A 115,343-nucleotide genomic window follows, 5' to 3' on the forward strand; every position below is an offset into this window, starting at 1 on the left:
GGTGTTGTTGGCTTCGGTCCATCGGGTGAACTTGTAACCGGGTTTGGGCGTGGCGGTGATGGTGACGGGGTTGCCCTGGAAGTAGATGCCGGTCCAGGGGTAGGGTTGCTGGGGTACGCCGACGGTGGCGGGTTGGATGGCGATGGAGTTGACTTTGACNAATCCNCGNGTGGTGTCGGAGACGTTGAGGGTCAGGCTCCGGTTGGCAGTTAGGCTGAACTGTTGCCGTATATGCTTTCGGACGGAGTCGGGCCGTACTTGCAGGAAATTCATCATGTTGCCAATATTTCCCAGCCAGGTATTATAACTTGTGCCAGTTACCCACCGACTGAAATGTTCAGCCATATTGGGCTGGTACTGCTGCTGCATGGAAGTCAGCAAGGCTGTTGTTCGGGTGGGGTTAAAGGTAGTGTTGAGTAAATCGGCAAAGCGATTGATGAAGTAGGTTTTAAACGCAGGAATGTCCAGCAACCGGCGTAAATAAACCGTGAATTCCGCATCCTGACCCGTATCCAGTGCTGTCGGGAATAGATTTTTCTGCGCATAGTTCTGTCCGGTTATTCCCCAGTCGAGATCCCGAATCATCCATCGCCAGCGGCCATCGTGTCCACGAGGAGCGTTGGGCTGGTATTGGCTGGTCCGTTTGCGCCACATAGAGAGATTATTGTGAGGCCAGTCGGTGTTGGCAACGTAAATCTCCGACATCTGATAATCGGCGAAACTCTCTACATCCATCAGGGTTTGCACGTAGGTGTAGTTGACCGGACTGGTATTGGTGAAGTAGTTCTTAAAAGTGGTAAAATTGGTTAAATCCCCCTCGGTAGGCTCGTAGGTATATTGGGAGACTTCCACCATATCCACACTGTCGGTAGCTACGCCATAGTTCTGGTTGATGTAGAACCGATCGTAACGTTCGTAAAGATTGGAAACACCCCAATATTCGCCGTTGAAAAACAAAGCCACTGGGCGGTTCGACTGGGTATCGAAAGGTAGGTGTCGAACCATCGTTTGGCCGAAGGCGTCGACCAGAGTGGTATAATCCCAATCGTTACCTCCATTCCTGAGTAATAGCCGATCATACACAACACTGGTTGGACGATTGTCGAAGAAAGGGTAGTCGAAATCACGGCTACCGTACAAACGCACGCTTTTGCGGGGTACTGAGCGGGAACAGCCTCCGTGTACACGCAGCCCAATTGGCTGGTTGATGACTGAAGCGTTGTTGATGAAGAATTCAACATTTCCGGGGCGTTCCCAGGCATCGCCTTCATTGAAAAAATTTCCGGTTGTACAAAACGAACTGCCTGCGCTGGGGTTAGCGGCCCGCCAGGTGTCGAAGGTTTTTCCGGCTGTATAAATACCCGTATTGTAATCGAACAGGTGTTTTTCGTTCAGCGATACCGAAACGACGGGTATATTATACCGTGGCAAGGTAGGCGAAACGAAGTAGGTTTGTGTAACAATATCACTAGGGATGGCATTGGGCTTATACACCACAGCCCGTACCACGGTTCCCTTGAAAACCGGACTGGTTGGGAAATAGGTGGGAGTATAATTCCAGGTCGATGATTTGACAGACAACTTATTCGGTGAACTCGTTTGGTCGGTAATCGCGATCGTATTGGAATAAGGGAAAGTTTGATAGGAGCCTGTCAGTAACGGGCCTGAAGGTTGGCTCGGTTGTTCTTTATAGCTGTTTTTGTAGGAAAACGTAACCGAATTGGGATTCGTTGGATCGGGGTCAGAGCCATCCAGCGTGTAATAAATCGTGGCCGTAGGGTCGGATGCACTTAGAGACAGATTAAAACCAGTTGAATAAAATCCGCCTGTTTGGGAAAAGGTTGGGCCCGACAGCCATTCTGTGTAGCCAGTTTTTCCGTTGTTGGAGGCTTTGGGGCTGCTGTTGGGCGTTTTGAAATACAGCCAGTTGGCGCTGCCGTTGGGCTGACGGCCCCAGGAAATGTCGGCCCGCTGCGGACCAAAACTCAGCGTGTCGACCAGCGTGCTACCGTCAGGTCGGTAAAGACCCAACTGCTCCCCACTGGCCGACAGGCTGAAGCCGATGTGATCGGCACCCCGGCTGGTCTGTCCGCTGGCCCACACCAGCAGAAAGCCGTTGGCGGGGATGATGGTTTTGGATGAACCGGAGACGAACTGGTATTTGGTGGGGTTGGCCAGGTTGTCGGTGATGAAGTAGCCAGCGATGTTGACCGAGAAGGAGTTGGGGTTATAGATTTCCAGCCAGTCTTCGAAGTTGCCCGAGCCATCAGCGAGGGTGGTCTGGTTGGAGGCCATCAGTTCGTTGATATACAGCTGCTGGCTTTGCGCGGAGAAATTGAGGCACAGAAAAAAGATGGTGAGGCCGATGATGGTTTTCATATGCGTTGGTACTCTGTATCCAGGCAATCGTGAGCAAGTGTCTGGATAGCTGGTTTAATGGGGTGGAATAGATAAGTATTTTAAAAGGGTATTTTGTACTATGGTTAGCGCTTAACGTAGATTGAGAGTGGGTATTCCTAGCGAAAAGCGTTTATAGGTAAACGTATTTTTGTCAGGCGTAAAGAAAAAGTATAAGTATCTTTGGTTTGAAATATAGTTTACTTATGGGCCTTGTAAAGGTAGGTTTCCTAGAGAAATTCACGCACATTCTTTATTGAAAGGTATAAAAATTGGGCCTAAAAATAGGTAAAGGCTTCATAGGGATAGGATGGACTAGTCGAATTGAAAAGCAAAGTACATACAGTTGCCCTGGCTCAGGTTCTGAAGGGCGTGGGGGACATTCGATTCCAGAAAAATCAGATCACCTTTGGCCGACGGGTAGAGTGTGCCATTGATGCTTTCCTGAGCCTTATTATCGATCATCAGCAGGATTTCGGCTGCCCGGTGCGTGTGTGGAGCATGACTCCATAGCCCTTCACGAAGGGTTGTTATGTGCATTTCAAATCGATTGGTCATGGCCGTAGCCCGGTCGAACATCCGCCGGATTCCTCCTTTATCGTGTGGCTGAAATGGGACCTCGTTCCAATCGATCCAAAAGGAGCCTCCGGCTTTCCGGCCTCGGTTGAGGTCGACGGGTTTCCTGGACGTATACCGCATGACGTAGTAGGTAGCTGGCGCTTCTTCTGTATTATCGAAGCCATGTACATCGCCCGGCATGATCAGGGCAATGCTCCCGGCTCCTAGTGTTTTGGTCTGTCCCTCAATAGTAATGGTCAGTTTGCCTTCTTTAATGATAATCAACTCTTCATCATCATGTTTATGAGCAGGGTGAGGAGCCTGATGGGGAGGTAGCGTTGTGGCGTGAACTTCGAGGTGGCTGAAGTCGGTCGTGTTCCCCTCTAGAATCGGTCGTTGTGCCGATGCCCCTTTTTTGACGACAGGCAGGTCTGCCCAGACGTATACTTTCGAGTCAATGGATTGCCCCATGGCCAGTTGCATGGCTACAGTAATCCCTAAAAGAAGTGTGGTAAGTGTTTTCATAAGTCGAGCTACTGGCTGGCAGTACAGAGCGTTTCAGCACAACGAAGCCTATGCCTACAGTAAGAAACCCGTTAAGGACAATTACTACTGATCGGGGAGGCAGACAATGGGTATATAATGCCAGCGGAAACAGCTATCGGCAGTAAACAGGATAAAACGGAGGGAATCAGTTAATGAGCAGGATAATATTGCGTGAATTGCCTTAACTATAATTTATTGTAGCAGGTATATATTAATTTGTAAAAAAAATTATACCTTGTTCGGTATTCCTCTTCAGAGCTTTAACTGTATGAAAGTCATCGTATTGGGTGGAGGGGTGGCGGGTATGAGTGCGGCCCACGAGTTGATTGAACGTGGGTTTTCTGTCGATATCTACGAGAAGAAACCGTACTACATGGGTGGTAAGGCTCGTAGCGTAAACGTACCCGGCTCATCGCCCGACGACCCTAATGGACAACATTCAACGGGGCCTGGCGCAGATGTTCAGTCATTGCCCGGCGAACATGGTTTCCGATTCTTTCCGGGATTCTATCGGCACATTACCGATACCATGCAACGAATCCCTTATACTGCTCCAGATGGAAAGAAGAATGCCCAGGGTGTGTATAACAACCTGGTCGATGTAACCCGGGTTGGGATTTTAAGAAACGGGAAAAAGCCGATCATCACCATTGTTAGCTTTCCGAAATCGCTGGCCGATCTGAAAGCCGCTCTGGAAGTATTACACACCCATGATACGGGATTGCTGCCTGACGAAGCGCACTTTTTTGCGACGAAAGTCTGGCAATTGATGACCTCCTGTCAGCGTCGGCGGGATATGGAGTATGAGAAAACGGGCTGGTGGCAGTACATGGAAGCCGATCAGCATAGCGAGGCTTATCGGCACCTGCTGGTAGAAGGCTTAACGCGAACGCTGGTGGCGGCTAATGCCAAATTTGCCAGTACCAAAACCGGGGGCGATATTTTTATTCAGCTCCTGTTCAATATCGCCAATCCTGGCATGCATACCGACCGGGTACTGAACGGGCCTACAAACGAAAAGTGGCTGAAGCCCTGGGAGGAATATTTGACCGCCAAAGGCGTGCGTTTTTTCAAAAGTGCGCTGGTGCAGCAGATAAACTGCGTGAATGGAACGGTTCAATCGGTCGATATTCAGAACTGGGAGAAAGACGCCCCATACGATCCACCTGCCAAAGGGGATTATTACATCCTGGCTACGCCCGTCGAAGTAGCCGCAGCCGTATTGCCCGATGAACTCAAACAAAGCATTGGTAGCCTGCAATACCTGGACGATCTGGCTGCCGATGTGGCCTGGATGAATGGGATTCAGTTTTACCTGAATCAGGTTATCGAGGTGGTGCATGGGCATTGTATCTATGTCGATAGCGAATGGGCGCTAACCTCGATCTCACAACTTCCCTTTTGGGATGATTACGACATCAGCAGGCGTGGCAACAAACGGGTTAAAGCCATTCTGTCGGTCGATATATCGGACTGGCTTACAGATAGCCCCGACCTGCCAGGGCTACCTCCCAAGAAAGCCAAAGATTGCCAAAGCTTCGATGAAATTGCCGACCGGGTTTGGGCGCAGTTGAAACGTAGCCTGAATGTGGATGGTACTATTGTGCTCAGCGATGAGATGCGGGAAGGCGTTTTTCGGGAAAATGATCTCGTGTACCGGGGCTACTTTCTGGACCACTCGCTGAACGAACAGGCCCCACCCGGTAAGCGCGATCCAACGGCTTCGGTAGTGGGTCAGAAAGGTCAGAAAGGAGAGGTGCTGATCAACCACGAGCCGTTGCTGGTCAATACCGTAAACAGTTGGTTCAAACGGCCCAGCGCCTATATCCCTGGCTTGTCGAATCTGTTTCTGGCTTCGGATTATGTGCGCACCAACACCGACCTGGCTACGATGGAAGGTGCCAATGAAGCAGCCCGGCGGGCGGTCAACAGCATCATCGATGTATCGGGGGTAGATGCCCCGCTCTGCTCGGTCTGGAATCTGCATGAGCCGGTCTTTTTCGCCCCCTTCAAATGGTATGATAACTGGCGTTTTGGACGAGGGCTGCCTTACAAAAAGACGCCCGGCTGGTTCGATGCTTTGATGGTGATCTGGGGTATACTTTATGCGATTGGATTTCTTTTGTATACCGCCTGGACTGCGCTTACTACCTGGACCCAAAAAAATCGATGATAAACCAACACGATTATACAAATCTTGAACTCATCACGTTTGGGACTGGCTGCTTCCTTTGGGTGGTTGTTTACTTCTTCACGCTACGCAACATCCAACGGCATCAGTTTGTCGAAATTCCCATCGTAACGATCTGGGGAAATATTGTCTGGGAATTTCTGTGGAGCTGGGTCTTTGTGCCCGATATGGGGAGCCTGTTTATGTGGGGGTATCGTGTCTGGTTTTTTATGGATTGTTTTATTGTATACGGTGCCATACGATACGGTAAAAAGCAAATTAGCATCCCGATACTTCGCCAGCACGTTGGTCTTTTAACGGGGCTGGGTATTCTGTGCTGGCTGCCGTTGCTGTATTATTACATTGCGGTTTACGATGCCCCCCTGAGCCACATGGGAGCCTACTCCGGCTACTTGCTGAACATACTGATTTCGGCCTTATACATCACGCAGGCTTTACGGCTTAATAACTGGACGTTGTTTTCCTATCCAACCGCCTGGTGTAAAGGGATAGGTACACTCCTGATATCCGTATTTTGTTTTCTGCATTTCACCGACCCTTTTCTGCTGTCGATGTGCGTCGTTACGGCTATCCTTGATGGGGTGTATATTGTTCTCTTTACCAGGCAGTCTACTCGTGCCTAACTGTTATGAGCACACGGTTACACTGGAAAGATAATTTTTGGAAAGGATTTGGTTTTGACGGATTAGAGCCTGAAGAATTTAAAAAACGAACGTCTGCCGTTTTGCTGGCCATTTTTACCGTGGTAGCGGGCTTGTGTTACTCGTTGATTTATTCCTTTCTAGGATTCTCTTCGCTCGCTTTTGTGGTTTATACGTACGTGCCCGTATGCCTGCTCAACATCCTGTATCTGCGTTTTTCGCATCAGTATCAGGTTTTTGGCAGTATTCAGCTTGGGCTAATTTTTATATTCCCTTTAGCGGCCCAGCTTGCTATCGGCAGCTATGTCGATGCCAGTGCGGTTATTCTGTCGACGTTTCTGGCGCCTGCAGGGGCTCTTATTTATGCATCGCGCCGAATTGCCCGTCTCAGTTTTTACTTGTTCATGGTCGCTATTGTGGGCGTCACCGGCTGGGAGTATTTTTTCGGCCGAACCGAAACGATACTGCCTCGCGGTATTATCCTCATTTTCTTTTCCTTTAATCTGATTATTGTCTGTGCGATCATTTTCTTTCTGCTCGAAAGTTTTCTACAGAAGCAGGATGAGCTTCGGGCCGAATTACGCCAATCGCTTCATACGCTGAAGATTGCTCAAAATCAATTGATTCAGTCCGAGAAGCTCGCCAGTCTGGGCGAGCTGACCGCTGGCATCGCACACGAGATCCAGAATCCGCTCAACTTCGTCAATAACTTTTCAGAGGTGAATGTCGAACTCCTAGAGGAACTGAAAGAGGAAGCGCAGGCTGGCCGCATCGATGAGGTGTTGACCCTGGCCAATGATCTGGATCAAAATCTTAAAAAAGTCATCTTTCATGGTAATCGGGCCGGAACAATTGTGCGAGGTATGCTGGCGCACAGCCGTTCGGGAACGGGCGAACGACAACGTACTCAACTGAATGACCTGGCCGACGAATACCTCCGGCTGGCGTATCAGGGACAGCGAGCCAACGACAAAACCTTCAACTGTACCCTTCAGACCCACTTTGCTCCCGACCTTCCCCTACTGAACCTGGTGCCACAGGATATAGGCCGGGTCTTACTGAATCTTTTTCAGAATGCGTTGTATGCGGTACGCCAGCGTCAGAATCAGGAACCTACAGGGTATACACCAACTATATGGGTCAGCACCGATCGGCAGCAGGGACAAGTTGTGGTCAGGGTTAAAGACAATGGAACGGGTATGTCGGAGGCCGTCAAAGCCAAGATTTTCCAGCCATTTTTTACCACTAAACCAACGGGGGAGGGCACCGGGTTGGGGCTGAGTCTGAGCTATGACATTGTAACGAAGGGCCATAGTGGCACTCTGGACGTGGCAAGTCAGGAAGGCGAGGGCAGTGAATTTATTATGAAGTTACCACTTAGTTAAAACGGGGTCAAACCTGCCTGCCTGGTGGAATGCCGAACCAGAAATGGCCTAAATCGGCTACTTATTCACTCATAGCTACCAGTTATTCATTTCCTCATTGATGGCCAGTTGCTGACGTATTGTTTTGTAGCGGCAAGAGCATATCCCCTTTCTTGACAAAATCACGACAACAGGAAAATGGCAAACGAAAAAACGATCATCGACGAGTGGGCAGTGAAAGACCTGGAAGACGGTTCATCACTGAAAGTTACGGTTATGAGCTGTTCCGAATTGGGTAATCAATCCTTACCCGGTATTCAGGTCTGGTATCTGGGTTATATCGTCAACTACGAACCGCTGATTGTAGAGCGCTGGGCGTATCAGGCTTCAAAAGCCGGCGTCGATGCATACCTGCTGGAAGATCAGTCGTGGATGGTACATCCCGATCAATTTATAAAGAACTACCTGGTGTTGGGCTCTCCTCTGAAAGCCAGAGTAGACGTAAAAACGCGCTCTTCTAAAGTGATCACGAAAGAGTACGACTTACCGTTTGAGGTTTAGAACCCCATGACACCCCTGCTTCGTACGGTTCTGCGCGTTTTATTTTTTCCGATAAGCCTGCTATTCATAAGATGTAGTAATTCATCGCTGTCGACAGGAGCCGTGGTCGAACCATCGCTTCTTCGGGTGAATGTTAACTTTTACCAGTCTGTCGATGAAGACGGTGAACGAACGGAGCGTGTGGAGGCCTATGTTAAAGATGCCAACGATCGCTCAGTAGCTAACCCTGATATTCACCTGAAAGTGGATGGACGTAAACTGCGGCTGACGACCGGGTCAACCAATTATTACAGTACCTATGCCTATTATACACTAGCCGATACCTCCTGGCATATCGACGCGGCCAAAGCGTATCCCGTCTCGATTGTACTGACCGATGGGAAAGAATACAGCCTGGGTACCATACAGGTGCAGCCTGCGCTTACGCCTGCTTTGTTTCTGCCTCCTAAAACACACAGCCGACGTCGGGCATTAACCTTGTACTGGCAGGCTATAGAATCCGATAGCTGGCTGCTTCGCCTTTGGAAAAAGTGGCAGGGCGAAACCACCAAAACGGAGTTGACGGTGTCAAAACAGTACCGTACCGTCGATGAGTGGAACAATGTACACTACGAGGGCCACAGTACAGACGTGGCCGATTATCTGAATAAGCAGATAGAATCGGGTAAAGGTGCCTTTACGATTCCGGCGACGTATTTCCAGCGTTCACAAAATCCATTTAATGAACTCTCGCTGATGATTAATTCGGAGAAACAGGTCACGCTCGATACGCCTTTTCTGAAGGGGAGTTCCCTGAGTAGTACATGCAAGACCCTTTACCGAATCGAGATAACGGATTAAGACAGACAGAGGGACCATTGCGTTGGCAACGATAACCTTTCCGGCTACCGGCAGTTATCTCTGTTCAAGAAGTTGAACCTACCAGGATGACTGTCTCAACGCAAACAAAGGCCCTTTTGTGGGGATTAGCAGGAATTGGTGCCTGGGCAGCCGTAAAGGCGGGGCTGGCCAGGCATCGTAAAATGGATTTTCGGGGCAAAACCGTGGTAATCACGGGAGGGTCGCGTGGGCTTGGGCTCGAAATGGCCCGTATTCTGGCGCAGGAAGGAGCTAACCTGGCCATATGTGCCCGCGATCCAGCCGAACTCAACGACGCACGAAGTGAATTGCTGGCCTATGGTGGATCGGTATATACCCAAACCTGTGATCTGACCGATAAAGACCAGATAGAAGACTTTATCGAAGACGTTCGGCGGGAACTTGGCCCTGTCGATGTGCTGATCAATAATGCGGGAATCATTCTGGTTACCCCCTTCGAGCATACCACCGAAGCTGATTTTCGAGAGTCGATGGATACGAATTTCTGGTCGGCTTTTCATACCATTAATGCTGTTTTACCGCATATGCGGCCTCGAAAAGCAGGTCGTATTGTTAATGTGACCTCGTTTGGCGGTAAGGTGTCGGTACCGCATTTGCTGACCTACTCAGCCAGTAAATTTACTTTTGTGGGGTATTCAGAAGGGATTCGTCCTGAGTTACAGAAAGAAAACATTTATGTAACGACCATTTGTCCGGGTCTGATCCGAACGGGAAGCCCGCGTAATGCCTATTTCAAAGGCCAGAACGAAAAAGAATATGCCGCGTTCAAAATTGCAGGGTCAATTCCATTTTTTACGATCGACTCTGCCCAGTGCGCCCGCGAAATCGTAGAGGCTTGTCGCTATGGCGAAGCAGAACGAATCATTGGGTTTCCCGCTAAACTAGGGGCATCAATTCAGGGCCTGGCTCCGAATCTGCTGGCTGAAGTGATGGGGGTTGTGGCCCGGCTACTACCCAATCCTGGCGGCATTGAAGAACAGCGGGCAAAAGGGAAAACGAGCGAAACGCCCCTATCCGAATCGGTTCTGACCACCCTGACCGATCAGGCTGCCGAACGAAATAACGAAAGAGTGAAAGAGTGAAAGAGTGAAAGAGTGAAAGAGCGAATTGCTGGTGAAAGCTATTTTTCGCTCATTCACTCTTTCACTCATTCGCTCTTTCACTCTACTCCTCCTCAATAACTACATCATGCTTTTTTGCCGCTTTTTTGATGCGCTCTTTAATGGTGTCAACCTCGTCGGCATCGTATTTAGCCGCGTTGTCTTTGTGGTTGATGTAGCTCCAGGCAGCCCGAACGTGCTCAGGCGTATCGATCGGATATTTTTTGTTGGTTCGGTCGGCGAATTCAACGTCTCCGTATTTATGTTCGCCTTCGGTCGGCCGAACATCGTCGCGCCGACTGATTTTTGAGTCATTTGCCATAGTCGTTGAGAATAAGTTTTATAGCTATGGAACAGGTAATGGTCAGTTAGTAACCAAAAACACAAGAACCACAGACCTTAAAATTGTTGTCCACTCGTCAACGATCCTGTTTCGTAGAATGTTTAGAGAAGTAATCCAACTGTCAGGGTTGATTCTGACTGGATACTAAATAGATGATCACATAAACTGCATACAATGTCTCTACTTTTTTCGCCACTGGCTCTCCAAAGTATCCAGCTTAAAAATCGCATTGTCGTTTCGCCGATGTGCCAGTATTCGAGTCTCAACGGGTTTGCCAACGACTGGCATCTGGTGCATCTGGGGAGCCGGGCCGTTGGTGGGGCCGGGCTGATTTTTACGGAGGCAACGGCTGTATCGCCCGAAGGTCGCATTTCACCCGACGATCTGGGTATCTGGAGCGATGAGCATATTGCCGGATTAAAACGCATTACGCAGTTTATTCAGCAAAACGGATCGGTAGCGGGTATTCAACTGGCACATGCTGGCCGAAAAGCCAGTCACCGTAGGCCATGGGAGGGAGGGGCATCCATTGCCCCAACGGAAGAGCGGGGCTGGCAGACTGTAGCCCCTAGTGCCATTCCGTTTCAGGAAGGCCAGCATCCGCCCCTGGCCCTGACGGCAGAAGGCATCGAACAAGTACTGGTTGATTTCGAAAAAGCAACCCAACGGGCTATCGAAGCTGGTTTTCAGGTACTCGAAATTCATGCAGCCCACGGCTATTTGTTACACCAGTTTATGTCGCCCCTGAGCAACCACCGGACAGATGAGTACGGCGGATTATTTGGCAATCGGATTCGATTGTTACTGGAAGTGATCGAGCGCGTCCAAAGCGTGTGGCCGGAGGATTTGCCCTTATTTGTGCGTATATCGGCAACCGATTGGACCGAAGGAGGCTGGACAATTGATGATTCAGTAGCGTTGGCTAAGATTCTCACTGAAAAAGGGGTGGATGTAATTGACTGCTCAACAGGGGGGAACGTAGCCAGAGCGAAAATTCCGGTGGGGCCGGGCTATCAGGTTTCGTTTGCCGAACAGATTAAACAGGAGGCTGGCATCAAAACGGCGGCTGTGGGCTTGATAACATCGGCCGAACAGGCAGAGACTATTTTGGCAAATGGCCAGGCCGATCTGATTCTGCTGGCCCGCGAATTTTTACGGGATCCGTATTTTCCGCTGCATGCGGCTCATACACTGAGTGATACCATCGCTTGGCCCGTACAGTACGAACGCGCGAAACCTCGCTGAAAATTCGGTTGAGTATAAACAATTTATCCGCAGAAACAGTAATCTTGCCAGCAGAATGTAATTAACCAGTTGTAACATCACCATTTATTAACTCAAAGAAATCATGCGTTGGTTAGGAGGACGTGAAAGTGATAATGTCGAAGACCGCCGGGGAAGCGGTGGCGGTGGACTGCTCGTTGGCGGGGGTATTGGCACGGTTGTCATCGCCATCATTGTGACCTTACTGGGGGGCGATCCATCCGAAATTTTAAACCGGTCGTCCCAGTCATCGGCTCCGGTCAATCAACAGGCCGATGATCAGGCCGCTTCATTTACCCGGAAAGTACTGGCCAGTACGGAAGATGTCTGGACAAAAATCTTTGCCGAGCAGGGCGCGCAATACCGGAAGCCTGTGCTGGTGATGTACCGTGGAACAACTACATCCGGCTGCGGCACGGCTCAGGAAGCGATGGGACCGTTCTACTGTCCTGCCGACCAGAAGGTTTACATTGATCTGTCGTTCTATGACGAATTAGCTGAACGGTTTCAGGCACCGGGCGAATTTGCCATGTCGTACGTGATCGCGCATGAAATTGGTCACCATATTCAGAAACAACTAGGGATCATGGATAAGGTAGATCGGTTGCGGCAGCAGCTAAGTGAACGGGAGTATAATCGGGTTTCGGTTCGGCTGGAACTACAGGCCGATTTCTTTGCGGGCGTCTGGGCCAATCATGCGCAGGGGCAGAGTATTTCCATTGATGAAAACGACGTGGAATCCGCTCTGACAGCAGCTAATGCCATCGGCGACGACAAAATTCAGGAAGAAACCCAGGGTCGTGTTGTTCCCGATGCCTTTACCCATGGCACCTCTGCCCAGCGGGTTTACTGGTTCAAAAAAGGACTTAAAACGGGTGACTTAAACCAGGGTGATACCTTCAACAGTCGCGAAGATGCCAATTTGCAGTAAGTAGAGTCTGGACATAAAAATAGCCATCCCGAACACCTCAGGATGGCTATTTTTATGCCGATATTTCTTACGCGACTACCCGATTTCGCTGTTTCAATACGCCCAGCCACATACCTGCCAACGTGCCAACAAGGGCCGAGATGAAAAACTTAACCGGAAACCAGTCTAGCACCAGGTAGGATGGCCTTTCTTCATAAACTAGGGCGGTACTTAGCGCTATGGTGTACCATACAAAAAGAGGAGCTATACTTAATAACAGACGCTTGAAAGCCGTATACCGGGGGGAGCCTGCCAGAACAACGCTACTCAGCAGACTGGCGAGCCCAGCACTGATATAGAAGCGGGCAATACCATTTTCGGGTGCTAGTATGCGCATTCCCATGATACTTAGGCCTAGGCAACAGGTAAAGACGCACAAGCCTGCCACCACTAACCAACCTGCCGGAGCCTGTTCCAGCCAGACAAACAAGCGCTGATTGGTTGCGTATGGAAGCACTACCTGCAAAAACATCAGCAACCAGACCAGGTAGAAGCCTAACCAGCAAATGTGGTGAATATGATAAAATTGCTGATTGACCCACTGCTTCTGTGCCGTCATCGTCAGGAAATCGGCAAAGCTATGCTGGGCAAAGTAAGCGCCCAGTGCAGAGACCCCCACCAGTAGCCCTAGCAGCAGGGTCAATTCGACAGGCCGTTGTTTTAGCCGACCGAAAAAATTCTGCCCTAGCCAATGCCCCTCCCTGATTAGTCGCATGCCGCCAAGTTGCAGCCCAAGCAATGTAGCCAGGCATAGGCCAGCGTCGAGCAGCAGCGTGATGCGTGTGTCGCCCCAATAGCTGGCCAGCCAAACGGGTACAAATCCAGTGATGGTTTCGAAAAGATTCCTGCTGCCAATAAAGCACAGAACGCCGAGTAAAAGGATAACCGGCTCCTGCCGGGGGAGTACGGGACGGTTGAGTTTAGTAAACTCCTGGTCTAAAAGATCGACCGGGCCCAGCCGCTGCGTAGCAATCAGAAAGGCTTCCTGCTCACTCAGTTCTTTGGCCTGTAAAGCCTCCATACTATCCAGTAGATGGCTCGTTAACTCGTTTAGCTCATCGTCGGTAAAACTACCCGATTTCTTAAATGGACTAAGCCACGTTTGCAGGGCTGCAGTTAGGTTAAACTGGGGTTGGGCATCCATAAATGTTGGAGAAGTTGGTTTACAAGGTTCCAGTTCGTACGTTCAGTAGCCAGCGCATTCCGGCCCTGCTCTTTCAGTCGGTAATACTTACGCTGGCGGTCGTTCGGAGCCGTTTGCCAGAATGATTCGACGAGCCCCCGCTGCTCAAGTTTACGCAACACCGGATACAGCGTTCCTTCGGCCAGGTCAAGTTTGCCGCCCGAAAGCTCACGCACCTGTCGAATGATTTCGTAGCCGTAATTTTCCTGCTGCGCCAGTACCGACAACACTAAGGGCACCATAGCAGCCGCCACGAGTTCTTTGTTTAAATTCTCCTGCTGTAGCATACCTCGAAGTACAATGTATGACAAATGTACATAGAACTTCGAGGTATAAAAATTATTTCGATTTTATTTTCTGGTTTGTGCTAAATGCGTAACTGGAAAATGCGCAATCGATGATTTGGAAGAACCGTGAGTTGGTCAGGTTATAACCGCTCTAATTGCTGGAAGACCGGAATCAGTGCTTTCCCTCGCTCAGAGAGGGTATATTCGATATGAAGAGGCTTTAATTGGATCACTACTTTATTCAGGTAGCCTTCGTCGGCCAATTCTTTTAAGGCCACCGAAAGAGACTGTTTATTCGCACCTTCGATTTGGCGCAGCAACGTATTGAATCGCAAAGGGCCATTCATCGCCAATTGAAAAATTTGTGGTTTCAGCTTTCCGGAAAGCCGCTTCAACAGCTCTTCGGCTGGGCAACTCGTTTCAGCTTTTTGCATTTTTTTATGAAACCTGTTTAAACTTTTGTTTCGTCTGTATTTGTCATTGCGACGCAGGAGCAATCTTCGGAAGAGGATACTTTTTATGCCTATTCGAAGATTGCTCCTGCGTCGCAATGACAAAAAAAAGCGTCTTATAGCCCATAGATGCAGGAAGCTTAAACAACTTCATAGTCAACTTTTTCTGACTAATTGACTCTTTGCGAGCTATTCAGCCAATTTTGTGGAGACGTTTGCAGTTAAACGGCAAATAAGGTGTTGCTGGGCGAGATCGGTTTGGCGCGTTGGCCGAAGCCGATCTTGATGAGATAACGCAAACGGGATCAGAAAATTCAACAGCAACCGACTTGCTCATGCAAAGCTGCATGGCGAAACGAGACAACCTACTCAATATGAATAATAACCCCACAAATCCACTTTTATGCGATGTTGAATCAGGTATGTGTGAACTGCCCGATTTTAATTCAGAACTCCAGAATAAAGCGACTTCGCTGGCTATCCACTCCGTTAGAATAATCTATTTTACGGACCCAATCTGCTCTACGTGCTGGGGAATCGAACCGCAGTTGCGAAAACTCAAACTGGAATATGGGCCTAGCCTGGACATAGAATACCGAATGGGGGGATTATTACCCGACTGGAGTTACAATAGTGGTGGCATAAGTAAGCCATCCGATGTGGCACCCCATTGGGACGAGGTGAGCCTGTACTATGATATGCCCATTGATGGGGATGTTTGGCTCGAAGACCCTCTTCCATCGTCTTACCCAGCTTCGATTGCCTTTAAAGCCGCTCAGTTGCAGGGCGAAACGAAAGGATTGTTATTCCTTCGGGAGATTCGGGAAATGGTTTTCCTGCAGAAAAAGAATATTGCTACGTGGGAAAATTTAGAAGCTGCGGCCAGCAAAGTGGGATTGAATCTGGAAGCCTTTTCGGCCGACTACCATGGACAGGCTCAGGAACTGTTCCAGCAAGACCTGACTTTGGCCCGACAGCTGGGGGTTCGAGGCTTTCCAACCCTATTTTTTCTGGACCAAAAGGGTAATCAGGAAAAAGTATATGGGTATAAACCATATGCCGATTTTGAGAACGCCGTTCGTAAACAACTCCCTTCGGTCACTAAATCGACTATGGCAACAGACTGGCAAAATTTATTTGCTATACACGCTACGTACACGTCCCGTGAATTTGCCGAATTGTCGGGAATGGATCGGAAGCAGGTCGATGGCTACCTGCAAACCATATCAGAAACGGGCCAGATCAGGAAAATAATTTCCAAAAACGGGCCCTTGTGGATTCGCCAATAGCTTCGCTCGGCAGCTCTACAACAGGCTATTTGCCAATTAGCCTTGTCAGTTTACGTCAGTGATGTATACGATGACAAGACTAATTGGTAAATGGTATTTGGTAGTCTATTTTTTCAATTCAACCAGAAACTCACGGAATGCTTTTTCCAGCGCTTGTAAGGCATCCGACAAACCACTGGTATCATTCACTTTGAGTTTCCCTTCGGCAGTTCGGGCAATATCAGCAACACGGGCTACACCGATGGTTCCGGCACTGCCTTTTAAGGTGTGCAGATGCCCTTTTACCGTTGGTATATCGCCCAGTGAATAGGCCGATAGAGAACCCTCGACCAGTTCGGCGGCTTCGGTCACAAATTCCTCCATGATACTATCTACCAGATCATGTCCGCCAATGTCACGAAGCTGGCCCACGATTTCAGCGTCGATAATGGGCAGCGCGGGTTCAGAAGCAACCAGAACGGGTTTGACAGGTTCGGGAGTCGGTGCGGCTTTTACCCGGTTGGCATCCGAAATCTCTTTCACCTTCGCCACCAGACTCTGCGCACGGATGGGTTTGGCAATGTAGTCGTCGAGACCCTGGCTGATAAAGCGCTCCCGGTCTTCTTTCATCGAGTAGGCAGTCATGGCCACCACGGTAGGTAGGTCTTTCCCAAACTGTTCGCGGAGTCGGCGTGTGGTTTCTACCCCATCCATATCGGGCATCTGAATGTCCATAAAAATGACATCGAAGGAAGGTGAAGCTGCTGATAGTTCACTTTCTTCCCTTTCCTCCATTCTCCTTTTCACCATGTCAATAGCTGCCGGACCGCTATCGGCCGTGGTAACAATACAGCCCGCTTTTCGCAGAATTTCGCTGGCCACTTTGCGGTTTACGGCATTGTCGTCGACCAGGAGTACATCCGGATGGTAGGTACTGAAGAAATTAGCCAGCGCGATTTCGGCCACTTCGGTCGTTTGCTGTGTTGGGCTGATGGCCGTTTCTTTCAGTTCGATGATGAACCAGAAGGTACTACCCATGCCAACGGTCGATTCAACCCCCACTTCTCCTTTCATCAGATGCGCCAGCTCTTTCGAAATGGCCAGCCCCAGGCCAGTACCGCCAAACGATTTCCGGGATGACGTATCGACCTGGCTAAATGAGTTGAAAAGCAGATTGATATTTTGGGGCGAAATGCCAATGCCTGAGTCTTTCACCGCCACTCGAATCCGGTTGAATTTCCCCCGTTTGCTAACCAGCGATGCTTCGACTTCGATGGTGCCATTTTCAGTGAATTTGATGGCGTTGGAGGTCAGGTTCGATAAAATTTGCAGAAGCCGTGTCTGGTCGGCAATCACAAACGTGGGCAGGTCGGGAGCCAGCTTATAAGTTAGGTCGTTGTTTTTCGAATTGGCCTGCTGCCCAAAGAGGGCAATTAACTTCTCGAAAATCTCCTTAAAGGCAATCGGGGCTTCGTGGAGTACCATTTTACCCGCTTCGATTTTCGACAGGTCCAGAATGTCGTTCAGAATATTGAGCAGCGTTTCCGAGGATCGTTTGACGGTTTTTACGTAACTGCGCTGTTCTTCATCGAGTTGGGTGTCGTTGAGCAGGTCGATCATGCCAATGATTCCGTTCATGGGCGTGCGGATTTCATGACTCATATTGGCCAGAAACTGTTCTTTCACCTTCAGCGAACGCTCGGCTTCGTCTTTAGCCTTTTCCAGTTCGGCCGACTGCCGTTTCAATTCGGTGATATCACGGGCCAGTACGGCTACCACCGATCCTGTACTGGGGTTGTCGTTCAGCATCAGCATGTTGAACATATATTGCCGTTCGCTGCCGTCTTTCCGGCGCATACTGGCTTCAAAATTTCGAAGGCTTCGGTTGCGGGCCAGCTTGAACATAGCCCGACGGATGGCCGTCTTGTCGATAAAGAACTGACTGATTTCATGCCCCAGCACTTCGTCGGGAGTGTAACCCATGCGCTTGAATACCGACGGGCTGATCATGGTGATGCAGCCTTTCCGGTCTACACGGGCGTAGATGTCCTGGAGGTTTTCGAAAATACCCCGGAATTTCTCTTCACTCTGGCGGGTTGCGATTTCGGCCTGCCGGCGGTTGGTGATATTTCGGGCAATACCCGAAACTTCTTCGATAACTCCACCCGCCAGTAAAATAGGGTTAAGATGAAATTCAAAGTAGGATTCCCCGCCGGGAGTCATGAAATGCAGCTCGAAATTCTGCGGATGACCATGAAAAGCCTGTCGATACCGCTCTTCCAACCGTTTCAGATTTTCGTCGCCAATCATTCGCCAGCCCAGATTGGTAATGTTGGCCTGAATGGGGGGCGTTCCATTCGTTTGATAATCGATCAGTCGTGCATAGTTTTTGTTATAGGAAGTCAGATGCAGCGCTTTGTTGACCGACCAGATCAGGTAGGTACTGCTGTCGAAAATGGCGTTCAAACGGGCATTCTGTTGATCGAGCCGGGCTTCCGACTGTTTCCGGGCAATGGCCAGTGCTACCTGTCCCGAAATAAATTCCAGCAATTCCAGGTCGCGGGGGCCGTAGGTCTGGGCATCATCGTACGATTTTACCCCAATGATCCCTGTAATTTCGTCGCCGATCCGAAGCGGGGCCGTCAGCATCACCTGGGGTTGTTGCTGACCATACAGGTCGATGTTGTGCTGATCGGCCAACTGGCGGATGTCGCGCTCGTACAGGAACAGTGGTTTGTTGGCCCGGATGGTGTACTCAATAATGCCATTGCCCAGCTTCCGCTTGGTGAATCGCATGGCACTACCGAAATACTCATCGACATAATACGGGAAAGACAGATAGGTTTTGGTCGCGTCGTACAGCGCAATGAAAAAATTGCGGGCGTCGATAATGTTCCCTAGTTCTTCATGAATCTTATGGTAAAGTTCACTGAGATTCGGGGTATTGATGGTCCAGTTGGCGATGCTGTAATAAAGCTTCTGCGATTTTTCGGCGCGGATTTTGCCGGTTGTGTCGTGCAGAATACAACGGAACGTGGTTGGGCGACCGTTATCGAAGCGGCAGTTGACGCTTCCTGACAAGAAGAGCGTTTTGCCGGACTTACTCCGAAAAACGGTTTCGACATAAGGCAGTTTGTCGCCTTCCTGAATCCGTTTGAGCAGGCCGAGCGTACTTTCTGCGTAATCGGGATGAAGAACGTCGCGTAGGTTGAGGGCCGAAATCTCTTCGGAGTTGTAACCCAGAACTTCGCGCCAGGCCCGGTTTACAAAAATGAACTTGCCATCGAGCGTCAGAAGCTGAATCAGGTCGGAGGTGTTATCGACCAGGTCCTGCAACTGCGCGTTGGTATTCGATAAAGCCGAGGCTACACGTCGTTTGTTGGTAACGTCTTCGCCGATAACGGTAAATGAGTAGACGCCACCTTCTTTACTGTTGGTAATAACCGAGTTGATCTGTACGCTACGGAGAGCGCCACTCCGGGCCAGCAGCGTAATTTCGCGAAGATCGGGAAAACTATCTTTGACCAGGGCCTCTTCAAAGTCGATTTCAAGCCGGGCCCGGTCGGCCGGAGGAATCAGTACATCGAAGAAATTTTGTCCGATAATGTCGTCCGGTTGCCAGGCAGTAACGCGGTATGTATACGGATTGGCATAGCTAAGGGTTCCATCTCGCTGGATGGTCAGGCCTACCAGATTGAGTTGGTCAACCGTCTGTCTGACATCGAATAGGGGTTGGGCGTCGGTCAGGGGTTGGCCGTCGCGCTCATGATGGAGCCGTTGGATTTCAGCCACTAACTCGTCTTTTGTTTTTGCAGACCAGCGCATGTAGGGTAAGGAAGTTGATATGTCGTCTGACTTGTTAAATTTACAAAAAAAGCTGCTTTTTGACTAGTGCTAACGAATCGGTTAGAAATAGATGTTGCCTATAAGACCCGTATCTGGCCGATTCGTCATTCTATTTTCGGCAACGTTTTAATCCCTATAATTTGTCGATGTGGGCATAAGGTCTGATAAAATTATCAACGACTATGAAAAAGATCACCGTATGGATTGGGTATTTGCTCAGTGTATGGCTGTTCGTTACCTGCCATCGTTCGGAAGTAGAACCCGCTCCTTTTCTGGATGGTTCTCCGCGTATTAAATCCATTTCTTTTTCGGGAATTTCATCGGACCAGATAGCCATCGACCAATCGACGCGGACCATCTGGGTAACCATGCCTGCCCAACTACCCGACTATATCGATATTCGTATGGAGTTGGCAGATAATGCCGAATGGGTCAACAAACAGTCGGGCATTAAAGGGAGTGGTTTATTTGGCTGCGATACCTGTTCGCGTATTGACCTGACCGAAAAAAACGCCAGGGCCAGCCAGAGCGTTTATGCCTATCAGATCAGGCGCAAGCCCTCGGCTCCCTTGCAGGTGGGTGCGCTGACTGTCCCGCTAGCTTACAACATCCGGAATGAAAACGGTATGGACTTAGCCATTCCGATGCTGAATTTGTACGGAAACAGGCTGCCCAGAGAAGCCCGACTGACGCACGACAAAACGGGTGAAACGGTAGTGGTGAAACGGGATTCGGCTTTGTCGTGGCTCTATCCTGATTCGTACCGGATTCACTACAGCGACCATACGAACCAGCTAGCCCTTTATTTGTATGATGCAAACGTGCTGCCGGGGAGCTATCATATCGAACTGGTGCTGGATGACAATTCGACACTTAAGGTGCCCCAGCCCGTTGTCGTAACACAGGGCACGGCGGCATTCAGGTATGAGTCGGAGCCGTATCTGGCGTACAGAAAAAAAGAGTTTGGCTATCGGGTAGCTGTAGGACACGTTCTGACGGTGGATGGTTATAACTTGTTTGAAGGGTCCGTTGCCATCGAGTGGGTCGATAATCAGAACAATGTTATCAAACCGTCGGGGCTTCGATTTGATCGGTATGGCCGTCAGGTTCAGATTCCCGTTCCGGTGGGTCTCCTGCCGGGTCAGTACAGCATGCGGGTTTGGCAGAATGCGGTCAAATTGCCTTATACCTATTGTTTGCGGGTAAACGTGACAAGCGACGATACCGAACGACCCATCATAGGCACGATTGGCGATGATTCGGCTCCCTGCTCCCTCAACGCGCCAGTTCCCGTCCAGCGGGGGATGCGGATAAATTTTTCGTCCAGTCAGAAGCAGCAGGTGATAAATGGGGTCTATCAAACGGCGAGGCTGAAGCTTACGGCCGTTTCCGGCAAAGAGCTATATTACGCTCCAGTTGCGCCCTATGATGAGCGAAGAGGCTGGGACCCGGCCGAATCGGTTACGATCCCGACCACCATACCACCCGGTCTTTACTCCGTTACTTTACAGATTGTCGATGATGGTAAAAGTGTTTTAGCCGAAAGTGAGCCATATGGCCGGATTATTGATGTAAAGTAATGGATGGTCTTCATTGCGTAATTACTGTTTATTTTGTCATGTTTTAGTGACTAGCTATGCAACATCGCTTTATCTGTTTACTGGTTTGTCTGGTCACCGTAGCCTGCGAACCCTTTGATCTGGAAAAAAAGAATTTCCCGGTATGCGCCAAACCGTCGGCATCCATTGGGTACACGGCTGGTACACTGGATGTGACTTTTTTTCTGGAAAACCCACAAGGCAATATTGGGGCTGTAGGCTGGGACCCCGGCGACAACAAAGGGAAAAACCGGGTTGGAACGCGGGTAACCTATACCTACGATAAACCCGGTACCTATACCGTCACGCTTACGCTCGCTAATTCGTGCGACGATCAATTTTCAACCACCCGACAAATTACCGTTAGCAATTAACTTATGATGCGCCTATTTTTACTCCTCTGCTTTACCTGTTTGCTGGTTTTGTCGGGCCGGGCGCAGGAGCGTGTTCGCCATGTGCGGATACGCGTAGTCGATTCGTCGCAGCTCGAAATTCAGTATGATCTGATTAATGCTAAACCCGGCGATTCAGTCTATTTTGAGATGCGTAGTCGGTTACGAGGATCGTTGCGTATCCTGCCCGAATTTGTACAGGGCGACTGGGGGGCTAATGTTCCGGCTGGGTCCGATCGGCGTATCATCTGGGATGCATTGGCCAATGGCTATTCGCTGAATGAAGAAGTGCAGGCCAGAGTATTCGTTCGAACCAACACAGGAGCAGTGACTACGCCCGCACAGGCTGAGCCGACGCAGTCCGTTGTAACGCAAACGACCCCGGCCACCAGCCCAAAGCCAACGCCTGTTTCGCCCAAACCAGCCTCGACTAAGCCGGTTGCTACTACAGAGCCGAAACCAGAACCCACAGCGCCCGTGTCGGTAACGTCGACCCCAGTGGCGTCCAGAAAGCCTAAACGGGTCGCCCCCCCTAAGCGTTCTATTTTTGCGGCCGACAGCGTTCAGGCTGAGCCAACGCCCATAACCTCAAACCCGGCTTCTCAAGCCCCCGCATCGCAAACCGTAGTGGTTACTCAGCGTGTTGAAGCCGTCAAGACTGAACCCGCGAAGGTTGAGCCTGCCCGAGTCGAACCCGTAAAATCTGAACCTGCAAAAGTTGAGCCCGTAAACGTAGAACCCGCCAAACCTGAGTTGACCAAGGCTGAACCGACAACAGTGGCGTCGAATACTGTGGTCACCAGTTCAGGGGCTTCGGCAGTGGATACAACCCATCGGCCCAAAACGCGTTATGCAGGTCCTGCGTGGGCGCTGTTGTCGGCAGTAGCACCCGGAGTCGGAAATATTTTTGTACAAACCCCTAAACCTAAAATTGGCTTACGGCCTCTACTAGCCATTGGCTGCTATGGGTTAGTAGCCTATGGGCTGATCGAACGGCAAAAATCGCGGGATGAGTATGCGATTTATGAGCAGCAGAAGAATGTAAAAGAAGGCGATCCCTACTACCAGACGGCCAATGAACACTACCATCGGTATTGGCTGGCGACCCGGGGAGCAGCCGTCGTTGCGGTTGCCGATGTAATTCTGACAATCATAAAAGGAGTTCGGAATAATCAGATCCAGAAAGAAGCGCAGCGGTATCAGAGTATCAGGATTCGGCCGGGGCTTCAGGCCGGACAGCCGACCGTTGTGTTACGATACAAGTTTTAAAGAGCAAACGAGTGAATAAACGCATCCGTTAGGGTTGCTTCGACTCACGCGTTCACTCGTTTGCTCATTCACTTTTTCGCTCTTTAGTTTATGCGTTTGATTCTGACAGTGAGCCTTATAGCGCTTATTTCGACTACCAGTCTGGCGCAGTCGGCAGGACGGCGGCCGAAGTCGACTACCTATTCAGCCTCCAGTGAGTGGCAAAAAGTGACGCTCAAACAAACAACCCGGCTCACGGCCAACTCGTCGGCATTGCCTACCCAATCGGTGAAGGAGCGGGTGGCCCCGGCCTCTGTTCCACCATCTACAACCGATGGGTCTGACTTTCGGCCTGCGTTTACGGGCGATTTTTCAACGAATCGTAACGGCTGGCGGGCTGGCAACCAGGGGGATTACTACTACCAGATTGGTTTAGGACGCTACAGCATTCGCAAGCGAAATGCCAGCACACAGAAAACGGCCTTTAGTGCAGTTGAACTGCCTGGCAACATCAACCTCAATAAAGCGGATTACTTTACGATTAAAGTGGATGTATTGGCGGATTCGGGGCAGGTACCAACGGGCGGTATACTCTTTGGAGTCAAAGATTCGCTGAATTACTCGGCCTTTACCTTAAACGGGAAAGGTGAAGTGTCCATTATGCGGATCGCCAATGGGCAAACCTTCAGTGATTATATGCCGGGCGACTTTTTTATGCCGGGAGTAGCTGTCGATAAAAACCGAAATCGACTCATCGTTCGACGGAAGGGCGACGAGCTTCATTTTTATATAAATGAGCAGGAGATTCGGAGTAGTCCCTATTTATTTAAAATGCTTCCCGGAAACGGAATCGGCCTGACCTCGTCGGGCTACTGGACTTCCTTTCAGAAGCTCATCGTTACACTGGGGATGTAAGTGAGTCATTGATGGTCAGTGAAAGGTTGGGACGTAACGACCAGCGAGATCGACCTAGTTTCTAATCTGCTCGCCGTTTCGATTGATGGTCAGGAGCTGACCGTTGAGGAATACAGAGGCCGTATTGCCCCGGAAAGGCGTAACCGCTTCGTATTCGGGTTTGATGACCCATTCGTCATCTGCGTTGATGTATCCCCATCGGCCGTGGCTACGGGCGCGTCGCCAGCCTCGTTCATCGGCGCCTAGTTCTACTTTGTCGAAAGGTTTATCGCCAAAAGACTCTTCATATTTACCCTGGCGGGCATCGGCGGGGGTAGCGGGCTGTGATTCGGGCTCCGGCGGATTCATATCTGCATCTGTCGGTTTAGCTTTAGGCCTGGTATCGGCCTTTGTTTCCTGATTAGCGGCTACCGTCTGCTCTTCGGGGCTCTCAGTTGGGGGAGCTGTGGCTTCGGTCGACGTGGCTTCTTTTTCTGGCTCAGAAACGTCGGAATAAGACCGCGTTTCGGTTGATCGGTCGTTGGGGATGGAAGAGGTACTCCGTTCGGTTTTTGACTTTGGACGTGGTTCGTCGGGACGGGAATTGCTGCTTTTGATAAACCAGTAGATGAGTGCCAGCAGCAGCAAGGCGAACAAAACCCCATAAATACCACTGCGGTCGCGGGGAATAACCTCAACCCGAACGGTGCTCAGCGGATTGTCATTGGCATCGAAGAGGGTATAATCCGTACTTTTTGAGGGTTTTACCCAACCTCGATTTTTGGGAGACAGCCCTTCGCCCAGATCATCGATTGTAACGGCCAGCAGATTCTCAACCTCCCATTCCAGCGTTACGGTTTGCCCCTGACGGATGCGAGCGGGCGTTGCGGTAAATGCCCGAACAATAGGGGCCGGTTCGGTGGGTACCGATGGCGCTTGATAGACCGGAGGGTCAACAACAACGGGCGCTGGCGGAACGGGCGTGTTGACGACCGGCGCTGAAAGGGTAGAGCGGATGGGCTCAGGGTCAATAACCTTCGGCTCAATGACGACCGGCTCCCGATTGATCAGTCGGTCAAATTCGTTCGGTACAACAGGCGGGGCACTGGTAACGGGTGGCGATGGAACCGGCTGTTCGGTTGGTTTGGGAGTAGGGTCAGGGGGTGGGGCGAGCCGTTTCAATACCGTGGGTACCCAACGATTCTTGACGAAATCAGGGGATAGCTTCAGTGACGTAGCGGCATTAACGATCTGGGCCAAATCCTGATCATAGAATTGGCTCCGGGAGGGTTGGGCCATCCGGGCAATACGTGCTTGTATATTTTGAAACAGCAGACTGTTGTTCGCTACATCCTGACTGATGTCGGTTGCCCGTTTTTGCGCATCAGCCAGCGAAAGGCCCGCCCGTTGGGCATCCTGAAGATAGCCATTGGTTCGCCAAACATCAGGGCCGTCGAGCACAATGGCTTCTCGAAGTCGGTCAATCAGTTCGGATTCTGTCATTGTCTATAAAAATTTGTCAGGGAGGGTCAGATGTTGATCAAATAATAGTCAGGAATTATCAGCCATAACCAGAAGTTGTTAACTAGTTCGCAATTAGCGAACGACTTCTGACTATATCTGACAATTCCTGACTATTTATAGTTTAAAACAACAAAAATCAGTCGAACGTCACGACATTTCGTCGATAATCCACAGAAATTTTTCCAAACTTCGACAACGCCGACTGCCCAAGCAGCAAAGGAGCCTTGGTACTACGAACTACGTTGGCATTGACGTTTTCGAGCACCCGGTCGCCAATCTGAACTGATTTCAGGCGGATAATATCACCCGGCGAAATATCGCCATTGGCATCTTCAAAACGCGAATGGCCTACAATATCGTCCTCCGAAATAGTGCCCTGTTTAGCCATAAATTCGGCTTCGGTTGAGGAGATAGAGATAAGGCTGGCACCCGTATCCAGAATAAATTTCATGGGATGTCCATTGATCAGTACCTGAATCTTGTACACCCCTTTTTCTTTGACCATAGGAACCTCGGTGGGGCCTGTACCTACCTGAGTCAGAGCGGGTTTGGTAGCAGAAGTGGAGGCTGGTGCCGTTGTGTTGTCTGGCTGGCTGGCGGCTGTAGTATGCCGGGCCCGGCGTGGTTGGTGGCTACCCGATCGGGAGCAGCCGGAGCAGGCCGATAGATAGATGGCCAGAAACAGCACTAAGCTACCCGCCAGAAGCTGAGTAGCTAGTTGATTAACAGTTGATTTTCTCATTCGGTTGTGCCAAACTAAAGGTCTGGATTTGTCCAGAACGGTTGTTCAGGTGTGCGTATTGTCCGCAGAACCCGGATGAGGTCGTTTGTGCTTTTTACTGCGTTCATCCCTGGCGTGATACAGTTTGTCAAACACCTCTGATACTGTAACGCTAGAAACGCCAATAATGGTCAGATTAATTGAATGGTTGGAAAAGTGATGGCGTTGAAAAACGCCCTACAGGGTAGGGAGTGCGGCTGTTTTTCGCGTATTTACTTATGAATAAATGGAATATCCCCTGCAAAAAAGTCCAGGGGAATCATCCGAAAAACAGCGAGTAGGAAAACAGAAGGGGCGAATACACTATTTTTTCACCAGTACGGTATAGGTCACATTTGATGTAGACTCCACGCCCGTCATAGTGCCGCTTATGCTGGCATTGTTATCCGACGTTCCCGAAAAATTATAGGTAGTGCCACTGGCATCCGGTTTTAAGGTCATACTCAAAATCATGCCCAGAACAGAACCTGTTAGTTTGCCTGAAGTTCCATTTAGCTTGTACGTGCCCGCAATTGGATTGTCGGTGCTGGTAATGGTCATGCTCAACGGTTTTTGATCACTGCTGTTGGCTTTATTCGTCGCATTGCCGTTATAGGTTCCTTTTAATTCCGACGGTGGACTATCTGGTATTCCATCATTGCTATTGCAACTAAGAAAAATGATCGAGAAGATGCTACAGATAACGAGGAAATTGATTTGGGACGAGCGAATCATAACGTGTTTCTCTGGTTTATTCGTGGACATTTAATGAGCCACAATGTTATAGGCAAACATTCCGTCATGAAATAGTTAGTCCTAACTACTTTGCCTCTTAGCAAACCGAAAGCCTGATTTAAGCTCGGAAAAGTAGTACTTCCTATAGGTCGGGAAGTAGTATAAGCAATAGCCACTCACCCAGTTATAGCATTCATCCCTGAATGGCTATGTACGCATTTATGAACTGTCGTTGGTTTTACGTTGGCCTGTTTGGGTTAATTAGTGTTGGGCTTTTTGCTTGTAAAATGGGCCGGAAATCGGCTCCGACCTCTGTTAAGGAGGTTGTAGATAAGGCAGTTACCCGGCTTTACGAGACGCACAAACCAGAACAACTGGACACGATCAGCCAGGCTTATATCCTTCAGTTTCTGACCGAATCGGAGAAGGAAGTATTGGCTACCAAGTACCTGACGTTCGATGTCGACGTACCCGCCGTGGTTTCGTTGATGCGCGATCAGAACCAGAAAGTGATACCCTTCTGGCTGAACGGGAGTGGTTTTCAGAAAACGACTCTGGTCGTAAAAAATGAAGAATATACCTACGAGGTATGGCAAAAAGCCGTTCAGCCCGGAACGGTACAGCTTGGCATTAATGGGTTCGATAAGCACCGTCCGGTATACTTTATCAGCGTTGGCCCACAAAAACCAGGCGACAAGTTGACCATCACGAACGTTTATCCAGCCAGTCAAACACTCGATACGCTGCGGGTCGGTGCGTTTACCTACCACGACTGGAGCGATCTGACGCTTACCGAAGTGCCGGAATCGCTACGCGGGCAGATGTTGTTTCAGACCATTCGGGGCCGGGCCAGAGAGGCTCATCTGGTTGGAGCACTTCGGAAAACCGTCGCACCTTCGCAGAAGCGCCCCGATCAGGTTTTGCTGACGTGGAGTGATGACCCCGCGACAACGCAGGCTATTCAATGGCGAACGGCTCCCTCAGTCGAGGATGGCTGGGTACAATACTGGAAAACGGGAACAACGGATACGCTGTCGAAACAGGCAACGGCTTTTCGGATGGAAGATCGGTTGCTGCAGAATGATCGGTACATCAATCGGTTTACGGCCCAACTTTCCGGCCTGAAAGCAGGTACTGCGTATGGGTATCGTGTCGGCTCCAAAACGGGCAGCTGGTCGGTTCCGGCCACATTCCGTACACAGTCGGCCACGACCGATGGGTTTTCGTTTATCTGGTTTGGCGATACGCATAAGTCGCCCGACTGGGGAACAATGGCCCGAAAAACACTGGAGCGGCATCCCGATGTGGCGTTTTATTCCATAGCCGGAGATCTGGTCAGTACGGGATTGCATCGGGACGAATGGGATGAGCTTTGGCAGCATTCGGGCGATATTTTTCGCTATAAACCACTGATGCCGATTCCCGGAAACCACGATAGCCAGGATGGGTTGGGAGCCTGGATGTACCAGGAAATGTTCAGCCTACCCCAAAATGGGCCTACCCGTTCGGATGTACCCACCGAGCAAACGTATGCCTTTACCTACCAGAATGCGCTCTTTTTGATGATTGATGCTACCTCGCCCATTGAGGCTCAAACGGCCTGGATACGAGAGCAGCTTGCCCGCTCGAAAGCCGACTGGAAATTCGCGTTTTTTCACTTTCCCCCCTACAATTTTGAGGAAGATTACAGGGATATTCGCCGGGAGTGGTGTCGGCTATTTGATGAATACCACGTCGATATGGTCATGAGCGGTCATGTGCATTACTACCAGCGAACGAAACCCATGTTTGCCGAAAAGCCGGTAGCCTCATCAGCGAAGGGTACGATTTATACCATTTCGATTGGGATACCCAGTGAGCATGAGGTCTGGCCGGATGCCGATTATGCACAGGTCCGGTATAAAAGAGGCCCGTTTTATCAACACATGACGATCAACGGCAAAACGCTGATCTACACGGCGTATGACAAAGACGGGCATGTGGTGGACGATCTGAAGATTGTAAAATAACGCGTAAGCTAGATCGGATAAGTACAGCGTAAACTGAGTTATTTAGTTTTTCTGTCATTCCTCCTTCGACTACGCGTCCCGGTCGGAATGACAGAAAACTTAGCTTATAAAGCACAATTACTCATAGCGAATCAACGCTTTGGTTTTTACCCGCCAGACACCGTTTTCGAGAGTGGCTTCGCCATCCCGACGCATTGTGATTCGGGTATGACTGGCACTGTAGCTATTTTCACTGTCGCAGGCGGGTTCGATCATGTAATTCCGATAGGTCATGAACCGGGCTACCCGACCCGGATCGGCTTCAAATCGGAACGTGGCCACAGTCGGATTATCGGCGTTCACACTGAAGCGATAAGCAGATTCGGGTGAGAGTACAGGCGATTTCTGACTCAGATCAAATTGTCCGGCTGGGTCGGGTGGGGGGAAATAAAAAACTTCCGAGCGGTTCAGGGATGGCAGCGGTTCAAGCGGAGTTAATGGGGGCAGAGAGGTTTGTACCTGCATGGGTTCCGGCTCAATGGGGCGACTAGCGATGGGGTCAACCGCCGGTTCGTCAGTGCGCAGGGTAGGTCGATTTTCGGCTTTTCGTACCGGCTGTTGCCTAAGTTGCCGAATGGCGGTCAGCGGGTTTTCTCCACCCAGTTCGGCAACAAGAGCGTCATATTGAGCTGCTTTCTGACGATCTGCCGATCGGATTGCGTTGACATCATTGCCTGACCTGGCGCGTTGGGCGTTTTCCAGAGAATTGCGTAATCGGTTGTTTTCGGCCTGTAAAGCGTCGATTTCGGCTTGGGCAGACCGATAAAGCAACAGGTAAACCGCTCCTCCACCCAGCACCAGGCCGCCCAATGCAGTTAGTATCATCATCCAAAGGTCTTTTTCTTCTTTCTCTTTCAGTTGTCGCTCTAGCTGGCTCATTCGGTAGAGCGTCGGATCAACAGTAGTGCTGTCTCCTTCTACGACCTGGTCAGTTGGCCCGTCGGTGGGTGTTGGGTTGGCTGTAGTCGTTGGTTCAGCCGATTCGGTAGAGGGAGGCAGTAGCGCATCAATTTTCTGGATAATCCCCAGTTGGACGGCGGGACTTAATGGTTTGCCGTAGTTGTTGTCGGTTTTGTAACGTGTGTAAAACTGAATCAACTGCTTCCGAATGGCATCATTGGCCTCGGCCGACGACATGGCGTTGAATTTCGCCGTGTTTTTTAACTCACTCAGTTCCTGCATTTTTACCCCTACGGCATCCCATCCGCCCACAGACCGGATAACCGTCTGGGGGTCGCATCCGTCGCCACAGTCGATAAGCTGGTCGTAAATCTCCTGCGCCTTGGTCTGCCCTCGATCCTGACTTATTTTGCCAAATACTGCTTTGGCTACTTCCTTTGTCAGCGTATCGACAGCCGCCTGATTGGTCGTCTGAGCGAAGGCTGAGGTGCTTACTAAGCCCAGTATGAAAAAAAAGAGTTTTTGCATAAAAGGTTGTGGCTTATCGATTTGGCTATTACACAGAGACTCACGGAGAGAGAAGAGATTCACAGCGCTATTTCCAGGCTCTGTGAGCCTCCTTTATCTCTGTGAATCGTTGTATAATAACTTACAAACATTACGCTAACGCATTGGCCAGTTTATTGATTGCCCCGATCAGTGGGTAGAAAAACAGCGTTTCTTCAATGGGAGCCCCCAGGGCGTCGGTCATGCCACTGTATTCGGCCATCAGGTCGCCTTCTTTCCGCTGGATGCCATCCATGAGCGAGGTATCCAGATGCGTTCGCAACTCCTGCTGAGCCACCACCAGCGAACGGGCCGAAACGTTCAGATTCCGAACGAAGCTGAATTGCTGATTAATCGCAAAGAAGAAATCAATAAATGCGTTTGTTTCCTTCAGCAACGAGTCGATCACGTCGGGTTTGCGCAGATCCGCGTAGGTCAGTTCTGGGTATTGGTCGTCGAACGTGGCCGGGTATACATAGCTAATGGCTTCGGTATCGACCGGACGGTTGTTGGTAGGTTGCATCAGAGCCCCTTTGCAGGTAACCTCTTTAGGACCTTTACGTTCGTAGAAGAGCGTCAGGCCACTGGCATCATACGGCTGGTCATAGACTTTCTCGAAAATGACCCGCGCCAGTTTACCCAGCATCTGATCGTCGGAGCTGATGATGGTCAGTAGTTTAGAGCCTGTGCCGCTAAAGGTGATGGCTCCCGGCAGATTGATACCCCGGTGTTTCATCAAGCGGGCAATGTGGTAAAGCAGTGCCGTGTAAAACAGGACGAACACAACCTTCAGGTCTTCATCTTTGGCCAGCATCCCGTTGAACGACAGCATACTTTTGGCTTTTACGTCGTTGCTTTTCTCAATCGAGAACCAGAACGCCATAATGTCCTCCGACCGATTCGTATCCAGAATCCGGCGGTTGTTGTCGCTGAGGTTACCCAGGCTCTGGCTGTCCAGCAGCGTTTGAATCCGGTCGGCATATTTGCGAATAAACCCGTTGTGGCTGGCGGCTCCGTATTCGCTGAACGCATCGCCGTAGATGGCGTTCCCGGCAAACCGGAACGAGGTTAGCAACCGGGGTTCATTGCGTTCGTACACCACCACATCCGATGTGCCCCCACCAATGTCGACGTTGATCACAGGCCGGGCCGATGCGCTCAGGGTTGGATTTTGTTTGTAATAGTAGAACGGGGCTACCGATTCCGATACTTCGCGGAGTCGGCCGGGAGCACCACCGATGTAGCGGTCGTATAAGGTTTGCCAGTCGGCCCGAAGCTGGCTCACCCGACCGGGCGTCATACTGGCCGGGAAGAACCAGTACACCGTGGTCTGGGCCAGATTGCCGCCTTCGGTCAGCACTTTATTCTTAATGAGCATCAGCAACTCTTCCAGAAAAGCTTCGACGCGCCGTTCGGTCTGGTCGCTGTTTTTCGCCCATTTCAGGTTGGTCGTGATGCGGTTGGAACCTGCTGGCTGGCGTTCTACATAAAACGGAATATTGAAATCAGCTAATGCCTGGGTTTGCTGGTTGTAGCTCAGGTTCATCGGCTCGGCAATAGCGGTACGTGTCGGAAAATTATCCGGCTTGCCAGGACCAATGGTTGGTGGTACAAACTCCAGATCGTAGAGTAAAAACAACTCAAACAGGGCTGGATTGTATTGGGCCGGATTCACGAGGGTAGCGACTTGTGGGGTCAGTTCGGCCACATCGAACGGTCGGGGTGAGCCCCCATCCACTTTGTACTCGACGTGCGTGTTGGTGGTTCCAAAATCGACCGAAAATTCGAATTGCTTGCTGCCCCCGCTGTATTGCTGCCAGCGTGGAATCAGAACACCGTTCATTTCCCGGCCATCCCCCCGGATATGCGCTTGCAGGTAGTCGAACTCTTCGCGCAGCACATAATACACGCTCGACCCATCGGTATTTTGCTGACGAACGGTACGCTGGTGTTTCGACTCGATGGCCACTTCAGCATTGGCCCGTTCGCTGAAATAAGTTAACTCGTACTGGTTTTGGCTGTCGAAGCCTGATTCGATTAGCTGAACCCGATAATCGGCCGGAACGGTGACGGCACCCGAACGCACGAACGGATAAATGTTGACCGTAAATGAGTTTTCGACAATGATGCCTTCATTCGTGGCTTCGTTGGGGGCGCTGGCTCCTCCGACTGTTGAATTGTACAGTCGCTCAAAAGTGATGAACTGATTACCAGGCTGGCTGGGGGCGGTAACCGGAATGTCGAGCGTGACGTTGATGCCGCTACCCTGTGGGGTCATTTTGATCCGAACGCGGCCCGTCAGCAGGTCTTCGACATTAAAGAAATCGAAGAAATCTTTTTTCAGGGGCAGCAAAAAGCCCTTATCGGTAGCCGGTGTTTGCAGATTTCCATCGAAGAAACGGCCCCGGTCGGTCGGGAAGGGAAGCCGAATCAGGTAGGGTTCCAGAAAATCGCTGACCGTAAGCCAGGGGTAGTTGCCCGGCTGGCCGGGTAAAGGCCGCTGATTCTCGCGCCAGGATTCACGTGCATAATAGGGCACCACCGTATTCGAGTTCCACAGGGTTTGCGGCACGTACGTAAACTGCCGGAAAAAGCGGTTCTGTAGGGCCATCGGTCGCGGTAGGTTCGGATTCAGCCGTGCGTACTTATCCGACCGGATGATGAAATCGCTGACCTGGCTAATGGCTCTCGAATCGGACTTTTTCTTGCGGAGTGGGAAACCCAGCACTTCGACAATATCGCCCGGCCCGGTGGTCAGTTCGTCAAAATCCTGCTCAAATTTTTCGCGTGTCAGCAACGGTTGCCCATTGTGTGACTCGATGTGTTCATAGAACAGAGCCGGATTGTGTTGCTGCAACAGGGCCCGACTCCGGTTGAGGTAATCGTCGACCTCGCGGAAACGGTCGCGGAAGTTGGGCATGAACTGTTTGATGGCGTACCAGAACTTCTGATACTCAATATCCCGCTGATACAGTGGGCAAACCGACGCATCGAACAGTCGATCATTCCCCATCGACACATCCACCCAACTCAGGTCATTTCCCGAACTGAAAAACAACGTTTTGGGCGAAGTTCCTCCTACAACGCGCCCGCGATAGTTGAGGACAAACAGGCGGTGAATATCACCGAAATTGTATTCGGCAGCATCCTGATCCAGAAACAGTTTCAGCGCATCGCCCAGCCGCTTATGTCCCTGGTTGATGGATTGACGCAGCCGTTCCAGATCGGTACGAATGTCGAAGGGGGTAATGGTAATATAGGTTTTGAGCTTGTCGTAATTGAAAAACAGCTCACCCACGTCGAGGGCATCGGACACAATACGCTGGTCGTTTACCGTACCCATGAGGTCGGGACGAAGGGCCAGGTTTAGAAAGGCCGACCGCACCAGATCCATTCGGGCAAACGGACTCGGAATAGAGGTCGGTTGTTTTACGGTCTGCCCACCCTGAGGGTCACGGATGGCCGCAATCTGGTCGGTACCGAAGGGCTTGCTCACGTACCAATGCAGACCCGGTACGGGGTTATGTAAACTGAATGTGGTTGGCATCTTTACTAGTCAGAAAGTAGTCAGGTAGAGTCAGGATTGGTCAAGAGTAGTCGAATACAGAAAAAAACAATACCTGACTACTCTTGACAAACCCTGACAAAATTTGACCAACTCGTTAATAGTCCATTACCTTCGGGAGTTTTTCGCGGACGAACTGGTCGGTCGCTTCCGAAAATAGTTGTATAAATTTATCGGCTTCGCTGCCGTAGGCTTTGCCTTCGGCGGTTTTGTTGAGTGTCTGATCAAAGTCGTCCACAATGTCCAGTTTTACGTCAGACTCTCCGCCAAAGATGCCCCGTTTTTTGGGTTCGAAACCGCGCACGGTATGGCCGAGGTTGGCTGCATCGAGCAAAAACGGCTCAAACGACCGCTTATTCTCCCGCATTTCGGAAAGCCATTGCCGGAAAGCCGCGTCGAAATTTTTGACGCTGTTGAAAAACGACGAGTTCAGGAATGATGACGAAATGGTTGGGTTCGCTTTTGACCATTGTACTGTACCGGCTGCCTGCCGAAGCCGCTGACTCAGGTATGTACTGAACAGCGCCATTTTCGACAACGGTAGGTTGATTTGTTGCTTGGTCGGTGCGGCAAGGTGACCCAACTGAATACTGATGCCATCCTGCTCGATACCAAATTCTTTGAATACCGGATTTACGGGGCGACCGTTGCTGACGGCCAGACTGCTGTCGTCGGTGTTCATGAAATCGACAATGGCCAGCGCCGACGCCATTTCGACAAAATGGGCTTCGTTTTTCTGCCCACCCGCACCCGGATCGTAGGTATAGGCTTTCGTCTGGTCGTCGCCGATGTAGTAGAGCGTGTTGACCGACGGATTCACCCCTTTCTGGTAGTAGTTCAGAGCCGCTTTGGTTTTGGCGATGAACGAAGCCGGGTCGATCAGTTTGTTCTCGTTGGTGGTCAGGCTGAAATACGGCATCACCGTAACGGCTCCGATTTTGGCATCACGGAGGAAAGCCGGATTCGGAATTTGCCCGATGGCCTGGGCTCCCCGGATGTTCTTCAGCAGGATTGGGAAACCAGCCGCGCCCGTTCCGCCAAAGATGGAGCTAACGATAAAAATGCGGTCGTTGGCGCCAAAGTTTTCGGCAAATGCCTGGAACACATCGGAATACCGAAACTGATTCAGAACCGTACTGCCGATGTTTGGATTCCCGACGAAACCGATGTCCATTTTGGTTTCCAGGTTTTCTTCTGAAAACAGCAGACTGGCAAAGGCTTTGGCAGGGGCATCGAGCCCCTCGTAGTTGATATAATCCCGGAATTTTTCCTGTTGAACCCCCTGAAGTTCAAAGACGTAGGTATCGGCAATGGTCGCGTTACCCCCGATGGAGCGGTTCAGTGTTTTGATTTCGGTACTGAAAAAACCCGATGTCGGTTTGGTTTGCAGATTTGCCCGGATGTTTCCGTATTCACGAAGTAAATCCTTGGTTCGCAGGAGGTCATCGTTTGTGGCATGGGGATCGAGAACAATCGGGATCACCTCGTCTGTATTGTTCAGCTTCACGCCAGAGGCCAGCAGAAATGTGAGCGCCTTAAGCACCCGCGAGCCCGTTCCGCCAATAGCAAAGACAAATAGTTTAGCCATATTTTTATTTTTTCGTAGAGATGCCATACCTGGCGTCTCCTGTGCGTCAGCCATTGAAAGGACTAACCCAAAACCATTCGGTCATGAGACGCCAGGTATGGCATCTCTACATGTGGGTTATTTTGAAGGCCACAACATGGGCCGGTGTTTGGCATTTTTACTGAAATTTTTCATCACCATCGAAATAATGAAGAAAATAACGGCCGTCAGCAAAGCCATTTCGAAGGCATAACTCAGGAAGACGCTAATGCCCTGATCGAAGAGATTGCCCTGGTTGGGGTCGGCTTCGTCGCGGGGAATTTCCTGCCCTTCTTTCTGATAGCAGGTGACCAGCGAAATGATGAACAGCAGTAGTGAGCTGACGCCCATCATCAATAGCCAGTTGCCCATACCGCTGAAACTCACTTTGTTGAATGGCCAGATGTAGAACGCAACCGCTACCACAAAGGCAATACCAATGGCCGTCAGGGTGAGGGGCGACAACAGTTCTTCCTGGTACAGATCTTCCAGCAAGGCGCTGTTAACAAACAGATTGTAAAAGTTATAGAGGGATTCTTCCATGTGTTCAATGATTGAATGATAGAGTGATTGAATGATTGAATGGCTGGCGCAAAACTTATTCTATCATTCAATCACTCTATCATTCTAAATTAATGGTTAACGTAAAATATTCAGTTTGGTTATTCGGGTTGTAGGCGCGTTCGACACCTTGTAAAAGGTTCTGGATGCCGAATGTAGAGCTGCCGTCGGGCGAAGCGTCGTTGGTCGTATTGGTATTTTCAATCCAGCGGGGTGGAAATTCACGGCGCAGACGAATTGTAGCGGTCCGTTTGCCACGCGCTGGTTTATCGGTTGTTAGGAGCAATTTGTGGGTGGTGCCGTTAGCGCCCGCGTAGGTTTGTACCGATGTGACCTCAAAATTATCTTTTCCCGATACTGCATACTGGCTGGCATTGGTCAGCAAGGAAGCGGGTAGGCGCAATGCCGACAAATCGACGGCTATGGGGATGGCCAGACTTTTATCGGCTACATCCGGCTGAACATCCGTGAGCGCATGAACGGCTTTGTCATGGTTACGCACCTCTTCGTCCGATCGTTTGAAACGACCTTTGCGGGCAGGATCATTGACCAGCACACTGTAGAAAGGCGTAATCGCTTTGCCATCGCGTCCAAAGAACCAGGAGTCCTGGTAACCAGGCAAGTCGTTGAACTGGCGGATGGTCTGGTAGGTTTGATCCTGATAAAGCCGTTGCATGGCTTCATTCCGGCCGATCAGGCAGAGGTAGTAGGGCCGTTCGCCCGTGTATTTTTTCTTGGCGTTGTTCCAGCTATAATACGTGCCATCGAAGTCGGCTTTGAGTTTGATCACCAGCATCGAATGGGTATTGGCGTAGGGGTTGAATACCGTAGTGAGCAATGAACTGGCGGCATCCAGGGTTTTCTGGGCACTCATACCCGTCAGGCTGGGGTCGGAGTAGATCAGGTCAGAAACCAGGATGCTCAGATCGTCGCCCGAGGTGTTTTGAAGAATATCGCTGAAAATTTTCTCGAAGTCGGTGCTGGTGGTTTTTCCCTTCGTTTTCGCCACCGTAAAAATGTCTTTCTCCTTGAAGAATTGCGACAGCGACAGGCCCAGGTCGTTGACTTCGGTATTGACCACAAATAGTTTTCCCTGATTAGGATTTACCGCGTCGAACTCGGTCAGCACGTCATTGAGTGTGCGTTTAAATAGCCCGTTGCCACCCGGTGCATCGTAAGGAAACATACTGCCACTGGCTTCGAGATAAAGCTTCAGCCGCAGGGGCTTTCCGGCTACCACACCACCCGACAGATTGAGCGTAGGTGTTTTCCCGTCTTTTGCCAGCTTCCGGTAGGTACGGTTTCGCTTGATATACGCTACCAGCGCCGACTCGTCCAGTTTTCCATCGGGCGTGATGAGAATACTGGTTTTTTTGTCTTTCCCCAATGCTTTGCTCTCCTGACCGATGAAGACCCGCAGGGCATCGGCTTCTTCGACATCGAGGGTGTTGTCTTCCAGTGCATCGCTGATCTGGGTGTCGAGCTGGTCGGCCGAACTGGAGCAGCCAGTCAACCCTCCCAGCGAAGCAACAGCAAACAGCAATGCACAAAAACGGGTGCCAATCATGAACAGTTGATTAATAGTTAGCTACGAATAGGGGAGCCGCTACACGCCCAAATTTCACCCACATTCTCTTTCTTTAAGCAGGCTTCCTTTAAATTTTCTTAAAATTCTATACATCCTAACGAAGACACTACCCATTTTATGTCAATCGGTACGGGTAAACGATGAACGGACGTTTACCTTTGTGATATAAAAGAGCGAAAGAGTGCCGCAATGGAAGTGAAAGAACAAAAGAGTGCCGCAATGGAGGTTGAAAAACAGTTTGTGTATTTTAGTGTAAACCTATCCAGTAAGCGGGTTTCATGGCGTAAAACGTTTCATTATTTTGTACTTAGTTTCCTGCTGGCTCTTCCGTTTTTTCTACAGAATTGCGCACAGGTCGCCCAACCGCCTGGGGGTAAGAAAGATACATTGTCCCCAAAACTGGTGAGCAGTATTCCGTCAGCCCGTCAGTTGAACTACGATGGCAAGTTTGTCGAACTGGAATTTGATGAGTACGTTAACAGCGAGAACCTTCAGCAAAAAATTACCATCACCCCGCAGGATAGCAATACCTATGTGGTGAAATCGCTGCCCAAGGGCATTCGGCTGAATTTCAATAAACTGTTTCAGAAAAATACGACCTACACCATCGACTTTGCCGATGGGATCAAAGACATTACGGAACGGAACATTGCCAAAAATACAAAGGTGGTGTTCAGTACCGGCTCCGTGATCGATTCGCTCTATCTGACGGGCAATGTGGTCGATGATGAAAGCCGACTCCCCCTGTTAAGTTTTGTCGTCGGGCTGTTTGCGCCTACCGACACGATGCCCATCAATCGAAAGCGGCCGCAGTATTTTGCCCGGACGGATAGCAATGGGAATTACCGCATCGAAAACGTAAAGGCAGGGCAGTATAAAGTATATGGGTTCGATGATAAGGATTTGAATCTGGTTAACAACACACCGGGTGAGCGGGTCGCTTTCCGTGATAGCGTGCTGAATCTGAATCGCAACTATACCGATGTAAATCTGGTGGCTTTTCGGGGCTATGGTAAACCCCGTATCAGCCGACGCGAGCGCACCGACGAAACTCTGGGACTGGAACTGAGCAGCGGAATTGCCAGCTATAAACTGCGCTATGGTCGCCCCTCGTCCACGTCGGCCGTATCCACGTCGGCCGTCTCCACAACGGCGGATTCAGCATCCGCGACATCGACGACGGCGGCATCGTCTACTATATCCGGTTCTTCATCGGGCGATTCGCTGGTATCGTTTCTGGAAAATCCGAAAATGATTCGCTTGTTTCGACCGGCCAACCGTGCTGCCGACGATACCATCCATGTAACCATTATGGCTGAAGATTCGGTGGGTAATGTGACGGAACTGCGGGAGCGGATTTACTTTTCTCCGCTGAAAACCAGAGCTAAAAACCGGACCGGACTAACCGTACAGGTGTCTCCGCCCTCTGGCGAACCGATCGACAATAACCTGGAATTTACGCTGACATTCAACAAACCGATTCTTCGATACAACGCCAATCAGATTATCATTGGTCCTGACAGTACCAAACCATTCACGCTGACACCGGCCGATCTGGTCTGGAGTAATAACTTCTCCAGGCTGGTCATTGCCCGGAAAACCAACCTGCGCGATAGTGTGCTGTTTCGGCTACAAAAAGGCGCGTTCATTAGTGTGCAGGGCGATACATTGGCCCGGTACTCAGCCAAATACATCATTGCCGAAGAAGATAGTTATGGATTAATTGCCGGTCGGGTGAGCCCTGCCACCGTAGGCTCGACTGGAAATAAGTTTATTATCGAACTACTGGACGATAAATACAAGGTAATCCGATCGGTGTATGGAACACCCACATACAGCTTTGGCCGGCTCAAACCGGGCATGTACCGTGTCCGTCTGATCATTGATGCCAATGGCAACCGAAAGCGCGACATCGGTAATGTTCAGAAAGCGATTCAGCCCGAACGGATTGTGTATGCACCCGGTACCGAAGAGAACGGCACCATCCGCGTCAAGCAGAATTTCGAACTGACCGATATTGATTTTTGAGTAGCTGTTGCTTCGGACCTTTTCTATATTTGATCGAAATACGTCCAAACCGTTCTCATAATCAGCATGAAATCGATCGTTCTAGCCCTCCTCTGTACGTACAGTGTTGTAATGGTATATGGTCAGGGAAAACTACCCAGTGGGACTGTAACCGTCCCCAAAAATATCACGGCCACTTTTCCTAAAAATCAGAAAATTCCGACGGTTAATTTACCTTGTAAGCTATACAATGGTAAAGACCGACCCTATCCCTGCGAATTTGCTCTGCTGAAACTGGTTTTCTATGATACCAATGGTAATAAGATTGGCGAGGCTACCCAAAAGAATCCGAGTTTCACACTACCTCTGTCCAAAGCGAAATCAGCACCGGCAAATGGAGCCAAGGGGCTGGTGACCTACCATGTACGCGCTACCATGACTCGCATCAATCCACCCGCCTTTCCGCCTAAAGATGGATATATGGTGCGAAGTGCTTTTGTCACGTTAGCCCTTCAATCGGATCCATTAACTACCCATGCATCGGGTGTTTCGATTCCATCGCCTGCCGAAGGGCCCATCGAAATCCCATTTACGGTATCCTGGCTCTACGAAAAATCAGAAGGCGTAACGGTCGGCCCCCGTGAATTTTATATCGAAAACGATGTCACGACGACTAAATTTCCGTTTAACTCAGCTGTACCCATGCGCGACAAAGCGGAGGTTTCTCTGGTCGTTCAACCCAAGATCGACTACACGAAATAACTGCTTAATCGGGTCTGTGCAACCTTCGTTTGAGTATCTGCATCTTTTGGGAAATAACCTCATAACGACGACATGAAAATCCTGATTACATCCCTCTTGCTTGCCCTCGTTGCCTTGTCGCCTGTGGTGGCGCAAACAACCGTTGATGCGAAAGACATTATGGCAAAAATCAATCGGAAAGAAGCGGTTTCCTATCAAAATGCGACTATCAACGGCGATCTGGACCTGACCAGTTTAGCTAATCGAAAAGAAGTTCGGGAAGGCAACTGGGGCGATTCGCGGCAGTACCTAAGTACGGTCGATGTGCCGATGACGTTCAAAAACTGCACCTTTAAAGGGAAGTTTCTGGGCTACCGCACCGAAGACCAGGATGGTAAAATCTTCCGAACCAGCAACACGGTTTACAATACCGATTTCCCGGAAGCGGTAACGATCGAAGGTTGCACCTTTGAAGATGATGCGACATTCAAATACTCAACATTCAGCCAGCGGGCCATTTTCAGTACTAACAAATTCGAGAAGGTCGCTTTATTCAAATACACCAAATTCCGGAATGATGCCGATTTCAGCAGTTCTACCTTCCAGGGGTATGCCGATTTCAAATATACCAAATTCGATGAGGCTTCCACCTTCCAGAAAGCCCGTTTTGAACGGTCTGCCGACTTCAAATACACCAAATTTGACGAAGGTACAAACTTCAGTCAGGCGCGTTTTACAGGCAATGCCGACTTTAAATACACACGTTTGCCGAGTGGCAGCAATTTCGATGAAACCCGCTTCGATGGGTCAACCGATTTCAAATACACAACTCTGGGTGGCCGACGTTTCCTGCCGTATGGACGCTGATCGATAAAGTGGGAAAGCGAAAGTAAACGGGGTGTGATCGATGCCGAAGAAGCCGTTGATCGGCACAACGCCATCGGCTCCACCCCGTTTACTTTCTGCATCAATTCCTAAACCTGTGCTTTATTTTTTTGTTTATCAAAACGTTACACCAATCACGCAACGTTTTGAAACGCACGACTAAAATCCTTGTAGCGCTCGCAGTACTGCTGATCATTGCCCGATTGCTGTTACCGTACTTTGTATTACGCTATGTCAATAAAACCCTTGCCGACATGGGCGGTTATACGGGCCATGTCGAAGATATTGACATTCAGCTCATCCGAGGGGCTTATCAGATTGATGATCTTCGCATTCGGAAGATCAACGGAAAGATAAAAGAACCATTCCTGTTCATTCCCAAAACCGACCTGTCTGTCGAATGGAAAGCCTTGTTCAAGGGTAGGCTGGTGAGTGAGGTTGAATGCTATAAACCTGAGATCAACTTCGCATTCAGTAAAGATGAAGCCAGCAGCCAGACAGGGGCTGAAGTAGACTGGACAGCCTTTCTGAAAAAACTACTTCCTATCAAAATCAACCGATTTGCGGTAATCGATGGAGAGGTCAACCTAACCAGCCTGATTACCCAGCCCCGTGCCGACCTGTCGATCAAACGCTTTCAGGGTGAAGTTCGAAACATCCGAAATGTGGATGACCGGAACCAAAAACTCCCTTCCCCCGTGGTGGCATCCGGGGATGTGCCGGGCTATGGGGGCACCATGAAGTTTTCGGCCAACATGAATCTATTGAAGGTAGTACCTGATTTCGATTACAACCTGATGTTCGATAACCTTCAATTGGTCAAGCTCAATGACCTTGCCAGAGCCTATGGCAATGTTGATTTCGAGCGAGGCACCGTCAGTGTGTATAGTGAGATGGCTATGCTCGATAAAAAATTAAATGGCTACATCAAACCGCTGACGAAGGGCATGGCGATTTTTAAGCTCAATGAGCACGAACATCGCTCGGTAGGCCGCTTTTTTACGGAACTGCTGGCCCAGATTGGTACCGATGTGCTGAAGAACCAGAAGCACGATCAGATAGCTACCCGGATTCCACTCAACGGGACGTACGACGACATCAAGACGGCAGTATGGCCTACTATTTTCGGATTGTTACGCAATGCGTATATAGAAGCGTTTCGGCACGAGTTTGATAATAACATCACCCTAAAAGACGCAGTCAAAAGCTTTAAAGACGATTTTAAAGCCAAGCGCGAAGAACGAAAGGCCGAGCGTAAAGAAGCTAAAGCCGAGCGCAAAGCCCAGCGACAGGAAAAACGCAGGGAACGAAAAGCCGAACGTGAGCGCAAAAAGAAAGAACGAAAGCCGGTTGCTTAAGACCCGTCGATCAGCGCCGGACGGTATCGATTCTGGTAGCTCCCCCACGGCGTAGTGAGTCGGGCCGGAGACGAGGCTGGCGTCGATTACCGGGCTTGGTCGAATCAGGGGATGGTTTTGTGGTATCCCGTCGGTTGGGTTTCGCGGCAGGGCGATTAGGCGTGGGCTGTTGTCGGGATTCTGAAGCCGATCGAAGTTCGGAGGTTATCAGCTTGGTTGAGTTCAGGCTACTTAGCACACCAAGTATGCAACCAACAACGATTAGTCGTTTCATAGGGGTAAAGCGTTTGTGTCTATACTGTAACTATCCTGCACAGCGTTCGGTTATGGAATTCTGGCTCCTTGTGCATCAGTAGTTATAAGTAGCCCTACACCTATGTTTCTGAAACTGTTCCGTAAGCCTAAACCCTCATCTGAGCGGTCCCGAAGCGACGCTGCCGGTCTTCTGGCGGCTTATCGGGCCACGGGCGATCTGACTATCCTGGGAGAACTCTATGAGCAGCACATGGAGTTGATCTACGCGGTTTGCTTCAACTACCTGCGCGACGAAGAGGAGGCAAAGGATGCAGTAATGAACCTGTTCGAACAACTCATAACCGATTTACGGCGGCATGACGTTCAGCAATTTGGTCCCTGGCTGCACAGTGTCGCCCGTAATTATTGCCTGATGCAACTGCGAAAAAGTCAGTCCCATCCAACCGTTGCGCTGGTGAACAAAACCGAATCGGATGCCAACGATGAATCACCCGATTGGTTTGTCAGCGATGAGACCGACTTGCCTGAGCTGGAAGAAGATCTGACCAGGATGGAAGCCTGTTTGCTGACGCTGCCCTCAGAGCAGCAACTATGCCTGACGCTATTTTATCTGGAGCGAAAAACGTATACAGAAGTAGCCGAACGGACGGGTTACGACCTGAAACAAGTGAAAAGTTATTTGCAAAATGGCCGACGAAATTTGAAAATTTGTATGAGTCGGCAGTAAGTAAAGCAGATACGAATCTGCATCGTGTAGTTAAAGCGGGTTGGCACCCGCGCCACCACAATGAACGACCAATTGACATTCGACGATTTACAGGCGTATCGATCTGGGCAACTGAGCGGACCGGCACGGCATCGTGTTGAGCGGCTACTGCTCGAAAACCCGTTTTATGCGGATGCGCTGGCTGGGTTGGAAGCCATGCAGCAAACGGCCACGAACGTCGCTAAGGGTCCTATGGCCGATCAAATGGTTGATCTTCGGGGTGCGTTGCATCGGCGCATTCATGAATCGGCCAATCGAAAACGGCTCTGGCCCCTCTGGATTGCGACGACAACGGCCGCTATTCTGTTTATGCTGGCGATGGCGATTTATTTTATTTTCTTCGCTCCCAAGCATTACCCGAAATTCAGACCGGCTGCACCAACTCCCAAAACGGTTCTGAAACAACATCGTGATGGTGATCGAGTAGGGGATTACGCTTCTGTAAATCAGATGTTTATTTATGGGTTTAGTGAAGGGTTTCAGGGGTAATCAGTGTGGTAAAAAAGGCTTTGCCTTAGGTAAACCCTGACTGGTCAGAAGGTTCATAAAAATCCGTGCTTGATTGATACCGTGTCCTTTTTTGTGAACGAAAAAGATTGTACTCTCCCGAAAAATTAAAACATTTGCCGAATCTCAAGCGTTAACGGGGCATAACAACCCATTGATTTATTTATGTTTCGCGCAAATTCACTACGTTCTATTATTCTATCATCCCTCTTCGTTATTGGTTGTTTATCAGTAAGTTCGGCTCAGCAACGATTTACGGCCGGACCACGCATTGGCTTAAATTTGTCTAATTATTGGGGCAGTGCCGATGGGATGAGTTTTACGCCCGGCCTAACCGCAGGCGCCTTTCTGATGTATAGCTCCCTGAATCATTTCGGTATTTCGGGCGATGTTTTGTACTCGCAACGGGGCACAAGCTATCAGGGTAATAACATGAAGTTTATCCAGCGTGTCAATTACCTCGAAATTCCGGTGGTGGCCCGCTATTTCCTGACCTTGAACGGGAACTTCAGACCCAACCTGTTTGTCGGGCCTTCGCTAGGGATTAAACTCAATGCGAAGCGGATCAAAGGCGATTATTTGCAAGGTACTGGTCCGGTACTCAATGGCGACAACAGCGACGCGTTCAATAATCTGGACCTGGGAGCAACGGGGGGGATTCAGTTGAACTGGGGCACTGGCAATCGGCAGCATTTCCTGATCGACGCCCGTTACACGCTTGGGTTAACTGATGTACAAGCCTTCACGAACGTTTGGGGGCCACGGAGTTCGCTGCAAAACTCAACCGTTTCCATTACTTTGGGCTATGGATTTGGCGTGGGGCCTGAATACCGCAGCCGATACAGAAAATAAGCGACCGAACCAGGTACGAACCGCGAGGTATGGTTTACGATTTAGATGGTGTGATTCATATTTTAATTGGTCACGCAGGAAAAAAATCGTAAATCGTACCTCGTAATTCGTAATACAGTTCGCTTATGCCCTTCAGACGGCCCATTTTTGTTCTCTTCATCAGCATCTTATTCTCTATGCCGGTAGTGGCGCAAACCACTACTCCCGCTTTTCTTAACCTCAACGATCGTCAGAACTGCTGGGTCGATTCGGTATTTACCAACATGTCGGCCGACGACCGGATAGCGCAGCTAATCATGGTGGCGGGCTATTCGAACCGCAGGCCTTCCTACGAAGATTCGCTGGTTCGGCTGGTCCAAACGGCCAAACTCGGTGGGGTCGTCATGTTTCAGGGTGGGCCTGTTCGGCAGGCTCAACTAACCAACCGATTACAGGCCGTTTCGAAGGTTCCGTTGCTAATCGCTATGGATGCCGAGTGGGGCCTTGCCATGCGGCTGGATAGTACCGTTCGCTACCCTTACCAGATGACGTTGGGGGCCATGCAGGGGAACGATAGCCTGATCTATCGGATGGGGGCTAACCTGGCCCGTCAGGCCCGACGGTTGGGCATGCAAATCAACTTTGCGCCAACGGTCGATGTCAACAACAACCCCAACAATCCGGTCATTAACTTCCGGTCGTTTGGCGAAAACAAATACGATGTGGCCCGCAAAGCCCTCGCTTATGTGAAGGGTATGCAGGATAACCAACTGCTGACCAGCATTAAGCACTTTCCGGGGCATGGCGACACGGGCACCGATTCGCACTACGATCTGCCACTGATTGCCAAAAGCCGGCCGCAGCTCGACTCGCTGGAGTTATATCCCTTTCGCGAACTGATCAAAGCCGGAGCGGCTGGCGTGATGGTCGCCCATTTGAGTGTTCCAGCCCTGGATACAACCCGCAATCGCCCATCGACCTTATCACCTGCCATTGTCACGAATCTGCTCAAAAATGAGCTGGGATTTCAGGGGTTAACCTTCTCGGATGCCATGAATATGAAAGCCCTTACGAAGTATTTTCCATCGGGGCAGGCCGATGAGCTGGGTATCGAAGCAGGGCTGGATGTGCTGGAATTTACCGAAGATGTTCCGGCAGCGCTGGCAAAGATCAAACAGGCCGTGGCTGCCGGGCGTATCAGCCAGGCGTCGCTGGATGCCCGCTGCCTGAAAGTACTTCGGGCCAAAGTCTGGGCAGGACTGGATCAGTATAAACCCATCGACCTCACCAATCTGGTCAGCGATCTTAACTCAGTACAGGACGATCTGCTGAATCGGAAGTTGACCGAAGCCAGTCTGACCGTTCTGAAAAATGACCGGAATTTATTGCCCCTGCAACGGCTGGATACCCTACGCATCGCATCGGTGGCTGTGGAAAGTGATAAAATTACCGCTTTTCAGCAGATGGCCGCCAACTACACGCAGGTCAACCATTTTAACATCACTTCCCGTACACCCGACTCAACGCTGGCGCAGGTTCGCGATTCGCTGAAGAATTACAACCTGATTCTGGTTGATGTTCACCTGAATAATATTCGCCCGGCTGCCCGGTATGGTCTGCAAACCAAAACGGCTGCTCTGGTGAGTGAGTTAGTAGCTACGGGTAAGGCAGTCGTTACGGTATTTGGTAATCCGTACGTACTGGATAAACTGACCTTTCCGATGGACACCGTGCAGACGGCCCGGAACATCGAACAGGCGCGGGCGGTCGTGATGCCGTATCAGTTGACCAATTATACCGAAGAATTATCCGCTCAGTTGATATTCGGCGCTATCGGTGCATCGGGAAAGCTTCCAGTGACCGTCAATCAGCGCTTCCGGTTTGGCGATGGCATAACGATTCAACCCATCGGCCGGATGAAATACACCATTCCCGAAGAAGTGGGCATCGACAGCCGGTACCTGGCCCAGCAGGTCGACTCGCTGGTGAACGTCGGCATAAGCCGAAAGGCGTTTCCGGGCTGTGTGGTTCAGATGGCCAAAGATGGCAAAGTGATCTTCCGAAAAGCTTATGGCAATCATACCTACGACGCATCCTTAGGAGCAGAGCCTAAACCTGTACAGTTGGATGATCTGTATGACATGGCTTCGGTAACCAAAGTAAGTACATCGACTCCGGCACTGATGCGGCTTGTGGATGAAGGCAAGTTCAATCTGGATGGCAAAATGGCCGACTATCTGCCTTTCCTCAAGAAATCGAACAAGGCCGATCTGGTATGGCGGGATGTGCTGACGCACCAGGCACGGCTGAAAGCCTGGATTCCATTCTGGATGGATACTAAAAATCCGGATGGCACCTGGAAGCCGAAAACCTTTAAGAGCGAACGTTCGGGCCGGTACCCGATAGAAGTGACTGATAGCCTGTTTGAATTCAAAAACTACCCCAAGGTTATTTACCAGCAAATTCGGGACTCCCCTCTGAACGAGAAGAAAGAGTACGTTTACTCCGATCTTTCGTTTATCATGTATCCACTGGTTGTGAAGCGTGTTACAGGAGTCAACTTTGAAGAGTATGTAAAAAGTACCTTCTTCCGGCCACTGGGAGCGACTACGCTGACGTTTAACCCGCGTCGGTTCTACTCCCTCGACCGGATTGTGCCGACGGAATACGATTCGTTGTTTCGTAAAACGCTCATCTGGGGGCGCGTACACGACGAGGGCGCGGCTATGCTCAATGGCCTGTCGGGCCATGCGGGGCTATTTGGATCGGCCAATGATCTGATGAAAGTGTATGACATGTACCGTCGGATGGGATCGTATGGTGGACAGCAGCTTATTTCGCAGAAAACCATGGCTGAATTTACCCGCTATCAGTTTCCAGAACTGGGTAACCGCCGTGGGTTAGGCTTCGACAAACCCTCCTTTACGTATTCGGGCAATGCACCCCGTTCGGCAACCAAGGCTAGTTTTGGGCACTCTGGATTTACGGGTACGTTCGTATGGGTCGATCCCGATCCGGCTTACAATCTGACCTATGTGTTTTTATGCAATCGCGTTTATCCAACCCGAAATAACAATACCCTGAGCAATCTGAATACCCGTACGAATATTGTGGAAGCATTGTATCAGGCAACTAAACGGGGTATCCAATGAAAGAGCATCTGATTGAATTACTCAGCTATGAACTTTGGGCCAACCACCGGGTTATTGCGGCCCTCGAAACAATCAGCAATCCACCGCAGCGAGCCGTAGCCGTTATGGGCCATATCTTATCCGCACAGCAAGTCTGGATAGGGCGGATTACGAACCAGTCGGTTTTTGTTTCCATCTGGGAAGATATTCCGGTAAGCTGGATGGGCGAAACCGCCGAACGCCAGCACCGTCAGGTGGAAAGCTATGTGGGTGGGCTTACGGAAAGCCAACTGACGGAATCTATTGTGTACAAAGATTCAAAAGGTAATCCACATCAAACGCCACTGGTCGAAATTTTAACCCATATGAGCCACCATGCGGCTTACCACCGGGGCCAGGTTGTGCAGCTTATCCGTCCTATGCTGGCCGATGCCCCTGTGACAGATTATATTATATGGATCCGTGAAAATCAGAAATAGCCGCCAACCGGGCTATTTCTGATTTTTATATGTATTTGGTAATCTGTTGGTTTTTAGGTAATTATCTTCTAATTTTAGTCCTGCCCCTCAGTAAAATAAAACCCCTTGACTCAGTCACTTGTTAAGTTAAGGAACAGTAACCACGTTCTGTCCGCACACGTTTCCTGTCCTACACGCCAAGAAAACCATGAAGGTGACGTCAAAAAGCTGGGTAAAGCTAGTTCTTCTGGTAGTAATGCTTCCGTTTCTGGCGGTAGGGTGTGTGTATTATGTGCTGATTCATAATTTGAATCAGATTATTACCTACGCCATCGATAAAGAAACACAGGGAGGGTATGGCTTTCAGACCCACGGCCTCAGTCTGTCGCTCCTGCACAAAACGGTTACCATCGACAAACTGGTGTTCAGCCGAAACGATACCACAAATGTTTCTACGTATTATTCTGTAAAAATTCCGGCGGCCTATTTGTCGGTCGAATCCTGGAAGGAGCTGTTGATACACAAGCGGTTACTGATTGATAGCTTTTCGGTGAGCAGACCCGAAATCGTTATTCACGACTACCGGACGAACGCACAGGGCCACAGCCAGACCCGTTTTCATACGTCCAGTATCCTCGAAAACCTTCAAAAAACCTTAGATCATCTGCATGCCAAGTCGTTCAACGTACAAGGTGGCACGTTCGCGTTGTACAAACACGCTACAGCAGACCCGTTCCTGATCAAGGATATTAATCTGACGGTCCGTAATTTTTCGAAGATTGACACCAACGACCGGCGGGTATTGGCCTCCGATCATATCGAACTAGCTCTGGGGCGCCAGAAATGGGTCCTGTCGGACGGTAAGAATACGCTTAGCTTCAGGGGATTGCATTTCATTAGCTCGACCCAGTTATTTGAGATCGATTCGGTTCATTTTCATAAGCCCGCTACCGACAAAAAGGGCGAGTTGAGCTTACGGGCAGAGAAGTTTTTCTTCAACTCAAGCCATTTACCCGCTGTGTATCAGAAAGGTGAATTGTGGCTCGATACGCTTATCTGCCTTCGTCCCATCCTGACCTTACCCATCGAAAGCCGAAAAGAACAGGTGATCGACACCGTCAGTACGATTCAGTCGAACCTGAAAACCCTGTTTAAAACCGTAACGGTTGGGTACACGCAAATTAAAGACGGCGAACTGCTGCTGGGTAACCGAACCAACCCGGTGTCGAGAGGTGGGACACAGAAGGCCAATATGAGTATTTACAATCTGGTCCTGAATCCCCAAAGCGAACACTCCGTTAGTACCGACAGCATCGACCTCAGTTTACGGAATATTGCTTTTTTTTCGCCCGATAGCCTGTTCAAAATTGGTGTCGAATCGTTTCATATGGTTCGAAATGATGTCATTTTTCGAAACGTGCTGTATGGGACGGCCTCCCGAAAAATAACGGGCAAAGGACTTACCTTTAAAGCTCCGCTTCTGCAACTACACGACGTAAGTCTTGAAGATCTGATGCAGAAACGGATTGTGGCATCGGCAGCCGAACTGGTCCAGCCCAGTATCGACATCATAGCTACTAAAAAAGGCGATAACCGCCCGAAACCCTTTGTGGTGGCGACTGCCTCTCGCAAAAAAGTAGATCTGTTCAAAACCCTCCATGGCCTTGGCGAACTGCTTCAGGTAAAGCGTTTTCAGATTATAAACGCGAATGCTCACTACCATCTGGAAGGAGATGGGCCCATGGAGGTAACGATGCATAACATGAACGCCAATGTGATGCTGAACGATTTTCTGGTCAGTGATTCGCTGATCGACATAAAACATGCGATTCCGACATTAACCATAGCCGATGCGCATCTGACTACCAATAAAGTGGCGGTCGCGCTGAAAAACTACACACTGAAAGGACAACAGCGCTACAATCAGGTCGATAAACTACAGGTGAACCTGCCCAATGGTACAGTTATGACGGCCAGCAAAGTTTACTGGGATGCCCTGGGATGGGATGCGCTTCAGCATTCGAAAGATATACAGGTAGAGCTGCTGCGTGTGCAGGATTTAGCCATCGACGCCCGCCTGACGCATAAAAAGCCAGTCCGGTCTTCCCGAAGCTCAACTGCCGATCCTCCCCAAAAGCCGTTGCCCCTCCTGCATATCGATCAACTGATGGCGGATCATATCACGCTTAACATGGCTTTAGCCCCACAAACGCAGGCAGGGTTTCAGGGCAAAAATGTTCGCATTGATAAACTATCTACCGAAACTGGGGACATTGGCTGGGAACAGTTTAGTGGTAAACTGGTGGATACATACGTAAACTTTCCGGGTAATAAACGCCTGTCGGTAGCGCAGATAGACCTCAACAGCCAGCAGGTATCTACACTTACCAACCTGCGTTATGCGGATAATCGGCCGGGTCAGTCTACACAGGTTTTTGTTCCTCAAATTCAGCTCAAAGGCCTGTTAAATTCGACCGATTTTTCGACCGTACGCTTCCACTCACTGAAAATCGACCAGCCTGAAGTTACGATAACCGGCAAACAGCAACCTGCGGACCTTTCAGGACCAGTCAAAGCCTTCCCTATCCCGTTTACCTTTACGTTACACGATCTTGATGTTCGGGGTGCAAAAGTGGCTTATACGCTCCAGAAAGACTCCAGTTCGATTCAGGTTCAGTCAGTGGTTGATATAGCCGGACAGGGATTCTTTGGGGCCAGACACGAAGCCCTGTCCTTTGCCTCCCTACGCATTGTTCCTTCCGGTACAACATTCAGCAGTCCACGGCTCAAAACGATGGTGCCTTCATCGACCATCCAGCTTAGTAATGGGAGCTTATCGGGTAGCCAATCGGGTCGGCCCATGCTGATGGGGCATTTAGAGGCTAGTCTGACGGCCAGTGAGCTGCGTCCTCTATTGACGCTGAAAAGAAATACGACATCCGACCCGCTCATCATCGGCCATATTACCGCCAACGTCGATTATCCGGGCTTCAGTTGGATGGCAGGCAAAAAACAAGCCTGGCGAACCTGGTTGGATCATACCAGCCTGGTGGCTAACAAGGTATCGTTCAATGGGCAAAAAACAGCTATTGAGGCCGATAAACTGGCCTGGGAGCCACAAAATGCCCGGTTACAGGTAAGTCGGTTCCAGATAAAGCCAACGATGGATAAAGAGGAGTTCATGGCACCACCTCATGTACAGGCCGATTACATAACCGTAAAAGGCGATGAGATTCAGTTCAATGGCCTGAGTACCGCTCAGTGGAATCGCGACTCCAGTATAGCCATTCATCATGTGGTGCTAAACAATGTAACGACGGATGTGTCGCGCGATAAACGATTGCCAGACCCTGACTTTATTCCCGAAAAGCTGATGCCTACCCGCTTGATCCGGCAGGTCGGGTTCCCATTTCGGATCGATTCGATTTCGGTAATCAACAGCCATGTGCTTTACCATGAGACGTCCAAATTAACCAATCGGGTGGGCAATGTCCCGTTGAGAAATATCAATGGCGTGCTGAAAAATATTACCAATCGGCCGAAACGCGCAACCGATAGCTTAGTGTTGAGCGTCAGTACCAAACTGCTGGGGTTGCACATCGACCGGCTGCTGTATCGGGAATCCTACGGCGATTCGCTGGCGGGTTTCCGAATGTCGCTCAATACATCGGGTGTACATCTGCCCGAACTCACCCGGATCACCAGTCCTATGATTGCGGCCAATCTGGAAGACGGCTATGCAAAGCCCATTATGGCCCGGGTGGCAGGGAATCGGTATGCATCGGTCGGTACCATGCAATTGCACTATAAAGACTTAAAAATCCACCTGCTTAGTCCGGCCGATACCACCAAAAAAACACTCCTTACCCGGTTTAAGAATTTTATCGTCGGGCAGGTAATTCGTAAAAAGAATGAGGCTGATTCGCGTATTTTTTATGACCGTGACCCGCAGGTATTTATTTTTGGGTACTGGATCAAAACCATGCTGAGTGGGGTCATGACCAGTGCGGGTGTCAAGCGAAATAAAAAATACCACGATAGCTACTTAAAACTGAGTCAGCAACGGCCTTTACCGGCCGAGCTGCAGTAGCGCTTCTCCAGTACCTTATCAGTATGAAGTATTTGCTTATCCTTACATTATGTGTCTGTATTCGGGCAGTTGCAGTTGCGCAGGTCCGATTGCCAAACAACGAAGCAGGTCAGGTTCAGTATCAGGAGATCATCAAAGTGCCGAATCCTAAAACCCCTGCCCGGCAACTGATGGAACAGTTTCATGAGTGGGCCGATGCCTATTATGCATCCGACCCGACGGCCGAACAGCAATACGATCAGGAGCACAACATTCTGTTCGTTAAGTCGATGTATAAAATGAATGAGCAGCGTATTCGCTACACCCTGACCCTTGAGGCCAAGTATGGCCGTTACCGGGCTACATTGACCGACCTGATTGCCGAAAGTAATGGATTAAACACGCCCATTCGGGCCACGAGTACGACGGTTTCGGAGATGGAACATTCGGCCGCGGGAAAAACCACTACCCGGAAAGTAATTGAGCAAACCGTACAGCAACAAACGGAACTGTATCAGGAAATCGATAAAGCTTGTCGGGAAACGCTCGCCAGCCTCCGCGAAGCTATGTTGACGGAGAAAAAATGATGCCTATAGTGTATAGCAAGCGGCTGGCCCTGTAGTAAACGCCTGACTGGATTTTACCGATGTCGATCTACGCCAACCTGTTCGCAGTAGTCCAGCACCGGGCAGGTGGAGCAGTGAGGTAAAGTGCCGGTACAAATGTGCTTACCAAAAGGCATGAGTAACCGATTGATATTGATCCACTGCGCCTGAGGCACCTGCGTTTCCAGTACTTTCAGAGTTTGTTCGGGTTGCCTGGTGTGTACATACCCCCAACGATTGACGACCCGATGCACATGAATATCGACACTGATGGCCGCCTGCCCGGTGGCTACCCCCAACGCCAGATTGGCACACTTCGGGCCTACGCCTTTCAACGAAATCAGGGTATCGAAATCGGCTGGTAATGTGCCGTCAAATTCATGAATGATCCGTTCGGCAATACCGCGTAAGGTATAGGCTTTCTGATCGGGATACGTAGTGCCGTCGAGGAGTTCCGTCAATGTTGGAATATCCAGCACCAGCAACTGTTCGGGCGTACGGGCTTTTTCAAATAATCGCAGCGAGACGGGTATGGTTGTCTCGTCGAGCGTACGGATCGAGATAATGCACGAGATCAGTTGCTCAAATAAGCTAGTATAGCCTCGTTCGGCCAGATCGAACATGGCGGCTTTAGGATAAGGCCGAATGGCGTCTTCAATCCGGGCTAAAACAAGCGATAAGTTAAAATCAGGTTTCATGATTCAGGATACTGTGGACTGGACAGCAACTTGAATCATGAAACCTGAATTAGCTTGTTTAGTTTATACATTCACAATCACCATCTCGACCCGGCGGTTTTCGGGCCGTTCTTTCAGGCTTTTGTTAGAGTTGATCGGGCGGGAGGGGCCATACCCAACCGTTTCGATTCGGCTGGCGCTGATGCCTTTATTGACCAGGTATTTTTTTACCTCATTGACCCGATTCCGCGACAGCTCCACGTTCGCATCAAATTCACCTACGATGTCGGTATGCCCTTCCAGCTTAATCTGCATGGTTGGATTATCGCGCATCACTTCGGTCAGGCGATCCAGTTCGGGATAGGATTCTGGTTTAAGATCGTACCGCGATGCGTTAAAATAGATGTTTTTTAGGGTAATTTTCGCACCCGCTTCAATCGGAACCAGATTGAAATCACGCATTACATCCACCCGATTGGTGGCCAGTGTATCACTTTGGCTGAAATAGCCTTTAGCCGAAGCCGTCAGGGCATACACACCTTTACGGCCGATTGGGATTTGATATTTTCCCGTTGGGTCATCACTCCGCACCGAATCGGCAGGATCATCTCCGGTGGCTTCGGCCCCCGAAATCAGCCGATAGGTAACTGTAGCCACAATCGGATTTTTTGTTTTAGCATCACGGGTAATTCCGTTGATCGCCACTTCCGTCGGGGCTTCTTTAGGCTGTGCCGGTGTAGCGGGCTCATCCGTTCCTACACCGGGTTTCGTACGAGGAGTATAGCGAGGCTGCTGCGTTTTGGGTTGTACCGGAACGGGGGTTGGGGCTTTGGGTGTACGTTGCGAATACTGATTTTTTCGTAATGGATTGATGATGTGTACTCCCCAGAAGTTGAAGCAGATATACCCCTGACTGTCTCTGCATTCATACAGATCGAAGGTTGTAAACCCCGGATCTATTCGCTCAAAGTAAGCCACAAAATCGACCCGTTCGCCTGGCTGTACACGTCGACGGGTTTCGGCCGGAATGTTTTCGGCTCTAATGAATTTATAGGACTTTTCCCCCTGATTTACATATAAACGGGCCGTTGGCTGGAAACCAATGTTACTAGTTGATTGTCCACTGCCATTCGGCGATGGAATTGGAAAAGGCCAAGGACGATTCGGAAGCGTCAATGACTCGCGCTGCGATTCAAACTTCATGTAAATGATGGTATACTGGGCAGTCAGTTCGACCCGCTTGATGGTCACATCCCGGTCGTTTACATCCTCTACACGTGGGTTTTCGGTGGTGTATTGTACCTGTGCGCGTAAGCCTGTTACGAGCAGAATCAGGCATAAGGTAGACAGGAATTTCTTATTCATTATCGTTTGCGTTTACGGGCACATATTCCTAACGATTAGATCGCAATAGCTGTTTCATGGTTTAACCAATTGTTCGATAGACAAACAAATTCCATTGCAGCCATTCATCAAAAACGCAGCAATGCATTGTGGCTGTCTGTATGCATTTTCTGCTTTGTTATCAGTGATTTATGGTCGATCGTATGATGAAATATACTTATTTGTATCATGTTAATTTTACTTATCTATTAGGTAGTTTTTTGCATTTTTTGTAGTCAGGGTGAACTAAACTTTGAGTAGTTAAATATGAATTTTCGAACAATTTATCATGCTTATTGAAGTCTAAATAGTTGGGTTAATAGATATTTTATGGATATTTTATTCTTTTAATAACTCATTTATTAATCAATTATTCTATTTTAACATTTGTAGTGTACAAATTGGTCGCGCTTAACATTTTTTTAATTTACTGATGCGTTTTGTACTTTTGCACTATTATCACTCATGTTTCATTAACAACTTATGAGAAAACTCGTACAGATTAGCTTCCTGTTGCTGATAACAGCCTGGGGGGCTTATGCCCAAAATCAGGTGGTTTCGGGTAGAGTTACATCCTCCGATGATGGTAGTGGTTTGCCAGGGGTATCGGTCAGCGTGAAAGGGGGGACGCAGGGAACGCTCACCGACGCGACGGGTACCTATCGGCTTACGGTTGGCAATAATGCTACACTCGTTTTCAGTTTTATCGGTTTTACAACGACTGAAGAGTCGGTCAGTAATCGAACTACGATCAACGTAATCCTTAAAACCGACGTTCGGAGCCTGAATGAGGTAGTCGTAACGGGATATGGTCAGCAAATCAAACGCGACCTGACTGGCAATATCGCTAAGGTGAAAGCTGCTGATATCCAGGACCAGCCCGTAACCACCTTCGATCAGGCGCTTCAGGGGAAAGCCGCTGGGGTGCAGATCAATGCCGGGTCAGGTAAACTGGGTCAGGGTATTCAGGTCCGGGTGCGTGGTCAGTCGTCTGTATCGGCGTCGAACCAGCCGTTGTATGTGGTGGATGGTACCCCCGTTACGACAGATAACCTGAGCTTCAACAGTGCGGCTACCAACCCTCTGGCCGACATCAACCCCCAGGACATCGAATCGGTCGATATTCTGAAAGATGCATCGGCTGGAGCTATTTATGGTGCCCGTGCGGCTAATGGTGTGGTGCTGATTACGACCAAAAAAGGGAAGGCCGGACGTACCAACATCACGTTTGGTGCACAATACGGATCGAGCAAGCCAACCCGTAAGCTGCAGTTCCTGAATACGGAGCAGTATGTGAATTTCTATAACAAAGCGGCTGCCAATTCGGACCGGATTGAAGGCCTTGATCCAGCCGATCCTGATTCGTATACTTCCTACATGAAAGGGTTTTACGAAACCCAGGGCTTAGGGACGTACGGCACCCCCCAGCAGGTAAGCACCAATTGGGGTGATCTGGCTTATCAGGATGCGCCCTATCAGCAGTATGATCTTAATCTGAACGGCGGTAACGAAAAAACGACTTTCTATATGTCTGGGCAGATTCTGGACCAGAAAGGCATTCTCCTTGGTAACGCTCTCAAGCGGTATTCGGGCCGTCTGAATCTGGATCATCAGGTGTCGAGTCGGCTGCGGGTAGGTATTAACATGGGCCTTACCCGTACATTTAACCAGCGGATTTCGGCCGATAACCAGTTCGATAACCCGATGCAGATGGTGGCTCTGCCCCCTATGACTCCGTCTATTGATCCGGCTACAGGACTGCCTGTTGGAACTCCTCCGGGCGACATCAGCATTCCGACCTACTATAACCCAATGATCAACATTGGGAATGCTTATTTCAATACAACAGTTTACCGTACGCTGACCAATGCGTTCGGGCAACTCCAGATTGCCAAAGGTTTATCGTTCCGTACGGAGTTTGGCCTGGACGTGCTCAACCAGCAGGAAGAACTGTATTACAACAGCAAAACCCAGCGGAACTTCGGTGCGCCACAAGGTATCGGTCAGAACCGTTACGTTCGGGTAGAGAACTATACGACCAACAACTTCTTTACGTACAATCTGCCGTTTGGCCGCAGCGTACTCGACCTAACGGCGGGTATGTCGTATCAGCAATCGCAGCAAAAAACAAACTTTACGGAAGGCCGTGATTTTCCGTCGGATGCGTATCGGCAGATTATCAGTGCGGCCCGGAAAACGGACGGTTCTTCCACACAAACCGATTACCGCTTCCTGTCGTACTTTGCGCGGGCCAACTACAAATTTGCGGATCGGTATCTGGTCGGTTTGAGTGCCCGGGTCGATGGATCGTCTCGCTTCGGTCTAAATAGCCGCTACGGCTTCTTTCCGGCCGTATCGGGAGGCTGGGTGCTTTCGGAAGAAGATTTCCTGAAGAACAACAATACCATCAGCTTCCTGAAACTGCGGGCCAGCTACGGTCAGACGGGGAATGCTGAGATTCAGAACTTTCCACAGTTGGGTCTGTTTACGGGGGATGCCAGCTATGGTACGTTACCCGGTCAGCGTCCATCTCAGTTAGCCAACCCCGATCTGAAATGGGAAACGACCAATCAGTTCGACGTGGGGGTTGATTTTGGTATCCTGAACAACCGCATCAATGGGGAGATCGACTACTACAACAAGCAAACGTCGGGTCTGCTGCTGAGCGTAAACGTGCCGGGCACCACTGGGTTTGCTACGCAGTTTCGGAACGTAGGCAGCCTGGAAAACAAAGGGTTTGAGTTTGTTTTGAACACGGAGAACCTGACGGGTGCTTTCCGCTGGACCACCAACCTGAACGCGGCCACCAACACCAACAAGATCACCAACCTGCAGGGCCAGATTATCGAAGGCGGTATCAATGCCATGAGCCGGGCAGTGGAAGGGCAGCCGCTTGGCGTATTCTTCACGCAGGAGTATGCAGGTGTAGATCCTGCCAATGGCGATGCGCTCTGGTATAAAAACGCAAAGAATGCCGACGGGTCCATTGATCGGTCAACAACCAATGTGTATGGCCAAGCCCAGCGTGTAGTGGTCGGAAGCCCACTGCCTAAATGGACAGCCGGTATGACCAACACCTTCAGTTACAAAGGGTTTACGCTGAATGTACTGTTCAATGGCGTGTTTGGCAATAAGATTAATTTCTACGGTGTGGGGCGGTATTCGTCGGCCAACGGTCGCTATGAAGATAACCAAACAGTTGATCAGTTAGCGGCCTGGACCCCACAGAATACTAATACCAACGTACCGGAAGCGCGTTTGTACTACAACAACGGAGCGCAGTCGTCCAGCCGGTTTATTCTCGATGGCTCATTTGTTCGGCTGCGTACCGCTACGTTGTCGTACAACTTACCGAAAGCGCTGATCAACCGGGCGAAACTGACAAACGTTCGGTTGTTCGTGACGGGTCAGAACCTGTTGACGTTTACGAAATACACAGGCTGGGACCCTGAGGTAAACGCCGACTACATTGTATCGAACATTGCACAGGGATACGATTTCTATACGGCTCCCCAGGCGCGTACGATCACGGGTGGTATCAACATCGGTTTCTAATCAGTGCCGTTCAAACGGCTTCTCCAAACGCATTTTTTCCATGAATTCATCCATAAAACATTGGTTATACGCCGGAACCGTCGGTATGCTGCTGACGGCCTGCGGCAACCGCCTGAACGTTGTGCCCACGCAGAGTATTGAGCAAAGTCAGGCGTTGAATACCGAACAGGACGTACAAATCACGCTGACAGGGGCCTACGATGGCCTGAGTGATGTAAACGTGTATGGCGGGGAAATCCAGTACACGGGCGACCTGCTGGGCGACAACCGTGATGTCGTATTCGGTGGTACGTACGCGGCCATCGACGAAATCTGGCGCAAAGCGGTCACGACCTCTAATACCTACACCCGTGATTTCTGGCTCGATGGATACAATGCCATCAACCGGGCCAACAATGTGCTGTCGGCGCTGGACAAAGTAGGCCAGGCCAACCGGGCTAATATCGAAGGGCAGGCGCTGTTTATCCGGGGAGCGCTATATTTTGAACTGGTGAAAGCGTTTGCCAAAGACTGGAACGACGGTACGCCTGCATCCAATCCGGGTGTTCCACTTGTGCTGACGGCAACTAATAGTGTAACAGAAGCGGATTATCGCGCCCGGAATACCGTTGCCGAAGTATACACCCAGGCAATAGCCGATCTTACCAAGGCCGAGAGCGATCTGCCAGCTACACAGTTGGGGGGCAATGGGTTTGCCACGAAGGGGGCTGCGGCTGCCATGCTGGCTCGTATTTACCTGCAACAGAAGAATTACACCGCAGCACGTGATGCCGCTAACCGGGTTATCACGTCAGGTCAGTATAGTCTGGCTCCTAACTTTGCCGATGTATTCAGCGATGCTACGAATGGCTCCGAGATGATCTTTAAGATTATTGTGACCGATCAGGATGGGGCCAATGACATGAATACGTTCTATGCGTCGGCACTCAACCAGGGCCGTGGCGATGTGCGGGTACAAACCAAATTCCGGCAGTTGTATGGTACGGGTGACGTACGGGGTACATTCTTCAATACCGCAGGGCAGAACACCTTTACCAGCAAGTACAACGATCAATATGGCGATGTACCCGTCGTTCGGCTGGCCGAAATGTACCTGATACGCGCCGAAACGAACCTCCGTCTGAATACGGCTGTTGGCGCTACGCCCCTGGCCGATGTCAATCTGGTTCGTGCCCGGTCTAAAGCTACTCCGCTCACGTCCGTCGATCTGGCGGCTATTCTGCTGGAGCGTCGTCTGGAACTGGCTTTTGAAGGGCAGCAGTTGGCCGACATTAAGCGTACAGCCGGTTCGGTGGGTACAACGGCCTATAATGCCAATAACCTGGTGTTGCCGATCCCTCAGCGTGAAATAGATACCAACAAGAATCTGGTCCAGAATCCAGGGTATTAAGCGGTAACAACTTACCAAGCAGAAAAAGAGCGAACTTCCAGATGGAGGTTCGCTCTTTTTTGTTGGTTAATTCTGTGACAGGATCGTGACCCGTTCGGCCCAGTTTGTTCCGGGTGGAATTTTCATACGGTTGCCCTGGGGCGTAATCAGAACTTTGGTTGGGTATTCACCCACCCGAAATTGTTTGATAAAGGCGTCATCGGCCATGATAACAGGAAATGTGTATCCGTGTTTTTTCATAAACTCTCTGACTCGCACTTCGGTGTCATGCGAGGCTGCGGTAAAGACCACAACATTGCTGAGGCCGTTCTTTTGTAAATCGGAATAAAACGTCTGAAAGCGCGGGAGTTCTTCTACGCAGGGCTGGCACCAGGTTCCCCAGAAATCGATCAGTATCCATTTCCCACGGAGCGTTTCGTAGTTGAACACCTGGTTGGTGAGGTCGGTCAGTCGAAACGGTTCGGCAGGCTTCAGCTTTTCATTGAGCTTTTTCGTCCAGTAGGTTTGAAAGGGCATGGATGAAAAGCGGATTTTCTGGTAGTAGGTTTTGAGCAGGGGCAGATTGCCCGGATCGGCCAGTGTCAACTCCGTCAGTACGTTTACCGCCTGAGTTGTATCGCCTTTGTCTAGCAGGAATCGGGCATAGTCTTCATGAAAATCTTCCCGGCCATTCTGCAAAAACGAAGCTTCATGAAAGTAGGCCACATGGGCCATCCGATCGGTATCGTCAGGACTGAATTGCGATGCTAATTGCAGGTACGATTCGGCCTGTGTCGGATTTTGCTGACTAAGCCTTTCATTGGCTTTTACCAGATTCGCATAGGCCATCAGATAGCGGAAATAGGCCCGGCCAGAACGCTGATTGCGATCGTCCGTTTGCGGATAATAAAACCCATTCACCGCGTGCTCAAGCCTGCGATACGTATGGGCAAACAAGGTATCAGCCAGGACAGCCGATTTGGGGTTTGATTTTAAGGTGCGATAAATCAGTAGGGCATACCGATCCAGCCGATTGCCGATTGTTTCATCGGTGCGTTCCTGCGCCACCAAAAAACCGGCCACTAGCCGATTCAGTTTCAGGCTGTCGTTCAGGCTGGCGCGTATTTCCTGCCATTGATACAGCGGGTAAATGCTACGCTGTAAGGCCTGATTGCCTGTATACAATTTTCGAAGCAATTGCCGCGCAAAAGTTGTATCGGCCAGTAGGTTAGCGGCTGTATTGAAACTATGGGCGAAGGTATCGTGGAGCAAAAAATTTAGAAGGTCGGTGTTTTCAAGAGCAAGTTGGTTGGCATAATAGCTCGCTGAATCGAGTTTCTTATGGCCTACGGCCTCCTGAAATTGGTTAAAATGAGTGGCTGCCTGCATGGGCAGTGACTGTGCCTGCGCTCGTGAGCCGATTGCCAGCAGAATAAAAAAGACAAAAATGGTGTAGGGGTTGTTCATAAAGGGTTGGCTATAAGTCGTTAACGGTCCTTTTGTGGGTAAATGTATTCGGATACCCGCATATTTAATAGGATGCGCTGGCGACCAAAAATCCATAATTTGCGCGATGCCCCGTACCTTTGTGTCCACATGCGGATACATAGAACCTGTACCGCCCGAAAATTGCCCATATAATGTCTGTAAAGCCTAAAAAAGAACTCGGTCAGCATTTCCTGAAAGACCTTAGTATTGCGCAGCGTATTGCCGAACTACTGACCAGGCATGGCGACTATCAGAGCGTGCTGGAGATAGGGCCGGGCATGGGTGTATTGACGCAGTTTCTGCTGAACGATAATCGATTTCAAACCTATGTGATCGAGATTGATCGGGAATCGGTCGATTATCTGAAACAGCATTTCCCGGCGCTGGAAGGTCGAATTCTGCCGTCCGATTTTCTGACCATCCGCCCCGACCTGCTACCTACCAAACAACCTGACAACACGGAACCCTTTGCCGTGATTGGCAACTTTCCGTACAATATTTCGACTCAGATACTCTTTAAAGTACTGGACATGCGCGATCGGGTGCCTGAAGTGGTGGGTATGTTTCAGCGGGAGGTGGCACAACGCGTAGCGTCGGGACCGGGCAACAAGGATTACGGGATTCTGAGTGTATTGCTGCAAGCCTGGTACGACATTAAATACGAATTTACGGTCGATCCCGACGTATTTAACCCCCCTCCCAAAGTGTATTCGGGCGTGATTTCGCTCCGTCGGAATGCTAAAACCGAATTGGGGTGTGACGAAAAGAAATTTGTGCAGGTGGTCAAACACGGGTTCAACCAACGCCGGAAAACCCTGCGAAACGCCCTAAAGCCGTTGGGGTTGACTGAAGCGGTTCTGGCCAGTCCTTACCTCGAAAAACGCGCCGAACAACTCAGCGTGGCACAGTTTGTGGAACTGACAGTATTAATGAGCGAAAGAGCGGAAGACCGGGCCGCCGGGCGGTGAAAGAGTGGGCTGGCGTTCCAGCGATAGGCTTTCCTTGTACAATCACTCTTTCGCTCTTTCACTCTTTTGCTTTTTAAGTCGTGACATTCGAACTCACCAAAGACTACCTCGAACGAATTCAGTCGGCCATCGACGCCGGGGATGATACCCTGTTGCGGGCGGAGATGGAGGAACTGTTTCCGGCCGATATTTCGGGAATCCTGGATGAGTTGGAATCGGAATCTGCACATTACCTGCTGAGTTTGCTCGACAAATCGGTGGGGGCCGAAATTCTGGCTAATCTTGACCCGGCCGAACGAACCAATCTGCTGAAACTCTTTACCTCAGAGGAACTGGCCCCGTTCATCAATCAGATGGATTCGGACGATGCTGTAGACTTGCTCAATGAGCAGCCTATTCAGGTGCGTGAGGAAGTCATGGGGTTGCTGGAAGACCGCGAACAGGCTCGCTTCATTCTGGACCTGCTGCACTACGAAGATGGCGTGGCAGGTAGTCTGATGCAGAAAGAGCTGATCAAGATCAACGTCAATCTGACCGTAAATGCCTGCATTGAGGAAATTCGGAAGCAAGCCGAAGATGTCGAAAACGTGTACGCTGTTTATGTGGTCGATGACGTCGGCAAACTGCTGGGGCTGGTATCGCTCAAGAAGATTGTTCTGGCCCGTAAGAATGCGAAAATTGCCGACATCTACGACGACGATGTGGTCTTTGTCGAGACCTACCGACCCGTTGACGAAGTGGCGGAGGTGATGCAGAAATATGACCTGGATGCGGTGCCGGTCGTGAATGTACAGCAACGATTACTGGGCCGTATTACGATCGATGACGTCGTCGACGTGATTACCGAGCAGGCCGAAGAAGACATTCAGGTTATTTCGGGTTTATCGGGCGAGGTCGAGGAAGACGACAACGTCTGGCAACGGTCGAAAGTCCAACTGCCCTGGCTGGTGGCCGGAGCGGTGGGAAGTTTGTTGGCGGCTACGGTTATCAACGGATTTCAGAGCGAACTCGGAAAAGTGGCCGCGCTGGCGGCCTTTATTCCCATTATCGGATCGACGGGGGGCAATGTCGGTATTCAAACGTCGTCGCTTATTCTGCAAAGTCTCACCGACTCCACGGGTTTGAGTATGACAATGGCCAAACGACTCCTGCGCACATTACTGGTGGCTATTATCAATGGCTTAGTAGTGGGCCTGATTGCCGGAACCTACACATTTATCATTGGCGAACCCCGGCTGTTTTTTGTGGTAGCTATCTCCCTGCTGGCAGTGGTTTTACTGGCCTCGTTTATGGGTACCGTTACCCCTCTGGTGCTCAATCGGATCGGGGTTAATCCGGCGGTGGCGTCCGGGCCTTTTATCACCACAGCCAACGACCTCATCGGTATAGGCGTCTATTTCCTGATTGCTCAGGGGCTACTGACTGAGGTATAGAAACGTTAGTTTAATCAGGATAGAGAAAACGTTCTGAATTGTTCCATAGTAGTCAAAACCCTTGTGCCTGATAACGAGAATTTGCCTTGATTTTTGTAGTTAATTTTCTTGAAAAAGGCTACTATTGGATAGTTTTTTATAAATTGGCTTATCGACAATTTAAGTAAACTGCGTGCCTAAACTATTGATCTACCGGGCTGTCTGGATATTTACTATATTCGGAACGGATATTTTTGAGAATCGTAAACATGTTCATGTAGGGCGAAAGGGGACCGAACAGCTTTGCAAAGTATGGTTGGAGCCTGATGTGGAGATGGCAAAATCGGGCGAGTTGTCATTTAGTGAACAGCGGGAAGTTTTGCAGATCACTGTGTTATATAGGGAAGAATTGATTCAGCAATGGGAACAATTCCTGTCTGGGCAGAAAGTGGACATTATAAAAATCAATTGATATGGTAAGCGTGAAACCTCCAGTTGAAGGATATTGGGATGTTGTACCCAAGGTACAATCGATCTGTTTTCCGGACAATAACCAGTTACAGGTTGAACTGGAAGATGGCCGTGCTATCGTTATGCCCCTTGACCGTTTCCCTAGTATCCAAAAACTAACCCCAGAACAACGGTTACATTGGTATAAATACGGCAATGGCTTTTCGTTTGACGATGCTGACGAGGTGATTCATATTGAACAGATTCTGGGGAATTTCAATCTGTATCGCCATGACGAGTAATTCAAGCTCCAGCTCATGACGATTCGTTTTGCCGCTCCAACTGACGCGCCTGCAATTCTGGCGATTTATGCGCCCTATATCACTGATACAACCATCACGTTTGAATACGAAGTGCCATCCGTCGATGCGTTTGCGGAGCGTATCCGAACCATTCAGCAACAATTGCCATATCTGGTCGCTGAGGTCGATGGTCGTGTGTTGGGCTATGCATATGCCTCGAAACATAGGGAGCGGACAGCTTATCAATGGTCGGTCGAGACGTCGGTGTATGTACATCCTGATGGACACCGAAAGGGGATTGCCCGCCAGCTTTATACGAGGTTGTTTGCCTATCTGCGTCAGCAAGGCTATTACAATGCCTATGCGGGTATAACCTTACCCAATCCGAAGAGCGAAGCGTTTCACCAGGTCATGGGCTTTGAGCCGATCGGCGTTTATCGACAGATCGGTTATAAACTGGGGGCCTGGCATAGCGTCGCCTGGTTTCAACTCGTCTTACAGCCTCATCAGTTGAATCCGACTGCGCCTATAGCTATAGGTTTTATAGAACGCTGATTAAAATGGTTGCTGCCTGATGTTATCCCACTCAATGAACCTGTTTAAACTTTTGTTTCAATTGCTTTTGTCATCCCGACGCAGGAGGGATCTTCGGCATGAGCAGGGAAATTGGCTATTTACCGAAGATCCCTCCTGCGTCGGGATAACAAAAAGCACGCATTACGACTCGATTAGGAAAAGTTTAAACAGCCTCAATATTAAGCAATTGTTAACATTGAGGCTGCCAATTTAATATGACCCTAACGTTGTCTACTTTTGTGCGTAATTCTACTTAGAAAAGACCCGTAGCTGGTTAAAGTTGTGAATCGCATAAAACGTATTACTGTACTAACGACGGTCCTGGTTGGGGGCTTGATCGGACGTACGCTGGCGCAAACGTCACTTACACCATCTACCCCGACAGGTACCTGGCTGATTGGTACCCTGGTGTTGCCGGGAGGGGAAAAAAAATGGGGTGGATTTGCTGAAATACAGGCCCGAAGCAACGGCATTTTCCAGCAGTTCTTTTACAATGAATTGAAAGGGGGTGTCAGTTATGATCTGGATAAAAACTTTTCGCTGATGGTGGCTGGTGGTCGTTATGCCACCTACGACTACCAGGATTTATCGGCGGGGCCACTCAACACCGAGAAACGTTTGTGGGAGCAGTTGATTGTAAATCAGTATTTATCGAGGCTCAAATTTGAGCACCGATACCGGATTGAGCAGCGCTGGTTTACCTATCGGGATGGCAGTACACCCTTTCGAAACCGAATCCGCTACCGATTCAACACGTTTATTCCGCTAAACAAGCATACCATTACGGACAAAACGGTGTTCCTGTCAATTTACGACGAGATTTTCCTCAATCCGGTTGGGCCGGTTTTTGAACGGAATCGGTTCTATGTCGGGGCGGGCTATCAGTTCGACGCGCAGTGGATTTTACAGGTTGGGGCCGTTAACCAGACGAACTATAACCCGGCCACGTTTGAAAGTGGTGTGTTTAGCCCTCAGACGGCTGCGGGTAAAAATAACCTGGTAATTGGGGTAATCTACCGACTAAAACGCCGTAGCAACGCCGAGAACTTGCCTACGCAGCCCGATTAATACTTGCTTTTGCCCGGATGGCTACGCACGGGTAATACAAAACTCATGAATACCGCCTGCTGCCTGGTAGGCAATCTGCAATCCGTAACTGTCGCAGATTTGCCGGACAATAGCTAGACCTAACCCGACCGAATCAGAGCTGGCGCTTTCTTTCTTGAACCGTTCAAAAAGCCGTTCGGGGTCTGTAACCAGTGGGCCTCCAGTATTGCGAAGGCATAGCTGTGCAGCGGTAGACGTTAGCTCGATGCGGCCTTCCGGCTGGTTGTGTTTGATGGCATTATTGACCAGATTCGTTACCAGACTGTCGGCCAGAGCGGTTGGCAAATGGACGTCGAAAGGAGCGGTTGGGCCGATCTGAATCGAAAGGTGCCTGAACGACAGCACATCGTCCATATCGGCTAGTTTCTGGGTTAGCAGATTCGCCAGGTCAATTTGCTGGCTATCGCTGAACTGTCGATTTTCGATTTTAGCCAGCAGCAACAGCCCCTGAGTCAGCCGGGAAATACGACGCGATGCCTGGTAAATGGTTTCGATCCAGTGCGTTTGCGTTTCGGAAAGCGACTCCGTTTGAATCAACTGTTCTACTTTGGCATTGATCAGCGCCAGCGGAGTTTGTATTTCGTGTGAGGCATTTTCGGTAAACTCCTTTAGGCTTCGGTAATCCTGTTGCATTTTGGCCGCCATTTTCTGAAGAACGTCATTCAGTTCATTGAACTCGGTAATATTCGTTGGGCTCAGATCCAGGGGCGAATTGTGGCTGAGGTCGAATTGCTTGATCCGGGAAAGTGTGTCATAAAAGGGATACCAGAGCTGGCCCGATAACCGTCGCTGAAACCAGAACATGCCCAACAGCAGCAGCCCCAGAAAAACCACCATGGTGGCCGTAATCACTTCGATTAGCCGATAGGTTTGGATCAGTGATTTACGGATCGAAACCCGGTGCATAACCCCGTGAATCGGTTCATAAAAGGTTAACTGCCGAAAGGGAGTCAGTTCGTTATCGTACCGATTGAGAATCAGTGTGTCTGTGAAGGATTCGCTGACGGATTGCCGCTTGCTGACTGGAACTACCTCGATTTTGTTCTCAACGAAATAAGGGCTGCTCGACCAGGTATTGTGTATGCGGACGTACGTTTCAAAATCCCTGCGTTCGACCCGTAACCGGCTCTCGACCTCATCGTAAATCAGCAACCGGATAATCTGGTAAAAGGCCAGGGCCGTCAGCAGGTAGATGACCAGCGAAAAGGCTAAATAGATCCGGTTGGTTTTGGCGAGTAGTTTCAAGGCTGACTGAATTTATAGCCAATCCCATAAATTGACTGAATGTAGTCGGCAGCACCTTTATCGAGTAGTTTCCGACGCAGGTTTTTGATGTGCGAATACACCATATCGAACGAATCGGCCGAGTCGATGTTGTCGCCCCATAAGTGTTCGGCGATGGAGGCTTTGGTCAGGGCCACGTCAACGTTTGACAGAAAGTACAGCAGTAAGTCGTACTCCTTTCGGGAAAGCATGGTGAGCTGCCCATTCGCAAAAACGTTGCGTGTTTGTGGCACGACTACCAGTTCCTGAAAACGAATTTCGGTGTAGCCGCCAAACTGCCGTCGGCGCATCAATGATTTTACCCGTGCGTTGAGTTCCGACAGATGAAAGGGTTTGGTGAGGTAATCGTCGGAGCCGATGTCGAGCCCTTTTAGCTTATCTTCGAGCGTATTGCGGGCCGATATGATGATAACCCCCGTTGTCGCCATAAGCCGTTTCAACATTTCAATCAGTTGAAACCCGTTGCCATCGGGTAGAGTCAGGTCCACGATTATACAGTCGTACGTATACAGGTGGATCTTCTCTTCAGCCTCCCGGAATGTGGTTACGGTTTCGCAGATATAGCCATCTTTTACCATATACTCGGTAATGCTCTCGGCTAACCCCTGTTCATCTTCAATTACCAGTACTTTCATCCCGTTATCGACTCGTTGGTTCTACGAAAGTAGGCGGCAATGTTGGAAAAATTCTGGATTCGAAAAATTGTTTGCATACAAAGACACCGAGAACGTAGAGAACGCGAATCCCTATGCCCTCGGTGTCTAATTGCTAAGGCTGTTTTTATTTGGCTACGGTAGCGATTTTGAGTTCGTCCAGTTGCTTATCTGAAATGGTCGATGGGGAGTCGATCATCACATCGCGACCCGAGTTGTTTTTGGGGAACGCGATGAAATCGCGGATGGTGTTTTCGCCCCCAAAAATGGAACACAATCGGTCGAAACCGAAGGCGATACCGCCGTGGGGTGGTGCACCGTATTCAAACGCATCCATCAGGAAACCAAACTGAGCTTTCGCTTCTTCGTCTGAAAAACCCAGAATGCTGAACATCTGAGCCTGCAAATCCCGGTTGAAAATCCGAATGGAGCCGCCACCAACTTCGGTCCCGTTGATGACCATGTCGTAGGCATTGGCCCGAACGGCCCCCAAATCGGTTGCCAGTAGCGGAATATCTTCCGGCTTGGGCGATGTGAAGGGGTGGTGCATCGCAAACCAGCGTTGCTCTTCCTCCCCGTATTCGAGCAGCGGAAAATCGAGTACCCACAGGCTGCTGAACACGTTCGGATCGCGGAGGCCAAGCCGGGTGCCCATTTCCAGCCGAAGTTCGTTCAACTGCTTGCGTGCTTTGGCAGCATCGCCCGAAATAATCAGCATCAAATCGCCGGGTTTCGCCCCGAAATGAGCCGCCCAGCCTTTTAGATCGTCTTCTGAATAGAACTTATCGACCGACGATTTAAGCGTACCATCTTCGTTGTACCGAACATAAATCAGGCCTTTGGCGCCAATCTGTGGGCGTTTTACCCATTCGGTGAGTTCGTCGAGTTGCTTGCGGGTGTAGTGGGCGCATCCCGGTGCATTGATCCCAACCACCAGCTCGGCCGAATCGAATACGCCAAAGCCTTTGCCCGAGGTCATATCAACCGTATCGAACGTACCTTTTAGCTCTACGAACTGCATGCCGAAACGCGTATCGGGTTTGTCGGACCCGTAGAACCGCATCGCATCGGCATAGGTCATCCGGGGTACTTCGGCAAGATCGATCCCTTTTACGGTTTTGAACAGATGCCGGATCAGCCCCTCGAACATATTCAGGATATCTTCCTGCTCCACAAACGACATTTCGCAGTCGATTTGGGTGAATTCGGGCTGGCGATCGGCACGCAGGTCCTCGTCGCGGAAACACTTCACAATCTGGTAGTAGCGGTCGAAACCCGATACCATCAGCAACTGTTTGAAGGTTTGTGGAGACTGGGGCAGGGCGTAAAATTCACCCGGATTCATGCGGCTGGGCACCACAAAGTCGCGGGCACCTTCGGGCGTTGATTTGATCAGAACGGGGGTTTCAACCTCAATGAAGTTTTGCCCATCCATATACAACCGGGTTTGCTGCGCCATCCGATGCCGCAATTCCAGATTCCGGCGAACCGGGTTCCGGCGTAAATCCAGGTACCGATATTTCATGCGGAGGTCGTCGCCACCGTCGGTATCATCTTCGATCAGGAAAGGGGGTAGTTTAGCCGGATTCAGTACTTCCAGCGACGTTACCTTGATTTCAATATCGCCGGTTGGTAGGTTCGGATTTTTAGATTTCCGTTCGATGACGGTTCCGGTAGCCTTCAGAACAAACTCGCGACCCAGTGAGCGGGCAGTAGCAAAGAGTTCGGGCGAGGTCTGGCCATCTTCCAGCAGGAGTTGGGTAATCCCATAGCGATCGCGGAGGTCGATCCATAACACGCCCCCTTTATCACGAATGGTCTGTACCCAGCCACTGAGTGTTGCGGTTTTGTTGGTGTCGGTAAGGCGGAGTTCTCCGCACGTGTGCGTTCGAAGCATGATTAAAGAGCGAAAGAGTGAAAGAGTGAAAGAGCGAAAAGCTGCTGTAAAGTATTTCACTCTTTCGCTCTTTCACTCTTTCACTCTTTAGAATTCTGCCGCAAAAGTACGGACTTTATGGCAACTGGACAGTCACTCTTTCACTCTTTCGCTCTTTCGCTCTTTACTTTCTATAGTCGAGCGCCGGTTTGCGGTCGCCGAGGAGGGCTTCGTATTTGAAATCGGCTCCGCGTTTCTGCTTCCATTCGGCATGCGCTTTCTCAATGAGGGCCGGAGTTTTGTAAAGATCAAGGGCAGTCAGGGCCAGGGTTTTGGCGGCTACCAGCATCCCTTTCTGGCCAATGCTCATGCCACTGGCGGCTGTCGATTGCCAGCTATGGGCCGATGAACCCGGCACCCAGGTAGCGGTCGAGAGGCCAACGGTCGGTACAGTCCAGCTTACATCGCCCACATCGGTCGAGCCACCACTCACCGGATTGTCGGAGGCATCGCGGAAGTCTTTGATGGTTGCAGCTTCTTCAATCGGTACTTTCTTGTCGAAGGTTTCGCTGATCTTTTTGGCAAACTCCGTTTCTTCCGGTGTGTATTTGACACCCCCTACGGTTGTCAGATTCTGGTGCATCACCTCGGCCAGGGTCACGTTGGGCAACAGGTTGAACACGCCACCCAGAATCTCCCATTCCACTTTGGTGCCGGTGCCTTTGGCGGCCCCTTCGGCCGCATTTTCGATCCGTTTCCAGACGCTTTGCAACACATCACGATCTTTATGCCGGGCGTAGTAATACACTTCGGCAAAGGCGGGCACCACGTTTGGCGCTTCGCCCCCTTTCGTGATCACGTAGTGAATCCGGGTATCGGATGGAATATGCTCCCGCATCAGATTGACCATGTAGTCCATGGCTTCGACACCATCCAGCGCCGACCGACCGCGTTCGGGAGCCGCAGCCGCGTGGGCGGCAATGCCCCGGAACCGGAATTTGGCATTTTTATTCGCCAGCGACGTACCCGCATCGGCAGAATTGCTAGCGCCGGGGTGCCAGTGAAGTACTACATCGACATCGTTGAACAGCCCTTCGCGAACCATATACACCTTACCCGAGCCCCCTTCTTCGGCGGGGCAGCCATAAATTTTGATCGTGCCCGAATGCCCCGATTTTTTGAGCCAGTCTTTAATTTCGGTGGCGGCTGCTACTGAGGCTGTTCCGAACAGATTATGCCCGCAGCCGTGCCCCCCTTTTTGTCCGGCAATGGGTGTAAATTCGGGTTTGGCTTCGGTAGCCAGACCAGGCAGGGCATCATATTCACCCAGAATACCAATAACGGGTTTACCCGAACCGTAGGTAGCGACAAAAGCCGTCGGAATACCGGCCACGCCCGTTTTAACGTCGAAGCCTTCCTTACGCAATTGTTCTTCCAGCAGGGCAGAACTTTTCTCTTCCATATAGCCCAGCTCGGCAAAATTCCAGATTTGCTTCGAGATACCCGCGTATTCCGGGAAGCGTTTGTCCAAGTCGGTTAAGATGGTTTGTTTATCGGCGTCTACAGTTGCGGTGGGTGTTTTCTTCGCTTTGGGTTGGGCTACAGCCAGTAGCGGCAACAGCAAAGCCATTGTGAGAAATTGTGTTCTCATAGGTACGACTTTTAAAGAGGTTATATTTTGAGAAATAGGTTGTAAGCCGATAAAAATACGGCAAAAAGGTGTCATGGGCAATCTTATTGGAAGGTTGCTATCTTTGCCCGGCAAATTCGTATTCTCATGTCTACACCCTTTGATCAAGCCTTACTACGAACTTATGTACGCAAATTTACCAAACTCAGACAGGGCGGAACGCAGTATGGGAAAGCCCCTCATAAGCCAGTTTTTCTGATTAGTCTGCTTGAGCTGATCGATAAAGGACTGATCTCCGACAATCGAATAACCATTACCCCTGAATTAGTTGCAACGTTCAAGGAGAACTTTTCTTTGTTGGTAAAGACAGCCCATAAGGATGATTTTACACAGCCGTTTTTTTATCTCCAAAATGATGGATTCTGGTTTCTGAAAGCACAGGCTGGCTATTATATCGACCACTACATTCGAAGCGTTCATGTGTTAAACGACAAACTCGACTATGGTTATTTTGCTAACGATTTATTCGACTTGCTGACGAATACTGAAGCGCGTACCTATCTGAAGATGATTGTATTGGATCATTATTTCGGTAATACAAAAGCTGAGTTTTTAGCCATAAAGAATACCGGACGTAGTTATCTGCACGACCTGGAAGCGTATTTGCTCAATGAAAAAGAAGCTGCTTATGAACAGCTACGGCCCTCTGAGGATGAAGAAATACGGTTTGTTCGGAGAGGCTTGTTCAAGAAGCTTGTTCCTAAAGTCTATGATTTTACCTGTGCAATTTCCGGGATGAAGGTAATTGCTGTTGATGGGTCATCGCTGGTGGAAGCCTGCCACATCGTGCCTATCAGTATTTCGGGCGATGATAAAGTCACAAACGGGATAGCACTATGTCCAAATTTACATACCGCCTTTGATCGGGGCATGATTGGCATAGATGAACGTTTACGGGTGATGGTTTCGCCTTTATTAGCTGATAATATAGTGAGCCCTTATAACCTCAAGCAGTTCCATGGCAAGCCCTTAACACTCCCCTTTGGCGAAATTCATTATCCAAAGATTGAACACTTTCGGTGGCACAGGCAGCAGCGATTCAAAAAATAAATGGATAACTCAATCAACGAATGGTGCCGTTCTGCTTCTAGTAGGGTTTCATAATCTCTTCGTGATTTTACGAATTGAGGGCTTTTTTCAGTACAAACTCGATAGCCAGTCGTATATCAGCATCCATTGTAAATGACCTAAACACCCGCAAATTTCGTTATCTTGCCAATAGCTAACTGAATACGCCTATGGAAGCAACGTTTGTCGTGAATCCGAACGAAATGAATGCTCAACTGCTTGAACGGATGTTAGACTTTTTTGCGGACAAGAAAGGCCCCGTAACAGTACATCTGAGTGAACCGCCATCGGCAGGTTTTGACTTTCAGCAGTAGTTTCAGGGAATGGAAGCGATTCGGGCACGTGCCGAGCTTGTGCCGGTTCCTGCTGGCATTGACGATCTCAATGAACTGATTGATGGTATTAATAATCTGGATTTTGAGTCGTAGTAGTCTTATCAATAAACCGCTGGAGCTATGCATCCCTGATGCAACTGCGAAACGGGGAAAATTAAATCCCAATCTTTTCCCCAAACTACATTGCCTCGTTCGATGCGGAAGCGTTTGAAGTTTGATAATTGTCGGTATTTATTGTGTTGGGGATGAGGATGGTTTTGTAAAAATGGCCCAAAGTCTACCAGTTGTGAGCTTCCATCAGTAAAACTCACCTTCAAGCGGTAATCGCCAACGTATTCGGCATCTGTCACAGCAAGCGTTCTCATAGTCTCTTCGTGATCTTGCGAATTTTAGGTTTCTTCTTTAGTACGAAAAAGTCAAGCCATTTTTGCGCAATCTCATCGGCGTACAGTTCAACGACTTTCATGGCTTCTTTCTGGTCTTTTTGAGACAGCATCTCAATACCATCTGCTTTCCGTAACTGTACATCTATTAACTTTCCGTCCTCGAAAAAGAGTTCAAAATAGTTTCATATTCCGCGTGACTTACATGTACATGAACAGGCAAATGCTCATTACTATAGAAATAAAAGATTAAGCCAAAATATTCAATAAGCTTCGGCATACTAATGGTCGTACAAGTGGCAAATTCATCCCCAAAGCTATAAAAAGTGTTTATCCCACCAACGCTCGCAACTCCTCCACAACGCCTTTTACCCCATCAATAGCCGCCGTTATATCGTCGTCGGTCGTGAATCGACCCAGGCTAAAGCGCAGGCAGGAAAAGGCTTCCGTTTCGTTCAAACCCATGGCCAGCAGCACATGCGACGGATCGATGGAAGCCGCCGTACAGGCCGACCCGTTCGAAACGGCCATGCCTTCCAGTCCTATAATCAGCGCGTCAGAATCACAATTCTCGAAATAGATATTGGTGACGTTATAAAGCCGATGTTCCCGATTGCCATTTACCCGTGTTCCGGGAATCGTCAGCAAAGCCGTTTCGAGCCGATTTCGTAGAGACGCAACCCTTTGCGTCTCATTTGCGTCAGCCATTGCCTGCCGTGCCAGTTCAGCCGCTTTGCCCATGCCTACAATGCCCGGCACATTCAGCGTACCACTGCGTAATCCGCGTTCGTGTCCACCACCGTGCAAAAGAGCTTCCAGCTTTACTTTGTTGGGACGACGCTGGCGGATAAACAAGCCTCCAACACCTTTGGGCCCATAAAACTTATGGGCGGAGAAAGCCAGCAGATCAATACCAATTGCATCGACGTCAATCGGTAATTTGCCTACGGCCTGAGTGGCATCGGTCATGAATAAAGCACCGGCTTCGTGGGCTAGCTGGGCGATTTCCCTGATGGGCTGAATAACGCCCGTTTCGTTGTTGACCAGCATCACCGATACCAGTATTGTATCGGCCCGAATCGCGGCTTTCACTACGTCCAAATCCAACAGACCATCGGGTTGAACAGGCAAGTACGTCACCTCGAAGCCGTGTTTCTCCAGATGGGCGCATACATCCAGCACGGCTTTGTGTTCGGTTTCTACCGTTACGATATGCCCGGTGCGCCGGTCCGATTCTCGATTCTGGTAGTTTTTGGCCACACCTTTAATAGCCAGATTAATGGCTTCCGTAGCGCCCGATGTAAAAACCAGTTCATGCGTTTCGCAGCCCAGTAAATCAGCCACTTGCTGGCGAGCCGTTTTAACCGCGTCATGTGCTGAAAGACCAAACGGGTGCGTACTGGCGGCATTGGCGAAGTTGTCTGTCAGGAACGGCATCATCGTTTCCAGTACACACGGGTCGAGCCGGGTTGTCGCATTATTGTCGAGGTAAATCATACAGTAAAAATAGACAGAAAGAAACAAAGGCCGTAATCAATACGGCCTGAATAAGCCCGTAAACAAAAAGCGCGTCAGTCTTTCGAATGACGCGCTGGTTTGCAGGCTGTTGGCCTAATAACTATCGGCCCGGTAGTTGAACCGGTTGAAAATCAGGTTGACGGCTTCGCGAATTTTACCCTGCTGGCGGTCAAAACCGTTATTGGTGATCAGGCCCGAAGCCAGCCCCGTCCAGATGACCTGATCGGTTTTATTGTCGACCAGATTGACAAGGATGGTGCCGGGCTGAACCTGAATATCCTGCTCATCGCCCAGGCTTTGCACCTCACTGGCCGAAAAATAGTCCGAGCCCTGATTGGTGTAGCCCTTGATGGTGGTTGGTTTGTCGAAAACCCGGAAATTTACCAGCAGATCGGGGTTTTGCCGCATAAACTTGTAGCCTCGTCCATCCATCGCAAAGCCGACAGCATCCCGAATCTGTTTTTTCAGGACAAGGTCGTTCAGGAAGTATAGGCCGGGGTCAAGCTTGTTATCGACCTGCGAGGCCCAGGCATAGGATTTATAGCGGCTGAAGTCGGTATTGGGCCGCATTTCGCTGTCGACAGTAACTGTTTGGGCTTGCGTCAGGCTGGCTACCAGCGCAAACGCAGCAAGAAAAAAGAACCGTTTCATCGTCATTGAGTTTTGAATCAGGTTGTTTACAAATCCTTATCAATAACTCACCGACTGGTCCAGGGGGTTATTAAAAGTGAGTTAAACCTCCATGGCAATGCTCGGGATAGGCTTTCGCTATCGGCAACCAGTGGTTTCGAAACGGCTTGTCATTCCAGCAGTTGTTAGAATGGTAAGGTGTAGGTCTACCACTTTAGCCCGGCTGTTCGAAATTCGATCTGTCGGGTGCCCTGTCCGGCAAAATCGACGTCAATGAGCATGGTACGAGCTGTTTTTAGTTGCTTGATCAAGGCCTTTTCGGAATCGAAGAAAATAACATTGGCACTGCCATTTTCGGCCGCCGAAAACGTATAGGTGAAAGGCGCATGCCCATCGAACCGAACGCGTGCCTTGCCTTCCTGAAAGCTCCGGTTAAACTGCCCCTTCGATACCTGAATGTATACATGCGTGTCGGTATCGCGTTTTCGAATGGTCAGCGTGGCAAGGGAACCGCCATTGTACGGAAAATCGAATTCGAGTAGTGTGGGCGATGTGATCGAGGCTTTATACACCGTACGTCCTTCGTTATCAACCCGTTTCGAATACTGCCATGTACTGTTGCCAACGCGGCTGTCTGTCTGGTGGGCAGCTATAGGGGAAGTAGTGTGTGGTTGAGGTGGGGTGGGGTCAGTCTTCGTCGGCCTCTGGTCGGTCATGGTTGGCTGACTGGTTTTTTCCTTTGTTGAACAGCCCCAGATGAGGGTTAACGAAAGCACATAAGGTAAAAATCGCATAATGGATCGACAGCTAGATCGGGTAAGTCAGAGAATTAATGTTCGTAAATAGCGCCCCTATATGATCGGACGGATCGCTGGTCTGTAAGCGCCTTTTAAGGTCAGTTGCAGAACCTACGCTGGTTATTAATCGACTTCATGCCGCCCTGGGTTTTACCTCTTTTAGGTCCGTTTTAGGCCGACGACCAATCTGTGTGTAGAAAACGTACGGGCCAGGCATACAAACGTAGCCATATTCGGTGGTTAAACGTGCTGGGCACGGAGCGAAACGATACAGGCAGGCTTCTGTAGGTATCCGGCTGATTCATAGCATGACCGCTTGGTTTAAGGTATGAATTTTGCGTAAGCCATCAAGAAAACTCGGTTAGTCCATAAGTTTAATTCCATCTCCCGAATACTTTTTCCTATTTTAGGGCATATTTACTTACTATGTTTATTCGTCAAAATGTATCGCTTGCAGCGGCCATCTGCCTGTCTGTCTTATTTACGCATAGTTTAACGGGATGCCAATCCAAGGGCAAGGGTTCCAGCGAAACTACGGCTGATACCACCACGGCAACTGCCACCGACAAACCTTCGGAAACGAAAGCCGAGGCTACGGCCCCAGCGCCCGATCCGTCGAGTATTCCGGCCGATAAAGTTGCGAATGCGGCTGCTATTCTGGCCCGGCCCCAGGTGCCTGTTCTCTGCTATCATCAAATTCGTGACTGGCGGGGTGGAGACTCCCAGACCGCAAAAGACTACATCATTCCGGTGGCCGCCTTCAAAGAACAGATGCAGATGCTGGCCGATAGTGGCTACCATACCATTTTGCCCGATCAGTTGTACGCGTATCTGACTACGGGTGCCCCGTTACCTTCCAAACCCGTTATGCTGACGTTTGACGATGGTGACCTCGATCAGTACGAAACCGCTGTACCCATTCTGGACAAACACGGCTTTAAAGGCGCGTTCTTTATTATGACGGTGGCGATTGGACGGCGGGGAAAACAGCCGTATATGGATAAAGCCCAGATTAAGGACCTGGCAGATCGGGGACATACCATCGGAGCGCATACCTGGGACCACCATAATGTGAAAAAATACCAGGGCGACGATTGGAAAGTTCAGATCGAAGAACCCAAAGCCAAGCTGGAGAGCATCACGGGTAAGCCTGTGAAATACTTTGCCTATCCGTTTGGACTGTGGAATAAGCAGGCCCTTCCCGAAATTCAGAAGCGAGGTTATGCGGCTGCATTTACCCTGGCCGATGGGCGGGATGAACAGCTGCCGCTCTACACCATCCGGCGCATCATTGCAGGTGGGCAATGGAAAGCCAAAACGTTTTACCGGAACATGATCCAAAGTTTCGACGGTAAGTAAACCGTTTCCCTCGCCCCTGGCTGCTCTTGTTTTAGCAGAAGAGTCAGGGGCGAAGGCATTAGTCAGCCACCTCCGTTCGTCGGGGCATGGATGCCTGGGCGCCCATGCGCGTAACGGAAATGGAAGCGGCTTTGCAGGCGAATGCGATGGCGTCGGCTAGAGGCCGTTTTTCGGCCAGCGCAACAGCCAGGGCACCATTGAAACAATCTCCGGCGGCTGTAGTATCGACCGCCTTGACAGGTGCCGTTGGGATAAGCTGGCTTTCGGTTCCGGTCGATAGATAGGCTCCTTTGGAACCCAGGGTAATGATGACGTTCGAAACGCCCATGTTGTGCAGTTTTTGAGCTGCCTGTCCGGCGCTTTCCAGATCGTCGACCCGAATGCCGGTAAGGAGTTCAGCCTCGGTCTCGTTCGGGGTGATTACAAACAAATGCGGAAATAACTCATTGGGCAGGGGTTGCGCCGGAGCCGGATTTAAAATAACCCGTAAACCACGTGAAGCCGCTTCGCTTATGGCGTGAGTTACCGTGTCCAGTGGGATTTCGAGTTGCACCAGTACCAGCGTGTCTGCACCTACGGCAGTAAGAGCCGTGTCGACTTCGGTGGGCCGGAGGTGGGCGTTGGCTCCGGGAGCCACCGTAATACAGTTCTCGCCCGCAGCATCGACGTTAATCAGCGCTACACCCGATGGATGCGCAGGGTCGGTCTGAATATAGCTCGTATCGATACCTTCCTGACGAAATCCGGCAACCGCCTGTTCGCCAAAAATATCGGCCCCAACCTTGGCTACAAAAGTTACGTTGCCCGTCAGCCGGGCAGCGGCAACGGCCTGATTGGCTCCTTTACCTCCAGGGTTCATGAAAAAAGTACCGCCTAATACGGTTTCGCCGGGGGCTGGTAATTTGGTCGTTTGAACGACCATGTCCGTATTTGAACTACCAACTACTAAAATCTGTCCGGGCATGTGGTAAGGATTTAGGTAAGAACTAACCGTAAGGGCCATAGCCATTTTTTATACATTGGCCCTGAATTATCCGTCAAATAAATGCAATTGTTTGTAAGCATCGGAACATTCGGTCAATTTTCATAGAACATCTGGTTAACTCTTTGGTTTGTATAAGGCGCATTTACCACCAATTGGAAAGTTCAACGCTATTTCGGCTATAATTTTCAACCTGAAAATTTAACGTATACATTGACTTGTATCCATTTACGGTATTAAAAAGCCATGTTGGTTTATAGAGTTTCAATGTATTGCTATATTGTATGCGTATATTGCGCTTTACCGTTACGACTTCACTGTAGCGGCAAACGTTTTGTTGACGTTCTTCTGGCCTGTATGGACAATCTAAGTCCGAGATATGGGCAGAGTGTACGTTTTAACCCACTTTACTCAACTAGTTGATTGATGAGTGCATTTACTGTTGACCTAACGAACTGCGAACGCGAACCAATCCATATCCTCGGACACGTACAGTCGCATGGCTACTTACTGGCTATTCTGCCTGATTCCTATTCGGTTGTTCATGCCAGCGATAACATCGTCGATCTGTTAGGTATACCTGCCACCGATCTGCTGGGCAAATCCATTGATACCCTATTTTCGGGAACTGATCTGCCAGCCAGTACGGTCGTTGAGCTGCTCAACATTGGTCGGCGAAACCATTCCTGGGAGACTATCAACCCGCAGCCGGTAACGCTGAACGACAAACCCTGGAATCTGATTATCCACGAGTACCAGGGGTTGATTATTCTGGAGTGGGAATCGGCGGGCGATGAGCGGAATACCGCCATCAATCAGCAGTTAATCGCGCAGTCGCTGACCGAAGTGCAGGCTAGCCGTACATTGCCCGACTTGTTGCAGAATACGGCTCAGCGTATCAAAACCATTATCGGATACGACCGGGTGATGGTGTATCAGTTTAGCCCCGATTGGCATGGGCATGTGGTGGCCGAGGCTAAAGATGATCATCTTGAACCGTATCTGGGGCTTCATTATCCGGCGTCCGATATTCCCCGACAGGCCCGGGAATTATATAAAATCAATCTGGTGCGGCTCATTGCCGACGTAGGTAGTACGCCGTCCCGGATACTGTCATTGCCCGACTGGCCCGTTGATCAGCCGCTCGATCTGACCCATTCGGTACTGCGGGCTGTGTCGCCCATTCATATCGAGTACCTCAAAAATATGGGTGTTCAGGCGTCGATGAGCATCTCGCTTCTCTATCGGGGCGAATTGTGGGGACTCATTTCATGCCACAACACCACTCCGCGTTTTGTTGACTATCCAGCCCGGCAGGCGGCAAAATTCGTGAGTCAGTTATTGTCGTCGGCACTGGAGTTTCGGCGGAGTGAGGAAGATAAAACTAACCTGCTGCAATACAGCCAGAACGCACAGCGGCTTCATGAACAACTCCTGCTAACCGACGACGTACCTCGGGCGCTGACGAAGTTTCCGGTTACGGCGCTCAATGTGACCAATGCGACGGGGGTAGCTCTGCTGTTCAACGATAAAATTTACCAGCTTGGCCAAACCCCCAGCGAAACACAGCTCTGGGATCTTGGGCAATGGCTGACCACGACCAATACCGAAACGTTTCTGGAAACCAACCACCTGGCGAGTTTATACCCTCCAGCCGAAGAATTTCGGGAAGTGGGGGCGGGGATGCTAGCCATTGCGTTGTCGCGGGAGATGAAAGAGTATGTGCTTTGGTTCAAACCCGAACGGATTCGGGAGGTGACCTGGGCGGGTAATCCAGATAAACCCGTTACGGTTGGTGGAGATGGGCAACTCCGGCTAAGCCCACGTAAGAGTTTTGAAGCCTGGACCGAAATCGTACGAAATACGTCGAACCACTGGACCGAAACAGAAATTGGTACGGTGGTGAAGCTGCGGGAAGATATTTTGCAGGTGCTGACGAAACAGGCCAACGCGATTCGCATGTTGAATCAGCGACTTCAGGTAGCCTACGAGGAACTGGATGCTTTCAGCTATACGGTATCGCACGATCTGCGAACCCCTTTGTCATCCATCCGGTGTTATTCGGAAATTCTGCTCGAAGAGCATGGGAACGAGTTTGACGAAGACGCTCGGGCCCTGTTTCAGAAAATCATCGACTCTACGGAGCGTATGCGGAGCCTGATTCGGCATATCCTGTATTACTCACGCATGGGCCGTACGGAACTGGATACGCAGTCGATCGATATGCGCCAGTTGCTGGAAGGTATTCGGGAAGAACTGCTGGTGACGGCCAAAGGGCGCGCATTGCGGATCGACATAGGGGATACCCCGCCGGTCAATGCCGATTCGACCATGGCGCTTCAATTGTTTACCAACCTGATTGGCAATGCGGTGAAATATACGGAGCACAAAACCGACGCTGTTATTCGGATAAACGGGCAACAAACGGACGACGAAGTAGTTTATACCATTGAAGACAACGGTATAGGTTTTGATATGAAACAGGCCGGAAAGATGTTCGATTTGTTTAAACGCCTGGAAAACGCCCGCAACTTCGAAGGATCAGGGGTGGGGTTGGCCATTGTAAAGCGGATCATCAATCGCCATCAGGGAAAAATCTGGTTCCGAAGTGAACCCGATCGAGGGGCTACGTTTTCTGTTTCATTCCCTGCAATGGCCCTTGTCTGAGTTGTGGTATGGCAGATGTATTGTACATAGAAGACGATCCGAACGATGCGGATATATTTGGCCGATTGATGCAGAAACTGGATCGGCACATTACCTATATGGTCTTGTCCAGTGGCACCGAGGCTATCAACTACTTAATGGGAAAAGGGGCCTATCAGACTTTTCGCCCCCAGTTGCCCAAGCTGGTTTTGATGGATCTGAACCTGCATGGTATCAGTGGCTTCGACATTATTGAACAGGCCCGTGCTATCGACCGAACCCGGTTTCTGCCCATTGTGGCCTTCAGCACGTCGGATAGCCCCAGAGACATCCGATCCGCGTACGAGGCTGGGGTAAACGCTTACGTCATAAAGCCGGGAAGTTATCAGGCCACTCGGACGCTTATCGACCAATTGTGTGATTTCTGGCTGAATAAAAATACCCGAATCGATTATACATGATGACGTTGCTGGAACGACTGCGGTACGAAACCCAACCCCTGCATCTCCAAACCGAGACTTTATTTTATACCGAGGCTTTACAGAACGGCTCGCTCTCTACCGACCAATACACGCACCTGCTGCATACACATTTGCGTTTCCACCGGGGTTTAGAAGAGGCTATTGACCTTTATCCCGATTTTTTTCAGAAGTATAATCCCGATACACGCCGAAAAGCAGACTGGCTTCTGGCCGATCTTGCGCGGCTGAATGAGCCCATATCCCCCGTCGAACCGGATGCGTTTCGCCATTGGTCGCCGTATTCCTTATTAGGAGCGGCTTATGTAGGCGAGGGATCTATGTTGGGGGGAACGGTGATCTGGAAATGGCTACAGCAAAACCCGGCGGTTCTGCCCCTGCTCGACCAGGCCCGTTTTTTTCGGGGATACGGCCCCGCTACAGGAATCAACTGGAAACAATTTGGCGAATTCCTGACTTCGGTCGGTGATAACCAGCCCGATGAAGTTGTTGCAGGAGCCAAACAGGCTTTTACCGACTACCAGACCATGTTTCGGGCTCTGTCGGGTCTTTGTTTGCCCAGCCCTTGTCGTGCCTGAATGGGTATCAACTAGCTAGCATCGGCAGAAAAACCTTGAATATCGACCCCTGGTGGGGCTGGCTGCTCACATCAATTGCTCCTCCGTGGCTTTCGGCCACCCGCTGACAGATAGCCAATCCTATACCTGTTCCGGTATAAGAGCCTGTGTCGTGCAATCGCTGGAAAGGGGTGAAAATGCGGTCTTTGTACCGCTCGTCGAAGCCGATTCCATTGTCGGTAATCTTAATGAGCCAGAACGAGCTGGCTGGCTGATCCTGTAATCGGGACGGCAGCTCATCGGGGTTTGCTGCCTGCGCCGATACTTGAATAACAGGCCGTCGTTCGGTTGGGACAAATTTCAGGGCATTGGCAATCAGGTTCTGAAAAAGTTGCCGCAAACGGGACGAACTGCCCAGCACGGTGGGTAAATCGTCGATCGTTACGGTTGCGTTTTTTTCGGTGATGCTCATTTCCAGATCGTTGACAACGTCGTCCAGCACATCGGTAAGCGAAACCGGGGCGAATGGATCACGCTGAGTACTTAACTTCGAGTACGTCAGTAAATCTTTGATGAGTAACTGCATGCGTTGTGCTGATCGCTGAATCCGGTAAATCATGTCCGATTCGCCATCCGACAGGTTATCGGCAAACTGCGTTTTGAGCAGATCGCTGAACGACTGAATGCGCCGGAGGGGTTCCTGTAAATCGTGTGAGGCAATGTGAGCAAACTGCTGAAGGCTTTCGTTGGATCGTTTGAGTTCAGCATTTGCCGTTTTGAGTTCGAGAGCTTGTTGTTGGGCGGCCAGTTCGGTCTTTTTTCGCTCGGTTATGTTGTTGTAGGTAACGACCAGGCCATCCTCACCCTGTTTGACAGCCGACACTTCAAACCAGCCTTCCAGCCCAAACTCATCCCGATAGTATTGGGTACTCTGCCCCGCCTGCCCCGTTTCAACGACTCCGACATACAGGTCAAAAAAGCCATTTTCCTTGTTCCCCGGAAAGACGGTCAGCAGTGTACGGCCTATGATCTGTTCGGGTTCCATAAAATTACTGCGTATAACGGCCTGGTTGGCCGTATCCATCATAAAATCGACGATCTTGCCCGTGCTGTCCCGGATGGCCGTCATGGCGATAATACTGTTCAGAGAGGCATCCAGTATGGTTCGTAGGTGGTGGGTCTGCCGTTCCAGATTCTGGGTTTGTTCAACAACCAGTTGATGTAGCATCGCTTCATTGCGCTTGCTGTCGCTAATGTCGATTACGGTACCAATAAATTCCTGAGCGACCCCTTCCTGGTTGAACAATGCCTGTCCATTAGCCCTAATCCAGCGAAGCTGCCCATCTTCGATACCCACCGTTCGGTATTCGATAGCATAACGTCCCGTACTGCCTGGCCGTAGGGCTTCCTGTACAGCCAGGTCGGTGCGCTCCCGATCATCGGGGTGTAGCCCCTGCAGGAAAACTCCGTAATCGACATGCGCTGATGGCGAAAGTCCAAACAGTTCTTTGCAACGATCCGACCAGATCAGGGTTTGAGTAAGGGGATTAAAATCCCAGGTTCCTAGCTGGACGGAATCAATGGCGAGTCGAAGCCGATCTTCGGCCAATTGCGAACGCAACTCCGCTGTCTTACGCTCAGTCAGGTCGATTAGTATACCTGAAAAAGTAAGAGGCTGGTGTTGCGTATCGTACGTTGCCTGCCCACGGACAAGTACCCATTTACTGGCCTGGTTTGGGGTTAAGATGCGGTATTCTGCCTCGTACGTCCGGCCCAGCCGGATCGACTCTTCGATCAGTTGTAAAACCCGGTCGCGGTCGTCGGGATGAATGTTGTTGGTAAAGGTGCTTAGGGGGAGCCCATCTCTTGAGGTCTGCGTATCAGCTACATCGAACATGCGCAGCAGGTTAGGGTCGCCATATAGTTTATCATTGCCAATGTCCCAAAACCAGGTGGCAATAAGGCCAATGCTCAACGCCGTCTGGAACTGGTCGTACGATCGTCGCAATAAAGATTCTTCATCAGACAATAGCGGTGAAAATTGAGCAGCGGTCGGCTGATTCATACGTTGAATAAACTGATAATAGGGTGTGTCCAGAACGCTATGGTTCATAAACCAACTTTCTCACAGACTGTTCAGAGCGGTTTCTCCTGAATAGACTTGACCTGGTTCGTTTGGTCAATCTGATTCAAAAAAAACTGAGTGCATGGAGCTGCGAAAGCTATTGAGAGTCAGACGAAGGCGGTGTTTTTCGGCTGCTTCTTTTTTTACGTTCTGCCGCAGAAACGGTTGCATCACGGTCTCTAAGCCGATTTGATTTTAACAGATGAAAGTTTTCTACTTTTTCCTGGTGAATTTCTTCAGCTTCTTCGATTGAGTGCGATATAGAGAGGCTGGTTTCGGTTTTAGCCCGTTCGGCTAATTCGCCAAAAAAACGGTGCAGCGCCCGAATTTCGTCTTCCGACAGGTCTTCTACATTCAGCAGGCGGTTGCTGGCTTTTCGATTTACGGCAATCAGTTCGTTCAGTTTGACCTGCATAGCCAGTGAATCTTTATTCTGGGATTTCTGAATCAGAAAAACCATCAGAAACGTAATGACCGTGGTGCCGGTGTTGATGACCAGTTGCCAGGTGTCGGAATACCCGAAAATAGGCCCGGTAATAATCCAGATAAGAATGGTGAGGAAGGCTAACAGAAATGCCGTAGATGAACCCGTGACTTGTGTGGCTTTTGAGGCAAACCGTTCGAACGGCCCTGCATTTGGATTGGTAAACATAGGAGTTGGGAATTAAAACAGGGAAGTTCCGGCTAATTCATGGATTCACGGTGTTATGGGAGATTAAAATTACAGCTCAACAGGTTAAGACTTTTTAAACGATACGACAATTGAGGACCGTGTAAAGTAAGTTCGATGTCATTTATTCCCCACGTTCTGTACAGAACGTGGAATAGGCTGGATTGCCTAGTCGGCCGATTAAAAAAAACTGCCCGTTACGGAGTCATCTTTCGGTACTCGCTCTCGTATTCGTCGGTAGACCAGCCTGCTTTTTGGGCCTCGTCGATGGCTTGTTTCTGATTGGTCAGGGCTTCCTGCTTCCGGTTGAGTTTATAAAGCAGTTGGGCGTAGGTGTGCAGCGATTCGGGCGAGCGGTAAAGAACCAGCGATCGTTCGATCCAGCCGATGGCTGCCTGCCAGTTGCTCGTCGATGTCCCTTGCTGGCGGTAGGTATCGGCCAGTTCGTACAGCGAAAGTGCCACTTTCCTCGACATGATCCGGTCATGCATTGGCTTGTCGGCCAGGATGCTGGATAATCGGTTCTTTATCGAATCGGGCATAAAAGGCAGCATATTCTTTAGGCGAACCGAAGCAAGAGAATCGGATTTGTGTAGTTCCGTAACCGACTGATTCATCAGGGGCTGAGCCACAGATTCTGCCATTGCCTGGTAGCGATTAAAGTTTTTGGTCTGCTTATAAAACATTAATCGGTAGGTAGTAGCTGCTTCCTCCTTCATCGGCTCCGTTCGCAGCATGAACGGATTGGTCGAAGTGGTATTTCGTTCGCTATTGACAATTACTTTTTCAAGTAGTGTCTCGTCGTTGGTCGAAACGGCCTGCTTAAAGTCACTATCCAGCGTGCGATAGAACGCTTTGAATAGGGTTGTGGCCAGGTTTCGTTTGACCGGATCGGATGAAAGTGCCGGTGGTCGGTGACGGATCAAAAAATCGAACGCCTGCGAATCCGATGTCTGGAGGTTATTGGCCACAAAAGCCAGAGTTTCCGTAGCTGTTCGACTGGAGTCGGGCAGGGTAGTCAGGTACACATCGAGCACGTCGCTGGTAGGCCGGGCGAGAGACTGACGTAACGCCAGGTACTTTTTTAGAAATTCGGGGTCGCGTCGGCCATTTACAAACTCCTTATCGCCTTTGGCCAGGGTTGCTTTCAACTGCGGAATACGCAGAACATGGTTTACCTGATCGAGCATGCCAATGATGCCGCCATAGCCTACAGCCCGGTGGATCAAAGCGCCATCGGGTGCGATGTAGAGCGCGGTCGGATAACTGCCCACGGCATAGCGTTTGGCAATATCGATCCCCTCGCCTTTTTCGGCATCTGCCTGGTAGTTAATGAAGTGAACATTGAAAGCCGCCCCTATTTTCGGGTTCGGAAACGCTTCTTTGGCCATGCGCTTGCAAGGGGGGCACCAGGTTGTGTATACATCGACAAATACGGGCTTGTTTTGTCGCTTCGCTTCGGCCAGTACCTGCTGCCAGGAACCTTTGAAGAACCGAATGCCGCCTACTGGCTCGTCGGGAATAAGGGGTCGGCTGTAGGTAGGTAGGGTAAGCGTAAAGGCCAGAAACGAATAAAGGACTAGTCGGTAAAAGGCTGATCGCATAAAAGGGTGTGATTTATCGCTTGCCGCTGAGTTGACCCGGTAAATAACCGAATTTTCGTTTGAAAGCCGACGAAAAATGATGCGTTTCGCTGTAACCGAGTCGGCTGGCTACTTCGCCAACCGTGCAGCTGGTATCCCGAAGTAGTTGCCGGGCATACGTCATCCGAAGGTCGTTCAGATACCCAAAGACCGTGGTGCCCAACACCTCCCGAAAACCTTTTTTGAGTTTATAATCGTTCAGGCCTACCGAACGGCAGAGTTGCAGGAGCGTGTAGGAACCTAGCGGGTCGGTTTCGAGCAAGGTTTTTACAGCCATGATCTTCTCTATGTCGCGGGGAGGTAATGAGGAGACTTTGTGTTGCTGGATAGTATCGAGCTGGTCAATCTGCTGGCGAAATACGTCGAGCACAGTTAGCTCAAGGTACAGTCGTTTGAGCGGCTTTTGGGGGTGGTGAGCTATCAACCCGGCCAACTGAATCTGTAAGGCGGGTGGTATACTCCTATTCCGTTCCGACAGAAGGATGGCCTTTCGTTGACGGATGTGGTTAAACAGTTTATGGCAAGTAGGCGAATTTTCATCGACCAAGCGGCTTACAAAAGTTTCCGTTAGTTGGATGCCTACATACCGATGGCGGCCAACCGCCACACGACTGCGCAGATCGGTATAAGGTCGGTAGCTCAGATTGTGCTGGGCGGAGGCAAACCGCACGGGCGTAGCTGACTCATATTCGGTTTGCCCCTGCAACTGAAAGATCATTTCGACCGATCCAAAATCTTCAGTCGTCGAAATGGTATCGCTTTGCCGCGTCTGGAAATCGCCATAGTGGATGCGAACACCCTGGAAACAAATCTCGTTTAACTCACCCTCCGAAACCTCGTCGGCCAGTTTGATACGGTTTTCGGAATAGCCTGCATGAGGGTGAAATTCAGGTGGATAATTGCGCCTGAACTCGTCGAAATAACAGCCGTAGTTTTTCGAAATGATTTCCATATAACGAAGCTACACCGAAACGCTGGCCTGGCCAAATTGAACTATTATCCGTACCTGAGATGAGTTTAATCGCAGTTCTTTAGAAAATAAAAAGACCGGTCTTATGCACAGGCCGGTCTTTTTGCTTTAGAGCGATCGATTGGATTATTCCATCCACATTACTTTTTCATAAGCGATTTCATAGTCCATTTCCTGGAGTGGGATCAGTCCGGCAAAATGGCCTGTTTCGTCCGTTTTTACGGCATTCCAGCCGCCTGTTGCATCCCGTAGCAGTAGCCGATAGCCATACAGCGGATGTAAGGTATTGCTGTCGGTTCGATGGTCCCACCCGGTTTGTAATTCAATGGCGAAACCAATCCGTTCCATCACCTCATCCATTTGAGTGGTCAGGCTGTCGGTGCCGTCCAGCTCTTCAATCCAGAGCACCAATCCATCGGTACCCCAGTCGAAGTGAAGGGGAGTCGAAGTGAGGTTGATTATTGAAGCATTCATAACGTTTTGTAGGTTTGGCAGAGGGCTAGGGGCTAAGAGCCGAGAATAAGGTTTACCCTCCGCCCCTGGCCCCATACTCTATGCGGTTAAGCACTCATGCTCCAGGCAGGTGTCACGAGCGGTAAGGCCTGCTGTTCGTCATGCCATTTACGTAGCCAGAAGCGGTATTTTTTGCGACCATAGTCCAGAAAACCGGGTATGGAACTTGCATCAACGGCAAATAGCCGATGAGGGCGTTGTTTCATAATGCCAACGAACACAAACCGAAACTGGCGCGTATTGTCCCATTCCCGGCTATCGGCATGGCGAAGGCTATCGATGTAAAAAGCGGCCTGCCGATCGTAGTCGTAGGTATAGCAGGATTCCAGAAACTGAGCCTGCGAACGGGCAGAGGTGGTTTTAAGGTCAATGATCAGCGCATTTCTTCGTTTAGGACTGGTATACACCATATCGAGCCGGGCTTTGCAGGCTACTCCCGTTGCGGGGTCGGTCGATAAAATGATGCGCTCCCGTTCCGAAAGCCGTAGATAGCGTCGGCAAAACGTATCTTGCCGGATGGTCTTCATAAGTGTCTGTAGCTGTTTGCTCTGTGCCGGAGCCAGTTCGTCGGTAGGTAGTGGGCTGGCTGGATCGATTAAATCGGGTAGCAGTTGGGCCATCACCGTACCGACGGATTCGGGTTCGAGTAAGTGCTGATGAAAAGCCCGGCCAAACACTTTTGTTTTCTCGGAAATAAACCGGGCCGATGGGGTAGACCAATAACCCAGGTGTTCTTCTTTCAGGCGCGTCAGGTCGGAGTTTGACACCCGTAAGATCGAGCGATAATGATCACCAGCGCCAACAGATTGACTAAGCATACTTGATGGATCTAAGTTGAGTATGTGGACCAGCAAAAGTGTGGTGTAATGGATTGAGCAACAGCCAATAGGCTGAGATGCTCTTTCCACTACACCACCTTTTAATGAAACCTAACCAATTGGCAGCAATTCGTGCTCGTCGGTTGGGTTTAGGAATGGGTTGTAATAGTTCATCGCCGTTTTGATATTGGCAATGTCGGTCAGCGTTTCCTGGCGGAAAACTTTGACATCCTGAGCAAACTGCTTGAGTTCAGCCGTTTTTTCGGGATCCCCATTCTTGTATGAGAACGTGGCAATGTAATACACACCCTTTGGCTGCGACTTAGTGTATTCTTTCTTCTCGGCAACGGCCGTAACAACCACATCGGCCAGCGTAAGGTCGTCGTAATAAAGCGGTTCGATCAGGCGGAAAATGTTGTCGACAGAATACCCATGAAAAAGGACCGCCGAAACGCAGTTGTTTTCGTCGATAAAAAAGAGTTCGGCCCAGTTCTTGGTCCCCATGTTCAGAATGTTGTCGGTGAAGATCCGCCAGGCAATTGGTTGAAAGGTAAGGGTACGGCCCAACTTCTCGGTCCCGTTGATATTGAACACACCTTCTTTGGCATCAAACCGGTACTGACGGGGGTGTCCTTCCAAATATTTGTACTTATTTACCACTTCACCAGTCAATTCGTGAATTTTTTGATACGGTTTAAGGGGGGTACCGCTTTGAATTGTCGAAAGTTGGTTTTTGTTTTGTGTGTTCATTAGTATTTGTTGTTTACTGTTCAAGCAGGGGACCCGTGTTGCGGTCCCTTTTGCCTTTTCTAGGGGCACTGTTTACGATTTAAATATACATAGTTTTGTGTAATTAACAAAGGTATTTTTTGGCCTTTTTGCGATTATTTTACAGGGTTATATGTAGTATTAGGAGCGAGGAGTGAGTAATGGGAGAAAAAGCTCGCGTCCGTAACTCCTAGTACGCACTCCTCGCTCCTAATACTATTTTTATAAATCATTTATTTTTTATGACCATTCACCTACGCTTGCAGCAACTTATTGATTCACTAGATATTAGCGTACTCGAATTTTCCCGTAAACTGGGTGAGCATCGGGGCGAAAAAGTATACCATATCTTGCATGGTCGATTAAAGCCCCGTTTTGATACACTCGAAAAAATTCTGATTGCCTTTCCGCAGGTAAATGGCGATTGGCTGCTGCGGGGCGAAGGGCTGATGTTTAAGACGCTGAGTTCGCCGTCGGCAGCCATCACGACCGAAGAGCGCCTTCGTAACGTTGAGTTCCTGCTTTTTCAGCTCAACGAACGCGTAGCTCTGCTTCAGCAAACAAATGATGAGTTACTGGCCGAGCTAAGAGGGCAAAGGGCTTAGGGCAAAGGGCTTAGGGCAAAGGGCAAAGGGCATAGGGATAATAATTCCCCCCCCCTTTGCCCTTCCCCCTAAGCCCTTTGCTAAACATCCTCCTCCAATCCCGTGTTATAGCTAAAAAACACTTAACGCTATGGCAACTACATCACCATTCGACCCCGAAAAAGTAGATCCTGATTTTTATTCAAAAGATCCTAACCAGCATGGTACGTCTGATTTCGGCCGTGAATCAGAAGGTGTGGGAACAAATGCCTATAAAGACTCGACTTCAGGCATGGATATGGATAGTGAAAATATGCAAATAACGCACGATACCCGCGAAGCGAACCTGGGTGTTGGTCGGGCAGGTGAACCGCACAACCAGAGCCTTGGCGGTACGCAGGAGTGGGACGTCGATGCCGACGCTATTTCGGAAGTACCTAAAGGGCATATGATGAGCGATGAAGCCGCCAGCAAACTGAGCGAGGTGGCTGAAAATCCATCTGACGATGCGCTCCTGCACCGCGCCGATGCGACCTATCTGGAAGAGGGTGACAACCCAAATGAGGGCTATGATCCTCACCACGTTGGGTACGACGATAAAAACAAAACGGATGTGAGCAAATCCTAAGCGATGCGCTACACCAGATAGTGCCTGAGTGGCCAGTTAATAAACTGGTCACTTTTTTTGTTAGGTTACGGCACATGCAGGAAGGTTTTTACTAGGATTCTTTCGTAAACTTGTCGGCTAATTGTTTGATTAAACTGGCGGCCCGTAGCCGCTTCCTGTCTTGCTGATCGAAACCCGTGCATACGCTCGGGCGGGATTGCTCGGTAACCCGTCCGATGGATTTTTTGGTAAAACCATTGCCATTTCTGTTCGAAACTTCGGAGCGTCAGTAACGCTTTATCCGTCGCCCGAACTTCATATTGAACCGCAGCCACAGGATACGAACGTTTTTCGGAGCCTTCATCATCTGCGCGATTCGGTTAGTATGCTGGGCTACCATGGGGGAGTCCCACTCCTGAAAGCGGCTATCAAGAAATTTGCCGAATACTGCGAGAAAGAGAATATCCGGCTTCCCAATCAGAACTTCTCGATTCGTTACAATACATCCATTCCCCGTCAAGTGGGCTTATCTGGCTCCAGTGCCATTATCGTAGCGACGTTCCGGGCGTTGATGCAGTTCTACAATGTAGACATCCCTTTGCCTGTATTACCCAATCTGGTGCTGGCAACCGAAACCGATGAGCTGGGCATAACAGCGGGTTTGCAGGATCGGGTCATTCAGTGCTACGAAGGCTGTGTCTATATGAACTTCGACAAAGCCATTATGGACCAGCAGGGGCATGGTGCCTACGAACCGCTGGATTCGCGGCTGCTGCCCAAATTATACATTGCCTACAATACGGATCTGGGTAAACAGTCGGGGCAGGTGCATAATGATGTCAAATCGCGCTGGCTCAAAGGAGAGCCCGTCGTGGTCGAAACCATGAGTGCCATTGCCGACGTAGCCCGCCAGGGGCGTGAAGCCATGCTCCAGCGCGATACAGAAGCACTGAATGCACTGGTAAACCGTAATTTTGATTTGCGGGCGCAGATTTACAACATCAGCGATCGAAACCGCAGCCTGATCGAAACGGCCCGTTCCTGTGGGGCATCGGCCTCCTTCACCGGCTCAGGCGGCTCCATCATTGGCCTCTACCGCGACGATGCCATGCTGAATCGACTGTTTGTATCCCTAAAGAAAATTAACGCCCGCGTGATAAAGCCATACGTAGTTTAAATTGGCGAAATAGTGAAAGAGTGAAGGAGCGAAACCTGTCGGATAAACGCTCTTTCACTCTTTCACTATTTCGCTCTTTAATTCGCTCTTTAAAATGATAAAGAAAGCCGTTATCCCTGCTGCCGGATTTGGAACCCGGTTTTTGCCTGCTACCAAGGCACAGCCCAAAGAAATGCTACCCATCATCGACCGCCCTACTATTCAGTACGTGGTGCAGGAAGCCGTTGATTCGGGTATTGAAGATATTCTGATTATTACGGGAAAGGGCAAACGTGCCATTGAGGATCATTTCGACCGTAATCACGAACTGGAAGCCCGACTGGAAGAGAAAGAAGACCAGTTGCTACTCGATGAAATGCGTCGCCTGTCGGACATGGCCACCCTGCATTACGTACGGCAACGGGAACTGAATGGTCTGGGCGATGCGATTCGGTACGCGAAGCACCACGTTGGTAACGAGCCATTTGCCGTATTGCTGGGCGACACCATCATGGATTCGGTGATTCCGGTAACCCAGCAACTGATCGATACGTACGCGCAATATGGTGGTTCGGTGATTGCGGTTGAAGAGGTGCCGCATGATAAGGTAAACCGTTACGGTATTGTTGGGGGCAAATCGCTGAGCGACCGCATCCTGGAACTGAGTACGCTGGTTGAAAAGCCATCGGTCAGCGATGCTCCCTCCAACCTGGCTATTGCAGGGCGGTATATTCTGACGCCCGAAATTTTTACGATGCTGGAGCAAACCCCGGCGGGTAAGAATAACGAAATTCAGTTGACCGATGCGATGCTGCTACTTCTGAAGCGGGAGAACCTGTACGCCCATTGTATCGAAGGCAAGCGGCACGACATTGGCAATAAGCTCGATTTTCTGAAAACAACCGTCGAATTTGCCCTGAAGCGTCCCGAATTTGCCGACAAGTTCCGGGCCTTTTTAGAAGAGATTCTGGCGAAGGAGTAGAACGTGAAAAAGTCATAAAAATGGGAGGGAGAAAAGGAACAGTTGCGTGTACTCCTTTTCTCCCTCCCATTTTTATAGCCTTCCGTTGTTCTTATCTTACCCGTACGCTGACCGTTGCAGTGTCATCTTCCCCATTGGTGTAGCCGTTGCCCGGTGTCGAGTCGGGGTCGGCTATATCCGTGTCGAGAATCTGGGCCTGAATGGCGCCACCGGCGGCTGGCTGCCATTTGAAGAATACCGTAGCCGACTTTCCCGCAGCCAGCGTATTTATGTAGATTTTATAGGTCTGGCTATTGACTGGTATCCAGCCTACAGGACTCTGAGAGCTGAATGAACCGTTGGGTAAAACGACCTGAACTACAATCGATGAAGCTGCCGATCCCCCTTGGTTCGCTATGGTTAAACTGGCACTGACAAGCTCCGAAACGGTAGGGGTTTCTTTGTCCACCCACATCGATAGGCTCAAATCGGCTGTATTGGGGCTTGTACTCGGCTGATTACTCTGTACAGTGGGTAAGGGTACCTGATTTGGATTAGTTGAGGCAACGAGTGCACCGCCTACAGGCGTGCGAATGTCGACTGTAACGGCATCATCCTGGCCATCACCCGTACCGGAGTTGGGTTGGCTATCGGGGTCGGGCGTTTGAGTAGCTGTAACCTGGGCCGACGTAAGAAAAACGCCAGGCTGTGTAGGGGTGGCCTGGAAACTGACGATGCTTTGGTTATTGGCCAGAATGCTTCCCAGGTTGGCCGAAACGACACCGTTGGCAAAACTGACTCCCGGCGAGCTGGTACTGACAAACGATAAGCCTGAAGGGAGTAAACTGCTCAGTTGAACTCCCTGTGCATTGTCAGGGCCTGAATTATTAGCTGTCAATGTGTAAGTAATCAGATCGCCCACATTAGGGGTTCGGTTGCTAACGGCCATATTGAGTGCAACATCAGCACTGCCTGTTCCCACCGACACACTCGCCTGTCCCGACACCGTTCCTAATCCACAGGCATTGACTAAAGAGGCAATTTGATAGGTAGTCGTGCTAGTTGGTGAAACTGAAACAAGCGTCGGATTCTGGTACGTAGCCGTCACCGATTGCCCATTAGAGAGCGTAAACGACCAGGGTGCAGGCCCCGTAAATGAAACGGGCAACCGTGCCGACTGCCCACTGCTAATGAGTGCATTGCCACTTAGACTAGCCGTGGTTGGCTCACCAATTTTTACCTCAACCGGGTCAGATTCGGCCGTGCAAGAACCATTCTGGTTAACAACTGTGTAAATTCCTGATTGGGTAGCGTAGAATTGAGTGCTTGTTGCTCCAGGAATAGCTACACCGTTTCGCTTCCATTGTAAGTAACCCATATATAAACTCGCCGTTAACAGCAAACTGTTATTCTGGCAGAGTTGAGCGCTAGTGGGAGAAATTGTAACAACGGATTTTGAGGTATTGCCATTTTTGATGCTAACATAGATTTCTTTTGACAAGCCTGTGCAACTTCCATTAGTTACCCGTACAGAATAGAGGCCAGATTGAGTCGTCACTATCCCACTGTATGTCTCCCACTCTAAGAGTATTCCATTTCTGTACCATTGATATTGATAACCACTTAGTGTGAATGTCTCATTGACATAAGGATTAGCGTCGGTGCATGACTCACCAGTAGCAGCTGCAGACCAGTTAAGAGTTAGTGAAGGTTGTATGGCATTAGTGAACGTGAGCGATACAGGTAATGATATTGCCACACAATTCCCACGTGTCAATTTTAAAGTATAATTTCCTGATGTATTTGCTGAATAACTTGAGCCAGTAGCTCCAGCTATATCTATTCCATCTTTTTGCCACTGAAAATTACCGCTGTAGAAGACATTTGTGCTTAAGGTACGTATTTCACCAGGGCAAGCTGATTTGCTGGCAAATTTGTAGGATATACTAGGCTGGAGTTGATTAGCCACTCGAATACTGACAGCATTACTAAACGTTTGGCAAGTGCCTTGCTTAAGTAGAAATGAGTAGGTACCGGGTTGATTAGCCCATATATACTGGTATGTCTCATAAGGTATAGCTACACCATTTCGATACCATTGGATTGTAAAATCATTTCGAAGTGTGGAACCATTTATACTATGAACATCTGCATAGATCAGACTAGACAAATTCGATCCAGTGCAGATGAGTGAGTCTCCAGGTGATGCTAAATAAGCATTGGCATAGAGTGAGCGGCCAAACTGAAAATAAGATGAGGATGAAGTGGTAGAACAACTTCCATCGGTTACACGGTGGGCGTACGTTCCCGTTTGCGTGGCAGTATACGAATAACTAGTAGCACCTGCTATGTCTACCCCATCACGTGTCCATTGAAAAGTAGCATTATTGCCAGCATAACTAGCTTGAATTTTTAATGGATGATCATCACATTGGGGCTCCCCTAATGCACTTGAAATAATAGAGCTATAGATGCTACTTTGTCCATAAAGTGTATAATTGTTACTTGTAGCCAAACATCCTGCCTGTTTAGCAGCTACGGTGTAAGTACCCGCCTGCTGGGCTACGAAGGTAGAAGATGTTGTAGTACTAACAACACTTCCATTCCTGAACCACGTATAACCCTCCGCTGTTAGCGTATTTGAATTTGTAGTACTGGTAAACGCATAAAGAGTTATCTGCCCATCGGTGCAAACGGAGCCTCCATTACCATACCAATTCACAAAAATACTTCTGTCATAAAGATTTGTACTCCCCAGATTTCCAATAGCTAAAGCACTACTTAGATTGCTCTCAATATTGGGAGTAGTTGCAATTATTTTTAGCTGATAGTTGGTTCCATAGGGTAGCGCACTATATCCACTTGGCAAGGTGATAGAGACAGGACTTGTGGTGCTGCCCCCAATTTTGCGTGGACTGATAAAGCTTCCAGTCGCATCAGATAACCATACCTCAAATGCATTCCCTGTTCCAAAAGCTGGGCCTGCCGTAGTGAATGATACGGTAAATGTATTTCCGGCACAGAGAGTTGTGTTGGAAATACTGGCAATAGAGATGGTAGGGCTTGAGTTTGGAATCACAAATGCATCGGTCGACCAGACTCCCCGGCCCCTGGTGGCGGCCGTGATGCGCCCATCTGATGCTCGGTAGCGTAATTGATTGATCCGGAACCCTCCCCCCATACCGCTGCCGCTAAATCCCCAGCCTGGGTTAGCTGTTGTAATATCATCGGTCGACCAAATTCCCGCATCCGTTCCAAGAAGGACTTGTTTGCGGTTTTGTGGATTAAATAAGGCTGATTGGACAGGGACATCAGGCAAGCCATAATTACTCTGATCCTTTCCTGTCCAGCTTATACCTCCGTTGGTTGTGTACCAGACCGACTGGATACCAAAGTTTGACAAGGTGACGAGTAGTTCATCGTCAGTAGCGCCTACATCAATGCATGAAATCGTTGAGTACTGTGGAAATGCTCCATTATCGATAGCTGTGACGGTAGGTGTAGCTTGATTTAGGTTCGTGATCCGGTAGAGCTGACTTGAACCCGTACCCATAAACAGTTTAGTCCGGTCGGCATTAAGCTTTAAATAACTGGCCAGATTGGTAACACCTGTAAGCGTCAATGTAGTGGTTTGAGGTGTGCTATTAACGCCAGTAACCTTCTTTATAAATGTCTGACTATTCGAATTATCGGCTGCGTATAGGGTGTTAGAGGGACTATCGTAATCGCTGGGAATGGGCGAAGTTGAATAATAGGAGTTTATTGAGGTAAGTAGTGTGGTAGTACCAGATGGGTTATTGCGATAGAATGCACCCAATGTCTCAGAAATCTGAACTGAAGCATCCTCTTCGTCAATGAAAGTCATGCCCGGATAGGTAATAAATGCTAATAAATTACCTGCTGCAATACTCGCTGAGGCCATTTGGGCAAAACCCACCCGACGAACACCTGCCAGCAAGTACGTGTCACCTGGTGAAGATCGCATCGAAACGGAACTTATATCACTTCCACGATAACCAATGTGCCTACTATCGATTGCAGGAGTAGTTATGGTGTTATTTCCCCAATTGGTTGACCAGTAAACGCTATTGTCGTTTATCAAAGCGGCACTTGTTCCGGTACCAGGCTGAAAAAAAAGCCCTTGTTGATACGAGGAAAAATAGGTCAGTTGATTACCCCAGGAGGTTCCGCCATTTATTGAGCGAAACCAATCATAACTACCTGCGTAAATTGTATTGGCATCTGTTGGATGAACTAGTAAATTCAATGCATAATATCCATTGCCATACGTAAAATAATCACCCCAGCCCAAGGTAGGAATCGTTAAATCGGTCCAGGTAGTGCCGCCATCCGTACTTTTCTTGAACCACTTTATATCCTTCCCATAGCTGCTCGAATTATACGCTCGGGATACGCCATAAACAACCTGAGAGCTACCGCTTGTTGTGGGGGCCAGCGCTAACTCAGTCCGCTCGCCACCTGATGCCCCAGTTGGGGTAATTTCGGTCCAAGTAGTACCGGCAGTATTCGTCGATTTAAACACCCGACTCGGATTGAAACTGGCGTATAAAACGCCATCGCTGGCCAGTTCAAGGTCCGTAGCCATATCGTTGTTGTAGTTGCCTGTTACATTGCTCGCGCCAATTCCCTGATTAGGAGCCAGTACATACTGCCAGCTTGTGCCACCGTCTATTGATCGAAAGATGCCCAGCCGGGTAGCGGCAAATACATAGCCGTTGGCATTGACCACAATACGTTGGATATACCCAAAACCATAGGCTAGTGACGGGTATGTACTACCCGGTATTGTACTGCTGAGTCGTGCCCAGGTAGTGCCGCCATTGGTTGTTTTCCAGATTCCACCGCCTGTTATATACCCATATCCATCGCCCGTACCGGCATACATCACCTGTGGGTTCGATGGATCAGCGGCCAGGGCTGTGACTGCCATGTTTTCCCAGGAGTCACTGGCTGGCGTCCAGCCCGCGTTTGAATCCGTGATGTCATTGGTATACCAAAGGCCACCCAATGGACTACCGATCCATACTTTTTTGTGCGTAACGTCATTTGGGTCAAACAGGAGTGTACGGGTCCGGCCACCTAAATTACTGGGGCCGCGTTCCTGCCAGGTAATGTTCGGAATGGCCGTTCGTGCTCCGGCTGCTTTCCGGTTAATTTGCTGGCGGGCTTCGTCCAGTCGTTCATAAGGAACCCGTTTCAGGAGCGGGTCCATTAACCGGCGTTCTTCTTCTTCGGCTATCCGACGAAGTGTATCTCGGTTGTCAGTTGGCGTTAAGGTTTGTGAATAGGTTAATAAGGGGGAAGTAATCAGAAGTGCAGAGATGAGCAGTCGTCGGAACGTAGATAGAAGCATGAAAAATAAGTTACGGATACGTATTCGTTAATGGATGATATGGATGATAAATGAAACAATTTTAGTGCCATCCGTTAACATCAACGTTACTTTACCCGTACGCTAACAATCGCTTCGTCGTCCTCCCCATTGGTGTAGCCGTTGCCTGGCGTGGAGTCAGGGTCCGATGGGGTGACACTCCATACCTGACCCTGGAGTGTTCCTGAACTGGGGACCTGAACAAACAGCGACATGCTCCCCTTATTACCTGCCGAGATGGGGCCTATATTGGCGGTTACGGACTGCCCGCTGATGGTCAAGCCATTGGTAACGGCCAATTGCCAGCCTGTAGGGAGTAGTGTTTTCAGGGTTACATTGTTGGCCATCGCCCCTCCGCTGTTCGTTACAATAAAGGTGAACTTGGCTACCTGATTGGGCGTCAGAACGAGCTGGTCGCTAACAATAGCCAGACTCAGATCCGCTTTTGTTGGGTCAGTAAGGGGCTGATTCGATTGTACATTAGGGAGCGGTACCTGGTTGGGATTGGGTGAAACGCTCACATAATCGCTGCGCTCCAGTGTGCGTAAATCGACTGTAGCTTCATCGTCCTGCCCGTCGCCCGTACCCGACCCCGGCTGGCTATCCCAATCCCGGTGGCTGCTGGTCATAATCTGAGCCGATGTCAGGAATGTGCCAGCCTGATTGGCCTTGATCTGAAAGGCAAAGGGCAGGGTGCTGCCCGCTTCCAGCTTTCCCGATTTCATCCGAACCGTATTGGCGTCGGCATTCACATTGGCATCCGTTGTATTGACAAAATCAATTCCTGCTGGAAGCAAGCTTCGCAGGGTTACACTGTCAACAGTGGCCGGTCCATCGTTCGCCAATACTAATGTCAGGGTGACTGGCTGATTTACAGAAGGGCTACGGCTACTTAGGACCATCGAAATGGAAAGGTCGGCTTCGTTACAGAGCGAAAAGGGTGGGCTGGGTAAGGTTGCAATACTAGGGTTGCTGGTCACTACCCGAATGCGGTACTGGTCACCTGAGGCCAATGCCGGGGAGAGTGTAACCGTAAAGGGGCCAGTAGCCGTAACACTGCTGATCGTTGTTTCATTGGTAAACGAACCGGCTGGGTCCGATAGCCGCACACTATAAATCCCGTCTTTAGGTCCATCAATAACATCGATGGATAGGGTAAGCGGATTTGTGATGCAAACAGGTGGGGTAGGCGTATTATTTACTGTCAGGAGAGGCTGAATAAACGTAGTTGGTTCTTTCTGGTAAAGGATTTGTCGGGCGTCGATAAACGTAATGTCGAACCACATCACCTGACTCGTATTGCCCTGTAGCCGTAGCGAGTATCGGTATTTGCCAGGCGTAACCCCCCCAACACCGACTGCCTGGGGAGGATAATTTCGGACATAGGTAAAATTGGCAAACTCTTCATAATCGGGTGCCTGCGACATGGGTGGGGCCAGATACCAGCCTGTGTCGGTGAACGTTCCTCCATCGATGCGTTCAAGTTTAATTTCAACCGGAGCCGTTGATTCTACCATGGCAAAAAAACCATGTGTATAGGAATCGTATTTGTACGAAACACGCCGGATGGCATCGGGCACCGTGCCGCCCAGAACAGGCTGGCGTAACACACGGGTTAAGGGGGCAGGCGCAGCCGATTGCTGGATGGCAAACGGTTCGCTGAGGGTGCCCAGAATGACGGGGTTGGTTGAGCGGGTTCGGAGCCGGTATTGGCTGTTGGGCAGGTTGGATGGAATCTTTATTAAAATCGGATTTTCCGTCGTGGGAGAGGACTCGTAAACAACCGTTCCATCGCTGGCCCGAACGATTTGAGCCACGTACTGACCCGATGGCTGATACGGGTTGCTACGAAGTGAGGCTACTGCCAGTGTATCGCCCTGCCGACGCAGAAGGGGTAAACTGTATCCGGTGGTAATCAGGGCACCAGGATCGTTCGGCATAAAAGGGACCGCATTCTGAAAAAAGGAAGTCGTCAGGGCCTGATCCCAGCTATTGGTAAATCGGACCAACCCTGGTCCTTTCATGTGAATATTGTCTGGCCGGTTTGCAGTCCCTATTATACTATCGCTGGCTGGACCGGGAAACGCATTGGTTACATTGGCAATGAGCTGATTCTGAGCTGCAATAATATTCGCGTTGGTCTGGCCGTTATTGTAACTCACGCGCGAAATCATCCAGGCTAACGGTTGCGAACCCACCTGCTGCCGGCTTTTCTCAATAACGGCACTGATATTGTTATAATACGTTTGGCCACTAACGTTGTAGTAGGTGTCGGTTTCGCCCTGATGCCACAATACGGCCCGGGCGCCGGTTCGGGACACATAATGCAGCAGCGCTTCGCCCAGTCGCCTGTAGACCGACGAGTTGGTGGTAGTGCCCATATTGCCAACGGCTCCCTGCTGCCACTCACTACTACTACTGCCTCCTAAAGCGGCTCCCAGAAACAAAACGGGTACATTTAAGCGTTGCACCAGCTTGTCGCCCAGGGTACTCCATAAATGTGGGGGCTGGCTGGGGCCTATAGAACTGCCATAGCTGATTTTGCTGAATTGTAAGGGCAAAAGCTGTTCGCTGATGCTATCCTGCCGGAAATCGACGCAACTCACGCGATCTTCGACCGAACTCGAGACACGCTGCAGGCCGCCAAATACGTTCGATTGACCCGCTACTACAAATACCTCGCCCACGCCCACCCGATCAACCTGGGTTTCTGCTATAATTACCGACCCGTTTTTGGCTCTGACCGCCAATCGATACCAGCCGCCATTTACGGCTACCTGCCCCCGGAAGGAGGAGGTTCCTGATAAAAACGAGAGTGACGACCAGTTTGTAAGGGTTCCCTGCGTAGCCGAGATCGGTATAAAACGGGCCTCAACCAGGGTGGCATTGGTCGGTGCCATGCCAGTTATGGTAACTGAGGCCTGGTTCGCTAAATTACGCTGAAATACCATCCTGGTTACCGGACTCGTAATCGTGAGCTGGGCATACAGGGTAGTAAACGGCAAAATTGCCAGTATTAAAAATACTAGCTTCCGTAAAGGTGAGTACATAGAGGATCTATTAAATGGATAGGATATTAAATCCGGTGACAAATAGTGTGCCTAAGATGAATGAATGGAATATTGTTTTTAGGATCGGTAGTGCATTTGTGCCAATTGCTCAGGCAGTTAGGGTGATTTAAGAGGAGGAGTTTACAGGCGATGCGAGGAAAAAGGTATTATTGACGAGGTATTTCGTTTTTGATTATAAGTACTATGCTTATTCTGGGTTTAATTGATTGTTTATCAATAGGTTTGATTTTGTTGCAAGGGTTGGCAAAAGGCCCCGAAAGGCTTCAGGACGATAGTAGATCACCCGTTGACCAGCGGCCTAACATCGTTCTGATTGTTGCCGATGACCATGGCCGCGAAGCTGTGGGGTGTTATGGCAATACGGCCATACGTACCCCTCATATCGATCAGTTAGCAGCCGATGGCGTGCGGTTTTCGAACGCTTTTTGTACCGCAGCCAGTTGTAGCCCCAGCCGCTCGGTAGTATTGACAGGTATCCATAATCATGCCAATGGTATGTATGGCCTGGAGCATCAGATTCATCATTTTCGCTCCTTCGATACGGTACACGCACTGCCCGTTCGGCTCGAACAGGCTGGCTATCGTACGGCCCGTATTGGCAAACTGCACGTAGCACCAGAATCGGTCTATCGTTTCCAGCGGGTACTCGGTGCGGGTAAAGTCAATGATCCGGCTTCAATTGGCCGTAGCCCTGTTGAGATGGCGAGGGGGTGTTATGAGTTTATGACGGAGGAGCCAGCGAAACCATTCTTTCTGTATTTCGCGACCGATGACCCGCACCGCAGCAATACCATCGCACCAGATGGTTCGCCCATCTTTGATGGTACAAAACCGAATTTGTTTGGTAACCGACCGGGTGGGTATCCGCAGGTGGGCGATCATTTCTACCAACCTCGGGAAGTCAGCGTGCCGGCCTACCTGCCCGATAATCGGGCCAGTCGGATGGAACTGGCGCAATATTATGAAGCCATTAGCCGGCTCGATCAGGGTGTTGGTCGATTGGTGGAATATCTGAAGGAGACAGGCCAGTATGATAACACCCTGATCGTTTATCTGTCAGACAACGGGGCTCCCTTTCCGGGTGCCAAAACGAATCTGTATGAACCGGGGATGCGGTTGCCCTGCATCGTGAAACTGCCCGGCCAGCACAAACGCGGTTTCGTGCAGGAGGCTATGATCTCGTGGGTCGACCTGATGCCTACATTGCTGGACTTTGCGGGTGTAGACGTGAACACGATTACTACCCATGGCCGTTCGTTCCGATCAATTGTTGAGCAGGCATCCGTAACGGGCTGGGATGATGTGTATGCTTCGCATTCGCTGCATGAGGTCACGATGTATTACCCGATGCGGGTTCTGCGCGAACGGCGCTATAAGCTGATTTTCAACATAGCCCACGAATTGACGTACCCAATGGCGCTCGATCTATATCAGTCTTTTACCTGGCAGAATGGCCTTAAGAAAGGGGAGATACGATACGGCAAACGAACAGTAGCGGCTTATTTGCACCGCCCGCGTTTTGAACTTTACGATATTCTGGCCGACCCCGATGAGGTCCGCAACCTGGCTACCGATCCGAAGTATCGGGAGGTACTTACCCGGATGCAGGCCAAACTAAAGCAGTTTCAGAAGCAGACCCAGGATCCGTGGGTAAGCAAGTGGGAGTTTGAATAGTTTAGGACAAAATCTGTGTGTCGGCAAAGTAGACCATGGCTTTGTGCAGGAAAGCCGCGTATTCGGGGTTTTCCTTGCCGTTCCGGACCGTAAACCGAGGATCGTCGATGTACAGTTGCGCCAGCCCTTTGTAGGCTTTGGCCATATCCTTCGACTGACAAGCTTGTTCGCCCCAAAAACCTCGGATGTTGGCATAATGCCGGGCAATCTGTTGTTGTACCGCCGGACTGGTTGGGTCCTGATCAGTCAGGCTTAGCAACATCTGTGCAATAGCCTGCTGATCGGCTTTGAGTTGCTCAAAGCCAGCTTTTCCTAATTGCTTCAGCTTGGCTTCGCTGTTCTCAACGGTTTGGCTACCTTACTTGTCAATCGCTTCCAGCCGGTAGTCTTTACCTTTTGGAAAGCCTTCGTATAATTCGTCGTTGGTCAACATGATTTGTTCGCCTTTTAGGGTTGAAATGGTTTTGTCAATCGTCGTCAGTAGTTTTGAAAGCCGATATTGCCGAGCCTGAAGAGCTAGTTTATGACTTTCGAGGGCTTGCAGCGTGTTAAACGCCGGGTTTTCCAGGATATGCAGAATCTCCTCAAGTGAGAAATCCAGTTCTTTGTAAAACAGAATCTGCTGCAGGCGGATCAGCTCTTTTTCGCCATACAGTCGATACTTAGCCTCGGTCCGGACAGATGGTTTTAGTAGGCCGATCCGGTCGTAATGATGGAGTGTACGCACACTGACACCCGCCAGTCTGGCCAGCTTATTGACCGAATAATACCGCATAATAGACACTTGTTTGGATTGCCCTGGCAAATGTAGGCTATGACGTAAGGGGAGAGTCAAGGAAAAGTTTCACTTTTTTTTCATGATCATATCACCTGATCGCAACGCGGCAACATTCCGCCATTTTTGCCCAATACCGCAGCTTCCCGCACCTTGTTACAACCGTATCGACCGTGGCCGATGAATGAAAGGGTCTGGGATTTATCGCTGTTTTCAGGGGTTTTATCCCTGAAATTCGACGGTTAATCAATTTATCGTAGGAGGAGCCAGGCTGAACCGTCATTTTTGTAGCGTCCCTTCCAACAGTAAGCAACAACTACCATGAAATTCAAACACTGCTTAGTACTTAGTCTGGTTCTGTCATCATTGATGATTGGTTCCCTAATGGCGCGTAGCCTCAAAGTTCAGCATAAGGCATCTGCAGCGATGCACCAAGCTCATTAATTTCGCCAGCAGCGCCCCAAGCCGAACGCCCCCATCGTGATCGAATCTCTGTAGAGAGCCACAAGGCCATAGACGTTCGATCACGATGGGGGCGTTCGGCTTGGGTCGTATTGACAGATCAAACGCTAGTTGGCCAGAACGGGTCGGGGTAGCCGATTGACCAGCCAAAGGCAGAATAGTGCGTTGAAGATCAGGGTAAAGGGGATGACCGAAATGTTTTTAAAAAAAAGGATGATTGCCCATTCCGACGATTGATCGGAAATTAGTTGGCGGGCTTTCAGAGTAATGTATAAACAGGTCTCGTAGGCAATGTGGTCGATCAGTTTATTGAACAGTAGGGCAATCACTGAAAACACGATCAGATTGGCCACTAAGGCTCCCCACCTGGTTCGGAGTTTTTGGATTGCCAGCCGCCCGTTCTGCTTTCTGCCCTGTTTGTCCGTGACGATCTGAACCAGCCGAACGATGCCTGTTCGGATATTGGTAAGGCCCAGTGCATACAGGAAAATCAGAATCCGGGCCGACTCCACAACGACTTCCAGCAGAACGTGCGACAGGGGGCTTATGGGACCGAAGGCCTTCAACTGAATGCATCGCCCGATAGCGGCAATCAGGCCCAGGCTAAAAATAAATCCGAAGTGCTTTTTGCAGAATTGGATCGTTTCAACTGTCCAGTCGAGCGCTTTGAGAAGGTTGGTAGATAAGGTCATGGATCAATCGGTTATATTAGCGTAGTATTTGGTTCTAAAAGGGCTGATAGCCAGTAAATTACTGATGTGTTTAAAAGTTGTGAGGACGCGAAGGCGCAGGGCAGTACGTATTGATTTGCACTGCCTGCGCCTTTGCGTCCTCACGGTTTAGGTTCTATACGCTGTTTAGGCCAGGGTAGCCTCAACGCTAATGGTGGTATTGAATAGCTTGGAGATAGGACAGTTATGTTCAGCATGGTCGACCAGTTCGTCGAATTTAGCCTGATCCAGGCCAGGCACTGCGGCTGTAAGTGTCAATTTTGAGCTGGAAATTCCACCATCTTCGAGGGTGATGGCACAACTAACGTCCAGTGAATCGGCTGCGAAACCGGCCTGTTGAATGTTGAAAGCCAGTTGCATAGCGAAGCAACCTGCGTGGGCGGCCGCTACCAGCTCTTCGGGGTTGGTGCCGACTCCATCGGCAAACCGGGTGTTGAACGAATATTGGGTTTTGTTCAGAACGGTGCTGGCGGTGGTCAGGTCTCCTTTTCCATCTTTTCCGGTTCCAGTCCAGTGAGCAGAGGCATTGCGTACGATTTTCATGAGCGTAAACTTTAAATTGTTTTATGATTTGTTTTTGATGCCTCAAAGGTAGCCGGGCACTTTTTGCCAATTTTTCACCTATGTTAAAAAGAGAATAAACGATTGAACACGGATTTGTAGGAATCTTGTGATGTACGCAGATCTTGGCAAATCATAAGAATTCGTGTCCAATTGGAAGTAACGAATAGCTATGACCACTACGAAACACACGACCCTACATCAGCATTTGCAGCAGTTTGCCCAACTCTCCGAAGAGGATCTCAGGTTAGGTGATTCGTTCTGGACGGTCAGAAGCATTGCCAAACATGAGTATTTTAATTTTCAGCACTCCGTATGTCGGCAGGTGGGGTTTATTCTGAAAGGGATTTTTCGGGTGTATTACATTGATCCCCGAACGGAGCAGGAGCACAACCTCTATTTTATTCCTGAATATGCCTTTCTGACATCCCTGAAAAGCCTATTGACCAAAACGACCTGTCCATATCTGATAGAAGCCCTGGAAGATGCCGAATTGCTGGTGATCGACTACGACCATCTACAACAGCTCTACGCGCAGTCGCATGGATGGGAACGCTTTGGGCGGTTGCTGGCCGAGCAGTATTTTATGGTCAACCAGACCCGTTCGGAGAGCCTGCTGACCCAGTCGGCCGAGGAGCGATATATGGATTTATTGACCAATCAGCCCGGTATTATGAATCGGGTATCGCTGGGGCATATTTCGTCTTATCTGGGCATTAAAGGGCCGTCGCTCAGCCGCATTCGGGCGCAGATAGCGCAGAAGTAAGGGAGCCTTGGCCCTTACTACTTTTATGTGTGTTCCATTCTGGTTGACTATTTTCTGCAAAACCGATGGGGATTCGTTCTATGTATTCTAAATTTAGGCAATATACCTTCCTCTGACGACTTACCAGAACGACTCACCAAATCCATGCCGAACCTCTCTACAGAAGCACCTGTTCAACCAACCCATCCGTCTCTTCTGGCAAAACCGAGTGTAACCATCCTGCGCTGGACGAGCCTATTGCTGGTGATAACGGTATGGACCAGTGCCGCCTTATTTGGGCTGTATATCCTGGCCTTCTATGCGGCTGCCTTGTATAACGGCGACATGAGCCGTTGGAATCAGATGCTACCCCGGTTATATGAGCGGGACACAGCGATTGCTACAGCCGGTATAGGGCTGCATTTTGCTATGGGGGGAATCATCCTCGTGTTGGGAAGTATTCAGTTGATCGAAGCTGTCAGAAATCGATTTCCGGCAGTGCATCGCTGGATTGGGCGTATCTATGTGCTGGCTTCGCTCCTGGCGGCTGTGGGTGGATTGATCTTTATTGGCGTTAAAGGAACAATTGGGGGTATCTACATGGATATCGGTTTCGCACTCTACGGAATCCTGATGGTTGTGGCCGCTATTGAAACCTATCGCCATGCTGTGGCGGGTCGTGTCGATACCCATCGGGCCTGGGCCTTACGATTGTATGCACTGGCGATTGGCTCCTGGCTCTATCGGATGGATTATGGCTTCTGGGTGCTGCTGACCGACGGTCTGGGGCATACGCGTTCGTTTAGTGGTTGGTTCGATCACGTTATGGACTTCTTCTTTTACCTGCCAAACCTGTTAGTCGTTGAAGCATTTATCCGGGTCGATCGATACAAAGCGTCGCCCATTCTCCGATTATCCGCATCGCTGGTGCTTCTGGTGGCAACGGGCTTGCTGGGGTTAGGGACTTACTACTTTACCCTGTACTACTGGGGACCTGCCATCCTGCGGTGGTTATCCATCGCCTAACTGTTCAATACCCTTCGTCCAGAACAAGGTAGAAGTTTTTATAAGCTGTTGACTGATCGGCCTGTTGAAGCGTTACGGTCAGCAATTCGACGTGGGTATACGCATCAAATTTGACAATCCGGCTGTCGGTTACCTGCTGTTGCTGAGTGTCTGCCTGCGCCTGCACAAAGGCCAGGGCTTCTTCCCGTGAGTCGAAACTGCCGAGCAGATTACCTAAGTCCAGAGTAGGTTCCTGAGCGGGAAGTTCACCCATTGTATTGGAGATGGGCGATTCAACGGGTACTGAAGAATCGGTGGGCGAGGTGCTGTAAAGTTCGATAGTCATCCGTATGAAAAGTAGATATAAACGGATAACTAGTTTCAGGCGAAGTGGTTAAAAAATAACGGGATACCGATGCGAGCCTATGTCGCATACGTAGTGGCCCGGCTTTGTCATACTGCGGAACGAATTATCTTCAGTTAGGGCTACCTAAGTGGTTTAGGGTCTGGATGCTTCGTTTCGTAGCATGACAAAATCGTCGTTTGGTTGTAAGGCGGCTAAACTTAATCGGCTTGGCAAGCAATGGCTCAGAACCATTACTTCGCCACCCGTTCGTAGTTTAACAGCTTACTGGCCCAGGAAATAAAATACTGAAAATTAGGGGCATCGGTATGGCCGCCGTTATGCTGGCGCCAGGCTAGTTCGCCGTTCATCAGGCCGGTCAATACGGGCGGCATCACATCTTTATTGAACGCACTGTTGGCACTCAGGTCTTTGGCTCCCAATAGCTGGAAAACGGGCCCGGCCGCTACCGTGGCCTTGTAACTACCCATCTGATCGAGCCATTTGGCATCCCCTTTTTCGGGAATTCCGTAGCTGACGAATGTGGGTCTTGGTGCACAAAGGGCCAGTAATTCATGCGAATCGACGGGAAGGTCGCAGCCGGTTTTAGGGCCAGACGAGGCTTCCGAAGCGGCATATTTGAGGTAATTGCCCGCCATCCAGTGGTACTCGCCACTACCCGCCAGACTTTCGACCGCTTCGCCAAAAATGCGCCGTTGCAGCGTAGCCCCCCCTTTGCCCGACGAACCGATCAACACCACCGCAAATCGCTGATCGAAGGCCATCGCGACCAGGGCTGCTTTTCCATAGCGCGAAACCCCTTCAATAGCCACCTGTTTGGCGTTCACCTGTGGGTCGGTTTCCAGATAATCCAGCACCCGCGAGGCTCCCCAGGCCCAGGCCCGTAAGGCACCCCAATTGTCCGGTTTGCGCGGTTGTCCCTTATTGACCAACCCAATAATGCCTCGGGTAAGGCCAGCGCCGTTGTCGGCCTGAATGCTGCCTGGCTCCAGCGTACAATAGCCCCAGCCAGCCGCCAGCAGTTGCTCGGTCGGGGGGGAGTCACCATTAGGGGCGGGGGCAAAGAAATTGGGGCCGGGCAGTCGGGTGATGGGCGAGTAAGCGGGGTATTTATCGAAGATGGCTTTTAGCTCCGGATCACTCTTGATCATCAGCTCCTTAAAGGCTGCATTGATCTTTTCCATCTCAGGAAGCGAAGGCTGAGCCGGGGCCGGTAAGGTAGGGAACCCGAGCATGATCATGACAGGGACCGGACCTTTTACGTTCTGGGGCAGCACCAGCACCATGTTGAGGTTTACATTGATGAGTGGGTAGTCGCTGTTATCGACCCGGCCAATCATGTGTCGGGCAATCACGGGAATACGGCCCACAAATTCGTTGTCGGTGACTTTCGCTGTCCAGGTCACTTTGGGTACGTTGGCTGGGATACGCCCATACATTTCCCGTTCAAAATCCTCGATAAGTTCAGGCCGACGTACACGCCACCATTCTTCGGGCTTGGTTATATTCTTGCCTTTTCTGGTGGTCAGGACATCGGGTAGTTGCGGGCAGGGGTTGGCCTGCGACTCATCGTAATTAGCATGGTTCGGGTCCGATTCGTTGCCACTTGGGCCTGGCCTTAGTTTTTTGAGCCCCAGTTGCTGCATCATATTGGCCTGGTCCTGCTGGGCCGTCATAGTTTTCAGCGGAGGGTATTTACTACTGTCGATGGGGGCTTGCTGGGCGATGGCCCAGCAGGGGAGGCTCATCAACAGGGCTAAAGTCAGATGGTTTGGAAAATACATAACGGTTTAAGAGGCTTAGTTATCGGTTCGGAACGGCGAAGCAGGTAACCCTTCTGTATTATAAAGATTTGGATTCACGGGATTGTCGGCCCAGGCGTATCGCACGTATTGCGGAGAAGGCACTTCGTCGCTCCATACAACCACTTTATCGCCTTCGATTTTTGCCTTTGCCCAGACAAATTTTTTATCACTGCCCGCAATAGCAAACTCCCCCAGTTCTTCCCCGTCGTTGGTAATCAGCCCACTCCCTACATTAGAAAAACTAATGGTGATCCTATTGCCGTCGACCTTTGCCGATTGATATAAGGGGCCCGAAGAAACCAGATTTTCGTGATAAGCTGTTTTCAGAGCGGCAAGGGCCAGTCGTTCGCCTACCGACCGTTTGTTGTCAGGGTGAATATCATTCCATTCGCCCAGGTCAATGGCTACAACCATAGCGGTATTCGGGATGGATAGGGCTTTGAGTTGACCTTCCCGCAGAATAGCCCAGTCGCTTTCGGAAGGGAGGTAGTTGTAGTCCATAAAGCCTGGAAGCTGGATGAATAAAAACGGTAGCTCGCCCTGTTGCCACTGAGTCCGCCAGTTTTTGATCAACGCTGGCAACAGCGTGCGGTACTGCTCAGGTTGTCCGGCGTTGCTTTCGCCCTGGTACCAGCAAAATCCCTTGATGGCGTACTTGATTTCGGGGGCTACCATCGCATTATACAAAGCGGCTGGCTGATTCTGAGCGGCAATACTACCACCAAACGAACCTCCAGCAGGTCGGTAAACGGTGCCGACTTTATACTGCCAGGTCCCTTTCAGGTCAACGGTATCGGCTCCCGCAAACACACAATAGGGCTTGTCGGGTACAAAACCGCCTTTGCCCGCCATGTTCGTCACCCGCACGACAAACACATTTTTACCCGCTTTCAGCAAATCGGCCGGAACGGCATACCGACGCTGTGGGTACTGATAGGTGGTCCGGCCTACCGATTTGCCGTTGATATAGAGTTCATCGGCATCGACGATTCGACCCAGAAATACGCGGGCAGGTTTTCCGGCCATTGAAGCCGGAAGGGTAATTTCCCGTCGATACCAGACTACGCCATTCAGGTCTTTTATTCCCTGATCTTCCCAATAACCGGGAATGTTGATAGGGCGCCAGCCTTTGGGCACATAAGCTGGATCGTACCATTTGGTAGCTCCGGTCAGACCTAAATCGACGGGAGGAGCAGGCCGACTGGAAGGCTGTCGTCGGTTGAGGCTGTTGATGTACGTGGTGTCTTTGTTCTTCTCAAGGGTCGCTTTCAGGGCGGAGAAATCGGTCAGGCCGTCTTCGCTCATCCAGGCTTCAATGGGTGTACCGCCGACACTGGCGTTGATGATGCCGATGGGTATCCCGTACTTTTCATGAATTTTTTTGGCAAAGAAATACGCGACGGCCGAGAAGGGACGAACATCGTCTCCGACGGCGGCTTTCCACTGACCATTGGGCAGATCGCTCTGAGGGCCTTGCAGATTCGTAAGGGTGGGTATCCAGAATTGCCGAATCTGCGGATCGTTGGCGTTCGCTATTTCGTTGGCGTAGGTGACGTCATGGATGTTGAGCTGGTGAACCATATTGCTCTGACCGCTACAAAACCACACATCCCCGATCAGAATATCGTTTACGGTTACTTGAGAACTACCCACAATGTCCATGCTATACGGGCCCCCTGCTGCTGTGGGTGCTAGTTTGACCTGCCATTTCCCCGTGGCATCGGTTACAGTTTTATAGGTTTTCCGGTTAAAACGCACCGTGATTTTTTCGCCTGCTTTCGCCCACCCCCAAATGGTCAGGGGGGTATCACGCTGCAACACCATCCCGTCGCTGATTAATCGGGGTAATCGAAGCTGAGCTTGCAGGGGTTTTGTTGACGTACACAACAAAAAAACAAGGAGCAGGCGTTTCATCATACGGGTGTTAGCTAGATGTAGACTCTATGCAATCGGTTGCAGAAATTGTGCGAAAAATAAACCGCCAGTACAAATAACTTTTCCAACGACGGATTGCGGTTCGAGTTCAAAAAGCATAGACTATCGGTTTACTAACTATTCGTTTTCCATAAAAAAAGCCAAAGCGGATAATACGTATGGCTATTGAGTTATACCCTAGCCTAAGTTAATGGTTCCGATAGTAATATAATCGTGTGTTTTACGAAGAGTTGGGCCATAAACGTATGCTCAAAGGTCTGGTTTCCCAAATGTTTCCAAAATTGATGCTGTGTTTTGCGTATACCTGACCGTCGGCTAAAGGACCGTCGGGTGCATGAACATGACGAGCTTTTTTTTCGCTTACGTTCGACAGCGGCTTTTAACACCGGGAAGTACGTACTGGCAAACCGGGTGTCTGCTGATTGGACTGAGCCTATTCGGGTTATCTTCCTGGGGCCAGTCTCTTACACTGAATCAGGTGGTAGAGCAGAGCGTTCGACAGTATCCTTTCCTGAAAGCAAAGCAGGCCGAAATCAATAGTGCCGAGCGTCGGGTAGAGGCTAGCCGAACGGAGTTGATGCCGATTATGCTACTCCAGCATCAGTACAACTACGCCACCAGCAACAGTCTGAATGGTTCGTTCTTTCCGAATGAAAGTGTTAATATATCCACCTCGGGGGGAGTACGACCTGTGGCCATTTCGCAGGCTAGCTTCGGTAGCTTTTCGACCGCTTCCATCGAATGGCGGGCTATTACGTTTGGGCGGGTCAAAGCGAATATTGGCGTTGCCAAAGCCGATCTGCAACGGAGTCAGGTCGATTATGATAATGAAGTGTTCCAACATCAGGTGCGCACCATTGATGCGTATCTGATGTTGCTGATCAATCAGAAACTGGTGCAGATTCAACGGAGCAATCTGGACCGGGCCGAAACCTTCAAACGGGTGGTCGACTCGGGCGTTCGGTCGGGGATGCGGGCGGGTGTCGATAGTGCACTGGCTACCGCAGAGGCTGTTCGGGCGCGTTTGCTCCTGCTCGAAAGTCAGCAGTGCGAGCAGGTACAACGGCTCCGACTCTCCGAACTGACGGGTTTGCTACAGGCTAATCTTCGGGTCGATAGTATGCGTTTTTATGCCGATCTGCCCAACGACGCTTTTCGGTCGGATTCCATTTCGCCCAAAAACCCAACTCTCCGCCTGTTTGAATCGCAGATCAACCTATCGGCGGCCCGGAGTTTAGCCACGCAACGGTCGGGTATGCCGATGATTTCGCTGGTGGGGGTGGGCAATGCCCGTGGATCGGGCTTCGCTAACCAGGGTGATGTGTTTCTAAACAATCAACTCAATGGCCTGGGCTATCAGGTGGGTAATTATCTGGTAGGTGTGGTAGCTCGGTGGAATGTAACGAATCTGCTGCGTAGTCGACGTGATTATCAGGCCGACCAGTTTCAGGTGGAGCGGTTCCGGCAATTGTTCAATGAGCAGCGATTGCGCATCAACCGACAGTATCAGGAAGCCGATACGCAGTATGACGTAGCACTGGAACAGGCCCGTCAGGCGCCACTTCAGCTACGAGCGGCTCGTCAGGCATATGATCAGGCGAAAGCCCGCTATACCAGTGGTTTGACCGATTTGCCGACGCTTCTGCAAAGTGTAGTTACGCTCAATCGGGCGGAAGTCGACGGTTACGTAGCCATTAGCAATGTCTGGCGGTTTCTGCTGCTGAAAGCCGCTGCCGACGGTGATTTGTCCCTGTTTATGAATCAGATACGGTAGAGATGCATCATTGCGTCTCCTGTAAGCCAGCAGTTTGTAAGCCATAACCATCCGGTCATGAGACGCAACGATGCGTCTCTACACATAAAAATTAAACAGTATGAATTCAATCATTCGATCTGCGCTGCGGAAGCCGATTTCGGTGGTGGTAGCGGTTATGGGACTTCTGTTTTTCGCGGTGATGTCGCTGTTTACCATTCCGGTCGACATCTTTCCGAACCTCGACCTGCCCACCATTTACGTGGTGCAGCCCTATGGCGGCATGGCTCCCGACCAGATGGACGGCTTTATTGCTACCCGCTACCAGGACCACTTTCTGTATGTATCCGGTATTCGGGATGTTGAGGTGAAGACCATTCAGGGCCTGTCGCTGATCAAGCTGCAATTCTATCCGGGTACCGATATGGCACAGGCAGCGGCCGAAGTTGCCAACAACGTCTCACGGGCAAAAGCCTATATGCCCGAAGGAACGGTGCCACCCCAGGTTGTACGATTCGATGCCAGTTCGGTGCCGGTAGGGCAGTTGGTCTTTGAAAGTCAGAGCCGATCTCTGAACGAAATTCAGGATTTTGCGTCGTCACGGGTGCGGCCCATGTTCTCCCGGATTCCGGGTGTATCGAGTCCGCCACCGTTTGGCGGCAACCAGCGGACGGTAGTTATCCGGGTGAATCCGCAACTGGTACGTAGTTATCAGCTTACGCCTGAAGAGGTCATTAAAGCCATCACGAGCAACAACCAGCCATCGCCCGCCGGAAACATTCGGATTGGCGATAAAGCGTTGATGACGCCCGTAAACTCGCTGGTAAAACGCCCGGAAGATTTTCTGAATATTCCCATTCGGATTGGCACCGGCCCAACGGTGTTCGTGCGGGATATTGGAACGGTAGAAGATGCGGCCGACGTAACGGTGAGCTACGCCCTGGTCAACGGTCGACGGGCGGTATACATTCCGGTGGTCAAAAAATCGGATGCGTCCACGCTCGATGTGGTGAATAACATCCGCAAGGCAATGCCCGAATTGCAGGCGGCCGTACCCGAAGATGTGAAGATTTCGTACGAGTTCGACCAGTCGGTGTACGTGACCAACGCACTCAAAAGTCTGGTGACCGAAGGGGTGCTAGGTGCCATTCTAACGGGCTTGATGGTACTCCTTTTCCTGCGCGACTGGCGAAGTGTGATCATTGTTGTACTGACCATCCCGATCTCGGTGCTTTCGGCGGTGATTCTGCTGAATCTGTTCGGGCAAACCATCAACATCATGAC

The 115,343-nt window shown here is 50.1% G+C and carries 92 protein-coding genes and 1 pseudogene (1 of these 93 running past the window's edge); 48 read left to right on the forward strand and 45 right to left on the reverse strand.

Annotated features, from left to right (window positions below; genetic code table 11):
* Positions 1–2,379 (reverse strand): CotH kinase family protein (locus B153_RS38060; protein WP_020599511.1); only part of this gene is annotated, 2,379 nt, incomplete at its 3' end.
* A gap of 333 nt (positions 2,380–2,712) precedes the next feature.
* Entirely contained in the window at positions 2,713–3,480 is a 768-nt protein-coding gene (locus B153_RS0125150) for a cupin domain-containing protein (RefSeq protein ID WP_026262440.1), read from the reverse strand.
* 289 nt (positions 3,481–3,769) lie between these two features.
* Between B153_RS0125150 and B153_RS35865 the strand changes: the two genes are divergently transcribed.
* From B153_RS35865 to B153_RS0125180, 6 genes are all read left to right on the forward strand, one after another.
* Positions 3,770–5,674 (forward strand): hydroxysqualene dehydroxylase, encoded by a 1,905-nt coding sequence (locus B153_RS35865; RefSeq protein ID WP_020599513.1) that lies wholly within the window; start codon positions 3,770–3,772, stop codon positions 5,672–5,674.
* Positions 5,671–6,315, forward strand: coding sequence for a transmembrane-type terpene cyclase (locus B153_RS0125160; protein WP_020599514.1), 645 nt, complete (start codon positions 5,671–5,673; stop codon positions 6,313–6,315). Before B153_RS35865 ends, B153_RS0125160 begins: the two co-directional genes overlap by 4 nt.
* A gap of 5 nt (positions 6,316–6,320) precedes the next feature.
* Positions 6,321–7,718, forward strand: coding sequence for a sensor histidine kinase (locus tag B153_RS36910; RefSeq protein WP_020599515.1), 1,398 nt, complete (start codon positions 6,321–6,323; stop codon positions 7,716–7,718).
* Positions 7,719–7,895: 177 nt separating this feature from the next.
* Positions 7,896–8,258, forward strand: coding sequence for a hypothetical protein (locus B153_RS0125170; protein WP_020599516.1), 363 nt, complete (start codon positions 7,896–7,898; stop codon positions 8,256–8,258).
* Positions 8,259–8,264: 6 nt separating this feature from the next.
* Positions 8,265–9,098, forward strand: a complete 834-nt coding sequence (locus B153_RS0125175) for a hypothetical protein (RefSeq protein WP_020599517.1) — start codon at positions 8,265–8,267, stop codon at positions 9,096–9,098.
* Positions 9,099–9,184: 86 nt separating this feature from the next.
* A complete protein-coding gene (locus B153_RS0125180) occupies positions 9,185–10,219 on the forward strand; it encodes an SDR family NAD(P)-dependent oxidoreductase (protein ID WP_026262441.1) in 1,035 nt (344 codons plus the stop codon).
* A gap of 82 nt (positions 10,220–10,301) precedes the next feature.
* Here B153_RS0125180 and B153_RS0125185 read toward each other — a convergent pair whose 3' ends face one another.
* Positions 10,302–10,559: a DUF6582 domain-containing protein gene (locus B153_RS0125185; RefSeq protein ID WP_020599519.1), complete on the reverse strand. Its 258-nt coding sequence runs from the start codon at positions 10,557–10,559 to the stop codon at positions 10,302–10,304.
* Between the two features lie 195 nt (positions 10,560–10,754).
* Here B153_RS0125185 and namA point away from each other — a divergent pair, with 195 nt between their 5' ends.
* Positions 10,755–11,825: an NADPH dehydrogenase NamA gene (gene namA, locus B153_RS0125190; protein ID WP_026262442.1), complete on the forward strand. Its 1,071-nt coding sequence runs from the start codon at positions 10,755–10,757 to the stop codon at positions 11,823–11,825.
* A 103-nt stretch (positions 11,826–11,928) separates the two neighbouring features.
* Entirely contained in the window at positions 11,929–12,774 is an 846-nt protein-coding gene (ypfJ, locus tag B153_RS0125195) for a KPN_02809 family neutral zinc metallopeptidase (RefSeq protein WP_020599521.1), read from the forward strand.
* Between the two features lie 67 nt (positions 12,775–12,841).
* On the opposite strand, the gene B153_RS0125200 is transcribed toward ypfJ, so the two are convergent.
* From B153_RS0125200 to B153_RS0125210, 3 genes are all read right to left on the reverse strand, one after another.
* Positions 12,842–13,957: a permease prefix domain 1-containing protein gene (locus B153_RS0125200; protein WP_020599522.1), complete on the reverse strand. Its 1,116-nt coding sequence runs from the start codon at positions 13,955–13,957 to the stop codon at positions 12,842–12,844.
* Entirely contained in the window at positions 13,930–14,283 is a 354-nt protein-coding gene (locus tag B153_RS0125205) for a PadR family transcriptional regulator (protein ID WP_020599523.1), read from the reverse strand. Before B153_RS0125205 ends, B153_RS0125200 begins: the two co-directional genes overlap by 28 nt.
* A 140-nt stretch (positions 14,284–14,423) precedes the next feature.
* Complete coding sequence (locus B153_RS0125210; protein ID WP_020599524.1) at positions 14,424–14,717, reverse strand: winged helix-turn-helix transcriptional regulator; 294 nt, start codon at positions 14,715–14,717, stop codon at positions 14,424–14,426.
* Between the two features lie 365 nt (positions 14,718–15,082).
* Between B153_RS0125210 and B153_RS0125215 the strand changes: the two genes are divergently transcribed.
* Positions 15,083–16,024 carry a ClpXP adapter SpxH family protein gene (locus B153_RS0125215; protein WP_245564943.1) on the forward strand — a complete coding sequence of 314 codons (942 nt, stop codon included), beginning with the start codon at positions 15,083–15,085 and terminating at the stop codon, positions 16,022–16,024.
* Positions 16,025–16,129: 105 nt separating this feature from the next.
* On the opposite strand, the gene B153_RS0125220 is transcribed toward B153_RS0125215, so the two are convergent.
* Positions 16,130–19,828: a PAS domain S-box protein gene (locus B153_RS0125220; protein ID WP_020599526.1), complete on the reverse strand. Its 3,699-nt coding sequence runs from the start codon at positions 19,826–19,828 to the stop codon at positions 16,130–16,132.
* Positions 19,829–20,031: 203 nt separating this feature from the next.
* Between B153_RS0125220 and B153_RS0125225 the strand changes: the two genes are divergently transcribed.
* The 4 genes from B153_RS0125225 (at position 20,032) to B153_RS0125240 (ending at position 24,002) form a co-directional block, all read left to right on the forward strand.
* Complete coding sequence (locus B153_RS0125225; RefSeq protein WP_020599527.1) at positions 20,032–21,429, forward strand: hypothetical protein; 1,398 nt, start codon at positions 20,032–20,034, stop codon at positions 21,427–21,429.
* Positions 21,430–21,485: 56 nt separating this feature from the next.
* Complete coding sequence (locus tag B153_RS0125230; RefSeq protein WP_020599528.1) at positions 21,486–21,821, forward strand: PKD domain-containing protein; 336 nt, start codon at positions 21,486–21,488, stop codon at positions 21,819–21,821.
* A gap of 3 nt (positions 21,822–21,824) precedes the next feature.
* Positions 21,825–23,108 (forward strand): ribonuclease E domain-containing protein, encoded by a 1,284-nt coding sequence (locus B153_RS0125235; RefSeq protein WP_245564944.1) that lies wholly within the window; start codon positions 21,825–21,827, stop codon positions 23,106–23,108.
* Between the two features lie 90 nt (positions 23,109–23,198).
* On the forward strand, positions 23,199–24,002 hold the full coding sequence (locus B153_RS0125240; RefSeq protein WP_020599530.1) for a hypothetical protein: 804 nt from the start codon (positions 23,199–23,201) through the stop codon (positions 24,000–24,002).
* Positions 24,003–24,056: 54 nt separating this feature from the next.
* Here the strand turns inward: B153_RS0125240 and B153_RS0125245 are convergent, their stop codons facing one another.
* The 3 genes from B153_RS0125245 to B153_RS0125255 form a co-directional block, all read right to left on the reverse strand.
* A complete protein-coding gene (locus B153_RS0125245; protein ID WP_020599531.1) occupies positions 24,057–25,484 on the reverse strand; it encodes a WG repeat-containing protein in 1,428 nt (475 codons plus the stop codon).
* 157 nt (positions 25,485–25,641) lie between these two features.
* Complete coding sequence (locus B153_RS0125250) at positions 25,642–26,247, reverse strand: retropepsin-like aspartic protease family protein (RefSeq protein ID WP_020599532.1); 606 nt, start codon at positions 26,245–26,247, stop codon at positions 25,642–25,644.
* Between the two features lie 342 nt (positions 26,248–26,589).
* Positions 26,590–27,000, reverse strand: a complete 411-nt coding sequence (locus B153_RS0125255; RefSeq protein WP_020599533.1) for a hypothetical protein — start codon at positions 26,998–27,000, stop codon at positions 26,590–26,592.
* 221 nt (positions 27,001–27,221) lie between these two features.
* Here B153_RS0125255 and B153_RS0125260 point away from each other — a divergent pair, with 221 nt between their 5' ends.
* Entirely contained in the window at positions 27,222–29,009 is a 1,788-nt protein-coding gene (locus tag B153_RS0125260; protein WP_169518496.1) for a purple acid phosphatase family protein, read from the forward strand.
* Between the two features lie 117 nt (positions 29,010–29,126).
* Here B153_RS0125260 and B153_RS0125265 read toward each other — a convergent pair whose 3' ends face one another.
* The 5 genes from B153_RS0125265 to B153_RS0125285 form a co-directional block, all read right to left on the reverse strand.
* The gene (locus B153_RS0125265; RefSeq protein WP_020599535.1) at positions 29,127–30,476 is read right to left on the reverse strand and encodes a hypothetical protein; all 1,350 of its coding nucleotides are present in this window, start codon (positions 30,474–30,476) and stop codon (positions 29,127–29,129) included.
* A gap of 130 nt (positions 30,477–30,606) precedes the next feature.
* Positions 30,607–34,041 carry an acetate and sugar kinases/Hsc70/actin family protein gene (locus tag B153_RS0125270; RefSeq protein WP_020599536.1) on the reverse strand — a complete coding sequence of 1,145 codons (3,435 nt, stop codon included), beginning with the start codon at positions 34,039–34,041 and terminating at the stop codon, positions 30,607–30,609.
* A gap of 115 nt (positions 34,042–34,156) precedes the next feature.
* Entirely contained in the window at positions 34,157–35,647 is a 1,491-nt protein-coding gene (locus B153_RS0125275) for a hypothetical protein (RefSeq protein WP_020599537.1), read from the reverse strand.
* A 117-nt stretch (positions 35,648–35,764) separates the two neighbouring features.
* Positions 35,765–36,208 (reverse strand): hypothetical protein, encoded by a 444-nt coding sequence (locus tag B153_RS0125280; RefSeq protein WP_020599538.1) that lies wholly within the window; start codon positions 36,206–36,208, stop codon positions 35,765–35,767.
* A gap of 79 nt (positions 36,209–36,287) precedes the next feature.
* A complete protein-coding gene (locus B153_RS0125285; RefSeq protein ID WP_020599539.1) occupies positions 36,288–37,793 on the reverse strand; it encodes a hypothetical protein in 1,506 nt (501 codons plus the stop codon).
* A gap of 210 nt (positions 37,794–38,003) precedes the next feature.
* Between B153_RS0125285 and B153_RS0125290 the strand changes: the two genes are divergently transcribed.
* The 4 genes from B153_RS0125290 to B153_RS0125305 all read left to right on the forward strand — a co-directional run bounded on the left by B153_RS0125290 (position 38,004) and on the right by B153_RS0125305 (position 42,805).
* Positions 38,004–39,842, forward strand: a complete 1,839-nt coding sequence (locus B153_RS0125290; protein WP_020599540.1) for an Ig-like domain-containing domain — start codon at positions 38,004–38,006, stop codon at positions 39,840–39,842.
* A 66-nt stretch (positions 39,843–39,908) separates the two neighbouring features.
* Positions 39,909–40,583, forward strand: coding sequence for a hypothetical protein (locus B153_RS0125295; RefSeq protein ID WP_020599541.1), 675 nt, complete (start codon positions 39,909–39,911; stop codon positions 40,581–40,583).
* A gap of 72 nt (positions 40,584–40,655) precedes the next feature.
* Complete coding sequence (locus tag B153_RS0125300; protein WP_020599542.1) at positions 40,656–41,429, forward strand: pentapeptide repeat-containing protein; 774 nt, start codon at positions 40,656–40,658, stop codon at positions 41,427–41,429.
* Positions 41,430–41,557: 128 nt separating this feature from the next.
* Positions 41,558–42,805 carry a DUF748 domain-containing protein gene (locus tag B153_RS0125305; protein ID WP_020599543.1) on the forward strand — a complete coding sequence of 416 codons (1,248 nt, stop codon included), beginning with the start codon at positions 41,558–41,560 and terminating at the stop codon, positions 42,803–42,805.
* Between the two features lie 10 nt (positions 42,806–42,815).
* On the opposite strand, the gene B153_RS37865 is transcribed toward B153_RS0125305, so the two are convergent.
* Positions 42,816–43,079: a hypothetical protein gene (locus B153_RS37865; protein ID WP_157634849.1), complete on the reverse strand. Its 264-nt coding sequence runs from the start codon at positions 43,077–43,079 to the stop codon at positions 42,816–42,818.
* Positions 43,080–43,181: 102 nt separating this feature from the next.
* Here B153_RS37865 and B153_RS0125310 point away from each other — a divergent pair, with 102 nt between their 5' ends.
* The 7 genes from B153_RS0125310 (at position 43,182) to B153_RS0125340 (ending at position 53,409) form a co-directional block, all read left to right on the forward strand.
* Entirely contained in the window at positions 43,182–43,787 is a 606-nt protein-coding gene (locus tag B153_RS0125310) for an RNA polymerase sigma factor (protein WP_020599544.1), read from the forward strand.
* Between the two features lie 60 nt (positions 43,788–43,847).
* Positions 43,848–44,315 carry an anti-sigma factor gene (locus B153_RS35875; protein WP_020599545.1) on the forward strand — a complete coding sequence of 156 codons (468 nt, stop codon included), beginning with the start codon at positions 43,848–43,850 and terminating at the stop codon, positions 44,313–44,315.
* A gap of 183 nt (positions 44,316–44,498) precedes the next feature.
* Entirely contained in the window at positions 44,499–45,185 is a 687-nt protein-coding gene (locus tag B153_RS0125320) for a porin family protein (RefSeq protein WP_020599546.1), read from the forward strand.
* Between the two features lie 125 nt (positions 45,186–45,310).
* On the forward strand, positions 45,311–48,316 hold the full coding sequence (locus B153_RS0125325) for a serine hydrolase domain-containing protein (protein ID WP_020599547.1): 3,006 nt from the start codon (positions 45,311–45,313) through the stop codon (positions 48,314–48,316).
* Positions 48,313–48,774, forward strand: coding sequence for a DinB family protein (locus tag B153_RS0125330; protein ID WP_020599548.1), 462 nt, complete (start codon positions 48,313–48,315; stop codon positions 48,772–48,774). The genes B153_RS0125325 and B153_RS0125330 overlap by 4 nt, the downstream gene beginning before the upstream one ends.
* A 187-nt stretch (positions 48,775–48,961) precedes the next feature.
* Positions 48,962–52,843 carry an AsmA family protein gene (locus B153_RS0125335; RefSeq protein WP_020599549.1) on the forward strand — a complete coding sequence of 1,294 codons (3,882 nt, stop codon included), beginning with the start codon at positions 48,962–48,964 and terminating at the stop codon, positions 52,841–52,843.
* A gap of 23 nt (positions 52,844–52,866) precedes the next feature.
* Positions 52,867–53,409 carry a DUF4468 domain-containing protein gene (locus B153_RS0125340; protein WP_026262444.1) on the forward strand — a complete coding sequence of 181 codons (543 nt, stop codon included), beginning with the start codon at positions 52,867–52,869 and terminating at the stop codon, positions 53,407–53,409.
* A 53-nt stretch (positions 53,410–53,462) separates the two neighbouring features.
* On the opposite strand, the gene B153_RS0125345 is transcribed toward B153_RS0125340, so the two are convergent.
* A complete protein-coding gene (locus B153_RS0125345; RefSeq protein ID WP_020599551.1) occupies positions 53,463–54,125 on the reverse strand; it encodes an endonuclease III domain-containing protein in 663 nt (220 codons plus the stop codon).
* A 63-nt stretch (positions 54,126–54,188) separates the two neighbouring features.
* Positions 54,189–55,469 (reverse strand): OmpA family protein, encoded by a 1,281-nt coding sequence (locus B153_RS0125350; protein WP_020599552.1) that lies wholly within the window; start codon positions 55,467–55,469, stop codon positions 54,189–54,191.
* A gap of 501 nt (positions 55,470–55,970) precedes the next feature.
* On the opposite strand from B153_RS0125350, the gene B153_RS0125355 reads away from it, so the two are divergent.
* Both B153_RS0125355 and B153_RS0125360 read left to right on the forward strand, forming a co-directional pair.
* Complete coding sequence (locus B153_RS0125355; RefSeq protein WP_020599553.1) at positions 55,971–59,042, forward strand: SusC/RagA family TonB-linked outer membrane protein; 3,072 nt, start codon at positions 55,971–55,973, stop codon at positions 59,040–59,042.
* Positions 59,043–59,082: 40 nt separating this feature from the next.
* Entirely contained in the window at positions 59,083–60,432 is a 1,350-nt protein-coding gene (locus B153_RS0125360) for a RagB/SusD family nutrient uptake outer membrane protein (RefSeq protein ID WP_026262445.1), read from the forward strand.
* Between the two features lie 66 nt (positions 60,433–60,498).
* Here B153_RS0125360 and B153_RS36915 read toward each other — a convergent pair whose 3' ends face one another.
* Positions 60,499–61,878, reverse strand: coding sequence for a TlpA family protein disulfide reductase (locus B153_RS36915; protein ID WP_020599555.1), 1,380 nt, complete (start codon positions 61,876–61,878; stop codon positions 60,499–60,501).
* Positions 61,879–62,051: 173 nt separating this feature from the next.
* On the opposite strand from B153_RS36915, the gene rsmA reads away from it, so the two are divergent.
* From rsmA to B153_RS0125395, 6 genes are all read left to right on the forward strand, one after another.
* Entirely contained in the window at positions 62,052–62,867 is an 816-nt protein-coding gene (gene rsmA / locus B153_RS0125370) for a 16S rRNA (adenine(1518)-N(6)/adenine(1519)-N(6))-dimethyltransferase RsmA (RefSeq protein ID WP_020599556.1), read from the forward strand.
* An 80-nt stretch (positions 62,868–62,947) separates the two neighbouring features.
* Positions 62,948–64,300, forward strand: a complete 1,353-nt coding sequence (gene mgtE / locus B153_RS0125375) for a magnesium transporter (RefSeq protein WP_020599557.1) — start codon at positions 62,948–62,950, stop codon at positions 64,298–64,300.
* Between the two features lie 172 nt (positions 64,301–64,472).
* Positions 64,473–64,751 carry a DUF4160 domain-containing protein gene (locus B153_RS0125380; RefSeq protein WP_026262446.1) on the forward strand — a complete coding sequence of 93 codons (279 nt, stop codon included), beginning with the start codon at positions 64,473–64,475 and terminating at the stop codon, positions 64,749–64,751.
* Between the two features lies 1 nt (position 64,752).
* Entirely contained in the window at positions 64,753–65,031 is a 279-nt protein-coding gene (locus B153_RS35885) for a DUF2442 domain-containing protein (protein WP_020599559.1), read from the forward strand.
* 15 nt (positions 65,032–65,046) lie between these two features.
* On the forward strand, positions 65,047–65,586 hold the full coding sequence (locus tag B153_RS0125390; RefSeq protein WP_020599560.1) for an arsinothricin resistance N-acetyltransferase ArsN1 family B: 540 nt from the start codon (positions 65,047–65,049) through the stop codon (positions 65,584–65,586).
* A gap of 303 nt (positions 65,587–65,889) precedes the next feature.
* Complete coding sequence (locus tag B153_RS0125395; RefSeq protein ID WP_020599561.1) at positions 65,890–66,675, forward strand: DUF2490 domain-containing protein; 786 nt, start codon at positions 65,890–65,892, stop codon at positions 66,673–66,675.
* Positions 66,676–66,696: 21 nt separating this feature from the next.
* Here B153_RS0125395 and B153_RS0125400 read toward each other — a convergent pair whose 3' ends face one another.
* The 4 genes from B153_RS0125400 to B153_RS0125415 form a co-directional block, all read right to left on the reverse strand.
* Positions 66,697–67,959 (reverse strand): sensor histidine kinase, encoded by a 1,263-nt coding sequence (locus B153_RS0125400; RefSeq protein ID WP_020599562.1) that lies wholly within the window; start codon positions 67,957–67,959, stop codon positions 66,697–66,699.
* Complete coding sequence (locus B153_RS0125405; RefSeq protein ID WP_020599563.1) at positions 67,956–68,633, reverse strand: response regulator transcription factor; 678 nt, start codon at positions 68,631–68,633, stop codon at positions 67,956–67,958. The genes B153_RS0125400 and B153_RS0125405 overlap by 4 nt, the downstream gene beginning before the upstream one ends.
* Before the next feature lie 145 nt (positions 68,634–68,778).
* Positions 68,779–70,548, reverse strand: a complete 1,770-nt coding sequence (aspS, locus tag B153_RS0125410; RefSeq protein WP_020599564.1) for an aspartate--tRNA ligase — start codon at positions 70,546–70,548, stop codon at positions 68,779–68,781.
* Between the two features lie 163 nt (positions 70,549–70,711).
* Complete coding sequence (locus tag B153_RS0125415) at positions 70,712–72,178, reverse strand: amidohydrolase (protein WP_026262447.1); 1,467 nt, start codon at positions 72,176–72,178, stop codon at positions 70,712–70,714.
* 126 nt (positions 72,179–72,304) lie between these two features.
* On the opposite strand from B153_RS0125415, the gene B153_RS0125420 reads away from it, so the two are divergent.
* Together B153_RS0125420 and B153_RS37870 are read left to right on the forward strand one after the other, a co-directional pair.
* On the forward strand, positions 72,305–73,267 hold the full coding sequence (locus tag B153_RS0125420) for an HNH endonuclease (RefSeq protein WP_020599566.1): 963 nt from the start codon (positions 72,305–72,307) through the stop codon (positions 73,265–73,267).
* A gap of 188 nt (positions 73,268–73,455) precedes the next feature.
* Positions 73,456–73,599 carry a hypothetical protein gene (locus tag B153_RS37870; protein WP_020599567.1) on the forward strand — a complete coding sequence of 48 codons (144 nt, stop codon included), beginning with the start codon at positions 73,456–73,458 and terminating at the stop codon, positions 73,597–73,599.
* A gap of 122 nt (positions 73,600–73,721) precedes the next feature.
* On the opposite strand, the gene B153_RS0125435 is transcribed toward B153_RS37870, so the two are convergent.
* From B153_RS0125435 to B153_RS0125455, 5 genes are all read right to left on the reverse strand, one after another.
* Entirely contained in the window at positions 73,722–73,985 is a 264-nt protein-coding gene (locus tag B153_RS0125435; protein ID WP_020599569.1) for a DUF2442 domain-containing protein, read from the reverse strand.
* Positions 73,986–74,151: 166 nt separating this feature from the next.
* A complete protein-coding gene (locus B153_RS38905) occupies positions 74,152–74,283 on the reverse strand; it encodes a DUF4160 domain-containing protein (protein ID WP_083928252.1) in 132 nt (43 codons plus the stop codon).
* Between the two features lie 50 nt (positions 74,284–74,333).
* Positions 74,334–75,500: a cysteine desulfurase family protein gene (locus tag B153_RS0125445; RefSeq protein WP_020599571.1), complete on the reverse strand. Its 1,167-nt coding sequence runs from the start codon at positions 75,498–75,500 to the stop codon at positions 74,334–74,336.
* Between the two features lie 114 nt (positions 75,501–75,614).
* Entirely contained in the window at positions 75,615–76,172 is a 558-nt protein-coding gene (locus B153_RS0125450) for a DUF4136 domain-containing protein (RefSeq protein ID WP_026262448.1), read from the reverse strand.
* 185 nt (positions 76,173–76,357) lie between these two features.
* Positions 76,358–76,945: a hypothetical protein gene (locus B153_RS0125455; RefSeq protein ID WP_020599573.1), complete on the reverse strand. Its 588-nt coding sequence runs from the start codon at positions 76,943–76,945 to the stop codon at positions 76,358–76,360.
* Between the two features lie 429 nt (positions 76,946–77,374).
* Between B153_RS0125455 and B153_RS0125460 the strand changes: the two genes are divergently transcribed.
* A complete protein-coding gene (locus B153_RS0125460) occupies positions 77,375–78,307 on the forward strand; it encodes a polysaccharide deacetylase family protein (protein ID WP_020599574.1) in 933 nt (310 codons plus the stop codon).
* Positions 78,308–78,365: 58 nt separating this feature from the next.
* Here the strand turns inward: B153_RS0125460 and rbsK are convergent, their stop codons facing one another.
* Positions 78,366–79,271, reverse strand: a complete 906-nt coding sequence (gene rbsK / locus B153_RS0125465) for a ribokinase (protein ID WP_020599575.1) — start codon at positions 79,269–79,271, stop codon at positions 78,366–78,368.
* Between the two features lie 444 nt (positions 79,272–79,715).
* Between rbsK and B153_RS0125470 the strand changes: the two genes are divergently transcribed.
* The 3 genes from B153_RS0125470 to B153_RS0125480 are packed head-to-tail and all read left to right on the forward strand — an operon-like array spanning position 79,716 to position 82,992.
* The gene (locus B153_RS0125470) at positions 79,716–81,956 is read left to right on the forward strand and encodes an ATP-binding protein (RefSeq protein ID WP_020599576.1); all 2,241 of its coding nucleotides are present in this window, start codon (positions 79,716–79,718) and stop codon (positions 81,954–81,956) included.
* 8 nt (positions 81,957–81,964) lie between these two features.
* A complete protein-coding gene (locus B153_RS0125475) occupies positions 81,965–82,396 on the forward strand; it encodes a response regulator (protein WP_020599577.1) in 432 nt (143 codons plus the stop codon).
* Entirely contained in the window at positions 82,393–82,992 is a 600-nt protein-coding gene (locus tag B153_RS0125480; protein WP_026262449.1) for a biliverdin-producing heme oxygenase, read from the forward strand. The genes B153_RS0125475 and B153_RS0125480 overlap by 4 nt, the downstream gene beginning before the upstream one ends.
* A gap of 7 nt (positions 82,993–82,999) precedes the next feature.
* Here B153_RS0125480 and B153_RS0125485 read toward each other — a convergent pair whose 3' ends face one another.
* The 7 genes from B153_RS0125485 to B153_RS0125515 form a co-directional block, all read right to left on the reverse strand.
* Positions 83,000–85,084, reverse strand: coding sequence for a PAS domain-containing sensor histidine kinase (locus B153_RS0125485; RefSeq protein ID WP_020599579.1), 2,085 nt, complete (start codon positions 85,082–85,084; stop codon positions 83,000–83,002).
* Positions 85,085–85,193: 109 nt separating this feature from the next.
* A complete protein-coding gene (locus B153_RS35890; RefSeq protein ID WP_020599580.1) occupies positions 85,194–85,748 on the reverse strand; it encodes a low affinity iron permease family protein in 555 nt (184 codons plus the stop codon).
* Positions 85,749–85,963: 215 nt separating this feature from the next.
* Complete coding sequence (locus B153_RS0125495) at positions 85,964–87,370, reverse strand: thioredoxin family protein (RefSeq protein ID WP_020599581.1); 1,407 nt, start codon at positions 87,368–87,370, stop codon at positions 85,964–85,966.
* 13 nt (positions 87,371–87,383) lie between these two features.
* Positions 87,384–88,361 carry a helix-turn-helix transcriptional regulator gene (locus B153_RS36920; protein ID WP_020599582.1) on the reverse strand — a complete coding sequence of 326 codons (978 nt, stop codon included), beginning with the start codon at positions 88,359–88,361 and terminating at the stop codon, positions 87,384–87,386.
* Between the two features lie 144 nt (positions 88,362–88,505).
* Positions 88,506–88,853, reverse strand: a complete 348-nt coding sequence (locus B153_RS0125505) for a hypothetical protein (RefSeq protein WP_020599583.1) — start codon at positions 88,851–88,853, stop codon at positions 88,506–88,508.
* 86 nt (positions 88,854–88,939) lie between these two features.
* Positions 88,940–89,710 (reverse strand): PD-(D/E)XK nuclease-like domain-containing protein, encoded by a 771-nt coding sequence (locus B153_RS0125510; RefSeq protein WP_020599584.1) that lies wholly within the window; start codon positions 89,708–89,710, stop codon positions 88,940–88,942.
* A gap of 111 nt (positions 89,711–89,821) precedes the next feature.
* Positions 89,822–90,460, reverse strand: coding sequence for a hypothetical protein (locus B153_RS0125515; RefSeq protein WP_020599585.1), 639 nt, complete (start codon positions 90,458–90,460; stop codon positions 89,822–89,824).
* Between the two features lie 260 nt (positions 90,461–90,720).
* Here B153_RS0125515 and B153_RS0125520 point away from each other — a divergent pair, with 260 nt between their 5' ends.
* The 4 genes from B153_RS0125520 to galU all read left to right on the forward strand — a co-directional run bounded on the left by B153_RS0125520 (position 90,721) and on the right by galU (position 93,807).
* Positions 90,721–91,083 carry a helix-turn-helix domain-containing protein gene (locus B153_RS0125520; protein WP_020599586.1) on the forward strand — a complete coding sequence of 121 codons (363 nt, stop codon included), beginning with the start codon at positions 90,721–90,723 and terminating at the stop codon, positions 91,081–91,083.
* 130 nt (positions 91,084–91,213) lie between these two features.
* Positions 91,214–91,690, forward strand: coding sequence for a hypothetical protein (locus B153_RS0125525; RefSeq protein ID WP_020599587.1), 477 nt, complete (start codon positions 91,214–91,216; stop codon positions 91,688–91,690).
* A 160-nt stretch (positions 91,691–91,850) separates the two neighbouring features.
* Positions 91,851–92,846 carry a mevalonate kinase family protein gene (locus B153_RS0125530; RefSeq protein WP_020599588.1) on the forward strand — a complete coding sequence of 332 codons (996 nt, stop codon included), beginning with the start codon at positions 91,851–91,853 and terminating at the stop codon, positions 92,844–92,846.
* Positions 92,847–92,940: 94 nt separating this feature from the next.
* Complete coding sequence (gene galU, locus B153_RS0125535) at positions 92,941–93,807, forward strand: UTP--glucose-1-phosphate uridylyltransferase GalU (RefSeq protein ID WP_020599589.1); 867 nt, start codon at positions 92,941–92,943, stop codon at positions 93,805–93,807.
* Positions 93,808–93,898: 91 nt separating this feature from the next.
* On the opposite strand, the gene B153_RS0125540 is transcribed toward galU, so the two are convergent.
* Positions 93,899–99,160: a CARDB domain-containing protein gene (locus B153_RS0125540; protein WP_020599590.1), complete on the reverse strand. Its 5,262-nt coding sequence runs from the start codon at positions 99,158–99,160 to the stop codon at positions 93,899–93,901.
* Positions 99,161–99,246: 86 nt separating this feature from the next.
* The gene (locus B153_RS0125545; RefSeq protein ID WP_245564945.1) at positions 99,247–102,078 is read right to left on the reverse strand and encodes a sialate O-acetylesterase; all 2,832 of its coding nucleotides are present in this window, start codon (positions 102,076–102,078) and stop codon (positions 99,247–99,249) included.
* Between the two features lie 393 nt (positions 102,079–102,471).
* On the opposite strand from B153_RS0125545, the gene B153_RS0125550 reads away from it, so the two are divergent.
* Positions 102,472–103,923: a sulfatase family protein gene (locus tag B153_RS0125550; RefSeq protein ID WP_245564946.1), complete on the forward strand. Its 1,452-nt coding sequence runs from the start codon at positions 102,472–102,474 to the stop codon at positions 103,921–103,923.
* Between the two features lies 1 nt (position 103,924).
* On the opposite strand, the pseudogene B153_RS38615 reads toward B153_RS0125550, so the two are convergent.
* The 4 genes and pseudogenes from B153_RS38615 to B153_RS0125565 all read right to left on the reverse strand — a co-directional run.
* Positions 103,925–104,269, reverse strand: a pseudogene (locus B153_RS38615) (TipAS antibiotic-recognition domain-containing protein); the annotation flags it as partial.
* Between the two features lie 12 nt (positions 104,270–104,281).
* Positions 104,282–104,698 carry a MerR family transcriptional regulator gene (locus B153_RS38620; protein ID WP_020599594.1) on the reverse strand — a complete coding sequence of 139 codons (417 nt, stop codon included), beginning with the start codon at positions 104,696–104,698 and terminating at the stop codon, positions 104,282–104,284.
* A gap of 569 nt (positions 104,699–105,267) precedes the next feature.
* On the reverse strand, positions 105,268–105,852 hold the full coding sequence (locus tag B153_RS0125560) for a hypothetical protein (RefSeq protein WP_020599595.1): 585 nt from the start codon (positions 105,850–105,852) through the stop codon (positions 105,268–105,270).
* A 165-nt stretch (positions 105,853–106,017) separates the two neighbouring features.
* Positions 106,018–106,434: an OsmC family peroxiredoxin gene (locus B153_RS0125565; RefSeq protein ID WP_020599596.1), complete on the reverse strand. Its 417-nt coding sequence runs from the start codon at positions 106,432–106,434 to the stop codon at positions 106,018–106,020.
* Between the two features lie 190 nt (positions 106,435–106,624).
* Here B153_RS0125565 and B153_RS0125570 point away from each other — a divergent pair, with 190 nt between their 5' ends.
* On the forward strand, positions 106,625–107,218 hold the full coding sequence (locus tag B153_RS0125570; protein WP_020599597.1) for a Crp/Fnr family transcriptional regulator: 594 nt from the start codon (positions 106,625–106,627) through the stop codon (positions 107,216–107,218).
* Between the two features lie 144 nt (positions 107,219–107,362).
* Positions 107,363–108,223, forward strand: coding sequence for a DUF2306 domain-containing protein (locus tag B153_RS0125575; RefSeq protein ID WP_020599598.1), 861 nt, complete (start codon positions 107,363–107,365; stop codon positions 108,221–108,223).
* A gap of 4 nt (positions 108,224–108,227) precedes the next feature.
* Here B153_RS0125575 and B153_RS0125580 read toward each other — a convergent pair whose 3' ends face one another.
* From B153_RS0125580 to B153_RS0125590, 3 genes are all read right to left on the reverse strand, one after another.
* Positions 108,228–108,548: a hypothetical protein gene (locus B153_RS0125580; RefSeq protein ID WP_020599599.1), complete on the reverse strand. Its 321-nt coding sequence runs from the start codon at positions 108,546–108,548 to the stop codon at positions 108,228–108,230.
* 251 nt (positions 108,549–108,799) lie between these two features.
* Positions 108,800–110,350 carry a glucuronyl esterase domain-containing protein gene (locus tag B153_RS0125585; RefSeq protein ID WP_020599600.1) on the reverse strand — a complete coding sequence of 517 codons (1,551 nt, stop codon included), beginning with the start codon at positions 110,348–110,350 and terminating at the stop codon, positions 108,800–108,802.
* Positions 110,351–110,365: 15 nt separating this feature from the next.
* Positions 110,366–112,288: a sialate O-acetylesterase gene (locus B153_RS0125590; protein ID WP_020599601.1), complete on the reverse strand. Its 1,923-nt coding sequence runs from the start codon at positions 112,286–112,288 to the stop codon at positions 110,366–110,368.
* A 358-nt stretch (positions 112,289–112,646) separates the two neighbouring features.
* Between B153_RS0125590 and B153_RS0125595 the strand changes: the two genes are divergently transcribed.
* Both B153_RS0125595 and B153_RS0125600 read left to right on the forward strand, forming a co-directional pair.
* The gene (locus B153_RS0125595) at positions 112,647–114,080 is read left to right on the forward strand and encodes a TolC family protein (RefSeq protein WP_157634853.1); all 1,434 of its coding nucleotides are present in this window, start codon (positions 112,647–112,649) and stop codon (positions 114,078–114,080) included.
* A 100-nt stretch (positions 114,081–114,180) separates the two neighbouring features.
* Positions 114,181–115,343, forward strand: partial view of an efflux RND transporter permease subunit gene (locus tag B153_RS0125600; RefSeq protein ID WP_020599603.1) — the beginning only. The gene runs 2,065 nt beyond the window's last position; 1,163 of the gene's 3,228 nt are visible here — the first part of the coding sequence; the start codon lies at positions 114,181–114,183; its stop codon lies beyond the right edge, outside the window.

The organism is Spirosoma panaciterrae DSM 21099, from assembly GCF_000374025.1.
Lineage (GTDB): Bacteria > Bacteroidota > Bacteroidia > Cytophagales > Spirosomataceae > Spirosoma > Spirosoma panaciterrae.

Excerpts from the sequence above, each read along its gene's own strand:
- B153_RS36910 (WP_020599515.1), top strand. The coding sequence starts at position 6,321 with ATGAGCACACGGTTACACTGGAAAGATAATTTTTGGAAAGGATTTGGT.
- B153_RS0125515 (WP_020599585.1), bottom strand. The coding sequence starts at position 90,460 with ATGAACACACAAAACAAAAACCAACTTTCGACAATTCAAAGCGGTACC.
- B153_RS0125235 (WP_245564944.1), top strand. The coding sequence starts at position 21,825 with ATGATGCGCCTATTTTTACTCCTCTGCTTTACCTGTTTGCTGGTTTTG.
- B153_RS0125485 (WP_020599579.1), bottom strand. The coding sequence starts at position 85,084 with ATGAACCATAGCGTTCTGGACACACCCTATTATCAGTTTATTCAACGT.
- B153_RS0125345 (WP_020599551.1), bottom strand. The coding sequence starts at position 54,125 with ATGAAACCTGATTTTAACTTATCGCTTGTTTTAGCCCGGATTGAAGAC.
- B153_RS0125450 (WP_026262448.1), bottom strand. The coding sequence starts at position 76,172 with ATGAAACGGTTCTTTTTTCTTGCTGCGTTTGCGCTGGTAGCCAGCCTG.
- B153_RS0125215 (WP_245564943.1), top strand. The coding sequence starts at position 15,083 with ATGGCGAAACGAGACAACCTACTCAATATGAATAATAACCCCACAAAT.
- B153_RS37870 (WP_020599567.1), top strand. The coding sequence starts at position 73,456 with ATGGAAGCAACGTTTGTCGTGAATCCGAACGAAATGAATGCTCAACTG.
- B153_RS0125415 (WP_026262447.1), bottom strand. The coding sequence starts at position 72,178 with ATGAGAACACAATTTCTCACAATGGCTTTGCTGTTGCCGCTACTGGCT.
- B153_RS0125330 (WP_020599548.1), top strand. The coding sequence starts at position 48,313 with ATGAAAGAGCATCTGATTGAATTACTCAGCTATGAACTTTGGGCCAAC.
- B153_RS0125310 (WP_020599544.1), top strand. The coding sequence starts at position 43,182 with ATGTTTCTGAAACTGTTCCGTAAGCCTAAACCCTCATCTGAGCGGTCC.
- B153_RS0125355 (WP_020599553.1), top strand. The coding sequence starts at position 55,971 with ATGAGAAAACTCGTACAGATTAGCTTCCTGTTGCTGATAACAGCCTGG.
- B153_RS0125350 (WP_020599552.1), bottom strand. The coding sequence starts at position 55,469 with ATGAATAAGAAATTCCTGTCTACCTTATGCCTGATTCTGCTCGTAACA.
- B153_RS0125585 (WP_020599600.1), bottom strand. The coding sequence starts at position 110,350 with ATGTATTTTCCAAACCATCTGACTTTAGCCCTGTTGATGAGCCTCCCC.
- galU (WP_020599589.1), top strand. The coding sequence starts at position 92,941 with ATGATAAAGAAAGCCGTTATCCCTGCTGCCGGATTTGGAACCCGGTTT.
- B153_RS0125270 (WP_020599536.1), bottom strand. The coding sequence starts at position 34,041 with ATGCCAACCACATTCAGTTTACATAACCCCGTACCGGGTCTGCATTGG.
- B153_RS0125505 (WP_020599583.1), bottom strand. The coding sequence starts at position 88,853 with ATGAATGCTTCAATAATCAACCTCACTTCGACTCCCCTTCACTTCGAC.
- B153_RS0125545 (WP_245564945.1), bottom strand. The coding sequence starts at position 102,078 with ATGGCACCGACCAATGCCACCCTGGTTGAGGCCCGTTTTATACCGATC.
- B153_RS0125495 (WP_020599581.1), bottom strand. The coding sequence starts at position 87,370 with ATGCGATCAGCCTTTTACCGACTAGTCCTTTATTCGTTTCTGGCCTTT.
- B153_RS0125325 (WP_020599547.1), top strand. The coding sequence starts at position 45,311 with ATGCCCTTCAGACGGCCCATTTTTGTTCTCTTCATCAGCATCTTATTC.
- B153_RS0125340 (WP_026262444.1), top strand. The coding sequence starts at position 52,867 with ATGAAGTATTTGCTTATCCTTACATTATGTGTCTGTATTCGGGCAGTT.
- B153_RS0125595 (WP_157634853.1), top strand. The coding sequence starts at position 112,647 with ATGACGAGCTTTTTTTTCGCTTACGTTCGACAGCGGCTTTTAACACCG.
- B153_RS0125565 (WP_020599596.1), bottom strand. The coding sequence starts at position 106,434 with ATGAAAATCGTACGCAATGCCTCTGCTCACTGGACTGGAACCGGAAAA.
- B153_RS0125540 (WP_020599590.1), bottom strand. The coding sequence starts at position 99,160 with ATGCTTCTATCTACGTTCCGACGACTGCTCATCTCTGCACTTCTGATT.
- B153_RS0125520 (WP_020599586.1), top strand. The coding sequence starts at position 90,721 with ATGACCATTCACCTACGCTTGCAGCAACTTATTGATTCACTAGATATT.
- B153_RS35865 (WP_020599513.1), top strand. The coding sequence starts at position 3,770 with ATGAAAGTCATCGTATTGGGTGGAGGGGTGGCGGGTATGAGTGCGGCC.
- B153_RS0125160 (WP_020599514.1), top strand. The coding sequence starts at position 5,671 with ATGATAAACCAACACGATTATACAAATCTTGAACTCATCACGTTTGGG.
- B153_RS0125435 (WP_020599569.1), bottom strand. The coding sequence starts at position 73,985 with ATGAGAACGCTTGCTGTGACAGATGCCGAATACGTTGGCGATTACCGC.
- B153_RS38620 (WP_020599594.1), bottom strand. The coding sequence starts at position 104,698 with ATGCGGTATTATTCGGTCAATAAGCTGGCCAGACTGGCGGGTGTCAGT.
- B153_RS0125180 (WP_026262441.1), top strand. The coding sequence starts at position 9,185 with ATGACTGTCTCAACGCAAACAAAGGCCCTTTTGTGGGGATTAGCAGGA.
- B153_RS0125560 (WP_020599595.1), bottom strand. The coding sequence starts at position 105,852 with ATGACCTTATCTACCAACCTTCTCAAAGCGCTCGACTGGACAGTTGAA.
- B153_RS0125205 (WP_020599523.1), bottom strand. The coding sequence starts at position 14,283 with ATGCTACAGCAGGAGAATTTAAACAAAGAACTCGTGGCGGCTGCTATG.
- rbsK (WP_020599575.1), bottom strand. The coding sequence starts at position 79,271 with ATGCCCGGACAGATTTTAGTAGTTGGTAGTTCAAATACGGACATGGTC.
- B153_RS0125390 (WP_020599560.1), top strand. The coding sequence starts at position 65,047 with ATGACGATTCGTTTTGCCGCTCCAACTGACGCGCCTGCAATTCTGGCG.
- B153_RS35875 (WP_020599545.1), top strand. The coding sequence starts at position 43,848 with ATGAACGACCAATTGACATTCGACGATTTACAGGCGTATCGATCTGGG.
- B153_RS35885 (WP_020599559.1), top strand. The coding sequence starts at position 64,753 with ATGGTAAGCGTGAAACCTCCAGTTGAAGGATATTGGGATGTTGTACCC.
- B153_RS0125300 (WP_020599542.1), top strand. The coding sequence starts at position 40,656 with ATGAAAATCCTGATTACATCCCTCTTGCTTGCCCTCGTTGCCTTGTCG.
- B153_RS0125455 (WP_020599573.1), bottom strand. The coding sequence starts at position 76,945 with ATGCGATTTTTACCTTATGTGCTTTCGTTAACCCTCATCTGGGGCTGT.
- B153_RS0125170 (WP_020599516.1), top strand. The coding sequence starts at position 7,896 with ATGGCAAACGAAAAAACGATCATCGACGAGTGGGCAGTGAAAGACCTG.
- B153_RS0125445 (WP_020599571.1), bottom strand. The coding sequence starts at position 75,500 with ATGATTTACCTCGACAATAATGCGACAACCCGGCTCGACCCGTGTGTA.
- B153_RS0125260 (WP_169518496.1), top strand. The coding sequence starts at position 27,222 with ATGAACTGTCGTTGGTTTTACGTTGGCCTGTTTGGGTTAATTAGTGTT.
- B153_RS36915 (WP_020599555.1), bottom strand. The coding sequence starts at position 61,878 with ATGAACAACCCCTACACCATTTTTGTCTTTTTTATTCTGCTGGCAATC.
- B153_RS0125295 (WP_020599541.1), top strand. The coding sequence starts at position 39,909 with ATGAAATCGATCGTTCTAGCCCTCCTCTGTACGTACAGTGTTGTAATG.
- B153_RS0125480 (WP_026262449.1), top strand. The coding sequence starts at position 82,393 with ATGATGACGTTGCTGGAACGACTGCGGTACGAAACCCAACCCCTGCAT.
- B153_RS0125420 (WP_020599566.1), top strand. The coding sequence starts at position 72,305 with ATGTCTACACCCTTTGATCAAGCCTTACTACGAACTTATGTACGCAAA.
- ypfJ (WP_020599521.1), top strand. The coding sequence starts at position 11,929 with ATGCGTTGGTTAGGAGGACGTGAAAGTGATAATGTCGAAGACCGCCGG.
- B153_RS0125175 (WP_020599517.1), top strand. The coding sequence starts at position 8,265 with ATGACACCCCTGCTTCGTACGGTTCTGCGCGTTTTATTTTTTCCGATA.
- B153_RS0125225 (WP_020599527.1), top strand. The coding sequence starts at position 20,032 with ATGAAAAAGATCACCGTATGGATTGGGTATTTGCTCAGTGTATGGCTG.
- B153_RS0125335 (WP_020599549.1), top strand. The coding sequence starts at position 48,962 with ATGAAGGTGACGTCAAAAAGCTGGGTAAAGCTAGTTCTTCTGGTAGTA.
- B153_RS0125240 (WP_020599530.1), top strand. The coding sequence starts at position 23,199 with ATGCGTTTGATTCTGACAGTGAGCCTTATAGCGCTTATTTCGACTACC.
- B153_RS0125470 (WP_020599576.1), top strand. The coding sequence starts at position 79,716 with ATGAGTGCATTTACTGTTGACCTAACGAACTGCGAACGCGAACCAATC.
- B153_RS0125575 (WP_020599598.1), top strand. The coding sequence starts at position 107,363 with ATGCCGAACCTCTCTACAGAAGCACCTGTTCAACCAACCCATCCGTCT.
- B153_RS0125265 (WP_020599535.1), bottom strand. The coding sequence starts at position 30,476 with ATGCAAAAACTCTTTTTTTTCATACTGGGCTTAGTAAGCACCTCAGCC.
- rsmA (WP_020599556.1), top strand. The coding sequence starts at position 62,052 with ATGTCTGTAAAGCCTAAAAAAGAACTCGGTCAGCATTTCCTGAAAGAC.
- B153_RS38905 (WP_083928252.1), bottom strand. The coding sequence starts at position 74,283 with ATGCCGAAGCTTATTGAATATTTTGGCTTAATCTTTTATTTCTATAGT.
- B153_RS0125200 (WP_020599522.1), bottom strand. The coding sequence starts at position 13,957 with ATGGATGCCCAACCCCAGTTTAACCTAACTGCAGCCCTGCAAACGTGG.
- B153_RS0125220 (WP_020599526.1), bottom strand. The coding sequence starts at position 19,828 with ATGCGCTGGTCTGCAAAAACAAAAGACGAGTTAGTGGCTGAAATCCAA.
- aspS (WP_020599564.1), bottom strand. The coding sequence starts at position 70,548 with ATGCTTCGAACGCACACGTGCGGAGAACTCCGCCTTACCGACACCAAC.
- B153_RS0125210 (WP_020599524.1), bottom strand. The coding sequence starts at position 14,717 with ATGCAAAAAGCTGAAACGAGTTGCCCAGCCGAAGAGCTGTTGAAGCGG.
- B153_RS0125245 (WP_020599531.1), bottom strand. The coding sequence starts at position 25,484 with ATGACAGAATCCGAACTGATTGACCGACTTCGAGAAGCCATTGTGCTC.
- B153_RS0125280 (WP_020599538.1), bottom strand. The coding sequence starts at position 36,208 with ATGGAAGAATCCCTCTATAACTTTTACAATCTGTTTGTTAACAGCGCC.
- B153_RS0125405 (WP_020599563.1), bottom strand. The coding sequence starts at position 68,633 with ATGAAAGTACTGGTAATTGAAGATGAACAGGGGTTAGCCGAGAGCATT.
- B153_RS35890 (WP_020599580.1), bottom strand. The coding sequence starts at position 85,748 with ATGTTTACCAATCCAAATGCAGGGCCGTTCGAACGGTTTGCCTCAAAA.
- B153_RS0125150 (WP_026262440.1), bottom strand. The coding sequence starts at position 3,480 with ATGAAAACACTTACCACACTTCTTTTAGGGATTACTGTAGCCATGCAA.
- B153_RS0125285 (WP_020599539.1), bottom strand. The coding sequence starts at position 37,793 with ATGATTGGCACCCGTTTTTGTGCATTGCTGTTTGCTGTTGCTTCGCTG.
- B153_RS0125255 (WP_020599533.1), bottom strand. The coding sequence starts at position 27,000 with ATGATTCGCTCGTCCCAAATCAATTTCCTCGTTATCTGTAGCATCTTC.
- B153_RS0125525 (WP_020599587.1), top strand. The coding sequence starts at position 91,214 with ATGGCAACTACATCACCATTCGACCCCGAAAAAGTAGATCCTGATTTT.
- B153_RS0125475 (WP_020599577.1), top strand. The coding sequence starts at position 81,965 with ATGGCAGATGTATTGTACATAGAAGACGATCCGAACGATGCGGATATA.
- B153_RS0125460 (WP_020599574.1), top strand. The coding sequence starts at position 77,375 with ATGTTTATTCGTCAAAATGTATCGCTTGCAGCGGCCATCTGCCTGTCT.
- B153_RS0125185 (WP_020599519.1), bottom strand. The coding sequence starts at position 10,559 with ATGGCAAATGACTCAAAAATCAGTCGGCGCGACGATGTTCGGCCGACC.
- B153_RS0125320 (WP_020599546.1), top strand. The coding sequence starts at position 44,499 with ATGTTTCGCGCAAATTCACTACGTTCTATTATTCTATCATCCCTCTTC.
- B153_RS37865 (WP_157634849.1), bottom strand. The coding sequence starts at position 43,079 with ATGAAACGACTAATCGTTGTTGGTTGCATACTTGGTGTGCTAAGTAGC.
- B153_RS0125570 (WP_020599597.1), top strand. The coding sequence starts at position 106,625 with ATGACCACTACGAAACACACGACCCTACATCAGCATTTGCAGCAGTTT.
- B153_RS0125230 (WP_020599528.1), top strand. The coding sequence starts at position 21,486 with ATGCAACATCGCTTTATCTGTTTACTGGTTTGTCTGGTCACCGTAGCC.
- B153_RS0125510 (WP_020599584.1), bottom strand. The coding sequence starts at position 89,710 with ATGCTTAGTCAATCTGTTGGCGCTGGTGATCATTATCGCTCGATCTTA.
- B153_RS0125275 (WP_020599537.1), bottom strand. The coding sequence starts at position 35,647 with ATGGCTAAACTATTTGTCTTTGCTATTGGCGGAACGGGCTCGCGGGTG.
- namA (WP_026262442.1), top strand. The coding sequence starts at position 10,755 with ATGTCTCTACTTTTTTCGCCACTGGCTCTCCAAAGTATCCAGCTTAAA.
- B153_RS0125250 (WP_020599532.1), bottom strand. The coding sequence starts at position 26,247 with ATGAGAAAATCAACTGTTAATCAACTAGCTACTCAGCTTCTGGCGGGT.
- B153_RS0125580 (WP_020599599.1), bottom strand. The coding sequence starts at position 108,548 with ATGACTATCGAACTTTACAGCACCTCGCCCACCGATTCTTCAGTACCC.
- B153_RS0125290 (WP_020599540.1), top strand. The coding sequence starts at position 38,004 with ATGGAAGTGAAAGAACAAAAGAGTGCCGCAATGGAGGTTGAAAAACAG.
- B153_RS36920 (WP_020599582.1), bottom strand. The coding sequence starts at position 88,361 with ATGGAAATCATTTCGAAAAACTACGGCTGTTATTTCGACGAGTTCAGG.
- B153_RS0125590 (WP_020599601.1), bottom strand. The coding sequence starts at position 112,288 with ATGATGAAACGCCTGCTCCTTGTTTTTTTGTTGTGTACGTCAACAAAA.
- B153_RS0125360 (WP_026262445.1), top strand. The coding sequence starts at position 59,083 with ATGAATTCATCCATAAAACATTGGTTATACGCCGGAACCGTCGGTATG.